This is a genomic window from Mycobacterium sp. NGS34, from assembly GCF_059812845.1.
The window spans coordinates 1-105,667 of sequence record NZ_JCALDM010000018.1 but is presented as its reverse complement, the minus strand read 5'-3'; the positions used below and the strand labels follow the sequence as shown (position 1 = coordinate 105,667).

General features: G+C 68.0%; 93 protein-coding genes and 1 pseudogene. 44 read left to right on the top strand and 50 right to left on the bottom strand.

Going from position 1 to position 105,667, the window contains the following annotated elements; genetic code table 11:
• Nucleotides 1–33: 33 nt before the first annotated feature.
• From AC5Y7V_RS28270 to AC5Y7V_RS28255, 4 genes are read right to left on the bottom strand one after another with little or no spacing between them, the layout of a single operon-like run.
• Nucleotides 34–837, bottom strand: coding sequence for an SDR family NAD(P)-dependent oxidoreductase (locus tag AC5Y7V_RS28270; protein WP_499883341.1), 804 nt, complete (start codon nt 835–837; stop codon nt 34–36).
• 34 nt (nt 838–871) lie between these two features.
• On the bottom strand, nt 872–1,534 hold the full coding sequence (locus AC5Y7V_RS28265) for a TetR/AcrR family transcriptional regulator (protein WP_499883340.1): 663 nt from the start codon (nt 1,532–1,534) through the stop codon (nt 872–874).
• Complete coding sequence (locus AC5Y7V_RS28260; RefSeq protein WP_499883339.1) at nt 1,521–2,666, bottom strand: sulfotransferase family protein; 1,146 nt, start codon at nt 2,664–2,666, stop codon at nt 1,521–1,523. Before AC5Y7V_RS28260 ends, AC5Y7V_RS28265 begins: the two co-directional genes overlap by 14 nt.
• The gene (locus tag AC5Y7V_RS28255) at nt 2,663–3,895 is read right to left on the bottom strand and encodes a DUF1214 domain-containing protein (protein ID WP_499883338.1); all 1,233 of its coding nucleotides are present in this window, start codon (nt 3,893–3,895) and stop codon (nt 2,663–2,665) included. The genes AC5Y7V_RS28260 and AC5Y7V_RS28255 overlap by 4 nt, the downstream gene beginning before the upstream one ends.
• A 123-nt stretch (nt 3,896–4,018) precedes the next feature.
• On the opposite strand from AC5Y7V_RS28255, the gene AC5Y7V_RS28250 reads away from it, so the two are divergent.
• Nucleotides 4,019–4,405 (top strand): PPOX class F420-dependent oxidoreductase, encoded by a 387-nt coding sequence (locus AC5Y7V_RS28250; protein WP_499883337.1) that lies wholly within the window; start codon nt 4,019–4,021, stop codon nt 4,403–4,405.
• A 5-nt stretch (nt 4,406–4,410) separates the two neighbouring features.
• Nucleotides 4,411–5,265: a type 1 glutamine amidotransferase domain-containing protein gene (locus AC5Y7V_RS28245; protein ID WP_499883336.1), complete on the top strand. Its 855-nt coding sequence runs from the start codon at nt 4,411–4,413 to the stop codon at nt 5,263–5,265.
• A gap of 11 nt (nt 5,266–5,276) precedes the next feature.
• Here AC5Y7V_RS28245 and AC5Y7V_RS28240 read toward each other — a convergent pair whose 3' ends face one another.
• Entirely contained in the window at nt 5,277–5,975 is a 699-nt protein-coding gene (locus AC5Y7V_RS28240; protein WP_499883335.1) for a dienelactone hydrolase family protein, read from the bottom strand.
• Nucleotides 5,976–6,048: 73 nt separating this feature from the next.
• On the opposite strand from AC5Y7V_RS28240, the gene AC5Y7V_RS28235 reads away from it, so the two are divergent.
• From AC5Y7V_RS28235 to lnt, 3 genes and pseudogenes are all read left to right on the top strand, one after another.
• Nucleotides 6,049–6,552, top strand: coding sequence for an FxsA family protein (locus AC5Y7V_RS28235; RefSeq protein ID WP_499883334.1), 504 nt, complete (start codon nt 6,049–6,051; stop codon nt 6,550–6,552).
• 113 nt (nt 6,553–6,665) lie between these two features.
• Nucleotides 6,666–8,198, top strand: a complete 1,533-nt coding sequence (locus AC5Y7V_RS28230) for an amidohydrolase (RefSeq protein ID WP_499883345.1) — start codon at nt 6,666–6,668, stop codon at nt 8,196–8,198.
• Nucleotides 8,191–11,012, top strand: a pseudogene (gene lnt, locus AC5Y7V_RS28225) (apolipoprotein N-acyltransferase). Before AC5Y7V_RS28230 ends, lnt begins: the two are co-directional and overlap by 8 nt.
• Here lnt and rbpA read toward each other — a convergent pair.
• Nucleotides 11,009–11,344, bottom strand: a complete 336-nt coding sequence (rbpA, locus tag AC5Y7V_RS28220; RefSeq protein ID WP_067015244.1) for an RNA polymerase-binding protein RbpA — start codon at nt 11,342–11,344, stop codon at nt 11,009–11,011. The pseudogene lnt and the gene rbpA overlap by 4 nt on opposite strands.
• 155 nt (nt 11,345–11,499) lie before the next feature.
• Here rbpA and AC5Y7V_RS28215 point away from each other — a divergent pair, with 155 nt between their 5' ends.
• The 3 genes from AC5Y7V_RS28215 (at nt 11,500) to AC5Y7V_RS28205 (ending at nt 27,252) form a co-directional block, all read left to right on the top strand.
• On the top strand, nt 11,500–11,862 hold the full coding sequence (locus AC5Y7V_RS28215) for a hypothetical protein (protein ID WP_499883333.1): 363 nt from the start codon (nt 11,500–11,502) through the stop codon (nt 11,860–11,862).
• 324 nt (nt 11,863–12,186) lie between these two features.
• A complete protein-coding gene (locus tag AC5Y7V_RS28210) occupies nt 12,187–24,681 on the top strand; it encodes a type I polyketide synthase (RefSeq protein WP_499883332.1) in 12,495 nt (4,164 codons plus the stop codon).
• A gap of 3 nt (nt 24,682–24,684) precedes the next feature.
• Nucleotides 24,685–27,252 (top strand): sugar epimerase family protein, encoded by a 2,568-nt coding sequence (locus tag AC5Y7V_RS28205; protein ID WP_499883331.1) that lies wholly within the window; start codon nt 24,685–24,687, stop codon nt 27,250–27,252.
• 25 nt (nt 27,253–27,277) lie between these two features.
• On the opposite strand, the gene AC5Y7V_RS28200 is transcribed toward AC5Y7V_RS28205, so the two are convergent.
• From AC5Y7V_RS28200 to AC5Y7V_RS28170, 7 genes are all read right to left on the bottom strand, one after another.
• Complete coding sequence (locus AC5Y7V_RS28200; protein ID WP_499883330.1) at nt 27,278–27,700, bottom strand: hypothetical protein; 423 nt, start codon at nt 27,698–27,700, stop codon at nt 27,278–27,280.
• A gap of 56 nt (nt 27,701–27,756) precedes the next feature.
• The gene (locus AC5Y7V_RS28195) at nt 27,757–28,176 is read right to left on the bottom strand and encodes a hypothetical protein (protein WP_499883329.1); all 420 of its coding nucleotides are present in this window, start codon (nt 28,174–28,176) and stop codon (nt 27,757–27,759) included.
• A gap of 20 nt (nt 28,177–28,196) precedes the next feature.
• Nucleotides 28,197–28,907, bottom strand: a complete 711-nt coding sequence (locus AC5Y7V_RS28190) for a hypothetical protein (protein WP_499883328.1) — start codon at nt 28,905–28,907, stop codon at nt 28,197–28,199.
• The gene (locus AC5Y7V_RS28185) at nt 28,904–29,032 is read right to left on the bottom strand and encodes a hypothetical protein (RefSeq protein WP_499883327.1); all 129 of its coding nucleotides are present in this window, start codon (nt 29,030–29,032) and stop codon (nt 28,904–28,906) included. Before AC5Y7V_RS28185 ends, AC5Y7V_RS28190 begins: the two co-directional genes overlap by 4 nt.
• Before the next feature lie 15 nt (nt 29,033–29,047).
• Nucleotides 29,048–29,839 carry a CbbQ/NirQ/NorQ/GpvN family protein gene (locus AC5Y7V_RS28180; RefSeq protein ID WP_499883326.1) on the bottom strand — a complete coding sequence of 264 codons (792 nt, stop codon included), beginning with the start codon at nt 29,837–29,839 and terminating at the stop codon, nt 29,048–29,050.
• On the bottom strand, nt 29,836–31,365 hold the full coding sequence (locus tag AC5Y7V_RS28175) for a nitric oxide reductase activation protein NorD (protein ID WP_499883325.1): 1,530 nt from the start codon (nt 31,363–31,365) through the stop codon (nt 29,836–29,838). The genes AC5Y7V_RS28180 and AC5Y7V_RS28175 overlap by 4 nt, the downstream gene beginning before the upstream one ends.
• A gap of 137 nt (nt 31,366–31,502) precedes the next feature.
• A complete protein-coding gene (locus AC5Y7V_RS28170; RefSeq protein ID WP_499883324.1) occupies nt 31,503–32,213 on the bottom strand; it encodes a hypothetical protein in 711 nt (236 codons plus the stop codon).
• Between the two features lie 273 nt (nt 32,214–32,486).
• Here AC5Y7V_RS28170 and AC5Y7V_RS28165 point away from each other — a divergent pair, with 273 nt between their 5' ends.
• On the top strand, nt 32,487–33,590 hold the full coding sequence (locus AC5Y7V_RS28165) for an NAD(P)H-dependent amine dehydrogenase family protein (RefSeq protein ID WP_499883323.1): 1,104 nt from the start codon (nt 32,487–32,489) through the stop codon (nt 33,588–33,590).
• 16 nt (nt 33,591–33,606) lie between these two features.
• Here AC5Y7V_RS28165 and AC5Y7V_RS28160 read toward each other — a convergent pair whose 3' ends face one another.
• Complete coding sequence (locus AC5Y7V_RS28160) at nt 33,607–34,206, bottom strand: TetR/AcrR family transcriptional regulator (protein WP_499883322.1); 600 nt, start codon at nt 34,204–34,206, stop codon at nt 33,607–33,609.
• A 212-nt stretch (nt 34,207–34,418) separates the two neighbouring features.
• Between AC5Y7V_RS28160 and AC5Y7V_RS28155 the strand changes: the two genes are divergently transcribed.
• Genes AC5Y7V_RS28155 through AC5Y7V_RS28145 form a run of 3 tightly spaced genes read left to right on the top strand, consistent with a single transcriptional unit; the run spans nt 34,419 to nt 37,143 of the window.
• Entirely contained in the window at nt 34,419–35,207 is a 789-nt protein-coding gene (locus AC5Y7V_RS28155; RefSeq protein WP_499883321.1) for an SDR family NAD(P)-dependent oxidoreductase, read from the top strand.
• 52 nt (nt 35,208–35,259) lie between these two features.
• Nucleotides 35,260–36,342 carry an NAD(P)H-dependent amine dehydrogenase family protein gene (locus AC5Y7V_RS28150; RefSeq protein ID WP_499883320.1) on the top strand — a complete coding sequence of 361 codons (1,083 nt, stop codon included), beginning with the start codon at nt 35,260–35,262 and terminating at the stop codon, nt 36,340–36,342.
• Nucleotides 36,343–37,143 (top strand): mycofactocin-coupled SDR family oxidoreductase, encoded by an 801-nt coding sequence (locus AC5Y7V_RS28145; RefSeq protein ID WP_499883319.1) that lies wholly within the window; start codon nt 36,343–36,345, stop codon nt 37,141–37,143.
• A 5-nt stretch (nt 37,144–37,148) separates the two neighbouring features.
• Here the strand turns inward: AC5Y7V_RS28145 and AC5Y7V_RS28140 are convergent, their stop codons facing one another.
• On the bottom strand, nt 37,149–37,778 hold the full coding sequence (locus tag AC5Y7V_RS28140) for a TetR/AcrR family transcriptional regulator (protein ID WP_499883318.1): 630 nt from the start codon (nt 37,776–37,778) through the stop codon (nt 37,149–37,151).
• Nucleotides 37,779–37,871: 93 nt separating this feature from the next.
• On the opposite strand from AC5Y7V_RS28140, the gene AC5Y7V_RS28135 reads away from it, so the two are divergent.
• Both AC5Y7V_RS28135 and AC5Y7V_RS28130 read left to right on the top strand, forming a co-directional pair.
• Nucleotides 37,872–39,086 carry a cytochrome P450 gene (locus tag AC5Y7V_RS28135; protein ID WP_499883317.1) on the top strand — a complete coding sequence of 405 codons (1,215 nt, stop codon included), beginning with the start codon at nt 37,872–37,874 and terminating at the stop codon, nt 39,084–39,086.
• Nucleotides 39,083–40,051 carry an SDR family NAD(P)-dependent oxidoreductase gene (locus tag AC5Y7V_RS28130; RefSeq protein ID WP_499883316.1) on the top strand — a complete coding sequence of 323 codons (969 nt, stop codon included), beginning with the start codon at nt 39,083–39,085 and terminating at the stop codon, nt 40,049–40,051. Before AC5Y7V_RS28135 ends, AC5Y7V_RS28130 begins: the two co-directional genes overlap by 4 nt.
• A 108-nt stretch (nt 40,052–40,159) precedes the next feature.
• Here AC5Y7V_RS28130 and AC5Y7V_RS28125 read toward each other — a convergent pair whose 3' ends face one another.
• Both AC5Y7V_RS28125 and AC5Y7V_RS28120 read right to left on the bottom strand, forming a co-directional pair.
• Nucleotides 40,160–41,014: a hypothetical protein gene (locus tag AC5Y7V_RS28125; RefSeq protein WP_499883315.1), complete on the bottom strand. Its 855-nt coding sequence runs from the start codon at nt 41,012–41,014 to the stop codon at nt 40,160–40,162.
• Nucleotides 41,015–41,066: 52 nt separating this feature from the next.
• Nucleotides 41,067–41,756 carry a hypothetical protein gene (locus AC5Y7V_RS28120; protein WP_499883314.1) on the bottom strand — a complete coding sequence of 230 codons (690 nt, stop codon included), beginning with the start codon at nt 41,754–41,756 and terminating at the stop codon, nt 41,067–41,069.
• A gap of 80 nt (nt 41,757–41,836) precedes the next feature.
• Between AC5Y7V_RS28120 and AC5Y7V_RS28115 the strand changes: the two genes are divergently transcribed.
• The 5 genes from AC5Y7V_RS28115 to AC5Y7V_RS28095 are packed head-to-tail and all read left to right on the top strand — an operon-like array spanning nt 41,837 to nt 46,882.
• The gene (locus AC5Y7V_RS28115; protein WP_499883313.1) at nt 41,837–43,342 is read left to right on the top strand and encodes a carboxylesterase/lipase family protein; all 1,506 of its coding nucleotides are present in this window, start codon (nt 41,837–41,839) and stop codon (nt 43,340–43,342) included.
• 19 nt (nt 43,343–43,361) lie between these two features.
• On the top strand, nt 43,362–45,371 hold the full coding sequence (locus AC5Y7V_RS28110) for a DUF7064 domain-containing protein (protein WP_499883312.1): 2,010 nt from the start codon (nt 43,362–43,364) through the stop codon (nt 45,369–45,371).
• On the top strand, nt 45,347–45,853 hold the full coding sequence (locus tag AC5Y7V_RS28105; RefSeq protein WP_499883311.1) for a gluconokinase: 507 nt from the start codon (nt 45,347–45,349) through the stop codon (nt 45,851–45,853). Before AC5Y7V_RS28110 ends, AC5Y7V_RS28105 begins: the two co-directional genes overlap by 25 nt.
• 48 nt (nt 45,854–45,901) lie before the next feature.
• Nucleotides 45,902–46,291: a TA system antitoxin ParD family protein gene (locus AC5Y7V_RS28100; RefSeq protein ID WP_499883310.1), complete on the top strand. Its 390-nt coding sequence runs from the start codon at nt 45,902–45,904 to the stop codon at nt 46,289–46,291.
• Nucleotides 46,292–46,303: 12 nt separating this feature from the next.
• A complete protein-coding gene (locus AC5Y7V_RS28095) occupies nt 46,304–46,882 on the top strand; it encodes an ATPase (RefSeq protein WP_499883309.1) in 579 nt (192 codons plus the stop codon).
• Between the two features lie 8 nt (nt 46,883–46,890).
• Here AC5Y7V_RS28095 and AC5Y7V_RS28090 read toward each other — a convergent pair whose 3' ends face one another.
• On the bottom strand, nt 46,891–47,877 hold the full coding sequence (locus AC5Y7V_RS28090) for a DoxX family membrane protein (protein WP_499883308.1): 987 nt from the start codon (nt 47,875–47,877) through the stop codon (nt 46,891–46,893).
• A 96-nt stretch (nt 47,878–47,973) separates the two neighbouring features.
• Here AC5Y7V_RS28090 and pncA point away from each other — a divergent pair, with 96 nt between their 5' ends.
• The 3 genes from pncA (at nt 47,974) to AC5Y7V_RS28075 (ending at nt 50,085) form a co-directional block, all read left to right on the top strand.
• Nucleotides 47,974–48,534, top strand: coding sequence for a pyrazinamidase PncA (gene pncA, locus AC5Y7V_RS28085; protein ID WP_499883307.1), 561 nt, complete (start codon nt 47,974–47,976; stop codon nt 48,532–48,534).
• The gene (locus AC5Y7V_RS28080) at nt 48,534–49,334 is read left to right on the top strand and encodes a ketosteroid isomerase family protein (RefSeq protein ID WP_499883306.1); all 801 of its coding nucleotides are present in this window, start codon (nt 48,534–48,536) and stop codon (nt 49,332–49,334) included. The genes pncA and AC5Y7V_RS28080 overlap by 1 nt, the downstream gene beginning before the upstream one ends.
• 112 nt (nt 49,335–49,446) lie before the next feature.
• Complete coding sequence (locus AC5Y7V_RS28075; protein ID WP_499883305.1) at nt 49,447–50,085, top strand: hypothetical protein; 639 nt, start codon at nt 49,447–49,449, stop codon at nt 50,083–50,085.
• Nucleotides 50,086–50,091: 6 nt separating this feature from the next.
• Here AC5Y7V_RS28075 and AC5Y7V_RS28070 read toward each other — a convergent pair whose 3' ends face one another.
• Entirely contained in the window at nt 50,092–50,442 is a 351-nt protein-coding gene (locus AC5Y7V_RS28070; protein WP_499883304.1) for a DoxX family protein, read from the bottom strand.
• 168 nt (nt 50,443–50,610) lie between these two features.
• Between AC5Y7V_RS28070 and AC5Y7V_RS28065 the strand changes: the two genes are divergently transcribed.
• Genes AC5Y7V_RS28065 through AC5Y7V_RS28045 form a run of 5 tightly spaced genes read left to right on the top strand, consistent with a single transcriptional unit; the run spans nt 50,611 to nt 55,689 of the window.
• Nucleotides 50,611–51,543 carry a sigma-70 family RNA polymerase sigma factor gene (locus AC5Y7V_RS28065; RefSeq protein WP_499883303.1) on the top strand — a complete coding sequence of 311 codons (933 nt, stop codon included), beginning with the start codon at nt 50,611–50,613 and terminating at the stop codon, nt 51,541–51,543.
• Nucleotides 51,533–52,855, top strand: coding sequence for an ABC transporter substrate-binding protein (locus tag AC5Y7V_RS28060; protein WP_499883302.1), 1,323 nt, complete (start codon nt 51,533–51,535; stop codon nt 52,853–52,855). Before AC5Y7V_RS28065 ends, AC5Y7V_RS28060 begins: the two co-directional genes overlap by 11 nt.
• Nucleotides 52,852–53,778: a carbohydrate ABC transporter permease gene (locus AC5Y7V_RS28055; RefSeq protein WP_499883301.1), complete on the top strand. Its 927-nt coding sequence runs from the start codon at nt 52,852–52,854 to the stop codon at nt 53,776–53,778. The genes AC5Y7V_RS28060 and AC5Y7V_RS28055 overlap by 4 nt, the downstream gene beginning before the upstream one ends.
• A complete protein-coding gene (locus AC5Y7V_RS28050; protein ID WP_499883344.1) occupies nt 53,771–54,607 on the top strand; it encodes a carbohydrate ABC transporter permease in 837 nt (278 codons plus the stop codon). Before AC5Y7V_RS28055 ends, AC5Y7V_RS28050 begins: the two co-directional genes overlap by 8 nt.
• A gap of 2 nt (nt 54,608–54,609) precedes the next feature.
• Complete coding sequence (locus tag AC5Y7V_RS28045) at nt 54,610–55,689, top strand: ABC transporter ATP-binding protein (RefSeq protein ID WP_499883300.1); 1,080 nt, start codon at nt 54,610–54,612, stop codon at nt 55,687–55,689.
• A 4-nt stretch (nt 55,690–55,693) separates the two neighbouring features.
• On the opposite strand, the gene AC5Y7V_RS28040 is transcribed toward AC5Y7V_RS28045, so the two are convergent.
• Entirely contained in the window at nt 55,694–55,999 is a 306-nt protein-coding gene (locus AC5Y7V_RS28040; RefSeq protein ID WP_499883299.1) for a DUF3349 domain-containing protein, read from the bottom strand.
• A 193-nt stretch (nt 56,000–56,192) separates the two neighbouring features.
• Between AC5Y7V_RS28040 and AC5Y7V_RS28035 the strand changes: the two genes are divergently transcribed.
• Together AC5Y7V_RS28035 and AC5Y7V_RS28030 are read left to right on the top strand one after the other, a co-directional pair.
• Complete coding sequence (locus AC5Y7V_RS28035) at nt 56,193–57,029, top strand: DUF3097 domain-containing protein (RefSeq protein ID WP_499883298.1); 837 nt, start codon at nt 56,193–56,195, stop codon at nt 57,027–57,029.
• 139 nt (nt 57,030–57,168) lie between these two features.
• Nucleotides 57,169–58,044 (top strand): universal stress protein, encoded by an 876-nt coding sequence (locus AC5Y7V_RS28030; RefSeq protein ID WP_499883297.1) that lies wholly within the window; start codon nt 57,169–57,171, stop codon nt 58,042–58,044.
• Between the two features lie 86 nt (nt 58,045–58,130).
• On the opposite strand, the gene mhpA is transcribed toward AC5Y7V_RS28030, so the two are convergent.
• The 3 genes from mhpA to AC5Y7V_RS28015 are packed head-to-tail and all read right to left on the bottom strand — an operon-like array spanning nt 58,131 to nt 61,716.
• Nucleotides 58,131–59,657, bottom strand: a complete 1,527-nt coding sequence (gene mhpA / locus AC5Y7V_RS28025; RefSeq protein WP_499883296.1) for a bifunctional 3-(3-hydroxy-phenyl)propionate/3-hydroxycinnamic acid hydroxylase MhpA — start codon at nt 59,655–59,657, stop codon at nt 58,131–58,133.
• Nucleotides 59,654–60,589, bottom strand: coding sequence for a fumarylacetoacetate hydrolase family protein (locus AC5Y7V_RS28020; RefSeq protein ID WP_499883295.1), 936 nt, complete (start codon nt 60,587–60,589; stop codon nt 59,654–59,656). The genes mhpA and AC5Y7V_RS28020 overlap by 4 nt, the downstream gene beginning before the upstream one ends.
• Nucleotides 60,586–61,716 carry a VOC family protein gene (locus tag AC5Y7V_RS28015; RefSeq protein ID WP_499883294.1) on the bottom strand — a complete coding sequence of 377 codons (1,131 nt, stop codon included), beginning with the start codon at nt 61,714–61,716 and terminating at the stop codon, nt 60,586–60,588. Before AC5Y7V_RS28015 ends, AC5Y7V_RS28020 begins: the two co-directional genes overlap by 4 nt.
• Before the next feature lie 107 nt (nt 61,717–61,823).
• Here AC5Y7V_RS28015 and AC5Y7V_RS28010 point away from each other — a divergent pair, with 107 nt between their 5' ends.
• A complete protein-coding gene (locus AC5Y7V_RS28010) occupies nt 61,824–62,468 on the top strand; it encodes a TetR/AcrR family transcriptional regulator (protein ID WP_499883293.1) in 645 nt (214 codons plus the stop codon).
• A 335-nt stretch (nt 62,469–62,803) separates the two neighbouring features.
• Here AC5Y7V_RS28010 and AC5Y7V_RS28005 read toward each other — a convergent pair whose 3' ends face one another.
• The 12 genes from AC5Y7V_RS28005 to AC5Y7V_RS27950 form a co-directional block, all read right to left on the bottom strand.
• Entirely contained in the window at nt 62,804–63,295 is a 492-nt protein-coding gene (locus AC5Y7V_RS28005) for a type II toxin-antitoxin system Phd/YefM family antitoxin (protein WP_499883292.1), read from the bottom strand.
• Between the two features lie 252 nt (nt 63,296–63,547).
• Nucleotides 63,548–65,098, bottom strand: coding sequence for an MCE family protein (locus AC5Y7V_RS28000; protein WP_499883291.1), 1,551 nt, complete (start codon nt 65,096–65,098; stop codon nt 63,548–63,550).
• The gene (locus AC5Y7V_RS27995) at nt 65,092–66,270 is read right to left on the bottom strand and encodes a virulence factor Mce family protein (RefSeq protein WP_499883290.1); all 1,179 of its coding nucleotides are present in this window, start codon (nt 66,268–66,270) and stop codon (nt 65,092–65,094) included. Before AC5Y7V_RS27995 ends, AC5Y7V_RS28000 begins: the two co-directional genes overlap by 7 nt.
• A complete protein-coding gene (locus AC5Y7V_RS27990) occupies nt 66,267–67,835 on the bottom strand; it encodes a virulence factor Mce family protein (RefSeq protein ID WP_499883289.1) in 1,569 nt (522 codons plus the stop codon). Before AC5Y7V_RS27990 ends, AC5Y7V_RS27995 begins: the two co-directional genes overlap by 4 nt.
• Nucleotides 67,832–69,391 carry a virulence factor Mce family protein gene (locus tag AC5Y7V_RS27985; RefSeq protein WP_499883288.1) on the bottom strand — a complete coding sequence of 520 codons (1,560 nt, stop codon included), beginning with the start codon at nt 69,389–69,391 and terminating at the stop codon, nt 67,832–67,834. Before AC5Y7V_RS27985 ends, AC5Y7V_RS27990 begins: the two co-directional genes overlap by 4 nt.
• A complete protein-coding gene (locus tag AC5Y7V_RS27980) occupies nt 69,388–70,428 on the bottom strand; it encodes a virulence factor Mce family protein (protein WP_499883287.1) in 1,041 nt (346 codons plus the stop codon). Before AC5Y7V_RS27980 ends, AC5Y7V_RS27985 begins: the two co-directional genes overlap by 4 nt.
• Nucleotides 70,425–71,750 (bottom strand): MCE family protein, encoded by a 1,326-nt coding sequence (locus AC5Y7V_RS27975; protein WP_499883286.1) that lies wholly within the window; start codon nt 71,748–71,750, stop codon nt 70,425–70,427. Before AC5Y7V_RS27975 ends, AC5Y7V_RS27980 begins: the two co-directional genes overlap by 4 nt.
• Before the next feature lie 6 nt (nt 71,751–71,756).
• Complete coding sequence (locus AC5Y7V_RS27970) at nt 71,757–72,638, bottom strand: MlaE family ABC transporter permease (RefSeq protein ID WP_499883285.1); 882 nt, start codon at nt 72,636–72,638, stop codon at nt 71,757–71,759.
• The gene (locus tag AC5Y7V_RS27965; RefSeq protein WP_369807206.1) at nt 72,638–73,351 is read right to left on the bottom strand and encodes an MlaE family ABC transporter permease; all 714 of its coding nucleotides are present in this window, start codon (nt 73,349–73,351) and stop codon (nt 72,638–72,640) included. The genes AC5Y7V_RS27970 and AC5Y7V_RS27965 overlap by 1 nt, the downstream gene beginning before the upstream one ends.
• A 587-nt stretch (nt 73,352–73,938) precedes the next feature.
• A complete protein-coding gene (locus tag AC5Y7V_RS27960; protein ID WP_499883284.1) occupies nt 73,939–74,610 on the bottom strand; it encodes a TetR/AcrR family transcriptional regulator in 672 nt (223 codons plus the stop codon).
• A gap of 77 nt (nt 74,611–74,687) precedes the next feature.
• The gene (locus AC5Y7V_RS27955; RefSeq protein ID WP_499883283.1) at nt 74,688–75,008 is read right to left on the bottom strand and encodes a hypothetical protein; all 321 of its coding nucleotides are present in this window, start codon (nt 75,006–75,008) and stop codon (nt 74,688–74,690) included.
• A gap of 154 nt (nt 75,009–75,162) precedes the next feature.
• Nucleotides 75,163–76,512 (bottom strand): acyltransferase family protein, encoded by a 1,350-nt coding sequence (locus tag AC5Y7V_RS27950; RefSeq protein ID WP_499883282.1) that lies wholly within the window; start codon nt 76,510–76,512, stop codon nt 75,163–75,165.
• A gap of 45 nt (nt 76,513–76,557) precedes the next feature.
• Between AC5Y7V_RS27950 and AC5Y7V_RS27945 the strand changes: the two genes are divergently transcribed.
• Entirely contained in the window at nt 76,558–77,529 is a 972-nt protein-coding gene (locus AC5Y7V_RS27945) for an aldo/keto reductase (RefSeq protein ID WP_499883281.1), read from the top strand.
• Nucleotides 77,530–77,564: 35 nt separating this feature from the next.
• Here AC5Y7V_RS27945 and AC5Y7V_RS27940 read toward each other — a convergent pair whose 3' ends face one another.
• From AC5Y7V_RS27940 to AC5Y7V_RS27930, 3 genes are read right to left on the bottom strand one after another with little or no spacing between them, the layout of a single operon-like run.
• A complete protein-coding gene (locus AC5Y7V_RS27940) occupies nt 77,565–78,659 on the bottom strand; it encodes an NAD-dependent epimerase/dehydratase family protein (RefSeq protein WP_499883280.1) in 1,095 nt (364 codons plus the stop codon).
• Nucleotides 78,660–78,666: 7 nt separating this feature from the next.
• Nucleotides 78,667–79,185: a nuclear transport factor 2 family protein gene (locus AC5Y7V_RS27935; RefSeq protein ID WP_499883279.1), complete on the bottom strand. Its 519-nt coding sequence runs from the start codon at nt 79,183–79,185 to the stop codon at nt 78,667–78,669.
• 40 nt (nt 79,186–79,225) lie between these two features.
• The gene (locus tag AC5Y7V_RS27930) at nt 79,226–80,032 is read right to left on the bottom strand and encodes an acyl-CoA thioesterase (protein ID WP_499883278.1); all 807 of its coding nucleotides are present in this window, start codon (nt 80,030–80,032) and stop codon (nt 79,226–79,228) included.
• A 154-nt stretch (nt 80,033–80,186) separates the two neighbouring features.
• Here AC5Y7V_RS27930 and AC5Y7V_RS27925 point away from each other — a divergent pair, with 154 nt between their 5' ends.
• From AC5Y7V_RS27925 to AC5Y7V_RS27900, 6 genes are all read left to right on the top strand, one after another.
• On the top strand, nt 80,187–81,206 hold the full coding sequence (locus AC5Y7V_RS27925; protein ID WP_499883277.1) for a zinc-dependent alcohol dehydrogenase family protein: 1,020 nt from the start codon (nt 80,187–80,189) through the stop codon (nt 81,204–81,206).
• Between the two features lie 26 nt (nt 81,207–81,232).
• Nucleotides 81,233–81,598 (top strand): DUF1801 domain-containing protein, encoded by a 366-nt coding sequence (locus AC5Y7V_RS27920; protein WP_499883276.1) that lies wholly within the window; start codon nt 81,233–81,235, stop codon nt 81,596–81,598.
• Nucleotides 81,599–81,685: 87 nt separating this feature from the next.
• Entirely contained in the window at nt 81,686–82,933 is a 1,248-nt protein-coding gene (locus AC5Y7V_RS27915) for an acyl-CoA dehydrogenase family protein (RefSeq protein WP_499883275.1), read from the top strand.
• Nucleotides 82,930–83,811 carry a hypothetical protein gene (locus tag AC5Y7V_RS27910; protein WP_499883274.1) on the top strand — a complete coding sequence of 294 codons (882 nt, stop codon included), beginning with the start codon at nt 82,930–82,932 and terminating at the stop codon, nt 83,809–83,811. The genes AC5Y7V_RS27915 and AC5Y7V_RS27910 overlap by 4 nt, the downstream gene beginning before the upstream one ends.
• A gap of 215 nt (nt 83,812–84,026) precedes the next feature.
• Complete coding sequence (locus AC5Y7V_RS27905; protein WP_499883273.1) at nt 84,027–84,353, top strand: DUF732 domain-containing protein; 327 nt, start codon at nt 84,027–84,029, stop codon at nt 84,351–84,353.
• An 81-nt stretch (nt 84,354–84,434) separates the two neighbouring features.
• Nucleotides 84,435–85,217: an SDR family oxidoreductase gene (locus AC5Y7V_RS27900; RefSeq protein WP_499883272.1), complete on the top strand. Its 783-nt coding sequence runs from the start codon at nt 84,435–84,437 to the stop codon at nt 85,215–85,217.
• Between the two features lie 22 nt (nt 85,218–85,239).
• Here the strand turns inward: AC5Y7V_RS27900 and AC5Y7V_RS27895 are convergent, their stop codons facing one another.
• The 4 genes from AC5Y7V_RS27895 to AC5Y7V_RS27880 form a co-directional block, all read right to left on the bottom strand.
• Nucleotides 85,240–88,134, bottom strand: a complete 2,895-nt coding sequence (locus tag AC5Y7V_RS27895; RefSeq protein ID WP_499883271.1) for an MMPL/RND family transporter — start codon at nt 88,132–88,134, stop codon at nt 85,240–85,242.
• Entirely contained in the window at nt 88,131–88,562 is a 432-nt protein-coding gene (locus AC5Y7V_RS27890) for an MmpS family transport accessory protein (RefSeq protein WP_499883270.1), read from the bottom strand. The genes AC5Y7V_RS27895 and AC5Y7V_RS27890 overlap by 4 nt, the downstream gene beginning before the upstream one ends.
• A 241-nt stretch (nt 88,563–88,803) precedes the next feature.
• Nucleotides 88,804–89,418 (bottom strand): TetR/AcrR family transcriptional regulator, encoded by a 615-nt coding sequence (locus AC5Y7V_RS27885; protein WP_499883343.1) that lies wholly within the window; start codon nt 89,416–89,418, stop codon nt 88,804–88,806.
• 35 nt (nt 89,419–89,453) lie between these two features.
• On the bottom strand, nt 89,454–90,383 hold the full coding sequence (locus tag AC5Y7V_RS27880; RefSeq protein WP_499883269.1) for an alpha/beta hydrolase: 930 nt from the start codon (nt 90,381–90,383) through the stop codon (nt 89,454–89,456).
• Between the two features lie 110 nt (nt 90,384–90,493).
• On the opposite strand from AC5Y7V_RS27880, the gene AC5Y7V_RS27875 reads away from it, so the two are divergent.
• On the top strand, nt 90,494–91,822 hold the full coding sequence (locus AC5Y7V_RS27875) for an aldehyde dehydrogenase family protein (protein ID WP_499883268.1): 1,329 nt from the start codon (nt 90,494–90,496) through the stop codon (nt 91,820–91,822).
• Here the strand turns inward: AC5Y7V_RS27875 and AC5Y7V_RS27870 are convergent.
• Nucleotides 91,819–92,442: a methylated-DNA--[protein]-cysteine S-methyltransferase gene (locus tag AC5Y7V_RS27870; protein ID WP_499883267.1), complete on the bottom strand. Its 624-nt coding sequence runs from the start codon at nt 92,440–92,442 to the stop codon at nt 91,819–91,821. The genes AC5Y7V_RS27875 and AC5Y7V_RS27870 overlap by 4 nt on opposite strands.
• A complete protein-coding gene (locus tag AC5Y7V_RS27865; protein ID WP_499883266.1) occupies nt 92,439–92,945 on the bottom strand; it encodes an RNA polymerase sigma factor in 507 nt (168 codons plus the stop codon). Before AC5Y7V_RS27865 ends, AC5Y7V_RS27870 begins: the two co-directional genes overlap by 4 nt.
• Between AC5Y7V_RS27865 and AC5Y7V_RS27860 the strand changes: the two genes are divergently transcribed.
• Genes AC5Y7V_RS27860 through AC5Y7V_RS27850 form a run of 3 tightly spaced genes read left to right on the top strand, consistent with a single transcriptional unit; the run spans nt 92,892 to nt 94,989 of the window.
• Nucleotides 92,892–93,587: a methylated-DNA--[protein]-cysteine S-methyltransferase gene (locus tag AC5Y7V_RS27860; protein WP_499883265.1), complete on the top strand. Its 696-nt coding sequence runs from the start codon at nt 92,892–92,894 to the stop codon at nt 93,585–93,587. The genes AC5Y7V_RS27865 and AC5Y7V_RS27860 overlap by 54 nt on opposite strands.
• Nucleotides 93,587–94,300 carry a 2OG-Fe(II) oxygenase gene (locus tag AC5Y7V_RS27855; protein WP_499883264.1) on the top strand — a complete coding sequence of 238 codons (714 nt, stop codon included), beginning with the start codon at nt 93,587–93,589 and terminating at the stop codon, nt 94,298–94,300. Before AC5Y7V_RS27860 ends, AC5Y7V_RS27855 begins: the two co-directional genes overlap by 1 nt.
• A 23-nt stretch (nt 94,301–94,323) precedes the next feature.
• A complete protein-coding gene (locus AC5Y7V_RS27850) occupies nt 94,324–94,989 on the top strand; it encodes a nitroreductase family protein (RefSeq protein ID WP_499883263.1) in 666 nt (221 codons plus the stop codon).
• Nucleotides 94,990–95,001: 12 nt separating this feature from the next.
• On the opposite strand, the gene AC5Y7V_RS27845 is transcribed toward AC5Y7V_RS27850, so the two are convergent.
• On the bottom strand, nt 95,002–95,289 hold the full coding sequence (locus AC5Y7V_RS27845; protein ID WP_499883262.1) for a hypothetical protein: 288 nt from the start codon (nt 95,287–95,289) through the stop codon (nt 95,002–95,004).
• A 102-nt stretch (nt 95,290–95,391) separates the two neighbouring features.
• On the opposite strand from AC5Y7V_RS27845, the gene AC5Y7V_RS27840 reads away from it, so the two are divergent.
• Nucleotides 95,392–96,018: a TetR/AcrR family transcriptional regulator gene (locus AC5Y7V_RS27840; protein ID WP_499883261.1), complete on the top strand. Its 627-nt coding sequence runs from the start codon at nt 95,392–95,394 to the stop codon at nt 96,016–96,018.
• Here the strand turns inward: AC5Y7V_RS27840 and AC5Y7V_RS27835 are convergent.
• The 4 genes from AC5Y7V_RS27835 to AC5Y7V_RS27820 all read right to left on the bottom strand — a co-directional run bounded on the left by AC5Y7V_RS27835 (nt 95,996) and on the right by AC5Y7V_RS27820 (nt 100,815).
• Nucleotides 95,996–96,373 (bottom strand): hypothetical protein, encoded by a 378-nt coding sequence (locus AC5Y7V_RS27835; protein ID WP_499883260.1) that lies wholly within the window; start codon nt 96,371–96,373, stop codon nt 95,996–95,998. The two genes, AC5Y7V_RS27840 and AC5Y7V_RS27835, sit on opposite strands and share 23 nt — an antisense overlap.
• A 142-nt stretch (nt 96,374–96,515) precedes the next feature.
• Nucleotides 96,516–96,956: a DUF3592 domain-containing protein gene (locus AC5Y7V_RS27830; protein WP_499883259.1), complete on the bottom strand. Its 441-nt coding sequence runs from the start codon at nt 96,954–96,956 to the stop codon at nt 96,516–96,518.
• 21 nt (nt 96,957–96,977) lie between these two features.
• On the bottom strand, nt 96,978–100,190 hold the full coding sequence (locus AC5Y7V_RS27825; RefSeq protein WP_499883342.1) for an ATP-binding protein: 3,213 nt from the start codon (nt 100,188–100,190) through the stop codon (nt 96,978–96,980).
• A gap of 85 nt (nt 100,191–100,275) precedes the next feature.
• A complete protein-coding gene (locus AC5Y7V_RS27820; RefSeq protein WP_499883258.1) occupies nt 100,276–100,815 on the bottom strand; it encodes an RDD family protein in 540 nt (179 codons plus the stop codon).
• Nucleotides 100,816–100,952: 137 nt separating this feature from the next.
• On the opposite strand from AC5Y7V_RS27820, the gene AC5Y7V_RS27815 reads away from it, so the two are divergent.
• Nucleotides 100,953–101,531 (top strand): carboxymuconolactone decarboxylase family protein, encoded by a 579-nt coding sequence (locus AC5Y7V_RS27815; protein WP_499883257.1) that lies wholly within the window; start codon nt 100,953–100,955, stop codon nt 101,529–101,531.
• Nucleotides 101,532–101,573: 42 nt separating this feature from the next.
• Here the strand turns inward: AC5Y7V_RS27815 and AC5Y7V_RS27810 are convergent, their stop codons facing one another.
• On the bottom strand, nt 101,574–103,805 hold the full coding sequence (locus AC5Y7V_RS27810; RefSeq protein ID WP_499883256.1) for a molybdopterin-dependent oxidoreductase: 2,232 nt from the start codon (nt 103,803–103,805) through the stop codon (nt 101,574–101,576).
• Between the two features lie 1,029 nt (nt 103,806–104,834).
• Between AC5Y7V_RS27810 and AC5Y7V_RS27805 the strand changes: the two genes are divergently transcribed.
• Nucleotides 104,835–105,667: cyclopropane mycolic acid synthase family methyltransferase (locus AC5Y7V_RS27805; RefSeq protein ID WP_499883255.1), on the top strand; the 833-nt coding region annotated here is incomplete at its 3' end.

Below are 105,667 nucleotides of genomic sequence, written 5' to 3'. Positions count from 1 at the left end.
CTGGCCGCACACTCGGCACGAGCCGGCGGTGGGTCAGATGAAGTCCGACCCGCCGTCCACGTTGACGGTGGCGCCGGTGACATAGCCATTTCGGCGAGACGCCAGATAGGCGGTGACGGATGCGACCTCTTCGGGAAGTCCGGCACGGCCAAGGTCGCAGGGCTGGTGGAAATTGTTGTCGATCCAGGTCATGACATCGACCGGGTTGGTGGCGTCGAGCCCGTCGGCGGCGAGGATGTCTTTGAGTACTTCGGTGAAGCTGGCTGTCACGATAGTTCCGGGGCACACGCAGTTGACCAGAATGCCGTCCTTGGCAAGGCTTTTCGATAGGTTCTTCGTGACGCTGGCCAATGCCGCCTTCGATGCCGTGTAGGCCACGATGCGCGGGTTCTGTCGCTGAATCGAATGCGCCGACAGCGTGACGATCCGGGCCCAATCCGCGGCGCGCAGCAACGGCAACGAGGCACGGATCGATCGCACGGCCGACATCGTGCCAAGTGTGAACGCGTCGCCCCATTGCGTGTCGTCCATCTGCTCGAAATAGCCGTCACCCGGTCCAATCGTGTGGACGAGGCTGTTGAGGCGCCCCCAACGCTCCGAGACCGCGGCGAAGCCATCGGCGATGGATTGGGCATCAGCCATATCCACGCTGATCCCCACGGCATCTGGAGCGCCCGCCTCGCGCAGCGATTCCACGGCGGCGTCCAGCGCTCCCGGGCTCCTGGCCATCACCGCCACGCTGGCCCCTTCGGCCGCAAGGGTTTCGGCGATGGCCAGCCCCATACCCTTGCTGCCGCCTGTGACCACTGCCGTCGAATCGGTGAAACCCAGGTCCATCGACGTCTCCTTCCGGTTGCTGCGTTGTCGTCGTTCAGAGCGAAACCCGCGCGATCGCTTCCGCCGGCACGCCGAGGCCGCCCAAGCAGAACCGAAGCGCGCGTTGACGGACGCTGTCGCGGTCATAGTCGCCGGTCATCCATTGCCGCTCGATGCCCGCCCACACCACGGCGTGAATGGCCTCCGCATCGGTCACCGGATCGATGTGGTGGAACACCCCGTGCTGCAGACCACGTTGAAGAGCCTCGGTGAGCGGCTTGAGCAATTGCGCGTATGCGGGCATGACCAGAGTGGGGGAGCCGAACATCTGCGATTGAGCCTCGAGCGATAGGCGGCGCAAGTCGGATTTGATGTTGGCGTCGAAGGCCAAGTCGAGTCGCCCGTCGATCCACGCGGCGACCGCGTCGATCTCCGTGTTGGCAGACGCCATTCGGCGTCGAAGTCGCCGTTCTTCGACACGCGCCGATTCAAGGAACAGCGCTGCCACCAGTTCGTCCTTGGAGTCGAAATGACGATAGAACGCCCGGGTGCCCAATGCGCTTCGTTCAAGAACAGCCGCGATGCTGAGCCCTTGAATTCCGCTTTCCCGCAGCGTCTTTGACGCAGCGGCGAGGATCTTGCGTCGCACCGTTGCGTCTGGACCCAACTTGTCGCTTCGCGGCGCGCGAGGAGCGCCCACGGAGTCAGGCGGTGGCATCGTAGGCGGCCAGGTAGCCCGCGAACCGCTCGCGAACACCCTCGGGCGTTAGGCCGTAGTCGGCCAGGTCGTATTCGTGGGTGCCGCGGGAGCCCGGGCGATGTCCCTGCGCCCACTGCGTGACCGCGTGCAGAGTCGCATCGGTAAAGGGCAAACCCAAGGAATCGTAGCTGGTTTGCAGGGTGCGCACCGGATCACTTTGCAGATCGGCGAACGAGACGTCGGCGAATCGCTCGTCGCCCTGCCTCGCGCGAAAGTCCATTGCCCGCCGCACACCTTCAACCCAGCTGTCCACCTGTTCCGCGCCGAGTTCCTTGGCGTCGTTGCGATCGCTGCTCCAGCTGCGCACGTATTGGATCAGACTGCACACGGAGGCCATCACCTTAGCCGGATCGCGGTGACTCCATAGGAATTTGGCGTTCGGATAGGCCTCGACGAGCGCGTCGAGCGCGAACATGTGCACGGGCGTCTTGAGGTGCCACAGAACCGGTGGGCAGTGCCATTGCAACAGCTTGAGCACTCGCCGGTGGAAGGTGTACGTCTCGCGCATATCGCAATTCATCAGCCACGCCAGATATCCGGGTGCGCGGACGGCGCCGTCGAAGTGGAAAGTGCGAAAACTCATGCCCATCAGGTCCTGGCATTCGGTCGGGGCTGTGGGCTCGGAGTTGTACATCGTTTTCATCAACGGGAACATGTCGTCGAGCATCTTCAGGCCGGCCTCGGCCTGCGCGATCCGCGGGTCACTGTGCTGGGTGGCGGCCTCCGGCGGCGGCGTGGGTGCCTGGGATTCCCACATCCGTAGGGACCGGAACTGAGGGTCGGCGGCCACGAGTTGGCTCAGCGCGGTGGTTCCGGTGCGCGGTAGTCCGATCACGAAAACTGGTCCGCCGACTACCTGGTCATCGATTTCGGGGTGCGCAGCGTAGGTGTTCTCGATCCGGAGGCGTTGGATCAGGGCGTTGCTGACGGTGGCGTGCTGGATGACCCGGCCCATGTCGTTGAGGTCCGCCTCGGTGTTCAGTGCCTCAACGATGCGTTCGAGCCCCTCGCGGTAATAGGGCGAACCTAAATCGTCGAGACCGGTTGCGGCCCGGGCGCCCTCTTCTAACTCGTCGGCATCGAACGTCATCGTCCGAACCTTTCGTGTACGGCCTGCCGGCGTGCCGCGAGGATCGATTTCCGCTCGTCGGGAGTGACTTCTGCGGTGTCCGAGGGCAATTCGGCGTGGATGCGGTCGAACGGCACGATCCGGGTGCTGGGCGTCGGCGCCGTCTCGGTGCGCACGCAGCGCAGGATGACGGGCCCGTTGCTGTAGCCGGCGGTGTCGAGCCAATTCGCGACTCCAGGATCCTCCGCGCACAGCACTACACGCACCAGCCCGTCGGAATCCACGGCGGCCTGGTGGGCGTTCAGACTGGATTGATGGCGCCCGTAATGGATGGTCTCCCACCACGGGTTGCCGATGGAAAAGCTCCAGTAGACGCCTTCCGGCGGTACCACTTCGACGATTAGGGCCTCGCCCGGGCGCAGCTCCCACCGACCGATAACCGGCCTGTTCTCGGCCGCCGCTCCGATATCGCTGCGGTCGATCGGTGGCAGGAACCCATTTGTCGGGGGCGCCGCACCGAACTGCAGAAAGAACGCCAGGTTGTCCTGAACGAAGTCGCCGAGGGCGACCAGTTGCTTCGTCAGCGCGTGGTGTGTATCCACCGGGCGGCCGATGGCCTCCACCGTGGCGTCGAGCCGCTCGATGCGTAGCGACGATGCCACCTCGGCATCCCAGTCGTAGAAGAAGTGCCGCACCGTCAACGTGGGATGCTCGCCGTCGATACGCATCCAATTACCCGTTCGCCCCGTCTCCTCAGAGGCAGACAGCAGCACCTCGAAGTTTCCCGCGGAGTCCACCTCGAGTTCGTCAACCAGTGCGTTTGCCGTCGACGCGATGCCATTCATCGTCTGCAGCCCGACGTACCGGGCGGTGCCGCGATTGCCGAACAGTCGGTAGCTCTGCCCGCCGTGCAGGACCGCGCGGGTGTAAATGCAGTCCGGACACTCCATTCCCCAGGTCACGATGTCGTCGGTACTGGTGCGTTGGACGGACAGGATGGGATCGGGATCGAACCGCAGCACCTCGTCGATGCCGGCGGCGAGGAGCACGAGGAGATGTCGCAAGCCGGCGGCAAGATCGACCCGATTTCGGTTCGCGGGGTCGGACTCGACGACCTGCGCGGCTTCGCGGAGCCGGTCCATCAGGTACGACCAAGCTTGTCCCAGATCGGCGTCACCGGACGCACCGGACAGCGCCGCCTCGGCGATCGAGAACGGCAACCACGACAGTGGCTTATTAGGGTCGCTCATGTCTCCCCGCTCGGTCCTGTGCTCGCGCCCTTAAGTGAAAATCAGATTTTCGGCTAATGTCGACGACTATGCAGGGAACGGATGCGAATGTCAACGTCGCGTCCGCAGCGGTAGGTTGACACCGTGACACCCACCTTTGCCGACCTCGCCAAGGCGCAATACCTGCTGCTGACCACCTTCACCAAGGACGGGCGGCCCAAGCCGGTGCCGATCTGGGCCGCGGCCGACGGCGACCGGCTGCTGGTCATCACCCAGGAAAAGTCGTGGAAGGTCAAGCGGATCCGCAACACCCCGCGGGTCACGCTGGCCACCTGCACCATGCAGGGCCGGCCGACCAGCGAGGCGGTCGAGGGCACCGCGGCGATCCTCGACAAGTCGCAGACCGGCGCTGTCTACGACGCCATCGGCAGCCGGTACGGCATTGTCGGCAAGGTGTTCAACTTCTTCAGCAAGCTGCGCGGCGGCATGGACAACAACGTCGGCCTCGAGCTGAAAGTGGCGCCAGGCTAAGGCAAATGGGGACCGTCCTCATCCCGATCCCGGACCGCGACTTCGACCCGACCGAGGTCGCCGTCAGCTGGCGGGTCCTGACGCGCGACGGGCACCGGGTGGTCTTCGCCACCGAGAGCGGCGCGCCCGGCGTCGCCGACGACATCATGGTGACCGGCCGCGGGTTGGACATCTGGTCCGCGCTGCCGCTGCTGGGCCGCGTCCCGGTCGTCGGGTTGATGCTGCGGGCCAACAAGGACGGCCGCCAGGCGTACCGGGACATGCTGCGATCGGCGGAATTTCAGCATCCGGTCAGCTGGTCGCAAGCGAGCCTCGACGGCATCGACGCGCTGCTGCTGCCCGGCGGCCATCGCGCCCGGGGGATGCGCGGTTACGTCGACAGCGACATCCTGCAGCGCCTCGTCGTGGACGCCTTCGGCCGGGGGCTGCTCGTGGGCGCGATTTGTCACGGCGTGCTGCTCGCCGCGCGCAGCGTCGATCCCGCCACCGGTCGCTCGGTGCTCTACGGTCGCAAGACCACGGCGCTGACGTGGGCGATGGAGGGCCTGGCCTGGCGGCTCACCCGGATGACCCGATTGTGGGATCGCGATTACTACCGAACCTATACCGAGGAGCCCGGTCAGCCGGTCGGCTACATGTCCGTGCAGTCGGAAGTCACTCGCGCCCTGAAGGATCCGACGGATTTCCAAGACGTCGGCAGCGACACGCCGCACCGGTTGCTGAAGTCGTCGGGGATGGTGCGTGACACCGCGAGCGATTCGCGGCCCGCGTTCGTCGTCGACGACGGCAGTTATGTGTCGGCGCGCTGGCCCGGCGACACGCATAGCTTCGCGAACGTCGTGTCGCGAAAGCTGAGGTGATCCAACGGGTTTCAGCCCGTCTTCAAGTGCTCCCGGAAGAAGGAGAAGACGCGGTTCCACGCGTCGTCGGTGGCGGCCTCGTCGTAGCCGAAACCGGCGATGCGAAGCAGCGGCTGGGCGGGCAGCGTGTTCGCGAAGCTGTGCCCCACGCCGGGGTAGACCTTGGTGTCCGTGGTGATCTGCTTGGCCTCGGTTACGTCCCGGAATTTCTCGGGCGCACCCTTGCCCAGGGGGTCACGGCCGCCGAAGCTCGCGACGATCGGGCACGCCCCGTCCAGGGTCTTGTCGAGGTTGCGCGGCAGCGGAGTCCCGTAGAACGGCGCCGAGGCCCCAAAACCCTTGGGCGACATGACGAGCGCGAAATGCCCGCCCATGCAGAACCCCGCGATGCCGACCTGCCCGGAACACTCCGGCATGGCCTTGAGGTGATCGCGCGCCGCCAGAATGTCGTCGAGGGCGCGCCCCCGCTGCGCCTGCATCTCCCGCATGACCCGGGTGATGCAGCGGACGCGGCCGCCGCGGGCATACATGTTCGGGGTGAGCGCCACGTACCCGCCCCGCGCGATGCGCTCGTTGGTCGCCTGCTTGTCCCGGCCGTAGCCGAATGCGTCGTGGATCACCACCACGCCCGGCCACGGGCCCTGTCCCTGGGGAACGTTCAACAGCGCGTCAATCGATCCGTCCGGGGTGTCGATCTGAATCGTTGCCATAGCGTCATCTAACTGCAGCCGTGTCGGGCGACACCAGGGGAACTCCATGGTGGCCCGCGGACGTTGGCCTCACATGATGTCGCGGCTGTTCCTCATCTACGCCGTCGTCGAGCTCGCGGCGGTCATCGCGCTGGTCTCGTCCGTCGGATGGGGCTGGACGCTGCTGGCGCTGCTGGGCACGTTCGTGATCGGGTGGGTCGTGCTGGCGCCGATGGCCGGTTCGCAGCTGATCCGGCAGATCGGGCAATTGCGCTCCGGGCTGACCGAGGCGCGCACGGCGGCGGGCGACGGGGCGCTGGTCACCCTGGCCATCGCGCTGGTCCTCGTCCCGGGGCTGGTCACCACGGCTTTGGGCCTGTTGCTGCTGGTCCCCCCGATTCGAAGGGTCGCCGGCGCGGGACTGATGCGTGCCTTGCGGCGGCGGGTGCCGCTGATCGCCGAGGCGACGCTTTTCGGGGCCGAGACCGACGGCCGCGACTACATCGACGGCGAGGTCGTCGACGTGCGGGACTTCCGGGCGCCCGCCCTGCCCAGCGAGATGCGCGGCGGATATCCCGGAAACCCCGCCTGGGATTGATCCGGGATTGATCTGAACGCCGTCACACGTAGTTTTGGCCTGTGACCGACACGCCCACCACGCTGCTGGTCAACGGGCGGGTGCACAGCCCGAGCCATCCCGACGCCACCGCCATGGCGGTCCGCGGCGACGTCATCGCCTGGCTGGGCAGCGACGACGTCGGGCGCAGCCAGTTCCCGGACGCCCGGGTCGAGGACCTGGACGGCGGCTTCGTGGCGCCGGGGTTCGTGGACAGCCACATCCACCTCACCGCGACCGGCCTGACGCTCAGCGGCCTGAACCTGCAACCCGCCGCGTCCCGCGCCCAGTGCCTGCGGATGATTGCCGAGCACGCGGCCGCCCACCCGGGCCGGCCGGTGTGGGGCCATGGCTGGGACGAATCGTCGTGGCCCGAGAACGCGCCGCCGAGCACCGCCGAGCTGGACGCCGTCCTCGGTGACCGGCCCGCCTACCTGACCCGCGTCGACGTCCACTCCGCGCTGGCCTCCACGGCGCTGCGCCGGCGGGTCGCGGACCTGCCCGCGGCGGCCGGTTTCGACCCGGAGCGGCCGCTGGTCGGCGACGCCCATCACCTGGTCCGCGCCGTCGCCCGCGGCCTGCTGACGCCCCAGCAGCTGGCCGAGGCCCGGACGGCCGCGCTGCGGGCCACCGCCGCGGCCGGCATCGTCGCGGTGCATGAATGCGCGGGTCCCGAGATCGGCGGGCTCGACGACTGGCTGCGGCTCCGTGAGATCGATGAAGGCGTCGAGATCGTCGGCTACTGGGGCCAGGCCGTCACCACGGCGGCCGAGGCGCGGGCGCTGCGGGACGAGACGGGCGCCCGCGGGCTGGCCGGCGACCTGTTCGTCGACGGGGCGCTGGGGTCGCGCACCGCCTGGCTGCACGAGCCGTACGCCGACGCCCCAGACCGCGCCGGCACCTGCTACCTGGATCCCGGCGCCATCGAAGCCCATCTGCGGGCATGCACCGAGGCGGAGGTGACGGCCGGTTTCCACGTCATCGGCGACGCCGCGGTCTCCGCGGCGGTCGCGGCGTTGGAACGGGTCGTCGCGGACCTCGGGGTGGCCGCCGTCGCCCGCTGCGGGCACCGCCTGGAGCACGTGGAGATGGTCACCGCCGACCAGGCCGCCAAACTGGGCGCGTGGGGCGTCATCGCCAGCGTGCAGCCCAATTTCGATGCGTTGTGGGGTGGCGCCGACGGCATGTACGCCCGGCGGCTCGGCGCCGAACGAGGCAGCCGACTGAACCCCCTTGCGCTGTTAGCATCCCAAGGCGTGCCCCTCGCGCTCGGTTCCGACGCCCCCGTTACGGGCATCGACCCGTGGGCGAGCGTGCGCGCGGCGGTCAATCACCACACCCCGGGCAGCGCGGTGTCGGCGCGGGCCGCGTTCGCGGCCGCCACCCGCGGCGGCTGGCGGGCGGGCGGCGCACGCGACGGCCAGGCGGGCACGCTGGTGCCCGGCGGGCCCGCTTCCTACGCCGTGTGGGACGCCGGGGCCCTCGACGTCCAGGCGCCGCGCGACGCCGTCCAGCGCTGGTCCACCGACCCCCGCTCCCGGGTGCCCGCGCTGCCGCCGCTGGGCCCCCACGACCCGTTGCCGACGTGCCGTCGAACCGTGCATCGAGGCGCTGTCATCCATGGCTAGGGAGTGGTTCGGCGGCCTCCAGCCCCCCGACCAGGACCCGATAAGCGACCCGATCAGCGAAGAGGCCGAATCGGAGCGGGACGACGACGCCGCCGAGATCCGCGCCGACGAGCCCGCAAGGGCCGACGAGGCCCCAAGCGCCGACGAGCCGGAAGAGGCGGCCCGCCCGCCCGCCCGGCCCGGGGCCGCGACGCGCCGCGTGCTCGCCGGGGTGGGCGCGGCGGCGATCGCGCGGCTCCCGGGCGTTTGGGCCGCGCTGCGGCCCCGCCTGCCGCGACTCGCGCTCGCCATCGCGGGCGGCTTGCTGCTGTTCGCCAGCTTCCCCGCCGTGAACTGGTGGTGGGCCGCCGTCGTCGCCGCCGCGTTGCTGGCCTGGGTGCTACAGCATCCGGCGACGACACCGGCGGGCGGGTTCGGCTACGGCTTCCTGTTCGGGCTGGCCTTCTACGTGCCGCTGTTGCCGTGGATCAGCACGCTGGTGGGCGCCGTGCCCTGGCTGGTGCTGGCGGCCACCTGTGCGCTCTTTCCCGCGCTATTCGGCCTGTGCGCCGTCGTCGTGCGACGGCTGCCCGGCTGGCCGATCTGGTTCGCGCTGCTGTGGGCGGCCCAGGAATGGCTGAAGTCGATCTTTCCGTTCGGCGGCTTTCCCTGGGGCGCGGTCGCCTTCGGTCAAGCGCAGGGTCCGTTGTTGCCGTTGGTCCAGCTCGGCGGGGTCGCGCTGCTGTCCATGGCCGTCGTGCTGGTGGGATTCAGCGCGACCGCGATCGCGCTGGAGATCGCGAAGTGGTGGAAAACCGGGCACCCGACCGGCTCAGCAGCCGCGAAAGAGCCCGCGCCGCCGCCGGCCGTGGTGCTGCCGGGCGTCTGCATCTGCCTGGTGTTGTTCGCCGCCGTCATCATCTGGCCGCAGGTGCGGCACGCGGGCGCGGGAGCGGGCGGCGAACCCTCGGTCACCGTCGCCGTCGTCCAGGGCAACGTGCCGCGGCTGGGCCTGGACTTCAACTCCCAACGCCGGGCGGTGCTGGACAACCACGTCCGCGAGACCCAGCAGCTGGCCGAGGACGTGCGCGCGGGGCTGGCCCCGCAACCGCAGTTCGTGATCTGGCCGGAGGACTCCTCGGACATCGACCCCCTCGCCAACCCCGACGCCGCCGAGCAGGTCGCGCGGGCCGTCGCCGCGATCGGTGCGCCGATACTGGTCGGCACGGTGCTCGACGTGCCCGGCCGCACCCCGGACAACCCGCAGTACACCAACACGGTCATCGTGTGGAATCCGGTCAGCGGGCCGGCCGATCGCCACGACAAGGAAATCGTGCAGCCGTTCGGGGAGTACCTGCCGATGCCGTGGCTGTTCAAGCACCTCTCCGGCTATGCCGACCGGGCCGGGCACATGGTGCCCGGCCGAAGCAGCGGCGTGGTGAACATCGCCGGAGTACCGGTCGGGGTGTCCACGTGCTGGGAAGTCATCTTCGACCGGTCCCCGCGAAAGGCGGTGCTGGGCGGTGCCCAGCTGCTGGCCGTGCCCGCCAACAACGCGACCTTCAACAAGACCATGAGCGAACAACAGCTGGCGTTCGCCAAGGTCCGGGCGGTGGAGCACGACCGCTACGTGGTGGTCGCCGGAACCACCGGGATCAGCGCGGTGATCGCCCCCGACGGCGCCGACCTGGTCCGCACCGATTTCTTCGAGCCCGCCTACCTCGACATGCAGGTGCGTCTCAAGACCAAGCTGACGCCCGCGACCCGGTGGGGCCCGATCCTGCAGTGGGTTTTGGTCGCAGCGGCCGGAGCGGTCATTCTGGTCGGGATACGGCACAATGGATGGTTCGCGCGTCCGATTCTTCGGAGGTCCAGGCCTCGCGGTGAATCGGAAGACGCCGGAACGCCCCCGGGCGAACCCCCGCCCGACGAGGGCGACGCGGGGAGAGCGCAAGGCACTGCGCCGGCCGAGGACGGCGATGACGACACCCCGCCCGAGCAGGGCGGCCTACCTGATTTCGGGCGAGACAAAGGAGCTACATGACCACCGGCCAGCCGGCGCCCCGGGTCCCGGGCGAGCGTCCCAGCGAGCGCGTCCTGGTGATCATCCCGACGTTCAACGAGCGGGAGAACCTACCGGTGATCCACCGGCGGTTGACCACGGCGTGCCCGAAAGTGCACCTACTCATCGTCGACGACAACAGCCCCGACGGCACCGGGCAGCTCGCCGACGAGCTCGCGGCGGCCGACCCCGACCGCATCCACGTGATGCACCGCACCGCCAAGGACGGCCTGGGCGCGGCCTACCTGGCCGGTTTCGCCTGGGGTCTGAGCCGGGACTATTCGGTGCTCGTCGAAATGGACGCCGACGGCAGCCACGCGCCCGAACAGCTGCACCTGCTGCTGGACGCGGTCGACGCCGGCGCCGATCTGGCGATCGGTTCCCGTTACGTCGAGGGGGGAGCGGTGCGCAACTGGCCGTGGCGGCGCTGGGCGCTGTCGTGGACGGCCAACACCTACGCGCGGGTCGCCCTCGGCGTCGGCGTGCACGACATCACCGCCGGCTACCGGGCCTACCGCCGCGAAGTGCTCGAGACGATCGGCCTGGACGCCGTGGACTCCAAGGGCTATTGCTTCCAGATCGACTTGACCTGGCGCACCGTCTGCAATGGGTTCGTCATCGCCGAGGTGCCGATCACCTTCACCGAGCGCGAACTCGGCGTCTCCAAGATGAGCGGATCCAACATCCGCGAGGCGCTGGTCAAAGTCACCCGGTGGGGCATCGAGGGGCGCTCCTCGCGCCCCCGCGCGATCCGGGCCGACAACCGCGGTTAGCCGCGGCGGCGCGACCGGATCAGCTCGAGTCGCTCCTTGAGCAGCTCTTCGAGCTCTTCGACCGAGCGGCGCTCCAGCAACATGTCCCAGTGCGTGCGCGGCGGCTTGACCTTCTTCGGCTCGGGCAGGTCGCCCTCGATGAGGGTGCCCTCCATGCCGTTGCGGCACAGCCAGGTGCCGGGGATGTCGGCGTCGTCGGCGAAGGGGACCTCGAACTCCTCGCCGTTCTCGGTGCGGTACCGCGCGATCTGACGCGGCGCGAGGTCGTGGTTGCGGTCGGTCTCGTAGCTCACGGCTCCAAGGCGACTGCCTCTCAGGACGCGATCGGCCATGGGTGCTACTCCTTTAGATCCTGTGGGCTGTGGTGCAATTTCCGTTTAGCAAACGTAACGACGGCCCGCGTAGTTCCCAGGCCGACACGCGGCATACGCGACGCGACCTTCAATGATACGGGATTGCCGATCACGGCCGACTATCCTCGGCAGGCGTGACCCGCCGCGCCCGCCCCCACCCGTGCCGGTGGTGCGGTCGGGACGTGACCGACGCCGGGATGGGCCGCCGTCGCCAGTACTGCCGGCAGTCCTGCCGGCAACGCGCCTACGAGCAGCGCGCCTCACTGAACCGGGGCTTGAATCAGGAAGGGGTGGCGGCATTGCCCGCCGACGCGGTGGTGCTGTCGGCCGAGGACGCCGCCGACCTCTCGGATCGCGTTTACCAGGTGCGATGCGCCGCGGAGGACGTTGCCACGGCGCTCGACGAGGGGGCCGCCACGGCCGAGCTGCGGGAACTGTGCGACGTGCTGATCCAGGCCGCCCGCGCCGCCGACGGTTGGCGCCGGGCGGGCGTCTAACCCGGCTTTGACCACCACCGATGGGTTCCCGAGTACAGTCGCGCCATGGGCGGCGGACCCGGCGTACTCGGGTGTACAGGTCGACGCCGGTCCTTCGTTAGCAGCCGGGAGTATCGGACGTTTTGAAATCCTGCCGGAGTTGGCCATACTCACGAGCGACATTCTTGGGTCGGAGAGCAGCACGAAGTTTGGTGGAGCTGGTCGAAAATCCACGAGACCGATTCGTGCGGCAACTTCTGTGACTCGGCAACGGCGCTCGGCAAATGCCGCATCCGGCGGCCATCAGACGGCCCACATGCCAGGTCGGGGTAGGCGAGGTTAGTAATGGATCAACTCCAGCATGCGACCGAAGCGCTGCGCAAAGCGCTGGTCCAGGTGGAACGCCTGAAGCGCACCAACCGTGCGTTGCTGGAGCGGTCGAGCGAGCCGATCGCCATCGTCGGCATGTCGTGCCGCTTCCCGGGCGGGGTCGAGACCCCCGAGGACCTGTGGCAGATGGTGGCCGACGGCCGCGACGTGATCACGGACTTTCCCACCGATCGCGGCTGGGACGTGGCGGGGTTGTTCGATCCCGATCCCGACGCGCGGCACAAGACCTACGCCCGCACCGGCGGCTTCGTGGACGGCGTCGCGGACTTCGACGCCGCGTTCTTCGGCATCGCGCCGAGTGAGGCGCTGGCGATGGACCCCCAGCATCGGATGCTGTTGGAGCTGTCGTGGGAGGCGCTGGAGCGGGCGGGGATCGATCCCGGCGGCCTGCGCGGCAGCGCCACCGGCGTCTTCGCCGGGCTCATCGTTCAGGGCTACGGCATGTTGGCCGAGGAGATCGAGGGTTACCGGCTCACCGGCATGACCTCCAGCGTCGCCTCGGGCCGGGTGTCGTACGTGCTCGGGCTGGAGGGCCCGGCGGTGTCGGTGGACACAGCGTGCTCGTCGTCGTTGGTGGCCCTGCACATGGCGGTGCAGTCGCTGCGCTCGGGCGAGTGCGACCTGGCCCTGGCCGGCGGCGCAACCGTCAACGCCACGCCCACGGTCTTCGTCGAGTTCAGCCGGCATCGCGGGCTGGCGCCGGACGGCCGCTGCAAGGCCTACGCGGGCGCCGCCGACGGCGTCGGCTGGTCCGAGGGCGGCGCCATGCTGGTCGTGGAGCGGTTGTCGGACGCGCGACGGCTCGGGCATCCGGTGCTGGCGGTGGTGCGAGGCTCGGCCGTCAATCAGGACGGCGCGTCGAACGGGCTGACCGCGCCCAACGGCCCGTCGCAGCAGCGGGTGGTGCGCGCCGCGCTGGCCAATGCCGGGCTCGCGGCCGCCGACGTGGACGTCGTCGAGGGCCACGGCACCGGGACCACGCTCGGCGATCCCATTGAGGCGCAGGCGTTGTTGGCCACCTACGGCCAAGACCGCGACGAGCCGTTGTGGCTGGGATCGATCAAGTCGAACATGGGTCACACGCAGGCGGGCGCCGGCGTCGCCGGGGTGATCAAGATGGTGCAGGCGATGCGCCACGAGACGCTGCCCGCGACGCTGCACGTCGATGTGCCCAGCCCGCACGTGGATTGGTCGGCGGGCGCGGTGTCACTGCTCAGCGAGGCCCGGCCCTGGCCGGCGGGTCGCCCACGGCGCGCGGGCGTGTCGTCGTTCGGGATCAGCGGCACCAACGCGCACGTGATCGTGGAGGCGGTGCCCGCCGCCGAGCCCCGGGAGGCCGCCCCGACACCGGCCGTGGTGCCGTGGGTGATCTCGGCGAAGTCCGCAAAGGCGTTGCAACTGCAGGCCGCCCGGTTGGCGGGGCATCTCGGCGCGCACCCGGAGTTCGACGTCGCCGACGTGGGGTGGTCGCTGGCCGGCCGTTCGACGTTCGAGCATCGCGCGGTCATCGTGGGCGGCGATCGGGACCGGTTGCTGGCCGGACTGGACGAGCTGGCCCGCTGCGACGTCGACGAGCCCCTGTCGGTGGTCCGCGGCACCGCGTCCGCCGCGGGCAAGACCGTCTTCGTCTTCCCCGGCCAGGGCTCCCAATGGCTGGGCATGGGCGTCGAATTGCTGTACACCACACCGGTATTCGCGCAACACATCCGGGCGTGCGAAGAGGCCTTCGCCGAGTTCGTCGACTGGTCGCTGACCGACGTCCTGCGCGGCGCGTCGGACGCCCCGGGCTTGGACCGCGTGGACGTGGTGCAGCCGGTGCTGTTTGCGGTGATGGTGTCGCTGGCCGAGCTGTGGAAGTCGGTCGGGGTCAGCCCCGACGCGGTGATCGGGCACTCGCAGGGCGAGATCGCGGCGGCCTATGTCGCCGGTGCGCTGTCGTTGCGGGACGCCGCGCGGGTGGTCACGTTGCGCAGCAAGCTGCTGCGCTCACTGGCCGGCCCCGGCGGCATGCTGTCCATCGCGTGCAGCACCGAACGGGCCAGGGAACTGCTGGCGCCCTACGGGAATCGCGTCAGCATCGCCGCCGTCAACGGCCGGTCGGCCGTCGTGGTGTCCGGCGACGGGGCCGCGCTGGACGAACTCGTCGGGTTCTGCGCCGACCTGGAGCTGCGCACCCGGCGGATCGACGTCGACTACGCCTCGCATTCGGTCGAGGTCGAGGCGATCCGGGGTGAGCTCGCCGAGGTCTTGACCGGGCTCGAGCCGCGGTCCTCGCGCACCGCGTTCTTCTCGACGGTGACCGGAAATCGCTTGGACACCGCGGGATTGGACGCCGACTACTGGTACCGCAACATCCGGCAGACCGTTCAGTTCGACCAGGCGGTGCGCAGCGCGTGCGAGCACGGGTTCCGAACGTTCATCGAATCCAGCCCGCACCCCGCGTTGATCGCCGGGATCGAAGACACCGCCAACAGCTCCTTAGCGGGCGACAGCCCGCAAATCAGTGAGGCGATCGTCGTGCCCACGCTGGGCCGCGACGACGGCGGGCTCGAGAGGTTCCTGACCTCGGCCGCCACCGCGTTCGTCGCGGGAGTGGCCGTGGACTGGCGCGGCGCGCTGGACGGCGCGGGCTTTGTCGAGCTGCCGACGTACGCCTTTGACCGGCGCCGGTTTTGGCTGTCCGGGGAAGGCGTCGCGGCCGACGCCACCGGCTTGGGGCTGGGCACCAGCGAGCACCCGCTGCTGAGCGCGGTCGTGGAGCTGCCTGCCACCGGCGGGGTGCTGCTGACGGGCCGGTTGTCCGCCGGCGTGCAGGGTTGGCTGGCCGATCACGCCGTCTCCGGTGTGGCGGTGTTCCCCGGCGCGGGGTTCGTCGAGTTGGCGATCCGCGCCGGTGACGAGGTCGGCTGCTCGACGGTCGACGAACTGACTCTGCAGGCCCCGTTGATGTTGCCCGCCAAGGATTCCGGCTCGGGTTCGGTCGCCGTGCAGGTGGTGGTGGGGGCCGAAGACGAGAGCGGCCGGCGCGGCGTGTCGATCTTCTCGCGCCACGACGCGGGCTCCGGTTGGGTGTGCCACGCCGAGGGCACCCTCGGCAAGGGTTCGGTTGAGCCGGCCGCCGACTTTTCGGTGTGGCCGCCGGCGGGGGCGGTCGCGGCCGACCCGGCCGAGGGCTACGAACGGTTGGCGGACCGTGGCTACGGCTATGGGCCCGCGTTCCGGGGCCTGACCGCGGCGTGGGTCCGCGGCGACGAGGTGTTCGCCGAAGTGCGGCTGCCCGACGCCGCCGGGGGCGTCAACGGATTCGGTGTGCACCCCGCGTTACTCGATGCGGCGATGCACGCCCTGGTGATGGGCCACCAAATCGCCGGCCGCACAGACGAAGTCGTGTTGCCGTTCTCCTGGGAGGGTGTGTCGCTGCACGCCGCGGGCGCATCGGCGGTGCGCGCGCGCATCGCGCCCGCCGGGCCGTCAGCGGTGTCCATCGAACTGGCCGACGGCCTGGGGTTGCCGGTGCTGTCGGTGCGCGCGATGGCGGCCCGTCCGGTCAGCGAGCAGCAGCTGCGCGCGGCGGTGTCCGGCGCGGGGCCGGACCGGCTCTTCGAGGTGAACTGGTCACCGGCGACGGTAACCGCGCCGGCCAATGCCGAGGCTCCGGCGTATCAGCTGTTCGAATCCCTTGCCGCCGGGCAAGACCCGCTGGCCCAGACCTATGAGCGCACGCACCAGGCGCTGGCCGCGGTCCAGTCGTGGCTGACCGACCACGACTCCGGCGTGCTGGTGGTGGCCACCCGCGGCGCGATGGCGTTGCCGGGGGAGGACGTCACCGATCTGGCCGGCGCGGCGGTGTGGGGGCTGGCACGGTCGGCGCAGACCGAGCACCCCGGCCGCATCGTGCTCGTGGATTCCGATGCGCCCCTTAACGACGCTGCGATAGCCGCCGCCCTCGCGGCCGGCGAACCGCAGCTGTTGGTGCGCGGCGGCAAGGTTTACCACCCGCGGGTGCAGGGCAGCCGCGCGGTCGACGGCCTTCTGGTGCCCCCGGCGGACGGGCCGTGGCGGCTGGGCATCAGCAGCGCGGGCACGTTCGAGAACCTTCGCCTGGAGCCGGTGCCCAACGCCGACGCGCCGCTGGAGCCGGGCCAGGTGCGGGTGGCCCTGCGCGCGATCGCCGCGAACTTCCGCGACGTCATGATCACCCTGGGCATGTTCACCCACGACGCGCTGCTCGGCGGCGAGGGCGCCGGCGTGGTGGTCGAGATCGGGCCGGGGGTCACCGAATTCGCGGTCGGCGATTCGGTGTACGGGTTCTTCCCCGACGGCAGCGGCACGCTGGTCGCCGGCGACGTCCGCCTGCTGGTGCACAAGCCCGAAGACTGGTCCTATGCCGAGGCCGCCGCCATCTCCGCCGTCTTCACCACCGCCTACATGGCGTTCATTCACCTGGCCGATGTCAAACCGGGACAGCGGGTGTTGGTGCACGCCGCCGCCGGCGGCGTCGGAATGGCCGCCGTTCAGCTGGCCCGGCATCTGGGCCTGGAGGTGTTCGGCACCGCCAGCCGCGGCAAGTGGGACACCCTGCGGGCCATGGGCTTTGACGACGACCACATCGCGGACTCGCGCAGCCTGGACTTCGAGGAGAAGTTCCGGGCGGTGACCGGTAGGACCGGCAGGGCCGGGATGGACATCGTGTTGGACTCGCTGGCCGGCGAATTCGTCGATGCCTCACTGCGTCTGGTCGCCCCCGGCGGCGTGTTCCTGGAGATGGGCAAGACCGACATCCGCGACCCAGGCGCGGTCGCCCGCGACTATCCGGGCGTGCGCTATCGCGCGTTCGACCTCTTCGAGCCGGGCCGCCCCCGGATGCATGAGTGGATGCTGGAGCTGGCCGGGCTGTTCGACGCCGGGGTGCTGAAACCGTTGCCGGTGACGACGTTTGACGTGCGGCGCGCGCGCACCGCGTTGCGGTACCTGAGCCAGGCCCGCCACGTGGGCAAGGTCGTCATGAGGCTGCCGGCCGGCCTGGCGTCCGGCACCGTCCTGATCACCGGCGGCACGGGCATGGCGGGTGCGACGCTGTCCCGTCACCTGGTGGCGCAGCACGGCGTCCGGGACCTGGCGCTGCTGAGCCGGCGCGGCCCGGGCGCGCCGGGGTCGGCCGAATTGGTCGCCGAGTTGGAGGCAGCGGGGGCCCGGGTGCGGGTGGTCGCGTGCGACGCGGCCGACCGTGCGGCCCTCGCGGCGGTGCTCGCCGATCTGCCGGAGCTGTCGGGTGTCGTTCACGCCGCGGGCGTGCTCGACGACGCGATGGTCACCTCGCTGACGCCCGAGCGCGTGGATGCGGTGTTGCGGGCCAAGGTCGATGCGGCGTGGAACCTGCACGAACTGTCCCGCGGCCGGGAGCTGTCGGCGTTCGTGATGTTCTCCTCGATGGCCGGGCTGGTGGGCTCGTCGGGTCAGGGCAACTACGCGGCGGCCAACTCGTTCCTGGACGGCCTGGCCGCGCATCGGCGGGCGCACGGGCTGCCGGCGACCTCGCTGGCGTGGGGGCTGTGGGATCAGGCCAGCGTCATGACCGGTGGGCTGGACGCTGCCGACCTCGCCCGGCTGGGCCGCGACGGGATCCTGGCGTTGTCCTCGGCCGAGGCGATGGAGCTGTTCGACGCCGCGCTGATCGTCGACGAACCGTTCCTGGCGCCCGCCCGCATCGATCTCGGCGCGCTGCGCGCCCACGCCATGGCGGTGCCGCCGATGTTCAGCGACCTGGTCAACACGCCGGCCCGCCGCCGCGTCGACGACTCGCTGAGTGCCGCGAAATCGAAATCGGCTCTGGCGCATCGCCTGCACGGGCTGCCCGAAGCCGAGCAGCACGCCGTGCTGCTGGACCTGGTGCGCTCGCACATCGCCACCGTGCTGGGCAACACCACCGCCGAGGCGATCGACCCGGACAAGGCGTTCCAGGAGCTGGGCTTCGACTCGCTGACCGCGGTCGAAATGCGCAACCGCCTCAAAACCGCCACCGGCCTGGCGCTTTCGCCCACGTTGATCTTCGACTACCCGACACCCAACGGCCTTGCGAGCTACATGCGCACCGAACTCGCCGGGGTGCCGCAGGAGATCACGCACGCCCCGGTCGTCCGCGCCACCGACGACGATCCGATCGTGATCGTCGGCATGTCGTGCCGCTATCCCGGCGGGGTGGATTCCCCCGAGGACCTGTGGGAGATGCTGACCGCCGGCCGCGACGTGCTTTCGGAATTCCCGAGCGACCGCGGCTGGAACCTGCTCGCGCTGTACCACCCCGACCCCGACGTTCCGGGCACGTGCTACACCCGCACCGGCGGCTTCGTCGACGGTGTCGCCGACTTCGACCCCGCCTTCTTCGGGATCACGCCGAGCGAGGCGCTGGCCATGGACCCGCAGCAGCGCCTGTTCCTGGAGCTGTCCTGGGAAGCGTTGGAGCGCGCCGGGATTGAACCCGGTGGGCTGCGGGGCAGCGCGACCGGCGTGTTCGCCGGGGTGTACACGCAGGGCTACGGCATCGGCGCCCCGCCGGCCGCCGAGGGCTTCCGGCTGACCGGGCAGTCGTCGAGCGTGGCGTCGGGCCGCATTTCGTACGCGCTGGGGCTGGAGGGCCCCGCGGTGTCGGTGGACACCGCATGCTCGTCGTCGCTGGTGGCCCTGCACATGGCGGTGCAGTCGCTGCGCTCGGGTGAATCCGATCTGGCGCTGGCCGGCGGCGTCACGGTCAACGCCACACCGGACATCTTCGTCGAGTTCAGCCGCATGCGCGGGTTGTCCGCGGACGGACGGTGCAAGGCCTACGCCGGCGCGGCCGACGGCACCGGATTCTCCGAAGGCGGCGGCATGCTCGTGGTGGAGCGTCTGTCGGACGCCCAGCGGCTCGGGCACCGGGTGCTGGCGGTGGTGCGGGGTTCGGCGATCAATCAGGACGGCGCCTCGAACGGCCTGACCGCGCCCAACGGTCCGTCACAGCAGCGGGTGGTGCGGGCGGCGCTGGCCAACGCCGGGCTGTCCGCCGCCGAGGTGGACGCGGTCGAGGGCCACGGCACCGGAACGATGTTGGGCGATCCGATTGAGGCCCAAGCGTTGTTGGCGACCTACGGGCAAGACCGCGCCGAGCCGCTGTGGCTTGGGTCGATCAAGTCGAACATGGGTCACACGCAGGCCGCGGCCGGCGTCGCCGGTGTGATCAAGATGGTCTTGGCGATGCGCCACGAGACGTTGCCGGCCACATTGCACGTCGACGAGCCGAGCCCGCATGTGGATTGGTCGCTGGGAGCTGTGTCTTTGCTGACCGAGTCCCACCCCTGGCCGGCGACCCGGGTGCGCCGCGCCGGCGTCTCCTCGTTCGGCATCAGCGGCACCAACGCGCACGTGATCATCGAGGCCGCACCCGCCGGGTCGGAGCCCGCCGCGGAGCGCTCCACGGTGCCGGTGGTGCCGTGGGCGGTGTCCTCGAAATCGGCGGCGGCGCTGGCGGCGCAGGCTTCCCGGCTCGCGACCCACGTTCGCGCCCACGACGAGCTCGACGTCGCCGATGTGGGGTGGACGCTGGCGGGCCGCTCGAACTTCGAGCACCGAGCCGTCGTCGTCGGTGCGGACCGCGAACAACTGTTGGCCGGCCTCGACGAGCTGGCCGCCGGTGAGGGCGCCTCGGTCGTGCGGGGCACGGCGACGCCGGGCAAGACCGTCTTCGTCTTCCCCGGCCAGGGCTCCCAAACGCTCGGCATGGGAACGGGTTTGCACGCGGCATACCCGGTGTTCGCCGAGGCGTTCGACGCGGTGCTGGGCGAATTGGACCAGCACCTGCTGCGGCCCCTGCGCGACGTCATGTGGGGCCAGGACGAAAACCTGCTGAACACAACCGAATTCGCGCAGCCGGCCCTGTTCGCTGTGGAAGTCGCCCTGTTCCGGCTGCTCGAGTCCTGGGGGGTGCGGCCCGATTTCGTGATGGGTCACTCGGTCGGCGAGATTTCCGCCGCACACGTCGCCGGGGTCCTGTCGCTACAGAACGCGGCGGTACTTGTGGCCGCCCGTGGCCGGTTCATGCAGGCGCTGCCCGCGGGCGGGGCGATGATCGCCGTGCAGGCCACCGAGGACGAGGTGCGACCGCTACTGACGCCCGAGGTCGGCATCGCGGCGATCAACGGGCCCGCCTCCGTGGTGATTTCCGGCCCCGACGCCGGGGTGACCGCGATCGCCGATCGGCTGCGCGCCGACGGCCGCCGCGTCCACCGGCTCGCCGTGTCCCACGCGTTCCACTCCCCGCTGATGGATCCGATGATCGACGAATTCGGCACCGTCGCGGGAGGTCTCGTCGTCGGTAAGCCCACCATCCCGATCGTCTCGAACCTGACCGGGCAACCGGCGGGCGACGACTTCGGATCGACGGCGTACTGGAAGCGGCACGTCCGCGAAGCCGTGCGATTCGCCGACAGCGTGCGCTTCGCGCACTCCGCCGGTGCCAGCCGCTTCCTCGAAATCGGGCCGAGCGGCGGCCTGACGGCCTCGATCGAGGAGTCGCTACCCGATGTCGCGGTGACCACCATGCCGGCGCTGCGCAAGGACCGCCCCGAGCCCGTGTCGCTGCTCAATGCCGTCGCGCACGGGTTCGTCACCGGGATGGACGTGGACTGGCGCGGCGCGCTGGGGACCGCCGGCTTCGTCGAGCTGCCCACGTATGCCTTTGAACGCCGGCGCTTTTGGCTCTCCGGCGACGGCGGCCCGGCGGATGCGGCCGGGCTGGGGCTGACCGCCGGCGAACACGCCCTGCTGGGCGCGGTGGTGGACCTGCCGGCCTCCGGCGGCGTCGTCCTGACCGGCCGGCTGTCGCCCAGCGCGCAAGGCTGGCTGGCCGACCACTCCGTGGGTGGGGTCGTGCTGTTCCCGGGTGCGGGATTTGTCGAGTTGGCGATCCGGGCCGGCGACCAGGTGGGCTGCGGCATCGTCGACGAGCTGAATCTGGCGGCGCCCCTGGTGTTGCCGGCCGGCGGGTCGGTCGCGGTTCAGGGCGTGGTTGGGGGCGCCGACGATTCGGGCGCCCGCACGGTGTCGGTCTTCTCCCGCGCCGAGTCGGGATCCGGCTGGTCGTTGCACGCCGAGGGCGTGCTGCGCGCCGGGTCCGTGCAACCGGGCGGGGACCTGTCGGCGTGGCCGCCGGTGGGCGCGGTCCCGGTGGATATCGGCGACGGATACGAACGGCTGGCCGAGCGTGGCTACGGCTACGGGCCCGCCTTCCGCGGCCTGACGGCCATGTGGCGCCGCGGCGACGAAGTGTTTGCCGAAGTCGCGCTGCCCGAGGACGCCGGGGTGTCGGCGGCCGGGTTCGGTGTCCACCCCGCGATTCTCGACGCGGCGCTGCACGCGGTGATCCTGGCGTCGGAAGGCGGTGAGCTCGCCGAGGGTTCGATGCTGGTGCCCTTCTCGTGGCAGCGGGTGTCCCTGCACGCCGCGGGTGCCGCGGCGGTGCGCGCGCGGATCGTGCCGGTGGGCGAATCGGCGGTGTCGATCGAATTGGCCGACGGCCTGGGGCTGCCGGTGCTGTCGGTGGCGTCGATGGTGGCCCGGCCGGTGACCGACCGGCAGCTGCTGGCGGCGGTGTCGAGTTCGGGACCGGACCGGCTCTTCGAGGTCGTGTGGTCCGCCCAGCCATTGGCCGCGGTGCAGCCGGTGTCGGTGTCCACCTGGGGCGCAACGGAATCCGAGGCCGCAGCGGTGCTGTTCGAATCGGCGCCGGTGCCCGGGGACGTCGTCACGGAGGTACACGCCGCCACGCGCGCGGTGCTGCCGGTGCTGCAGTCGTGGTTGGCCCGCGAGGGGGCGGGAACGCTGGTGGTGGCCACCCGGGGCGCCATGGCGTTGCCCGGCGAGGACGTCACCGACCTGGCGGGCGCGGCGGTGTGGGGCCTGGTGCGGTCGGCGCAGACGGAGCATCCCGGCCGAATCGTGCTCGTGGACACGGACGCGCCGCTCGACGACGACGCGATAGCGGCGGTTTTGGCGCCGGCCGAGCCGCAGGTGTTGCTGCGCGATGGGACCGTCTACACGGCGCGGGTGCACGGCAGCCGCGCCGTCGGCGGTCTTTTGACGCCGCCCGACGACGGTCCGTGGCGGCTGGGCATGAGCAGCTACGGCACGATCGAGAACCTGCGCCTGGAGCGGATCCCCGACGCCTCTAAGCACGTTGCGCCGCTGGACCCCGGTCAGGTGCGGGTCGCCGTGTCGGCCCTCGCCGCCAACTTCCGCGACGTGATGATCGCGCTGGGCCTCTACCCCGACCCGGACGCCGTCATGGGCATCGAGGCCTCCGGCGTCGTTGTCGAAATTGCTTCGGACGTTGGCCGTTTCGCGGTCGGCGACCGCGTCATGGGCCTGTTCCCGGACGGCACCGGAACGATCGCCATCACCGACCAGCGGCTGCTGGCCCGGGTGCCGGCCGGCTGGTCACACACCGCGGCCGCGACGACGTCGGTGGTGTTCGCCACCGCGCGCTACGCGCTGGTCGACCTCGCGGGCGCCCGGCCCGGTCAGCGGGTGCTCGTGCACGCCGCCGCCGGCGGGGTGGGCATGGCCGCCGTGCAGCTGGCCCGCCACCTTGGGCTCGAAGTGTTCGCGACGGCCAGCCGTGGCAAGTGGGACACGCTGCGGGCCATGGGCTTTGACGAAGACCACATCGGCGACTCGCGCAGCCTGGAGTTCGAGGAGAAGTTCCGGACGGTCACCGCCAGGACCGGCGTGGCTGGGATGGACGTGGTGCTCGACTCGCTCTCCGGCGATTTCGTCGACGCCTCATTGCGCCTGGTAGCCCCCGGCGGGATATTCCTGGAGATGGGCAAGACCGACATCCGCGACCCCGAGATCGTCGCACGCGACCACCCGGGCGTGCGCTACCGCGCCTTCGACCTCTTCGAGGCCGGACCCGAGCGCATCGCGCAGCTGCTCGACGAGTTGGCCGCCCTGTTCGGCGACGACGTGCTACAACCGTTGCCGGCCACCCGGTTTGACGTGCGGCGCGCCCCGGCCGCGTTGCGCTACCTGAGCCAGGCCCGCCACGTCGGCAAGGTCGTGATGACCATGCCCGACGCCTGGATGACGGGCACGGTGCTGATCACCGGCGCGACCGGCATGGCCGGTTCGGCGTTGGCGCGCCACGTCGTGACCCGGCACGGCGCGCGGCACCTGGTGCTGATGAGCCGGCGCGGCCTGGACGCGCCCGGCGCGGCCGAGCTGATGACCGAGCTGTCCGCGGCCGGCGCGCAGGTGCAGGTGGTCGCCTGCGACGCCGCGGACCGTGAGGCCGTCGCGAAGGTGCTCGCCGACATCCCGGTGCAGCGACCGCTGTCCGGCGTGATCCACGCGGCCGGCGTGCTCGACGACGCGGTGATCTCGTCCCTGACGCCGGAACGCATCGACTCGGTGTTGCGCGCCAAGGTCGACGCGGCGTGGAACCTGCACGAGCTCACCCGTGAGCTCGACGTTTCCGCGTTTGTGATGTTCTCGTCGATGGCCGGGCTGGCCGGGGCGTCGGGTCAGGCCAACTACGCGGCGGCCAACTCGTTCCTGGACGGATTGGCCGTGCACCGGCGCAACCTCGGGTTGCCGGCGATATCGCTGGCCTGGGGCCTGTGGGATCAGGCCAGCGCCATGACCGGCGCGCTGGGCGCGGCCGACCGCGCCCGCTTCGGCCGGGACGGGATCGTCGCGATGTCCTCCGACGAGGCGCTGGAACTGATGGACACCGCCCTGATCGTCGACGAGCCGTTCATGCTGCCGGCCCACATCGACCTGGCCGCGCTGCGCGTCAAATTCGACAACGGCACCTTGCCGCCCATGTTCGTCGATTTGATCAACGCGCCGAGCCGGCGCCAGGTCGACGACTCGCTGGCCGCGGCCAAATCGAAATCGGCTCTGCTGCAACGCCTGGAGGGACTGCCCGAGGACGAACAGCAAGCGGTTGTGCTCGACCTGGTGCGCTCCAACATCGCCACGGTCCTGGGCAACTCCAGCCCCGAGTCCATCGATCCGGATCGGGCCTTCCAAGAGTTGGGCTTTGACTCGCTGACCGCCGTCGAGATGCGCAACCGGCTCAAATCCGCCACCGGGCTGGCCCTTTCGCCGACCCTGATCTTCGACTACCCGAACTCCGCCGCGCTGGCCGGCTACATCTACCGCGAGCTCGTCGGCACCTCAGAGCAAAGCGCCCCGGCCGCCGCGCCCGGCGAGGCCGAGATCCAGCGGGTCGTCGGGTCCATCCCGGTCAAGCGCCTGCGGCAGGCGGGAGTGCTGGAATTGCTGCTCGCGCTGGCCGACGAAGCCGAGAGCGGCGGTCAGGCGGCTCCCGCGGCGACGACCGAAAAGGACATCGCCGACATGGACCTCGACGCGCTGGTCAACGCGGCATTGCGGGACGATGACGACGACGAGTAGCCAGTGAGAATCGCGATCACGGGGGCCAGCGGCGTGGTCGGCCGCGGCCTGGCCGCCCGGTTGCTCGGCCAGGGCCACGAGGTCGCTGGCATCGCGCGACACCGGCCCGAAAGCTGGCCGACCGCAGCCGAATTCGTCGCGGCGGACATCCGGGATGCGGGCGCGGTGGGCCGTGCCCTCGCCGGAGCCGATGTCGTCGCGCACTGCGCGTGGACACGCGGCAGCGAAGAGGTCAACGTCGGGGGAACGCTCAACGTCCTCGGGGCGATGGCCGAGACCGGTACCCGGCGCATCGTTTTCCCGTCGTCGGCACAGGTCTACGGCGGGGGAGAAGCCCCGAAGACCGAGCACGACGCGAGAACTCCCGTCAGTGCCGACGGCCGGCACCAGGCCCGCGTCGAGCAGATGCTCGAGGATTCGGGCCTGGAGTGGATCGCCGTCCGCTCCGCGCTGATTCTCGGCCGCGGTGTCGACAACTGGGTGCGCCGGCTGTTGGCATTGCCGGTGTTTCCCGGCCGGGCGGCCGATCGTCGCATCCAGGTGGTCCACCTCGACGACGCGCTGCGGCTGTTCGACCGGGCGATCGTGGACACCGAAATCGGTAGCGGTCCCGTCAATCTCGCCGCCCCGGGCGAGCTGACCTTGCGGCGCGTCGCCGCGGCGCTGGGACGCCCGATCGTGCCGTGGGGCATACGACCGGCCGAGCTGCGGATGGTGCAGGACGCCCCGTTCATGGATACCGCGCGGTTGCGCGACCAATGGGAGTTCCGGCCGGCGTGGAACTCCGGCGAATGTGTCGAGGATTTCGCCGTCGCGGTACGCGGCCGGGTCACGGTGGGCAAGCGGGTCCTATCGCTGCCCTGGCGGATGACCAGCATCGGAGACCTGCCCGCCGTCGACGCGCCCAGCGAGGACGGCGTGAAACCCGATTGGGCCGGCCCGGCCGGGGATAACGGTGAGTTCGACACCCCGATCGACCCGCGCTTTCCGACTTTTCTGGCCACTAATTTGTCCGAGGCACTGCCCGGCCCGTTCTCGCCGGCGTCGGCCTCGGTCACGGTGCGCGGGCTGCGCGCCGGCGGTGTGGCCATCGCCGAGCGGCTGCGGCCCGGGGGCATCATCCAGCGCGAAATCGCGATGCGCACGGTCGCGGTGTTCGCCAACCGGCTCTACGGCGCCATCACCTCGGCGCATTTCATGGCCGAAACGGTGCCCTTCGCCAAACCCTCGACGATCGTCAGCAACAGCGGATTCTTCGGCCCCAGCATGGCGTCGCTGCCGATCTTCGGTGCGGAGCGGCCACGCTCCGAAACCGGCCGTCTCCGAAGGCAACTGCGGACCGTTCGCAACATCGGGGTATTCGGCGTGAACCTGATCGGCCTGTCCGCCGGGTCGGCCGCCGACACCGACGAGTTCGTCGCCGACGTCGATCGCCTGGAACGCCTGGCCGACGGCGACCTCACCCGGCTCGACGATCGCCGGCTGCTGAGCCTGATCGCGGTGGCGCGCGACGACGTGGTGCACGGCTGGGTGCTGGCGTCGGCGTCGTTCATGCTGTGCGCCGCGTTCAACGTGTTGTTGCGCGGTTTGTGCGGGCGGGACACCGCCGCGCCGGCGGGACCGGAATTGGTCAGTGCCCGATCGGTCGAGGCAATGCAACGGTTGGTGGTCGCCGCACAGCGTGACCCGAAAGTGACGGCGCTGCTGGCCGAACCGGGGGAGCGGCTGGGCAAGCTGGCCGTCGACGCGCCGGAGTTTCACGCTGCGGTGCTGGCCGAGCTGGCGCTGATCGGGCATCGCGGTCCGGCCGAGCTGGAGATGCTGTCGACCAGCTACGCCGACGATCCCGAGTTGCTCGTCCGCATGGTGGCCAGGGCGATGAGCGCGCCCCCCACGCCGCAGCCGGAACCGGCCCGGATTCCGCTGCGGGCCAAGCCGATCGCGCGCCTGGCGGGACACCAACTTCGCGATCGCGAAGTCCGTCGCGACAAAGTGGTGCGGGCCAACTGGGTGCTGCGCAACCTGATGCGCGAGTACGGGCGCCGGTTGGTCGGCGCCGAAATCCTGCAGAGCGCCGACGACGTGTTCTATCTGCTGGTGGACGAGCTTGACGCGCTCCCGCCGGACGTCGGGGACCTGGTGGCCCGGCGCCGGGCCGAGCAGCGCAGGCTGGCCGCCGTCGTTCCGCCGACGGTGTTCAGCGGCAGCTGGCAGCCAACCACGGCGACGCCGGCGACGCTGGCCGGCGGGGACACCCTGCGCGGCGTCGGCGTCTGCGGGGGACGGGTCCGCGGGCGGGTGCGGATCGTGCGGCCCGAGACGATCGACGACCTGCAGCCCGGCGAGATCCTCGTCGCCGAGGTCACCGACGTCGGCTACACCGCCGCCTTCTGCTACGCCGCGGCCGTGGTGACCGAGCTCGGCGGCCCCATGTCGCACGCCGCCGTGGTGGCCCGCGAGTTCGGGTTCCCGTGTGTGGTGGACGTTGCGGGCGCCACCAAAGCGTTGCCGCCGGGGGCGCTCGTCGAGGTCGACGGGACGTCCGGCGAAATTCACGTGCTAGAACTCTGATCGAGCCGCGGCATGGCCGCCGGTATCACGGGATATTTGTCGCCAGGAATGTCAGCGGCAGTCCCAAGACGGACAAGTCGACCTCTTCGAGATGAGTGCCGTCGCCTTCGAAGCTTTGCCGGAATCGTGTTGTCGCGCCGTAACGCTGGGCGACGGCTTCGGCTGCCGAGGCACCCGGGACGCGGAGCACCACCGTATAAATCCCGCCGCCGTGCGCGTCGAGGAATTCCGTCACCGACCGGGCGACCGCGGCGTCCGATGCGGGTATCGGGCTGATGAGCTCGATGCCGCGATTCCAGTCCAGGGCAACTTCCACGCCGAGCTCGGGCAGTGGCACGTTCTCGAAGGCGAAACCGAGGTCGTTGAACATCTGCGTCATGGCGGCGCGCCGCTCCTGCGCGACCGCGAACACGACATGATGGAGCGACGATTGATCTTCCGCGAGCATCGCACTTCCTTCAGCTGGTCGTTAGCACTTCGGCGTGCAGTATGCACTACGCGGGATCATGGGTGCGCCGCTGAATGCTGACGGGCGAGTCGTTCGTCGTGAATCCTGACGAGTTCACGGAACCCGAGCCTGTGGTACTTAGGGATCGGCTGGATACCCCACACGTCCTGCGCGGTGGCCTTGCCCTCGGCGCCCTCCGGCGGGCCGAACGGCGGGTACGGGTACTTGCACTCCAAGGTGTCGTTTGAGTATCGGATCTTCAGCAGCTCACTGCAGATTTCGGTCAGGCTCAGCGTGGGGTAGCCGTAATAGACCGCCATGAACGGCAACGTGAACGCGCCCTCGATCACGAGTGCGACCAGGCACACCAGGACGGCCCGTTTGATCCATTTGTGCATTCGCGCGTAGTACGGTGTCGTCCCCGGCTCGAGATCGGTAGGCGGGTCTTTTTCTTCGGTGGGTGACGGCTCGGTCATGGCAATGCTCCTGAACGTGTTCAGTCGGTGAAGATTTCGCGGTTGACGGTGTGTAGGTAAGGGATGGCGAGGAAGGGCGTGATGTAGAAGATGTCGTAGAGCCACCAACCCACGACCGGGAAAACCACACCGGCGTACCGCACGTCGGCGAACATGGTCATGTTGAAGACGTAGGCCGACCAGATCACCACGCCCATCCAGCAGGTGATGACCATCCACTGATGACCCCACCGCTTCATCTGCAAAAATCCGATCGCGGCGGCCACCCGCATCGAGAACACCGTGAGGATCAGCCCCGCCACATAGGCCTTCTCGCCCGGCCCCGCCGCGCCGCCGACCCACAGCTCGTTGTAGTGCCAGAAGTAGCCGCCGTCGAACATGTTGCCCCACCCGACCATCAGCACCCGGTTGATCAACGTGTGGTTCGCCACCAGGTCCAGGGCCCAGCCCAGGCTGTTGAGCATTCCGTCGATCAGGACCAGATAACCGATCAGCGTCACGATCATCGGCCGAACCGAGAGTCCCGCGCGCAGGGCTTGGCGTTGCAGCCAGACCCCGCGCATGAAGACCGGAAACCCGATCAGACCGGGGGCCCACATGCCCATCAGCGCGGCGCCGACGATCATCCACTTATCCGCGCGGCGCTGCGCCTGGCGCGACTCGTCGTGGTGATCCTCGAGGCTGACCGAGGGTCGGTTGGCCGAAAGCCGGTTGAGCAGAGGGAGATTCACAGATCCCACCACCCGCGGGCAAACGACATGTAGAGCTGGATTCCGAACATCACCGCCAAGTAGCCGTAGATGAATATTTGGAAGACGATGAGTGCGCGCTTGCGTTTCCGCTCTTTCTGATCCATGCCAGTTACTCCTTACTAGGTCGAGACGGCGAGGCTCGCCGCCGCGACTTCACGTAGACCGTCGGTGACCGCGCCGTCGGTGCTCAGCGGCGCGAGTATGCACGCGTCGGCCGCATCCAATTCGGTTGCGCCCGCGGCGATCAAGTGGGCCGCCGTAACCAACACCCTGGTCGAGGGAGGCTCGAAGTGAAAGGCTTCGTCGGCGGTGCGGATCGCGACCGCGCATTCGACCAATCGCCGCGCCGTCGCCGTGGGGACGCCGGCTTCGGCGACGATCACTGCGGCCTCGCGGTCGGGTGGCAGATAGTTCATCATGAGCGTGACGAACCGCTGCCGGAACGACGGCTTGAGATCCTTGAGCGAGCTGCGATACGCCGGGTTGTACGAACACACCAGCATGAATGTGTCGGGTGCCTGCACGACCTCGCCCGCGCGGTCCAGGTAGAGCGACCGCCGGTGATCGGTGAGCGAGTGCAGGATCGCCAACGAGTCGTGCCGGGCTTCGACGACTTCGTCGAGGTAGCAGATCGCGCCGGCCTTGACCGCCCGGGTCAACGGGCCATCGGTCCACACCACATCGCCCCCGGTCACCATGAACCGTCCGACGAGATCGGAGCTGGTGAGGTCGTCATGGCAGCTGATGGTCACGACGGGTCGCCGCAACAGCACGCCCATGTGCTCGACGAAGCGGGTCTTGCCGCACCCGGTCGGGCCGGTGAGCATCACCGGCAGGCGCCGGTTGAAGGCCTGCTCGAACAGCTCGACTTCGTTGCCGTTCGCGAGATAGGGATCGGTGGCGGCGTTCATGCGGCGACCAGCTCGCGATGGACATGTGCCAACACCCGCGGAAGCTCCTCGACGCGTCGGATCCGTTGGGACCGAAGGGGACCGAACACCTCGGGGAGGGGATCGACGCGCGTCGGTCCCACGCCCAGGTAGTACATCGACACACCGGCTTCGTTGGCCTCCTCGACGGCGTGCGCGGCGTCAGCCCAGGCATAACGGCCTTCGTAGCCCTCGTCGGAGATCAGACCGTCGCCGATGACGATCAGCAGGCGCCGCTCGGAGGGCTGCGCGAGCAGCCGGCTCGTCAAATGGCGAAGTGGCGCACCGAGTCTGGTGTATCCCCGGGTGGATAGGCCCAGCCCGCTCGGCGCCACGAACCGGCGGTCTGCGAAGTCCTTGAGGCACTGCACCTCGACTCGATGACGCGTATTGCCGCTGAATACGAAGACGCCGTGACGTTCGCGCGCCAGCGTCATGGCGCGCGAGAGCGCATCGGCACAGGCCAATTCGAGCTGGAAAATTCGTCCCCCGTGCACCCCCAGCGACGAACTTCCGTCGAGCAGCAAAGCCGTGGTGACGTCGCGGCCGCTGGGCAGCAGATCACGGAATATCCTCGGCTCGTTGGCCTCGCCGGTCGTCAGATCGATGTAGTGGCTGACGTATTGGTCGACATCGAGGTCGGAGCCGTCCTCGAGGCGGTTCGTCATCGCGCGATGGGTGTGTTCTTCGAACCACTTGCGCACGTCGACGGTCACGGGCGCCGGACCGCGGCTGCGCCGAGCCTCCGAACTTTCGATGACGGCGACGTGGTCGCGCATGAACCGCTGCGTCCACGCATTCCACTCCGGGTATGGAATTCCGGGCCGATGTTCCGGGGTGACGTCGAAATCGTTGTCCTGCGGCCGGCTGGGCGGCGGCAGGTTGGGGTTGCGGACGCCCCCGTCGCCGCCGACGGGAACGGAGTAAGGCCGCGGGATCCGTTGCTGCGTTGTCGTCCAAGGCATCCTGCCGAAGCTGCGGCGCAACTTGTCGGCCCATCCGCGCGGCATCGTGTGGGACAGCGGCAGATTGCCCAGCAGCGGATGGACCGTCAACCCCTGGCCGGTGGCCGCCAGCGCGATCGCCCGCTCGAGCATCTCGTCGGCGCTCATGTCGGCGGCTTCGGCGCCGAGGTCCGGTAGCAGGCGGCGCGCCTCGGGTAGCAGGCCCGGCCAGCGCGACGCGATCCAGCCGAGGGCGACGCCGGCTTCGACGAGCGTGAGCGCCCGCAGTTCCCGGGCGGACAGCTCGTTCAGCCGGTATGCGGTGACGCGTTCTTTTGACGGCGAACATTGCAGGGCCACACCGCACGTCAGGGTTCTGCGTGTCCAGCCGAAGGGTGTGGGGTAGGGGACATGAACGAAGCTGAGCTTGCCGTTCAACCCGAAGCCGCGGCGGTCACCCGTGACGAGCCGGGCGCCCTCGCGACGCCGCTCGCTCAACGCCACCGCGGTCACGGCGCAACTTCGTTCGAGCGCCATCGCCGGGAAGCCGGAACCCTCAGCCATTGTCGGCTCGCTCAAAACGTGCCGATGTTGGAGAACAGCCAGTACCAGAACCAGATGATCAGTCCGGTGCCGCCCCAAGCGGCGACATAGCGAAGGATCTCCCAGAGATAACCCACCAGCTGTCCTCCCTATCGCTTTCAGTCGGTGAAGATTTCGCGGTTGACCGTGTGCAGGTACGGGATTGCGAGAAAAGGGGTGATGTAGAAGATGTCGTAGAGCCACCATCCGACGACCGGCAGCACCACACCGGCGAAGCGGACGTCGGCGAACATCGTCATGTTGAACACATAGCCGATCCAGATCACCACGCCCATCCAGCAGGTGACGACCATCCACTGGTGGCCCCAGCGCTTCATCTGCAGGAAGCCGATCGCGGCAGCGATCCGCATCGTGAAGACGGTCAGGATGAGCCCGACCTCCCAGGCCTTTTCGCCGGGGCCCGCCGCGCCGCCGACCCACAGCTCGTTGTAGTGCCAGAAGTAGCCGGCATCGAACATGTTGCCCCAGCCGTTCAGCAGGACGCGGGCCAGCAGGGTGTGGTTCGCCACCAGGTCGAGCGCCCACCCCACGGTGTTGATCGCGGCGTCGATGATGACGAGATAACCGAGCAACGTGACGAGCATCGGCCGGACGGAGAGCCCGTCCCGTTGCGCCCGGCGCAACAACCGCACACCCCAAAGAAACAGCGGCAGCCCGAAGACGCCCAAGGCCGCGGTGCCGATCAGCAGGCTGCCGGAGATGAGCCACTTGTCGGCCTGACGCTGCGCGAGCTGCGATTGCTCCGTGTGCTCGTCGAACGTCAGCCCGCGTGGGGCCGGGCCGCGCTGTTGCAGCTTCGGCAGGTTCACGAACCCTCCCCGTCTCGACGCCGATGAGCAGGTGGATGCACTATAACAGGCTGACTTAAGTCAGCAATAGGGGGGGTTTGATGGGTCGTGCGCACTCCGGTTCTCGTGGCCAGCAGCATTACAAATACGTTGATATCCAGCAGATCCGCTGGGAACCTCACACAGACTCGAAGCTCAACTACTGACAGAAGTCAGGCTGATGCCGTTGACACGTTGTCGGCGAAACGCCTACGCTCAGCGAGCGCTCAGCCGTTGAAGGCCAAAGGGGTTGCAATGACGCACAAGTCGCCGGCAGAGAAGAAATATCGCGTAATCCAATGGGGCATGGGCAATGTTGGAACGGTCGCGCTGCGTCATTTTGCCCACAATCCCGCCTTCGAGGTGGTCGGGGTGCTCTGCAACCGCCCGGAGAAGGTGGGAAAGGACGCCGGCGAGCTCGTCGGCGTCGCGCCGATCGGAGTGCTCGCCACCACCGACAAGGCGGCGATCGAAGCGCTTGATGCCGATTGTGTTTTCTACGCGCCGCTGTGGTCGGATCCCGACGAGGTCTGTCGCCTGCTGCGCGCGGGCAAGAACGTCGTCGCCTCGGGCGGCGCGTGGTGGTACCGAACCGAGCACAGCCAGGCCGACATCGACAAGATCGATGCGGCCTGCCACGAGGGCGGGACGTCATTCCACGCGGGCGGCGTCAACCCGGGCTTCGCCGGAGACCTGCTGGTCCTGACGCTGGCCCGCATCGTGAGCCGAATCGACGCCATCCACATCTACGAGGTGGTGAATTTCGGCAAGGACACCTTGAAGTACCTGCACGAGATGGGGATGGGGAACACTCCCGAAGAGTTCCGGGCCGGGCCGAATCTGCTGGGCAACGCCTGGCCACTGTTCGCCCAGTCGATGGCCATGGTGGTCGACGGCCTCGGGAAGACCGTCGACAGGTACACGACGGAGGTCGAGCTGGGCACGGCAATTCGCGACATTCCGTACGAAGGCGGACCGACGAGCGACATGCCGGGCTTCAAGGGCTCGATCAAGAAGGGCACCGTCGCCTCCCAGCATCACAAGTGGACGACATGGGTCGACGGCAAGCCGCTCATCACCTTCCACGAGATGTACACCATGGACGAATACGATGCCATTGAGCCGCAGCCGGATTGGGGCGGACACTATCACTATCGCATAGTGATCGAGGGCGACGAGCCGACCGAGCTGATCCTGCAGGCGCCGGCCGACCCGCAGGGCAATTACCCCAAGCCGGGCTACACCTGGACGGCGATGGGCCCGGCGAATACGGTTCCGGCCGTGTGCGAGGCGGCGCCGGGATTCCTCACCCACAAGGAGCTCGGGCTGGTGCCGTTGCGCGGCCTGGTGCGCTCGTAGCCGTGGGGGAAGCGGATCAAGGCCGCAGGCTGCGCAACGTCCTCGCCACGTAGTCTTCCAGCAGATCGTGGCCGGTTGGCCAGTGGTTCGTGGTGATCAACAAAGAGTAGAGACCGAGCAGGAAGAACACCGCGCTGTTCATGGGATTGACTTGCGGATCCGCCTCTCCGCGTTCCTGAGCAAGCGCGATTTCCTGGGCAACCAACATCACCAAGGGGTGATCCCTGCCGTCCTCGGTGGGCGGGCGGGTTTGGGAGAAGTGCAGCGCGAGAAAGTCATTGAAGAGCAGATAGCCCAGCCGACGTTCCAGCCCGACCACGACCCGGACCGCCTCGTTCAGCGCGGCGCCAAGGTCGTGCTTGGACTTCAGGAATTGCGCGAACTGCTTGGCGATGCGGTCCTCTTCCCGGCGCTCCAGTTCCAGCAGCACGTGCTCTTTGGTGGGGAAGTGAAAAAAGAAGGTGCCGTGGGCGACTCCCGCGGCGGCCACGATGGCGCTGACGTCGGCCTCCGCCATTCCCGCGCGGGCGAACTCCGCGATCGCGGCGCCCATCAAGCGTTCCCGCGTCTGCAGGCGCTTGGCTTCTCGCGCAGACACCCGGTCCGTCACAGCCATTTCTTTCCTCACGGTTGACTTGACTCATACCAGAGCCGCGGGGCTAACAGCTCATTATGCCGTGTTCCCGCCAAAAAGGCTTGCACAACTTGGTCACTATCGTAAGTCCTGCGCGGTCATGGGTTGCGATCCTTCGAATTCGTTGACTTTAGTCAGCAACGTTCATAGATTTAGTCCTCGCGTACCACGCACGATCCCCGAAGGAGTCCGGCATGGCACTGGAGCAATTCCGGCTGGATGGACAGGTTGCGATCGTCACGGGCGCCGGTAAGGGTGTCGGGGCAGGGATCGCCCGGGTGTTGGCGGAGGCCGGCGCCGCGGTGGTCGGGACCGCACGCACCGAAGCGGATATCGTTGGCACGATTGAGGGTATCGAGGCCGCCGGCGGCAAGGGGCTGGCGATCGTCGCGGACGCGATGAGTCGTCCCGACGGGGAACGTGTCGTGGACACGGCCATGGAGCGATTCGGCCGCATCGATATTCTCGTCAACAACGTCGGGGGCTCGACCTACGCGCGATTTCTGGACATCACCGACGAAGACTTTCGCCACACGTTCGACTGGTGCGTGACCTCAGCGTTCATCATGAGTCAGCTCGTGGCACCCCACATGCTCAGCGCCGGACACGGTTCCATCGTCAACATCTCGTCGGGCTCGGCGCGGTTCGGCATTCGGGCGTTGACCGCCTATTGCGTCGCGAAGGGCGGCCTCGAAGCGCTCACGCGCGCCATGGCACAGGAACTCGCGCCGAAAATCCGCGTCAATGCCATCGCCCTGGGTTCATTCGCCACCGACGGTCTGCGGGGGAGTCTGGACCTGATGCCCGGATCACTGGAGAAGATGCAAGAGGCCACGCCCCTGCATCGACTGGGCGACGTCGAGGACCTCGGACGGCTCACGGTGTACCTGTGCACCCGGGATTGTTACGCGACGAACGCGACCTTCCACGTCGACGGCGGCATCGACTCGAACAACTCGCCATTGCCGATACCGGACTACTGACCCCGCCTGACATGATCGGTCATCATCCGTCGTTGGAAGGATCGGGCTAACCGTGCGCAGAGTCATCCAATTCTCGACCGGCAACGTCGGGCGGCATTCGTTGCGGGCCATCATCGGCCGACCGGACCTCGAACTGGTCGGCGTGCACGCCGCCAGCGCCGACAAGGTCGGCCGGGACGCGGCCGAACTCTGCGGGCTGGAGCGCCCGACGGGCATCGTCGCGACCGACGACGTCGACGCACTCGTGGCCCTCGGCGCCGATTGCGTCGTCTACACGGCGCAAGGCGAGACGCGGCCGATGGAAGCGATCGAACAGATGGCCAAGTTCCTGGCGGCGGGCACCAACGTCGTCGGCACGTCGCTGGTCTGGCTGGTCACACCGCACCACGCCGACGACTGGCTACGGGTGCCGCTAGAACGCGCCTGTGCGGCCGGCAACACGTCGCTGTACGTCAACGGAATCGACCCCGGCTTCTCCGGCGACACGTTGGTGCATTCGGCGGTCAGCCTGACCACCCGTGTCTCGTCGATCACCGTGCAGGAGATCTTCGACTACGGGAACTATGACGATGCCGAGTTCACCGGCGCCGCAATGGGTTTCGGAACGACCGCGGACGACGATCCGGCGATGATGTTCCTGCCCGGTGTGATCGTGGCGATGTGGGGCGGCCAGGTGCGCAGCCTGGCCGACCATCTCGACATCAAACTCGATGACGTGCGCCAGCGTGTCGAACCCTGGTACACACCCGAGCGCATCGACTGCACGATGATGACGGTGGAGCCGGGTCAGATGGCCGCGGTTCGGTTCGCCACGGAGGGTGTGCTGGACGGCGAGCCGGTCATCACCCTCGAGCACGTGACCAGACTGACCACCGCGGCGGCGCCCGACTGGGAGTTCCCTCCCGAGGGACACACCGGCGTGCACCGTGTCGTCGTGGAGGGTGAACCGCGGGTGGAGATCAACACCCACGTTTCCCATCCTCTTTTCGATGCCACCGATGCCGGCTGCATCTCGACCGCCGGCCGTGCCGTCAATGCGATCGATTGGGTGTGCCGCGCGCCCCAAGGGCTGATCGCCGTGGAGGACATCCCGCTGTCCGAGACGATGCGCGGTCTGATGTGGAACGAGTGTTAGGTGCGCGTTGCCGATAAACGCATTCTGATCACCGGAGCCGCCCGCGGCATGGGGCGCAGCCACGCACTGCGGCTCGCCGAGGAGGGGGCCGACCTCATTCTGGTCGACATTTGCCAATCGCTGCCGCAGATCGAATACCCTTTGGCCACAAAGGAAGACCTCGACGAAACGGTGCGATTGGTCGGCGCGTTCGGCCGGCGCTGTGTGAGCTACGACGTCGACGTCCGCGACGGCGAACAGCTGCGCTCCGCGGTCGATGACGGCGCCCGGCAACTGAGGGGTCTGGACGGGGCGGTGGCCAACGCGGGCGTGTTGACGGTGGCGGCCTGGGACAACACCACCGCGGACCAGTGGCGCACGGTTGTCGACGTGAACCTGATCGGGGTGTGGAATACCTGCGCCGCCGCGATACCCCACCTGCTCGAGCGGGGCGGCGGCAGTCTGGTCAACATCAGTTCGGCCGGCGCCCTCAAGGGATTTCCGCTGCAGACGCCCTACACCGCGGCGAAGTACGGCGTCGTAGGCCTGACCCTGGCCTTGGCCAACGAACTGGCGGCGCAGAACGTCCGCGTGAATACCGTGCTTCCCACCGGTGTCCCGACCGGGATGATTCCGCCGTCGTTCGGGCCGCTCCTGGGCGAGCAACGCTCCGACCTGATCCCGATCTTCGTCAATGCGCTGCCGACGCCGGCCGTCGAGCCGGCCGACGTCAGCAACGCGGTGTTGTATCTGCTATCCGATGAGTCCAGGTACGTGACGGGGTTGCAGTTCAAGGTCGACGCCGGGGTGACCATCAACTGAATCGCTTACAGCGGCCAGCTGTTCGGCCCGACGTCGTAGCGCAGCGCGGCGGCGGGAGGCAAGGGCTGACGTTCGCCCACCGATATCGCGTCGACGACGAGGGCGACATAGCGTCGCCAGCCTTCGCTGCCCGCATCCATCGTCGACAGGACGCCGAACAGCATCGCGACGAGGCGGGGCAGGTCGTCGGCGACCAGGTCGGCGCGGACGGTTCCGACGCGCTGTCCTTCTCTCGCAAGCTCGCCGAGCGCCTCGTTGAGCGAGACCGAGATGTCGGACGTGAGCGACCCGGCCCGTCGCGCGGCGGTCAGTAGGTTGTGCTCGCGGGCCCCGAGCGATATCGCCGCTTCGATCAGTTCGGTGAGACCGAGTAGCGGGTCGCCGGCACGCCGGGCGCGCTCGATCACCGGCGTGAGGTCCTCGGCGATGCTCTGATCGAGGGCGGCCCGGACCAGATCGGCCTTGGCCGGAAACCTGCGGTAGAGGGTTCGTTCACCCACCCCGGCGCGACGGGCGACGGCTTCGACGGGCGCATCAGGCCCGAGTTCGCCGTATACGGCCCGCGCGGCGCGCAGTATGCGCTCGGCGTTGCGGGCGGCGTCGGCCCGCAACGGCCGGTCCTCGATGGTGGTCACCACGACAGCTTAACTGACGGTTGACTGCCAGTTAGGTGTGGCTCTAGGCTCACAAATTGACAGCTATCTGCCACTTACCAGGAAACGCCGTTGATGCCAACAACTTCCGAATCCCGCCCCGATGTCGACCTTCCGGTGCTACCGGCACCCCGGGCCGCGCGCTGCCCGCTCGCGCCCCCGCCCGAATTCGCGAGCTGGCGCGAAGAGCCGGGCCTGCGCCGGGCGATGTTTCAGGGCAACGCGGTGTGGGTGGTGAGCCGTTATCGGGACATCAGAGAGGCGCTGGTCGATCCCCGTCTGTCCGCGAAGACCATTCCCGATGCCATCATGCCGAAGGACGCCGACAACAAGGTCCCGGTGATGTTCGCGCGGACCGACGATCCCGAGCATCAGCGATTGCGGCGCATGATGACCAGCAACTTCACCTTCAGGCGTTGCGAATCGATGCGGCCGCAAATCCAGGAAACGGTTGACTACTATCTCGGCCGAATGGTCGAGGGGGGAGCGCCGGCCGACCTGGTGCGTGAATTTGCCTTGCCGGTGCCATCTTTGGTGATCGCGTTGCTGTTGGGGGTGCCGCCCGAAGACCTCGAGATTTTCCAGCGACACACCACGACTGGGCTTGACCAGAGGTCGACCGACGAACAAAAGGGGAAAGCCTTCGGGGCGATGTACGCCTACATCGAGGAGTTGGTGGCGCGCAAGGAGCGCGAACCCGGCGACGACTTGATCAGCCGTCTGGTCACCGAATACGTGGCCACGGGCCAGCTCGACCACGCCACCACGGCCATGAACAGTGTGATCATGATGCAGGCCGGCCACGAAACCACGGCCAACATGATCTCGCTGGGAACGGTTGCGCTGCTGCAACATCCCGACGTATTCGAGCGGCTGGGACACACCGGCGATGCCGCCGCCGTCGCCAACATCGTCGAAGAGCTGATGCGCTACCTCACCATCGTGCACAGCCAGGTCGATCGTGTCGCGACCGAAGATCTGATCATCGGTGGTCAGCCGATTCGCGCGGGGGAGTTCGTCCTGATGAATCTGCCCGCGGGAAACTGGGATGCCGAGTTCGTCGACAATCCGGAATCGTTCGAACCCGACCGAAACCCCCGCGGACACTTGGGCTTCGGGTACGGCGTGCACCAGTGCATCGGAGCGAACCTCGCCCGAGTCGAAATGCAGGTCGCGTTCGCCACGCTGGCACGGCGCCTACCCGGGCTCCAACTGGCGGTATCACCGGAGGAACTGAGGTTCAAAGACGCCAACATCTACGGGATGAAAGAGTTGCCGGTCACTTGGTGAGCAACGAGCTGAGGTTCGACGAGCGGGTCGCCGTCATCACCGGCGCCGGCGGCGGCCTGGGCAGGCAATACGCCCTGCTGCTGGCATCGCGCGGCGCGCGCGTCGTCGTCAACGACATCGGCGGCTCGGTGACCGGCGATGGCGCCGACGGCGCGGCGGCACACGCCGTCGTCGACGAGATCCGCGAGCGGGGTGGCGACGCCGTCGCCGACACCCACAGCGTGACGACTCCCGAAGGCGGACAGGCGATCATCGACACCGCCCTGAGCGCCTGGGGGCGGGTGGACATCGTGATCAACAACGCCGGGATCGTCGGCGATGCGCCGTTCGAGGACATGAGCGCCGACCGGCTCGAACCGCTCATCGACGTGCACCTGAAGGGCGCGTTCCACGTGACGCGACCCGCGTGGAACCTCATGCGCGAACGACGCTACGGCCGGATCCTGAACACCTGCTCGGCGGCGGGAATCCTTGGCGCCGAACGCATGAGCAACTACGGCGCGGCCAAAACCGGGTTGATCGGCTTCACCCGAGTGCTGGCGGCCGAAGGGGCGGCCCACGACATCAAGGTCAACGCAATCGCACCGATCGCGTACACCCGGATGCTGGCGCGCGAAGTCGAGCACGTGACCGGCCGGCAAGATGACGAGGCAGCGCAGGCGGTGTTGGATGACCTTGTCGGCCAATACCTTCAGAAACTTGACCCGGCGCTGGTGGCTCCGGTGGCGGCCTTCCTGACGCACTGCGAGTGCCCGGTTTCCGGCGAGATCTACACGGTTGGCGGCGGACACGTCGCCCGCTTCTTCATCGGCAGGACAAGGGGTTTCCACCGCCCCGGGCTTTCCGTCGAGGACGTGCGCGATCACCTCGCCGAAATTCGGGACGAGGCGGGCTACACCGTTCCGGGCGGACCCGCCGACGAGATGACGGAGCTGTTCGCAACCATCGCCGACCGGCCCGGCTGACGGTCGGCCCTAGGTCCCCTGGCCGCCGAACGTGCAATGCGCGACGCTTCATCGGCGTGTCGCGTCGCGAAATGCACACTCGCGCTGAGGTCAGCGGGCATCAAGCCGTCACCGGGACTTGACGATGGCGCGCCAGATCAGGTAGCCGACACCCAGGGCGGCGCCCAGCACCACCGCGGCCAAGATGGTCTGGAAGGCATCGATCGCGAGCCAGCTGGGCTCATACGAGCCGGCGGCGCCCACGCATTCGAAACTCACGCTGGTCCCCGACTGTCCGGGTTTGTAGCTGTAGTCGGTGGTGTCGTACGCCAACTGGTACCCGCTGTCACAGACGAAGGGGCTTGTCCACAGCGCGCTCGACGGCATCATTGCGGTCAGGGACGCCGCGGCACCGACGCAGAGTCCGAGGGTCCCGAGGATCGCGCCGATGCGATCGGGCCACCCGCGCAGGCCCAACGGCCGCCGACGGCCCTGCGCCGCCTGGCGCTTCGAGCCGACCTGTTGAGAAAAGGCGGGCTGCGATCCCACGAAGGCCGGCGGGGTGTATTCCGGTGCGGCGCCCTGCCCGGAATACACCACCGTATGCCCGACCTTGAACGTCGCTTTGCCGTGTTTGAAGATGTTGTCGATCTGTTCCTGCGACAGGCCCGCTTGGGCCGCGGCTTGCATGAACGCCGCCCGATGCTGGGCCATCTCGGGCCCGGAAGGCCCGCCGGGGCCCGCCGGCCCGCCGGAGCGCAAACCCTCCCACAACGACTCCGCGTACTGGCGCGCGCGGTCGTCGGCGCCCTCGGCCGCGCCCGTCTGCACGGTGAAAAACGACGGCGGCTGCCCCTCGACGCGGTTCGGGTCAGCGGCCGCCTTGGCCTCGGCCAGTTGACGTTCCAGCTCGGCGATGCGCTTTTGCTCCGCGAGCTGACGCTCCAGCTCGGCGATGCGCTGTTCGGGATCGTCGGAGTCCATCGGCAAATGGTCCCACGCCGAAACGGCAGCTGCAGCAAATTTCGGACGCCATTCAGCAGCCGAACGCCGTGCCTACCCCGTCCGGCGGTGGCACCGACTTCAGGCAACCAAACGGCTGGATGCCGGCGGCGGCGAACCGCACCGCCGACTGGTGGGCGTAGTTCACGCAGAACAGGCCCGAATCGTCGGCGCGGCAGCGGTAGTCGCCGAACGACAGCGAATCCCCGTTCGCCAGTTCGGGCCCGTTGCCGTTGAGGAACGGACCCGGATCGGCGCGCGCCGACCCGACCTGGAGGGTCGTTCCGTCGAAGTCCACCCAGCCGCCCTTCCAGTCGCCGTAGGCCGTGTCCGGCCGGGGCGGGGGACTGGTCAGGGCGACCAGGCACGCCAGCGCGGCGCCGGTGTGCTTGGAATCGGTCATGCACGACACTTTGCCCGCCTGCACGGTCAGGGCGATGTCGTTGCCGAGCGGCGTGGTGGCACCCTCGCGGACGGCGCTGTGATAGCGGCCGGGATCGGCCGGATGAGCTGCCTCGATCCAGGCGATGACGTCGGAGATCGCGGCCCCGGCACCCGGCGCTCCGGGCGCCACCGGGGGTTTGCTGCCCGACGGTCCGACCGACGTGGTCGCGGAAGTCCCCGCCGAGGTCTGCGTGCTGGTCTGGGGCTGCCCCGAGCCGCCGCCCGAATGCGAGCATCCGGCGACCAGCAATGGCACGGCGACCAGCGCGGCGATCCGCATCCCGCCAGGCTAGCCGCCACACGCCGGGATTCGATCGCTAGCCGCGCACTACCGCCGTTGTGTCGGCTACCGTCACTGGTATGCATGAGCGCACCATCCGCGCCCGCACGACCGCCGGCATCGTCGAAGGCTTCACCCGCGATGGCGTAAACCGGTGGCGGTCCATCCCTTACGCCCGCCCGCCGGTGGGCGGGCTGCGATTCCGGGCGCCGCAGCCGCCGCTGCCGTGGTCGGGCGTGCGGCACTGCCACGGCTTCGGCAACTGCGCGCCGCAGCAGCGCCGCTACACCATGCTCGGCGTCGGCCGCTATCAGCCGATGAGCGAGGACTGCCTCACCCTCAACGTCGTCACGCCCGAGGTCACGGCGGACGAGCCGCTGCCGGTGATGGTGTTCATCCACGGCGGCGGCTACATCATGGGCAGCTCGGCCACACCGCTGTACGACGGCGCCGCGCTGGCGCGCCGCGGCTGCGTGTACGTGTCGGTCAACTACCGCTTGGGCGCGCTGGGATGTCTGGACCTGTCGTCGCTGTCGACGCGCGACACGAAAATCGACAGCAACCTGTACCTGCGCGACCTGGTGATGGCGCTGCAGTGGATCCGGGACAACATCGCCGAATTCGGCGGGGACCCCGGCAATGTCACGATCTTCGGCGAGAGCGCGGGCGCCTGCATCACCTCCACGTTGCTCGCGGTGCCCGCCGCCGAAGGCCTTTTCGCGCAGGCGATCTCGGAGAGCCCGGCGTCGGGGTTGGTGCGGTCGGGGGAGATCGCCGTCGAGTTCGCGAAGCGGTTCGCCGGGCTGCTCGGAGTCCGCCCGCAAGACGGCGCGCACGCGTTGCTGCGGGTGTCCGCCGCGCAACTGGTGGAAACCCAGCACCGGCTGATCGAGCAGGGCATGGAGAACCGGTTGGGCGCCTTCCCGATCGGCCCCGTCGTCGGCGACGACGTCCTGCCCGTCGACCCCGTCGAGGCGATGCGCTCCGGCCGGGCGCACAAGGTGCCGCTCATCGTCGGCACCAACGCCGAGGAGGGTCGCCTGTTCACCCGCTTCCTCAAGATGTTGCCGACCAACGAGTCGATGATCGAGGAGCTGCTCGCCGACGCGGAACCGGCTGCCCGCGAGCGCATTACCGCCGCCTACCCCGACTACCCGGCACCCTCGGCCTGCATTCAGCTCGGCGGCGACTTCGCGTTCAGCTCGGCGGCCTGGCAGATCGCCGAGGCGCACGGCAACCACGCGCCCACCTACCTCTACCGCTACGACTACGCCCCGCGGACGCTGCGCTGGTCCGGCCTGGGCGCCACGCATGCCACCGAGCTACTGGCCGTGTTCGACGTCTATCGCACCCGGTTCGGTGCGCTGCTGACCGCCGCCGCCGACCGGCGCGCGGCGCTGCGGGTCAGCAACCACGTGCAGCGGCGGTGGCGGTCCTTCAGCCGCACGGGTTCGCCGGGCGACGACTGGCCCGTCTACACGCGCGACGACCGCGCCGTGATGGTGTTCGACCGCAAGAGCCGGATCGAGTTCGATCCGCACCCGCACCGCCGGATCGCCTGGGACGGCTTCTCACTTGCGCGTTGACCTGGCACGCTAGACCCTCATGCACGCCGACACCGAGCAAGTCATCGAGCGACCCGATAACCTCACCGCCTCCTGGCTGGCCGCCGCGATCGGCACCGGACCCATCGCCGACTTCGCCGTGGAGCGCATCGGCACCGGACAGATGAGCGAGTGCTACCGCGTCCGGCTCACCTATGCCGACTCGGAAGTCGACGCCGATGCCGGGCGGCCGGAGTCGGTGGTGCTGAAGGTCGCCGCCTCCGATCCGGTAAGCCGGCAGACGGGCTCGGCCCTGGGCCTCTACGAGCGCGAAGTCCGCTTTTACGGCGACATCGCGCCGCGCCTGGGTGGCCCGATCGCGCCGTGCTACCACGCGGCCGTCGACACCGCGACGGGCGTGTTCGACCTGCTGCTCGGCGACGCCGGGCCCGCTGTCGTGGGCGACGAAATCGCCGGTGCCACACCGGAACAGGCCCGCATCGGCGTCGTCGAACTGGGCCGGCTGCACGGCCCGCTGCTCGGGGACCCGGCGCTGGCCGACGCGCCGTGGCTCAATCGCGAAACGCCGCTCAACCAGGCGATGATCACCTCGCTGTACGCCGGCTTCGTCGACCGGTACGGCGACCAGATCGCGCCCGAGCACCGCGCCGTGTGCGAGCGGCTGGTCGCCGCGTTCGACGGTTACATCGCGGCCGAGTCGGAGCCGGTCCGGATCCGGGGCCTGGTGCACGGTGACTACCGGCTGGACAACATGCTGTTCGGCACCGCCGGGGCCGACCGCGCGCTGACCGTGGTCGACTGGCAGACGGTTTCCTGGGGTCCGGCGTTCACGGACCTGGCGTACTTCCTCGGCTGCGCGCTGCGCGGGCAGGACCGGCGGGACCATTACGACGAATTGCTGCGCGCCTACCACGACGCGCTGGGGCCGCAGGCGCCCGTCAGCCTGGCCGATGTCGCCGAAGGTGTCCGGCGGCAAAGCTTTTTCGGTGTGATGATGGCGATCATCTCGTCGATGCTGGTGGAGCGCACCGACCGCGGCGACCGGATGTTCATGACGATGCTGCAACGCAATTGCGAACACGTGCTCGACACCGACGCGCTGGCCACGCTGCCCGCCGCGACAAAGCCGGAGCCGCTGCGGCCCTCGGACGACGACGAGCTCGCCCACGCCCCGACCGACGAGCCGCTCTGGAGCGAGAGCTGGTACGCCGACTTCGCCGATCCCGCACAGGGATTGGGCGGCTGGTTTCGCCTCGGCCTGATCGCCAACCAGCAGACCGCCTTGGTGCACGTCCTGCTCTGCGGTCCCGACATGCCGACCGTCGCCGTCGATGCCGAGATCCCGCTGCCGGCGGACCCGTGGGCGTTGCGCGCCGACGCCTTCGAGGTGGACCACTCCGCCAGCGCCCCTCTGCAGGCCTATCGGGTCGACGTGCGCGCGCAGGCCCGTGCCTACCCCGATCCTTCGGCCCTGTTGCGCGGCGAGCCGGGCGCTCCCGTCGAGATGGCGATGAACTTGGTGTGGGCCACCGACGGCGCCCCGTACAAGTACCGGGTGACGACGCGCTACGAAATCCCTTGCACCGTCTCGGGAACCGTCACGATCGGCGACACCACCTACCGCGTCGACTCGGTTCCCGGCCAGCGCGACCACTCGTGGGGAGTGCGCGACTGGTGGAGCATGGACTGGATCTGGAGCGCGCTGCACCTCGACGACGGCACCCACCTGCACGGCGTGAACATCCGCATCCCGGGCGCGCCGACGTTCAGCATCGGCTATATCCAGGACGCCGCCCGCGATGTCACCGAACTGGACACCGTCGCCTCGCGGGAATCCTTCGGCGACAACGGGTTACCGCTGAACGCCACCGTGGAGCTGGACCCCGGTGCCATCACGGCCGACATCGCGGTGCGCGGCCACGCCCCCGTCCGCATGGTCGCCAAGGATGGGCGCATGAGCCAGTTCCCGCGCGCCTGGGTCGAGGTCACAACCGCGGACGGCCGCAGCGGCGTCGGTTGGGTGGAATGGAACCGCAACCTCGCCGAATAGCGGCCGGGCCGCCCGTCGTGGTGATGGGTGTCTCGGGATCGGGCAAGTCGACGGTGGGCATGGCGCTGGCGCGACGATTGGCGGTGCCCTTCGTCGACGCCGACACCCTGCACCCGTCGGCGAACATCGCCAAGATGACCGCCGGTGAACCGCTCGGCGACGACGATCGCTATCCCTGGCTCGAACGGGTCGGGCAGTGGTTGGCCGGCCATCGCGACGGGGCCGTGGCGAGTTGCTCGGCGCTCAAACGCAAATACCGCGACCAGCTCCGGGCCCACTGCCCCGAGGCCGAGTTCTTGCATCTCGCCGGTGCACCGGAACTGATCGGCGGCCGGCTGGCCGCGAGGTCGGGCCATTTCATGCCGGCCGCGTTGCTGCGATCCCAGTTCGACGCGTTGGAGCCCCTCGGCGCCGACGAGGCGGGCGTGACCGTGGACGCCGGCCAACGAGTCGACGCGATCGTCGACGCGTACGTAATGTAGCATTGTGCTACAGTCTGTAGCGGAATGCTGCAGGAGCGGAGGAAGGTCATGGCAGAGGCTCTCGATCGCGTCACGCGGGTTGCCGCCGACCTGATGGACAGTGCGGCGTCCGAGGGCGCCCGCCAGAGCCGTTCGGCCAAGCAGCAACTCGACCACTGGGCGCGGGTCGGCCGCGCGGTATCCAGTCAGCACACCAGCTCTCGGCGGCGGGTGGAAGCGGCGTTGGCGGGTCACTTGGCGCTCGGCGAACTCACCGTCGAAGAGGGTGTCGTGTTCAACGCCGAGATCTCGGCCGCCATCGAGGAAAGCCTGGCGCGCACCAATTACGGGGCGGCGCTGGCCGGGCAGGGGATCACCACGGTGGCCCTCAACGACGCCGGCGACATCGTCGAGTACCGGCCCGATGGCACCGAGGTAGTGCTTTCGGGCAAGCGCTGACCGCGCGGGTCGATGAACCGCCTGGACCTGGTGGTCGGGCCGAACGGCGCCGGCAAGTCGACGTTCATCGCGTTGACCCTTTCGCCGCTGTTGCCCCGTAGCTTGGTCGTCAACGCCGACGAGATAGCTCGTCAACGCTGGCCCGAGGACCCGGCGTCGCACTCGTATGAGGCCGCGGAAATCGCCGCCGACACGCGCGCCAAGTTGATCGAGCTGGGCCGGTCTTTCATTGCGGAGACGGTCTTTTCGCATCCCTCGAAGCTGGACCTGATCCGCCGCGCGCGCGGCGAGGGTTTCACCGTCGTCCTGCACGCGCTGTTCGTCCCGGAAGACCTTGCGGTCGAGCGGGTTCGGCATCGCGTGCTGGCCGGCGGCCACCGCGTGCCCGAGGACAAAATCCGTCAGCGGCACCGCCGCTTAGGGGGCCTTGTCGCGGACGCCGTGGCCGTATCCGACATCGCGACGGTCTACGACAACAGTCGACTGCGTGGGCCGCGCATCGTCGCCCAACTGAGCGGCGGTGAGCTCGTCGGATCGTCCGACTGGCCGGAATGGGCGCCAAAGGAACTGTCGGCGCGCTGGCCGAGCTGAATACGCGCTTACCAGGGGCGCCGGCGCCGCCGGGTCGGAACGTCGCCCACCCGGTCGCGGGCGGTGTCAGCCAGTTCGCTGCCCCGCGCGGCGGCCGTGTTGGCCAGCTCGATGCCGCGCAGCCGCGCGATCTCGGCGAACTCCATGCCGCGGTCCCGCGCCGTGTCGGCAAGCTCCTCGCCGCGTTTGCGGGCCTTCTTCGCCAACGGCGCGCCCTTTTCGGCGGCCGTGCTGGCGAGTTCTTCGCCGCGTTTGCGCGCCTTCTTGGCCAGGGGGGCGCCCTTCTCCGCGGCGGTGCTCGCCAGTTCGCGCCCACGCTCCAGAGCGGCCTCGGCGTAGGGGGCGCCCCGTTCGGCGGCGGTGCTGGCGAGTTCGCGGCCGCGTTCCAGGGCGGCCTCGGCGTAGGGGGCGCCCCGTTCGGCGGCGGTGCTGGCCAGTTCGCGCCCGCGTTCGGCGCCGACCTGCAGGCCGTGCACGAGCTTCTCCCCGAGCTCGGTCAGCTCGCCGTCGTCGGATCCGGGCAGCGCCGACGACACCCGCTCGGAGAGCCGCTCCGCGGCTCGGCGTCCCCGCCAGCCCAACGACGGCTTGCCGGCCGTGTCCGCGGACGCGATTATCAGTCCGCCCACCAGGCTGAGGTCGGTCAGAAAGTCCTTGCGCTTCTGGGCTTTCAGCTGCGGGTCGCTCTCACTCCAGAACATGTGCGCGCCGAGGTTGGCCGGCAGCACCGTGAAGGCGAGCGCCGCCGAGGCGACGCGCGGCGCCTTGCCGATGGCGAGTAGCAGGCCACCGCCGATCTGGACGGCCGCATTGATCTGAGCGAACGTCTGGGGGTCGCTGGGAATGCTGCTCCCCACCGGATCCGGCAGGGCGCGAAGACCGTCGACCGCCGGCGCCGCGGCTTCGGCCGCCGGCTTGGGATTGAGCAGCGAGTCGATTCCCTGGCCGATGAACACCGCCGACAACAGGGGCCTCGCGATTCTGCGGATCAACATGGCAGCTGGGTTACCCGGCCGCCCGCCACGCAAACCGCCGGGGCCATCGCCCCTGCTCGCCGCGCCGGCGACGGGCCCGGCGATATGGTGGAGCGCGTGCGGGCGTTGATCGTCGTCGACGTGCAAAACGACTTCTGCGAGGGTGGCTCGCTGGCGGTGAACGGCGGCGCCGCGTTGGCTTCCGCCATAACCCGATATCTCGCCGACGGGCCCGGTTACGACCACGTCGTCGCGACCGCCGACTTCCACATCGACCCGGGCGACCACTTCTCCGACCGCCCCGACTACCGGTCGACCTGGCCCCCGCATTGCGTCGCGGACAGCCGCGGCGCGGATTTTCACCCCGGCCTCGACACCGGCCACCTCGAGGCGGTGTTCCGTAAGGGCGACTACGCCGCGGCGTACAGCGGCTTCGAGGGCGTCGACTCCGACGGAACCCCGCTGCTCGAGTGGCTGCGCCGGCGCGGCGTCGACGAGGTCGACGTGGTCGGCATCGCCACCGATCATTGCGTCCGGCGCACCGCCGAGGACGCGGCCAAGTCCGGCCTGACTACCCGGGTGCTGGTGGACCTGACCGCGGCCGTGGCGGCGGATACGGCCGCGGAAGCGTTGGCGGAGATGCAAACCCTCGGCATCGAGCTGGTCGGCGGCCCGTGATGGTGGTTCCCCTCGATCGCGAGCGCCTGCTCGCCGCAGTGGAGCGCTCGCCGCAGGCTGCCGCGGCGCACGACCGCGCCGGATGGGTGGGGCTGTTCACCGGCGACGGACGGATCGAAGACCCGGTGGGATCGCGCCCGCACGTGGGGCATTCGCAGATCGGCCGCTTCTACGACACCTTCATCGGGCCCCGCGACATCAAATTCCATCGCGACGTCGACATCGTCGTCGGCACCACGGTGCTGCGCGATCTCGAGCTCGAGGTGTCGATGGGCTCGAGCGTGACCATGTACATACCCGCCGTCCTGCGTTATGACCTCCGAGAAGACAACGGCCACTGGAAGATTGCGCATCTGCGGGCCTATTGGGAGCTGCCCGCGATGATGTTGCAGTTCCTGCGGGCCGGGACGCGGGCGGCGTCGCCGGCCGTGCAACTCTCGCGTGACCTGCTGGCCAACCAGGGATTCCGGGGGACCACGGGCTTTCTTGCCGGATTTCGGCGCGTCGGTGCGCGGCGCAAGCGACTCGCGGAGGCCTTCCTCGGCGCCGTCGCCCGGAAGGAGGCATCGGCCGCCCTGCGCTCACTATCGCCAACGGCCGCAATAACTTTGGGTGACAACGACCGGCTCGATGTCGCCGAACTCGTCGAACAGCTCGACGGCGCCGGCTGGGCCAAGGTGATCGGGGCGGGCACCACGGTCGCGGTTTCGGTCAGCTCGGTTCACGGGCGCGGCATCGTGCTCGCCGACGTGGCCTGGCCGGGGAACGCGATCGACCGGATCCGGTACTTTCCCGGCTGAGTGCACCGGTTGTTCCCGGGCCGGGAGAAGTTAGCCAGTGCCGGATGCCGCTATGTCTTGTCAGGCCAGGGATACTGCCGTAGAAATAGCTGTCACTGAATGGAGGCGGGCGATGGGTGTGCTGCGGATCTGCGGAGTGGGAGTGGCGTTCACCGCCGTCCTGACGGTAGGAACGGCCTGCACGGTGACCACCACGTCGAATTCCTCGTCGAGCTCGTCCAAGCCGGCGTCGTCCACCACGACGCCGTCGAGTTCGGCGACATCGACCACCACGTCCAGCGCGCCGCCGTCCGGGGTTGCACCGCTGGGCGACTACACCTACCTGCTGTTGCAGGCGAGCGACATCGGGCCCGACACCGCGACCACGGCGCCGCCCGTGCAGAACCCCGGCGGTATCGCCGGAGCCGGCGTCACGTACGCCAACCCTGATCGGACGCGGAGCATCGACGACCTCGTGGTGGTCTTCACCGACCCGGCGACCGCCGCACAGCAGGCCAAGGAGCGCGCGTCGTCGTACGGCAAGTACGTCACCGGGACCCCCCAGCCGTTCGAGGTCGGGACCAACGGCCTGATCGCGGTGGGGACGTCGCCCGACAACTCCAAATCGGTGACGTATGTGACGTTCGCCGAGTCAAGGGTGGGCGTCGACCTGGAGTTCGACAGCGCGCCCAACGATCCCGCCCCGCGCGACGTCGTGCTGGACATGGCCCGCAGGCAAGACCAGCTCATCAAGGACCGGTTGCCCGCCTAGCGGGGTTCAGCGCGCGACCATCAACGCCAGTGTGGCCGCCGACAGGCACAGGTAGGCGCCGGGAAACGCGATGTTGTAGAAGACGCGTGCCCGCAGGTGCGTAGCCACGGCGCCGACGAAGAACAGCACCAGTCCGGTGGCGGCCGCAATTCCCAACGCGCGCAAGCCCACCAGCCCGACAACCAGCCCGGCGGCTCCGGCCAGCTTCACCGCCGCCAGTGGCGGCAACCACGAGCGCGGCACCCCCACCTCGGCCGAGTTCGCCAGGACGAATCCGGCGGGGATCAGGTCGGCCACGGCTACCGCGGCGGTGACGACGGCGGTTGGCAGCGTGATGGCGATGTAGGCGGTATGCATCTGCGTCAACCCCTTGTCCTGCAGGTGTTTCCGCAGCGGCGAGCCGGATGGCCGCGGCGCGCGTTGCGGCGCACAATCGGTAGGGTCATGGTGCTGGTCTCCTTTGCGACAGAGAGTTCGATGGATGCGTTCACCTTCTTGACGACTCCCACGCGAAAAAGGTGACCCATGAGCGCACCGAAGGATCTGGCGGATATCGCGCAACGGTTCGACGCGGACCGACGACACCTGAGGTCGGTCGCGTTTCAGCTGCTCGGGTCGGCGGCCGACGCCGACGACGCGGTCCAGTCGGCGTGGCTGAAGGCCAGCCGCGGCGGATTCGAAGCCTTTGCAGACGTCGACAACCTCACCGGCTGGTTCACCACCATCACCGCCCACGCCGCCATCGACCAGCTCCGGGCGCGGGGGCGCCGCGCCGAACAACCGCTCGGCGATCCCACCGAGCTGGACCGGCTCGTGGACACCGCGGCGGCCCCGGCGGACGAGGGCGCGCTGCTCGCGGACTCGGTCGGCAGCGCGCTGCTTGTCGTGCTCGATCGGCTCTCACCCGCGGAGCGGGTGGCGTTCGTGCTGCACGACGTGTTCGCCATGCCGTTCGAGAACGTCGCCGCCCTGCTGGACCGGTCGCCGGCCGCGGCCAAAAAACTCGCGAGCCGGGCCCGCGGTCGCCTGCACGCCCGTCCGGCGGTCGAGCCGGCCCGCGCGGCCAGGCACCTCGAGGTCGTCGAGGCGTTTCTGGCGGCCTCCCGCGGCGGCGATATCGCCACCCTGCTCGAGCTGCTGGCGCCCGACGTGGTGCGCCGGGTCGACCGGGCGCTGGTCCCGGCCGACGTGGCGACCGAGGTGCGGGGGGCGCGGGAAGTGGCCGAGGAGACCCGCCGCTTCGCCCGGCGCGCGCGGGCCGGTGTGGTCCTGCTCATCGACGGCGTCCCGGGCGTCGTGCTCGCGCCCCGCGGGCGCGCGCAGGCCATGCTGCGGATCGCCATCGGCCGCGACGACCGCATCCACACCATCGACATCACCGGCGATCCCGACCGCCTGCGCCGGGCCGTTCTCACGCTGCCGGTTACCGGGCAAGATCGGCAGCACCATGCTCGATAGGCCGTTCGGGCGACGAAGCCTGCTGCGCGGCGCCGGTGCGCTCACCGCGGCGTCGCTGGCGCCCTGGGCCGCCGGCTGCGCCCCCGACGACGACGCGCTGACCTTCTTCTTCGCCGCCAATCCGGACGAGCGGGATCGCAGGATGCGCATCGTCGAGGAGTTCCAGCGCCGCCATCCCGACATCACGGTTCGGGCGGTGTTGTCCGCGCCGGGCGTGATGCAGCAGCTGTCGACGTTCTGCGCCGGCGGCAAGTGCCCGGATGTGCTCATGGCGTGGGAATTGACCTACGCCGAGCTGGCCGACCGCGGGGTCTTGCTGGACCTCAACACCATGCTGGGTCGCGATCCGGCCTTCGCGGCGGAACTGAAGTCGGACGGCATCGAGTCGCTGTACGACACCTTCGCGTTCAACGGTGGCCAGTACGCACTCCCGGAGCAATGGTCCGGAAACTTCCTGTTTTACAACAGACGGCTTTTCGCCGAGGCCGGCGTCGCGCCGCCGCCCGGAACGTGGGAGCGGCCGTGGACTTTCGCGGAATTCCTCGACAACGCCCGCGCCCTGACCAAGAGAAACGGATCGGGGCGCACCACCCAATGGGGCTTCGTCAACATGTTTGTTTCGTACTACTCGGCCGGGCTGTTCGCCATGAACAACGGGGTACCGTGGTCCACCCCGCTGAAGAACCCCGCCCACTTCAATTTCGGCGACGACGCCTTCGTCGAAGCGGTGCAGTTCTACGCCGACCTGTCCAACAAACACAGGGTGGCGCCCAACGCATCCGAGGTGCAGTCGATGTCCACGCCCGATCTGTTCGCGGCGGGCAAGGCGGCGATGGCGCTCGGTGGCCACTGGCGATACCAGACGTTCATTCGAGCCGATGGCCTGGATTTCGATGTCGCGCCGTTGCCGGTGGGACCCCGCCGAACGGGACAGGCCGCCCGCTCTAATATCGGTTCCACCGGGCTGGCCATCTCCGCGAGCAGTCAACGCAAGGAGCAGGCGTGGGAATTTGTGAAGTTCGCGACCGGCCCCGTCGGCCAGGCGTTGACCGGTGAATCCACCCTCTTCGTGCCGGTGCTGCGCTCCGCGCTCAACTCGGTCGGATTTGCCGAATCGCACCACAGGATCGGCAACCTCGACGTGCTCACCCAGGGACCGGCGTCGTCGGACGGGATGCCGGTCACCCCGGCGTGGGAAAAGATCGTCGCCCTGATGGACCGTAGCTTCGGACCCGTGCTGCGCGGATCGCGCCCGGCGACGTCGCTGGCCGCGCTGTCGCCCGCGCTCGACGAGGTGCTGCACACGCCATGACATCCCTCGACACGCCCACGGTGTCCGGTCCGTCCCGGCGACGCGCCCGCGCCGGTCGCCTGTTCGTCGCGCCCAACCTGGCCGCCGTCGCGGTGTTCATGCTGTTTCCGCTCGGATTCTCGCTATACATGAGCTTCCAGCAATGGGACGTGTTCAGGCCGCCGAAGTTCGTGGGGTGGGCGAACTTTGAAGAGCTGTTCAACTCCGACCCGCTGTTTCTGATCGCCATCCGCAACACCGTGATCTTCACCCTCGGCACCGTCGTGCCGACGATCCTGATCAGCCTCGTCGTGGCCGGTGTGCTGAATCGGAAAGTCAAGGGCATCGGCGTTTTTCGCACGATCGTCTTCCTGCCACTGGCCATCTCGTCGGTGGTGATGGCGGTCGTGTGGCAGTTCGTCTTCAACACCGACAACGGGCTGCTCAACATCATGCTCGGCTGGGTCGGGATCGGGCCGGTCCCGTGGCTGGTCGACCCCAAGTGGGCCATGGTTTCGTTGTGCATCGTCAGCGTCTGGCGCAGCGTGCCGTTCGCCACCGTTATCCTGCTCGCGGCGATGCAGGGGGTTCCCGAAAGCCTCTACGAGGCGGCCAGGATCGACGGAGCGGGCGAGATACGGCAATTCGCGTTCATCACGGTGCCGCTGATCCGGGGGGCGATGTCTTTCGTGGTGGTGATCTCGATCATCCACGCGTTCCAGGCCTTCGACATGGTCTACGTCCTCAACGGCGCGAACGGCGGGCCCGAAAGCGCGACCTACGTGTTGGGCATCATGCTGTTCCAGCATGCGTTCTCGTTCCTGGAATTCGGCTATGCGTCGGCGCTGGCGTGGGTGATGTTCGCGATCTTGCTGGTGCTGACCGTGGTGCAGTTGCGCCTGACGCGGCAGCGTTCTTTGGAGGCTTCCGGTGGTCTTGGCTGAGCGGGTGTTCAAGCGCAACGTCTTTCGCGCCGTGCTGGCGTACACCGCGCTGACCGCGATCGCGTGGTGCTGGCTGTTCCCGATCGCCTGGGCCGTGTCCGGCTCACTGAAACGGGAAGGCGAGGTGACCGAGCCACGGCTGTTGCCGGCGCATCCGCGGTGGTCCAACTACACCGAGGTGTTCTCGCTGATGCCGTTCTGGCGCATGTTTTTCAACACCGTGCTGTACGCCGGGTGCGTCACGGCCGGGCAGGTCTTCTTCTGCTCGCTGGCCGGATATGCGTTCGCGCGGCTGCAGTTTCGGGGCCGGGACACGTTGTTCGTGTTGTACCTGGGCACGCTGATGGTGCCGCTGACCGTGACGGTGATTCCGCAGTTCATCCTGATGCGGACCCTGGGCTGGGTGGACACCCCGTGGGCGATGATCGTGCCGGGTCTGTTCGGCAGCGCCTTCGGCACCTATCTCATGCGGCAGTTCTTCCGCACGCTGCCGACCGACCTCGAGGAGGCGGCGATCCTGGACGGGTGTTCCCCGTGGCAGATCTACTGGCGCATCCTGTTGCCGCACGCCCGGCCGGCGGTGCTGGTGCTCGCGGTGCTCACCTGGGTCAACGTCTGGAACGACTTCTTGTGGCCGCTGTTGATGATTCAGCGCAACAGCCTGGCGACGCTGACGCTCGGCCTGGTCAGGCTGCGCGGCGAATACGTCGCACGCTGGCCGGTGATCATGGCCACCTCCATGTTGATCATGGTGCCGTTGGTCGTCATCTACGCCTTCGCCCAGCGCTCCTTCGTCCGTGGCATCGCCGTCACCGGAATGAACGGATAGCCATGGCATCGGTCAGTTTCGAGCGGGCGACGCGGCGCTACCCGGGTGCGGACCGGCCCGCCCTGGACAGCCTCGACCTCGACGTCGGGGACGGCGAATTCGTCGTCCTGGTCGGACCGTCCGGCTGCGGCAAGACGACTTCCCTGCGGATGGTGGCCGGACTGGAAACGCTGGACGCCGGGCGCATCCGGATCGGGGACCGCGACGTCACCGACGTCGACCCCAAGGATCGCGATGTGGCGATGGTCTTTCAGAATTACGCGCTCTACCCGCACATGACCGTGGCGCAGAACATGGGCTTCGCGCTGAAGATCGCCAAGACCCCGAAAGCCGAGATTCGCGAACAGGTGCTGGCCGCGGCCAAACTGCTTGACCTGCAGCCCTATCTGGATCGCAAGCCCAACGACCTGTCCGGCGGGCAACGCCAGCGGGTGGCCATGGGGCGAGCGATCGTGCGGCGCCCGCAGGTGTTCCTGATGGACGAGCCGTTGAGCAACCTCGACGCCAAACTGCGGGTGCAGACCCGCAACCAGATCGCCGCACTGCAGCGACGGCTCGGCACCACCACTGTGTACGTCACCCATGACCAGGTCGAGGCCATGACGATGGGGGACCGGGTCGCCGTGCTGTGCGACGGGGTGCTGCAACAGTTTGCGACGCCGCGCGAGCTCTACCGCAACCCGCAAAACGTATTCGTCGCGGGATTCATCGGGTCCCCGGCGATGAACCTGTTCACCCTGCCAATCGTGGACTCATCGGTCTCGCTGGGGGACTGGCCGATCCCGGTGCCGCGTGAGATCGACGGCACCGCAAGCGAGGTCGGCGAGATCGTTGTGGGGGTCCGCCCCGAACACTTCGAACTGGGCGGCCTCGGCGTCGAGATGGAAGTCGACGTGGTCGAGGAGCTGGGGGCCGATGCCTATCTGTACGGCCGAATCACGGGGTCGGGCAAGGTGATCAGCCAGCCCGTCGTCGCGCGGGCGGACGGGCGTCAACCGCCGGAGAAGGGCAGCCGGGTGCGCCTGCATCCCGAGCCCGGGCACTTGCATTTCTTCGGCACCGATGGCCGAAGGATCTGTTGAGCGGCTATGCGCTGGCGCAGCCGATCGCGTGCAGCCGACGTTGCACGCGCGCGATGTCGTCGTCGGAGGGCATCGCGTTGGTGACGTGGGTGATTGCCACCCCGACATCGGCGCTGCTGATCGGCGCACATCTGCGCATAATGAGTTCTCTTGTGATGGTGGTGATCTCGTCGTTCGATACGCGCCGGTGCGACAAAGCCGCCAGCGGCGTGTAACCGGTCGTCGGCATGCCGGTGGGGTACCCGGCGCGCAAAAAAGCGACGATGCTCGATACCCAATGGGACAGGTCCATTACGTCCACCTCGCTCACCGCCACACGCTGTGCATTAGCGGCACTTAGCAACCTAGCAGCAGCAACGCCATCAGCCCGGTAAGACCACGCAGTTACTTACGACTAATTTATGGATTTTTCAGATTTGCGGCCAAACCCTTACTGCTTTACCAATTTCGACACGGTGGCGCGCCGCAACCATTTTGGCCGCAACGCTTCCTAGGATTGCCGGGTGGTTGATCGCTATGGAAGTGATGTCCTCGCCGCGGGCCGGCGCAAGCCCCGCTCGACCGAGCACCCGGCCGACCTCGGCCTGGTCGTCGAGGATGCCGAAACCGGCTACGTCGGGGCAGTGGTGCGAGTCGAATACGGTCGCGTCGACCTCGAGGACCGGCACGGTCACACCCGCGGCTTTCCGCTCGGCCCAGGGTATTTGCTCGAGGGGCGCCCGGTCATCCTCACCGCGCCGCGCCGCTCGGGCCCCGCCGCCCCGGGCCGGACGGCGTCGGGCTCCGTCGCGGTGCCCGGGGCGCGTGCGCGAGTCGCCCGGGCGGCCCGGATCTACGTCGAGGGCCGCCATGACGCCGAACTGATCGCACAGGTGTGGGGCGACGACCTGCGCATCGAGGGCGTCGTCGTCGAGCACCTCGGCGGCATAGACGATCTGGTGGGCATTGTGGCGGAATTCGGGCCCGGCCCGGGGCGCCGGCTGGGCGTGCTCGTCGACCACCTCGTCGCGGGTTCGAAGGAGACGCGGATCGCCGAGGCGGTGCGCCGCGGACCGGGGGGCCGAGACACCCTGGTCGTCGGCCACCCCTACGTCGACATCTGGCAGGCCGTGAAACCGCAACGCGTCGGCCTGGCGGCCTGGCCGGAGGTGCCACGGCACCGGGAATGGAAGCACGGCGCCTGCGAGGCACTGGGCCTGCCGCACGCCAATCAGGCCGACATCGCCCGGGCTTGGCGGCGCATCCGCACGAGCGTGCGCGACTGGAACGACCTGGAACCGGCGCTCATTGGCCGCGTCGAGGAACTCATCGACTTCGTGACTCAACTGTCCAGCGAGTGACCGGGCGGTTACATCCCGGGGAATCAACGGCCCCAACGTGATTCAGCGACTGCCCTCCGTCCCCGCCAGTTGAGGACTAAAGCCTCACGACCGACGCCCCACCGCCCGATAGCGTCGCTGGTGACGAAGGGAGAACCAAGTGTCTGAATCCGTGAAACGCCTAGGCGTCGTCGTCGCGGTCGACGGCTCGCCCGCATCGAATTCCGCCGCGTGCTGGGCGGCGCGCGAGGCGGCAATGAGGAACGTTCCGCTGACCGTCGTCCACGCGGTGGCGACCCCCACCGCGACCTGGCCTCCGGTTCCGTACCCGGAGTCCCTGGCGGTACGGCTGGAGGATGACGGCAAGAAGGCCATCATGCACGCCATGAAGATCGCCGAAGACGCGATGCCGGAGGACGGAAAGGTCGCGATCGGCCGGGAATTGGTCTACTCGACCCCGGCGCCGACCCTGATCGAGATGTCCAACGAGGCGGAAATGGTCGTGGTGGGCACCTCCGGGCGGGGCTTGTTGGCCCGCGGCGTGCTCGGGTCCGTCAGTTCGACCGTGGTGCGGCACGCGATGTGTCCGGTGGCGGTCATCCGCGACGAGGAGCTACCGGACCAGAACGCTCCGGTCCTGGTCGGAATCGACGGCTCTCGGACGTCCGAACACGCGACCGAGCTGGCGTTCGACGAGGCCTCCCGTCGGGGCGTCGACCTGGTAGCCATGCATGCGTGGAGCGACGTCACGACCGAAGTTCCCTTTCTGGATTGGGCGACCGTGGAGGAGGAGGGGCAGCGCAGTCTCGGCGAAGCCCTGGCGGGCTGGGGCGAACGCTATCCGGACGTGACGGTGCGCCGAGTGATCGTGCGTGACCGGCCGGCGCACCACCTCATCGAGACCGCGGAATCGGCCCAACTCGTCGTCGTGGGCAGCCACGGCCGGGGCGGTCTCACGGGCATGCTGCTGGGCTCCGTCAGCAACACGCTGCTGCATTCGGTCCGGATTCCGGTGATCGTCGCCAAGCCGGCGTAGCTGTTCTGGCGCCTTCCCCACCGCGAGCAGACGCAGAATCGCACGCTGACGCCGTTCGGCGTGCGATTCTGCGTCTGCTCGGCAGTTCAGCGCGCGTGCAGGACGGTGGCCGCGCACCCGCATAGCGCGGCGAGGTCGCGACCGGCGCGCATGACCGTCCCGTCGGGGCGGACCAACGCCGCGGTGGCGCGGCCGCCGCGCAGCCACGTTTCGAGCGGGCCCCCGGGTTCGGCGGCCACGACGACGACGTCGCGTCGCCGAAGGAGGGCCTCGTCGCCGGCGCTCGGCTGACTTGCGGTGATCAGCGCGAAACCGGTTCCGATGACGTCGTCGAGCCGCCGACCGTTGGGCAGCAAGGGGTTCGGGCACAGCGTGCCGGCGAGCTGGCGCGGCCGGCGCGATTTGAACACCAGCGCGGAGGCCCGCAACGCCGGTGTCGTCGAGTCGATCACCTTGTCGCGCAGGCCGGGGATGAGCCGCAGCCGGGGGAGCACGAGGCGGCGCGCCGCGCTGCCCAGCCGCCCGCCGCCGGTCATCGCCCACCCGACGCCCAGCGCGAGCCGAATCATGTGCCGGGCATGCGGCTTGCGTTCCTGCTCATAGGAATCGAGAACGCTTGCGTCGAGCGTGCCGTTGCGAACCCCGGCGAGCTTCCAGGCGAGGTTGGCCGCGTCCCGGATTCCGGCGCACAAGCCCTGCCCGATGAACGGGGGTGTGAGGTGCGCGGCGTCACCGAGGATGAAGACGTTGCCGCGGCGCCACCGATCGGCGATCTGCGCGCGGAACGTGTACTCGGTGACGCGCAGTACCGTCATCTCGGAGTCGGCAACCTCGGCGACCCAGGACGCGATCAACGGTCGCAACGCCGCCAAGGTGCCGAAGTGGTCGGCGCTTTCGCCGTCCAGCAACCGGAACTCCCACCGGTAGCGGCCCGGACCGATGCGCATGTAGGTTCCGGCGCGCACCGGGTCGCACACCTGGTGCACCCCGTCCCACTGCCGCAGGTCGGAGTCGCTGGCGATGTCGACGACCAGCCACCGCTGCTCGAACTTCAAATTCCGCATGGCCGAGCCGATTTGGGTGCGGACGACGCTGTTGGCGCCGTCACAGCCCAACGCATAGTCGGCGTCGATATGGTGCACCCGGCCGTCGGTTCGGTCGCTGAAGGTGACCCGGACGCCTCGTCCGGTGTCGCTTACGGCGGTGACTTCGGCGTTCCCGCGCAACCGGGCGTTCGGATACCGCTTGAGGTTCGCGCGCAGCAGCACCTCGAACTCGGGTTGGTCGAACATGTTGGCCTGGGCAAACCCGTTCCGGCTTTGGGAGGGCTCGCGGTGGAACTCGCCGAGCACCCGGAACCGGTTGTCCACCAACCGCAAACCGAGGGTGGGCCGCGAGATCGCCGCGAACTCGTCGGCCATGCCGAGTCGGGCGATGACGCGATAGATCTCGTCGTCCAGGTGCACGGCGCGCGGCTGCGGGTACACGTCGGGCCAGCGGTCGAGGATGAGACTGTCCACCCCGTGCTGTGCCAGCAGGGTGGCCGCCGTGACACCGGTCGGTCCGGCGCCGACGATCACCACCGGAACATGCGGAGCGGCGTTGTCGCTCACTTGAACCGAACTTCGTTGCGCTGCGTGCCGAGACTGATGGCCCCGTCGTCGGTGGCCACCGACGCCTCCACGACATCGCCGTCGTTGAGATAGTTGCGGTTGCCGGCCTGACCCTTGAAGAACATCTTCCATTTCACCGAGGGCGGCAACAAGTTCGAGATCATCTGCACCGGCTTGGGCGGGGCGCTGAGCGCGGTGCCGACCGGGGTTCCGGTGAGCACCAGGTCGCCGGGGGCCAGTTCCTGAAACTGGGTGAGCGATTGCAGCGCTTCCAGCGGCCGATAGAGCATGTCGCCCTCGACGAGTGCGTTTTGCCGCTCCTGCCCGTTGACGCTCAGCCGCAGCCGCAGATCACCGAAACGGTCGAGCTCGTCGGCCGTCAGCAGCACCAGCTCCGGACCGACCGGCGTGAACGTCGGATAGGACTTGGCCTCGTAGAACTGGGTTTGGGGGAGCTGGATGTCGCGCGCGGAAACGTCGTTCGTCACGACCAGTCCGGCGATGAATTCGGCGAGGTTGGCTTTGGAAATCGTTGTGCCGATGGGGACTTCGCGGCCGATGACCAGCCCGATCTCCACTTCGTAGTCGAGGAACCTGACGTGCGCGGGTTTGACGATCTCGTCGAACGGGCCCGCGATCGACGCCGACGCCTTGCGGAAGAACGTCAGGGGAATGGATGACGGGTCCATCCCGGCGTCTTTGACGTGTGAGACGAAGTTGGTCATCTGTGCGATCACCCGGCACGGCCGGGTGACGGGGGAGACCAATGCCAGGCTGTCCACGGCGACGGGCTCGCCGCCGGCGGCGGCTGCGATGGCGGCGCGGTCGGCCAGGAGGGCCGCGGTGGTGGTGGCGTCGGTGTCGATCTTGACCGCGCCGCCGGGGGTCTTGAGAAACCAAGCGTCGAGGGTGTGCAGCACGGAAATTGTCATGAGGTGGGCACTTTCAGTAGGCCGGCAAGGCGGTTGACATCGAATTCGTTGCGTGCGCGTAGCGCGGTGACCATCGAAATGAGTTCGTGGCGAGCGGATTTCAGGTCCGTCCCGAGGAAGTCCCTGGTCGCCGGGGGCCCCCACTGGGCCAGTCCGGACGCGCTGAAGGGCGCCCATCCCGGTTCGAGGGTGTTGTCGAACAGGTCACCGTCGGCGAAGTGCTCGACCAGGAAACCGTCCGGATCGCGCCAGTAGTCGAAGATTTGGCTCCCCTGGATGTGCCTGCCGATTCCCCAGGAGCGGAAATAGCCTCGGTCCTTGAGGTATTCGCCGCCGGCGGCCAGCGCGTCCAGGTCGCTGACCTGGTATGCCGAGTGCACGTAACGGTTGGCCGGCCCCAGCGCCAGTGCCAGCGTGTGGTGGTCGGCGGGCGTCGAGCCTCGATCGCATCGGATGAAGCTCATGGTCGGTCCGCGGCGGCGCTGGCCCGGGAAGTACAGAAAGTCGCTGACGATCATGCCCAGGTTGTCGAGGTACCAGTTCAGCGTCTCGAGATACTTCGTCGACTGCAGCACCAGGTGCCCCAGCCGCTCAATGCGTGCGGGCACGCGCGGGGGCCGCTGGCCGGCATTGGTGCGCCGCACGTCGCATCCGAAATTGAAAGCGTGGACCGGTTGGCCGGGCAGCTCGGGCAGCTCGTGCATGCCGGCGACGACGCGGACTGGCATGCCGCTGGGGTCGACCAGGTCGGCCGACAGGCCGCCGATGGTCTCCGGCAGCGCCCGCACGGGAGCACCGGATGTGTCGGCGAGGCGCAGCACGTCCGCCTCGTCGCAGGCGCGGAAGGCGACACCCGTGAAGCGCGTGCGCGCGCCCCGCCGCAGGATCACGCACGGTCCGCCCGCGCGGGTGCCGCGCAGGTGTACTTCGTCGGCTTCGCTCCGCGCCGTCTGGAAACCAAACGCCCGGGCGAACGCCTCGGCGCGCGTCAGGTCGGGTTTGTCGAACTCCAGCCAGGCGATGTCGGCGACCTTGATCACGGGGTTGCGGGAACGCCCGGGGTGATCGCCGCGCGCCGCGCCGCGCTCGCTGTGCAGATTCCGGTGGGGATTTTTCGTTAGGTGCATTGCCATCTCCCAAGTAACTGACGAAATCGTCACATACTTGCGATCCGCCGTCAAGACCTATCTGACGAAACCCTCAAAAGTGATGCATACTGCTAAAGGTGAGCGCGATGCCCGAAGACCCCGACCCGCCCAGCCGCCTGCAACGACGCAAACAGCGCACCAGGGCGGCGCTGATCGGTGCGGCCCAGCGGCTGATCGCCGAGGGCAAGACCAACGTGCCCGTCCTGGAGATCACCCAGGCGGCCGACGTGGGGATGGGCTCCTTCTACAACCACTTCGACAGCAAGGAGCAGCTGTTCGAGGCCGCGGTCGCCGACGTGCTCGACGCGCACGGAGCGATGCTGGACCGGCTGACCGAGTCGATCGACGATCCCGCGGAAACCTTTGCCACCAACTTCCGGCTGATCGGCCGGCTATTTCGCCGGCGCCCGCAGGAAAGCGACATCCTGCTGGCCAACGGGCTGGCGTTGCTATCGTCCGATCGTGGCCTGGCCCCCCGCGCGCTGCGCGACATCAAGGCCGGCGTCGACTCGGGGAGATTCTCGGTCGACGACCCCGAACTCGCCCTCTTCATGGCGGGCGGCGCGCTGCTAGGGCTGGGAAGGCTGTTGCGTGACAACCCGGATCGCGACGACGCACGGGCCGCCGACAGCGTGACGGAAAGCGTTCTGCGTCTGTTCGGGCTCAGCGCCGAGGACGCGCGCGCGGTGTGTCAACGCCCGCTGCCCGACGACAGGCCCGCCGGGGCCTAGCGGTTTCGGGTGTCGGTTGACCAGAGGTTCGCGCACCCCGGGCATTGCAGGTGGACCAGCGTCGCGCGATTGCTCAGCAAGTACTGCCAGTGCGCGCCGCAGTTGCGGGGGCTGCGACACTCCGCGCACTTGTCGCGGCCCCAGCCGCAATTCGGGCACGGCAGCCAGGCGCGGCGTGACGAGTCGGCGTGGGGGTGAAACGGGAACCTGGCCGGCACAGTAAGTAAGCCTTCCTATCTATTTTAGTTAGGGTAGCCTACCCACATTGCTGCCGGCAAAACGGGGCGGGATGGGCGATCGGCCCGAGGGCGTCGCGGTCTATGGCAGGGGAGCCGTCAGGCCCCTTTGCGGGCGTCGTCCCCGGTGGCCGACACGATGTGCGCCACCAGCTTGCCGCCGCGAATGACCTCGATGGTCTGGCCCGCCGCGACCTTGTCGAAGTAGCGCCCCGCGCGCTTGCGCAGCTCGTCGAGCTCGATCCGGCGACCGGCGTCGCCGGGGAGCGGCGCCGCGTCGCCGGCGGACACGATCCGCGCCAGTATCCGGCCGCCACGGACGACGTAGACCGTCTCGCCGGCCGCAACCCGGTCGAAGCACCGCCCGGCGCGGGTCCGCAGTTCCTCGAGCCCGACCCAGCCGCCCGCGTCGGATGGCGGGGCTTTGGCGGATCGCGCCGGAATCGGAGCGACCCGCCAGTCGCCCACCGGCAGGATCCGCGCCACCAGCTTGCCGCGACGGACGACGTCGAGCGGCTCTCCGGTGGCAACCCGTTCGAGATAGGCGCACGCGTCGCTCCGGAGTTGGCCCAGGCCAATCACTTCCGGCATGTCGCTCCGATCTCCGTAGTTCACCGACTGGGAGCGTTTGCGATCCGGCACCCGACGATCCCCAAGTATATGACTGTACGTGCGGTCAGTGTCAATGCCCTGGTCAGGCGTGTCGGCGCGGTCGCCGCGCCCTGCGACGCGCGTTCGCCCGAACCCGCGCGGGGCATGCGGGGGAGGGCGGGGGTCCGCCCGTCCGGGAGCCGAAACCAAATCCAAAGGCGTTCTAGGCCAGCCAAATTCACCGGATTCGCATTAACCGGGCGGCGCCAGCATGTCCTTCCACCCGTCGTCCCCGGTTTTGGTGGAGTTTTCCACGGCGTACTTGACGCCGTCGGGCCCGACCAGTTCCCCGCTCTGCGGGCTGTAGACGGCCGCGGGAGGGCCGCCCGGGGTGTACACGCAGGGGTTCGGCTGCTGCCCATTGCACTGGACGGTCCCCGACCCCGGGCGCTGCAACGGGTCGCTGACCGGCGGCGGAGTCCCGGGCACCCGGTCGGAGGGCGCGGGGTTCATGCCGTTGTTGACCGACGGCGCGGGTATCACCTGGCCCGGCTTGACCGGTTGATCGCAGCGCGCCGCGGGCGCCGGACAGGTCAGGATCTGGTTCGGGTCGCCGTACCACGGGTTGGTGCCCGCCGGGACGTACGGTTTGGAGTCGCGGCACTCCCGCGGCGTCGCGGCGCGTTTGCCGGGAACATCGACACAGGGGAGGTTGCGCGCCCCGCGGACGGCGTTGGCCGGGGCGTCCTGCGGGATCTTGCAATAGGTTCCGGACGGCATCGGCGCCAGGCTGGTGTCCGCCGGCGACCGCCACTGTGGCGCGGGGAGGAACCCGGTCAGGCACGGCGGCGGCTGGTTGATCGTCAGCGACGTGCCGAGCGACGCGTAGCCCGGGAAAGGCGTCGTCACCGTCTGGCCCTCCGAGGCGCCCTGCGGGTAGGAGACCAGCAATTGCTCGACGCCCTTGTGGTAGCGCTTGAGCATGTCCAGCACGATCTCGAGATTCGCCAGCGTCTGCGGCAGCGATTCGCGGACGTCGCCGAACACCGCGTTGACCTGATCGGCCGTCGGCGCGCCCTGCGTCAGGATGCTCTGCACATGCTGGTCGTTTTCCGCGCTCTGCGCGGCCAGGATGTCCAGGTTGTGCGACCACCGCTGGATCGAGTCACCCGAATTGACCTGGCTGTCGATGATCGGCCCGGAGTTCTGGATGATGTCGTTGACGTCACCGATATTGGTCTTGAAATCCCCGGCGATCGCCTGCGTCGCGTCGACCAGCCGTTGCAGCGCGGGCCCCAATCCGCCTACGGCCTGGGCGGTTTCGTCGAGCAACGAGGAGATCTTCTCCTTGGGCAGCGCGGCCAGCCCGCGGTTCGCGGCGTCCAGCGCCGGACCGATGTCGGTGGGTATGGTGCCCTTGGTGATGGTCTGACCCGGCTGGAAGTACTTGCCCGGGTTGCCGAGCGAGACCAGGTCGATGTACTGCTCACCGACCGCCGACACCGAGTGCACGTTGGCCGTCGCGTCAATCGGGATCTTGAAGCGGTCGGCGATGCTCATGGTCACCCGCGCGCCCGACTGGGTCGGCTGGACGTCGGTGACCCTGCCGATCGTTTCGCCGCGGTAAGCCACGTTGGCCGTCTTGTACAGACCGCCCGACGCCGGCAGATCCGCCGCAAGCGTGTACTGGCCGATCCCCGCCGCCGTGGGAATCTGCAGGTAATACCCGCCCAGCACGACCGCGGTGACGAGGCTCAGGATGGCGAACAGGATCAGCTGACGCTTGATGAAGGGGGTCAGCATTGGCCTCTGTCCGCCCTTTCCACCAGCGGCCCGCCCGGGGCGTCGTTCGGGTTCGGCGTGTAGCGGACGTCGGGGATCATCGTTTCGGGGTCGCGGCCCCACGATTGCTCGAGCGCGCGCAGCGCTCCGGAGAATCCCGTGCCGGTGAGGATCGCGTTGTCGACGGAGCTCATGGTCAGGTCGAGGGTCAGCGACAGGTTGAAGTAGTCGCCGCGGAACGCCTTCGGCACGGCGTCGATGTCGAACGGCCGAACGAGGATCAGCTTGAGCGCGCGGATCAGATACGGCGCGGCCCGGCCCAGCTCCCGCAACGGGCACTGCAGCGCCAGCAGGTCCTGGTGCAGATCGCCCCGGGAGGCGGACAGGTACTGGTCGGCGACCTGGCTGAGCCGTCCAGTCGCGTCGACCGCGTTTATCAAAAGGTTCTGTTTGTCGGCGAAATGCTTGAGCAGGGGCGGGAATTCGGTGAGGACCCGATCAATGACGTCCGAGCGGGGACCCACGTAGGCAAGCAGCCGGTTGGTGGAGTCGATGGCTCGGGTGATGTCGTCGGTCTGCTCGTTGAGCCGGGCGGTGAACGTGTCCAGCTTGCCCAGGAAGTCGCGGATCTGGTCGGCCCGCCCGTGCACGATGTTGTAGACCTCGTTCTGCAGCGTTTCCAGGTTCGGGATGCCGCCCCCGCGCAGGATCATGGCGAGACTGGCCAGCGTCTGCTCGGTGGTGGGGTACGCGGACGCGTTTTGCAGCGGGATGGTGTCGCCCGGCTTAAGCGGCTCCGGCGACGGGTTGGGCGGCGCGGCGAGCTCGATGTGCTGAGAGCCCAGCAGGCTGGTCTGCCCGATCTTGGCGGTGGCGTTCCGCGGCAACTTGACGCTCTTGTCCACCCGCAGCGTCAGCGTGGCCACCCAGTTCTTCAGAGCGATCGCGCGCACCGTGCCGACGAAGACGTCGGCCACACGCACCCGGCTGTTGTCGTTCAGCGCGAGCGTGTCGGGCATCTGCACGTAGATGACGTAGGAGCCGGGCCCGCTGCCCGGGCCGCCGGGCATCGGCACGTTCGCGATGCCGTGCCACTTCGCGCACGACGTCAGCGCGGCGGTGGCGACCAGGAGTGCAACCGCCTGCCGCGCCCGGTGCCGGGCGCGAATGCCGAAGGCGCGCAGCGCGTTCACGATCCCAGTCCCGCCGATGCGGCCGCCTCGGCGGGCGGGGGTGTCGGTGCGACCGGTCCGGGAATCACGCCGGGTCCGGGCGCCGGCGGCGGGATCGGCACCTGCGGGGCGCGCACGCCGATGGGCGGCAGCACGGGGTTTTCGTCATAGGCGTTCGGCGGTCCCGGTGGCGTCTGCAGGCCCGACTGCGGGGGTGCGATGTCCGGGCCGCCCATGAGTTCGGCGAGCGAGTCGGGGGTCAACAGGCCGGCGGTGATCGGTCCCACCTGCTGGCCCTGCATCCCCGGGGCGACGACCCAGCCGGGCTGGGTGTTGCGGTGCGACAACGGGGTATCGGGCACCCAGATCCCGGGCACGGTCGTGTCCTTGAACCCGTTCGGCGGGTGCAGCCGGGGCTCCGAGTAGGCGACTTCCTTCGGCAGCGTCTCGGCGGTGCTGAACAGGTTCAGCCCGAAGGGCAGGTAGTTGAACTTGATCGCGTCGAGGACCGGCGCCAGGTATTGCGCGCACAGTTCGGCGGAATCCTGATAGCCCAGCCGGCTGCCGGCCTGAATCATGCTGCAGACGAACTGCATCGGGTTCGCGAAGTTGGGGATCGCCGGGATGGACATGACCGCGCCGTGCGACGGGTGGTAGATCTGGCTGAGGTTCGTCTCCAGCGTCGGCAGGACGTGCAGGGCCGTCTCCAGGCCGTTCAGCGGATCGGGCTGGACCAGCGTGTTGGTCAGGGTGGCGAGGTTGTTGATATCGGTGGTAAGCACGCCGCGGTTCTTGTCCAGGAAGGGGCGCAGCGTGCCGAGCAGGGAATCGAATTGCTGTATCGCAGTGGCCAGCTCACGATCGGACCCGGTCAGCTTGTCGGTGAACTGCGCCAGGTTCTGGTTCAGCGCGACGAACTGCTGGTCGTCTTTGTGTAGGGCGTTGACGAACTGCGCCAGGCTGCGCACGACCGCGAAGAAGTCGCCGCGGCCCTCGTTCAACGCGGTCAACGCCCGCGACAGGCTGTTCAGCGTGGCGTTGATCTGCTTGCCCTTGCCGGCCAGCCCGTCGGCGAACGACTCGATGGCGTCGCCGAACGGGCCCTTTGGCTGCTCGGGTGTCGGGCCCAACTTGTTGATGACGTTGGCGACGCTCTGGCTCAGTTGGTCCCACTCCGTCGGGACCTGCGTGCGTTCGATGGGGATGACCGCGTTGTCGCCCATCACCGGGCCGCCCTTGTAGGGCGGTTCCAACTGAATGTTGCGCGACGCCACCAGGGTTGGGTTCACGATCACGGCGGACGCGTTGGCGGGCACCTTGTATTTGTTGTTGTAGTGGAACGTCACCCTCATCTTGTCGCCGGCCGGCTCGATCTTGTCGACCGCGCCGACGCGGACGCCCATGATCTGGACCTTGTCCCCGGCGTAGAGCGCGTTCGCCTGCGGGAAGTACGCGACGACGGTGTTGGTGGTCAGCTTGTTGTAGAGCTGCAAACCGAGGTATCCGGCGAGCAGAGCCAGCGCCACCACCAGCACCCCGATGACCCGCCGGGCGCGCAGGTTACGAAATGTGTTGACGGCACTCAATTCTGGTTACCTCCCGTGATGCCGCTGCCACCCGTGCCGCCGGGGTTGATGAACGGGGCCGGCAGCTGATTTCCGGGTCCGGGGGGCGCGGGCGGCCCCGGTGGCAGGCCGGGCGCGAAGGTCGACGGCGGCGGCGGGGGGCCGGCGGGTTGCAGGTTCTCGGTGCGCGCCCCCGGCGGCGCCTGGGTGGGCAGCGGCACCGGCGTGCCCGGCACGTCCGGGGGCGGTTCACCCGGACGCCCGGCTATCGCGATCCCCGGCGTCGGGGGCAGGCCGTTCGGGTTGGGCGGCGAGCCCTGCACGTCGATCGGCGCCGGGAAGCTGCCGCCGAACGGGCCGACGTTTACGCCCGTGCACGGCAACGGGTTCCACGGCCGCGGCAGCGCGTCGGCCGGTGGGGTGTACGAGCACGCCGTACCCGGCGGGACGGCCGGTCCCGGATGGTCCGGCGTGCCCTCCAGCACCGGAGGCGCCGGCGGTGGCGCCCCGTTGGGGAACCGGGTCCCGTTCGGGTCGGGCCAGCGGAATTCGGGCAGCCCGGCGCTGCGCCAGAAGTCCTCGGGGTCGATACCGCGCTTCTTAAAGGCGGCGTCGACGAACGGCTGCAGGATCCAGTACGGCAGCAGGTTGGACAGGACGATCTTGAAGTACGGTCCCGAAGCGACGGATTCCCCCAGCGATGCGGCGAATTGGCTGACGTACGTGAGGGTTTGGGCCAGGTCGTCCTTGCGTGCCACCAGCACGTCGGTGATGGCGTGCAACTGCTCCAGCACGGGGTTGAGGCTCGGGTTGTCGTTGATGAACCCCTGCACCTGGGTCGAGAAGGCGGAAACGTTTTGCAGCAGGGCGTCGATGGCCCGGCCGCGCTGGTTGAACGCGGCCAGCAGCGTCTTCGCGTTGACCAGCAGCCGGTTGATCTGCTCGCTGCGGTCACCGAGCACGCCGGCCACCTGGTGGGCCTGGGCGAGCAGGTGCTTGATCTGTTCGTCGCGCTTGCCGATGGTGTCGGAGAATTTGGTCAAACCGTCGAGCGTGGCGCTCAGGTGTGGGTAGGTCTGGTCGATGGTCTCCGTCAAGACGTTCAGCGACCGCTTGACGGTGTCGATGTCCCACCCGGCGGCGGCCCTGGTGATGTCGAAGTTCGCGTCGTAGAGCTGATAGGGCGTGGTGCTTTGGCTCAGCGGCAAGACGCTTCCCGGCCGCAATGTCTGGTTACCGCGCGGCTCGATCTCGAGAACTTTCTTGCCCAGGATGGTGTCGGTCTTGATCGCGAGCCGGCTCTCGGTGCCGATGGTGTTGGCGCCGATGTTGAACTTGATCAGCACGTGGTCGCCGTCGATGTCGAAGGACTCCACCTTGCCGACATTCACGCCGGTGATCCGCACCTTGTCGCCCTTGTTCAGTTGACCGGTGTCGGTGAATTGACCGTAGAAGCTCGGACTGGCGAAGATCATCGGCACGCTGGTGAAGCTCTGGCCGACGATGACGCCGAGAATCAGCACCGTGATGCCCATGAGACCCACACGGCTGCGGTTGAATTCGGTGAGCGTTCTCATTGCGGCGAGCACCTGCCGGTGGGTTGCTGCCAGATCCTGACCGTCCGGACCGGACCGCCGGCCTGCAGCCCGTTCCACTTGATCGTCAGGTCACAGAGATAGAAGTTCACCCAGTCGCCGTACAGGCCGATGCTGCGTCCGATCAGGTTGAGTGCGGTCGGCGTCTTGTGGATCAGGTCGCCCAGCTGATCCTTCTGGTCGACGAGCGGCTGCTGGAGGGCCTGCAGGTAGTCGATCTCCTTGTGCAGCAGGGCGCGGTTGTCGGCCAGCAGGTTGGCCACCGTGCCGGCGGCGTTGCTGATGTTCGCGGTGCCGGCGGCCAGCGGGTCGGCGTGGTTTTCCAGCCCGGTGATCAACCGCTCGAAGTTGTCGACGGTCTGGTCGAACTCCTTGCGATGCCGAACCGTGGTGTCCAGCACCACATTCAGGTTCTTGACCACCTCGCCGATCGCCTCGTCGCGTTCAGCGAGGTGTGAGGTCAGCTGCGCGGTCTGGTCGAGGATGTCGTTGATGGTGCCGCCCTGACCCTGGAACACGGTGATGATCGCCGACGCGATGGTGTTGACCTTTTCCGGATCCAGTGCGCGGAACAGGGGTTTGAAGCCCCCGATCAGGGCGTCGAGATCCAATGCCGGTGACGTTCGGGCCAGCGGGATGAATCCGCCCGGCGGCAGCACGCGGTCGGCGCCCGCCCCGTCGCCGCGTTTGAGTTCCAGGAAGCGGTTGGCGAACAGGTCGAGGTAGCGGATCTGGGCCGTCGTCGACTGGTAGAGCGGAATCGAGCGGTCGACGGCGAAGTCCACCTGTGCCTTGCGGCCGCCGTCGACCAGCCGCACCTTCTTGACCTTGCCGACCTCCACTCCCGAGGCGCGGACGAACTGGCCGTCCTTGAGGCCGCTGGCATTGGTGAACTCCGCGGTATAGGTGTTGGTGCGGTTGAAGCGCAGCTGAGCGAACACGACCACGATCGAGACGGTGATCAGTGACAGCACCAACGAGACGATGGCGAGCTTGATGGCGGAGCCGGTGAGTTTCATGGGTTGATCGTGTTGTCCCCGACTTGGCGGCCCCAGACGTACTCGATGGCGTACGGGGAGCCGGTATCCAGGTGGTTGTACGGCGCGAGGCTTGCCCCGGTGTCCAGCACCAGCTCGGGCGCGGGCCACAGGTCATGCGTGATGGCCTGCCAGCAACCCGGCGCGCCCCCGGGGCCGCCGCGAGCGTTCACCCGCGGCAGATTGTCCGGGAACACATAGGGATTCGGCGCCCCGCCCACCAGCCCGGCCAGCCCGAGCAGCCCCATGGTGGCCACGGTGCCGGCCAGCCCCGGGAGCGTCAGGATGCCGCCCAGGCCCGACGTCAGCTCGGTCATGGTTCTCAGCGCGTAGCCGTTGCCGCCGCCGGTGGTCGCGAAGGCCGCGGGTTCCTCGTCGTAGTAGTTGCGGATGGTGCAGAAGAATTCGGGGCTGTAGGTGTCGAGCAGCTGGGCGGTGGGCAGCAAATCCGCGACGCCGCGCTGGAAGTAGGGCCCACCGCGGGCGAAGATGTCTTCACCGGTGTTGCCCAGCCCGGCCGCGGCCAGCAACGCGGCGTCCAGGTCGGCCTCCTGGCGGTGCAGCGTGCGCGCCGTCACCACCGCGTGGTTGAGCGAGTCCAGCAGATCGGGCGCGGCGTTCGCGTAGGTGTCGCCCAGGGCCGCCAGCCGCGCAATGTCGTGGCGGATCTGCGGCATCTGCGGATTGATGTCGTCGAGGATGGCGTTGCCGTTGACGATCGATTGCCCGAACTTGTCACCAAGCCCGGTCAATGCCTGTGCGGCCGCGGCCAGCGTGAGGTTCACCTTGACCGGGTCCACCTTGTCCGCGATCGAGGTGATCGTCCCGAACAACGTGTTGAACTCCGTCGTCACCGACCGCGCCTCGATCACCTGTTGCGTCGTAACACGTTGCGGTGTCGGGTTTTTCGGGGAGGTCAACGACACATATTTGTTGCCGAACACCGTGGTCGCCTTGATGTTGGCCTCCACGTTGGCCGGAATCAGGTCGATGTACTTGGGTTCGACGTCCAACACGAACTTGGCCGCCGGCACGCCGTCGCGCTGGATCTGCGAAATGCTGGCCACCCGGCCGATTTCCACGCCGTTGTAGGTGACCTTCGAATTCGGATCCATCACCAAACCCGACCGGGGGGCCACCATCGTCAGCGGCGTCTTCGGCGTGAGCCGGCCCCGGAACTGCAGCCACACGAACGACAACACCACCGCGGCGACCACCAAGAACACCGCGGCCGCCGTCTTGTACGGCGGGATCCGTGGTGGATGGTCCTTGATCTGCGGGGCCGGGGCTGTCGGGGTCGTCATGGGCGGCTACACGGTGAGGTTGAAGTTCGGGCTTTTGCCGTAGACCGCCATCGCGGTCAGCACGACGACGACGACGATCGTGATCAATGACAGCCGCATCGACCTGCCGACGGCTTCACCGACGCCGACCGGACCGCCGCTGGCGGTGTAGCCGTAGTAGCAGTGCGTGGTCATCACGACCACCGCGACCAGGATCACCTCCGCGAACGACCAGCCGACGTCGTTGAGACGCAGGAACGTGTGGAAGTAGTGGTTGTACGTGCCGGCGGACTGCCCGTAGAAGAAAACGGTCGTGACCTGCTGGGACACGAAGGCCAGGGTGATCGCCAACCCGTAGAGCGGGATGATGACGACGAGGCCCGCCACCACCCGCGTGGACGCCAGGAAGGCGACCGACCGGATGCTCATCACCTCCAGCGCGTCGATCTCCTCGCTGATGCGCATCGCGCCCAGTTCCGCGGTGGCGCCGGCACCGACCGTCGCGGCCAGCGCCTGACCGGCGGCCACCGGCGCCACGAACCGCACGTTGACCAGGGCGGCCAAGAACCCGGTGAACGCCTCGACACCGATGTTGCCCAGCGTCGCGTAGCCCTGGATGGCGACCAGCGACCCCGCGGACAGGGTGATGAAGCCGACGATGGCGGCGGTGCCACCGACGACGGCCATGGCGCCGGTGCCCATCCCCATCTGGGCGACCATCCGCAACATCTCTTTGTGGTAGCGGCGCATCGCGAAGGGGATCTGCCCGACGGCGGTCAGCGCGAACCAGACCATCTGCCCGATCTCCACCAGCGCACGGACCGGGGCCTCCCCGTATCGACTGAGGCTGTCCCGCGTGAAGCGGACCCGCAGTGTGGACGGTGCTGCTGAAGTTGAAGTGGCGGTCATCAGCGGCCCGTTCCGAACCGGACACCGATGGTGGTCAGGGCCGCGTTGACGGCGAACAGGGCGATGAAGCAGAGCACCACCGTCTCGTTGACGGCGGTCCCCAGACCCTTGGATCCGCCACGGACGATCAGGCCGCGGTAGCAGCCGACGAGGCCGGCGATCAGCCCGAACGTCGCGGCCTTGATGAACGCGATCACCACCTCGGGCAGGCCGGTCAGCGCCGTCAACGTCGAGAGGTAGGCACCGCTCGAAACGTTCTGCAGGTAAACGCTGAACAGGTAGCCACCGCCCAGGCCGACGGCGACGACGAGGCCATTGAGCAGCACCGCGACCATCGTCGAGGCGACGACGCGCGGCACCACCAGCCGGTGGATCGGGTCAATGCCGAGCACCTCGAGGGCGTCGATCTCCTCGCGGATGGTGCGGGCGCCCAGGTCGGCGCAGATGGCGGTGCCCCCGGCGCCGGCGACCACCAGCACGGTCACGATCGGGCCGAGCTGGGTGACCGCGCCGATCGCGGCGCCGGCACCGGAGACGTCGGCGGCGCCGATCTCGGCCAGCAGCAGGTTGAGCGTGAAGATGAGCAGCACGGTCTCCGGGATGGACACCGCGATGGTGGGCAGCAGCGATACCCGCATCAGGAACCAGCCCGTCCAGATGAACTCGCGCCACTCGAACGGCTGCTTCAGGGCCTTACCGGTCAGCACGCACATCCGGAAGAACCCGCCGGCCACCTCCGTCCCCGGCCGGATCCGTTGGCCCACTTTGCCGGCAAACGAGTGCGTGGTCGTCATGGGCGCGGCCCCTCTGGCGAATGCGCAGCGAATAGCGACTCCGCGGCCGGCCCTTCGAGTGAGCCTCGCGGCGGCGCGGGGGAGAGGAGCGGGCGTCGGGCGTGGTTCCGATTCACCAACTCGCTCGTGGCGTGACAAAGCAACGGAAACTGTTGCAGCAGACGGTATTTCGAGGGCGAATTGAGTCGCGATGCTGGCCGGTCGCAGCGGAGGCGCACGCCGAGACCGTGGTCGTCCCACGCGGCGGTCCCGGTCCCCGCCCGTCGGCCCCACGCCGCCATCGTTTGCGCCACGCTGCAACTATCGCATTAGACCGTACGTGCGGTCAATAAATCGCAAATGTCGCCCGTTTTAGCCAGCATCGGTCGCCGATCCGCAGATCGTCGGGTTTTACCAGGGCTTTTGCTCTTTTCCCCGTTGGCCGCAGCGCCGTCGGCTCGGCGGCACGTATCGCGTCGCCTACCGGCGAATTAGGCTCCCGCGCAAAGCGTTCCGCCGAGCGGCCGTCAGCGCCCGCCGGCCGTGACCGCGGCGAGGCACTCGCGCACCACCGAGACGACGCCGGTTGACGGATTCGTCCACTTGCTGAGCCCGAGGCGGTCGAGTAGGAGCCCGCCGAGGAACACGTCGACGAAAGCCGCGCCGACTTGCTCGGGTGTCCGGGAATCGGCGGGATCGAACCATACCCACATCCATTCGAGCGATCCCCACAGCTGCAGCGCCGCCAATTCGACGTCCACGCTTCGGAACACGCCGACGTCTATCCCGTTGCGGATTTCGTCAACCGCGTGTGTTTGCAATTGATCCCGCAGCTTGCGCACGTGCTGCATCGCCGGGTCGTCGGAGAGCTGAACCACCTCGCGCTGGCTCGCCACCGTCGCGTGCCGGGCGCTCACCTGCAGCAGTGCGGACGCGTAAATGATCGCGGCGATGCGCTCGTGCGGCGCGGCCAGGCGATCCCACACCATCCGCAACACATCGAGCTGGAGGGCCAGATGGGTCTCTTCGAGCTCGCGCAACATCTGGGCCTTGGTGCCGAAGTGATGAACGATCGTGCCCTTCGACATGCCGAGTTCGTCGGCGATGTCACCGATATTCGTTCTGTCATAGCCACGTTCGGCGACATAGCGGACGAACGCGTCCAGAATCTCGCTGCGCCTGCCAGGCGACCTGGGCATCTTGAACCCTTCGGCATAACTAACCGTACGAACGGTCTATCATAGCGTTCGGCGACGCGAATACAGGTAACGGTTTGTCAGCGGGGCCCGCGGCGTCCGGCGGCTGATCCGTCCGGCGCCGTCACGACGTACATGTTCTCGCCGGGGGCCGAGTTGATCTCGCCCGCGGTGTACACGGTCAGCAGTTCCCTGCCATCGCGGTCGGCGACGCACACGTAGGCGTCCGTCTCCTCGTCGTATTCGAAGCCGTCCCAAGCCAATACGAACGCCAGGCAGTTGCCGTCGCGGTCGAGAACGACGAGCTTGTGCACACCGGACTCCTGCAGTAGTTCGGCATCGGATTCCTGGGTGCGCCGTTCGGGTCCGTGGTTGTTGGTGACCGCGAGGCTGTCTAACATCTGCGTACTCCCTTAGCGAGGGTGTCTCCGTGCGGTCCGGGTGCTCGAACGCTGCGGACCTGCCACAGACGCTTCTCCCCGATACCGCCTCCGACCAGGGCATAACGGCCCCTCTGATGAGGTCGTAAGTCGCTTGCGAAAAGGGCCGAGGCCGTCAACGCCCTCGCGCTCGAGTCCCTCCGGCCGGCGGTGCCGGATCGACCGCATAATCGGCCTTCGACGGGCGAAGCGCCACCAGCACCACCCCGGCGGCAAAGAGCACCGCGGTCACCCATGGTAGGCGGCCGTCCGGCGCGAACCCCGCGTAGGCGAAGAAATGCAGGCCAGCGGCCGCCAGCGCGGCGCCCACCAGCATGAACACCTCACCCCAGCGTTCCGTGAAGGGCGTACCGAGCATGGGCAGCGGGGCCGCGAAAAGGCGGCGCAGCGACCACAACAACACGAGCTCGATCGCCGTCACCACCCCGAGGACGACCACCCATTCCAGTCGGGCCAGCCACCATGCCCCGCTACCCTCCGGCGGTTGGGGCAGCAGGCCCGCCGGATACGCGACGATCGCGACGATCACGACCGGGATCATGTGCCAGAGGTAGAGCGCCATCACGTTGTTGTTTCCGATGGCCAGCGCCCGCTTGATCCGGTCGGCACGGAGCGCTCGGTTCAGCGCGGGCGCCAGCGTTATCGCCAATCCGCCCTGGGCGCATCCGAAGGCCAGCAGTGCCGCGGTGGGCGGCGTCGTGTTATCGATCGTCTGCCCGGGAACGCCGATCATGCTCACCGGATAGATCCCCAGCCCGATCAGCAGCGCTAGCGCGATCGCCGACGAGGCGGCCAGCAGCACCGGCCGGCGACCGCCCAGTAGCCCTCCGCGCCAAGCGATCCCGAGCTGGTAGAAGGTGCCCCAGCACAGCAGGTAGTTGACCCAGCCAAGATTGTGCACGTGGGCACCGATCGAAAGGGCGTCCACCGCCACCACGCCCAGCGCCAGCGCCGCTGGCGCCAGGAGCCCCCAACGCCGATGTGCCGCAACCGCAATCGGGGTCAGCGACACCACGATCAGGTACACGGCCAGGAACCACAGATGCATGGCGACCGCCCAGCCCGCGTACTCCAGCGTCGTGCCGGCCACGTGGCCGGCGTCGAGCGCGGCCACCACCACCGAGATCAGCGCGACGTAAGCCGCCGTCGGGCCCAGCACCCGGGCCAGGCGGTGCCGAAGCCAGGCCTGGCGCGACACGCCGTCGGTCTCGTGCCGATGCGTCCAGGACAACGCGCCCGCGTAGCCGGCGACCAGAAAAAAAGTCGGGACGGCCTGGAAGGGCCAGGTCAGCCACTGGGTCCAAGGTATGTCGACCAGCGGGTTCTGCCGGCCGAAAGATCCGTCGTGATAGGTCACCGAGCCGGCCAACCAATGCCCCAGCACGATGAGCACCACACCGGACACGCGATAGAAGTCGGCCGCGAGATTGCGGTCCGGCCGCGCGGTGTCTTGCACGAGCGCCACGGTACCTTTCCCACGGCCGGGAGTCGCCCGGCGCACAATGGGGCGATGAAACGGGCTCATCTCGCCGAACTCGAAGTCGGACGCCTCGGCCTGGGCGCGATGGGCATGTCCGTCGCGTATGCCGGTGCCGGCACCGACGACGCCGAATCCATCCGCACCATCCATCGTGCCATCGACCTCGGCGTCACGCTGATCGACACCGCCGAGGTCTACGGCCCGTACGTCAACGAGGAACTCGTCGCCCGCGCCCTTGCGGGCCGGCGCGATCAGGTGGTGCTCGCAACGAAGTTCGGCCTGATCTCCCACACGGGCCGCAACGGCCTCGACAGCAGCCCCGCCAACATCCGCATCGCCGTCGACGGTTCCCTGAAGCGGCTGGCGACCGACCGCATCGACCTCTACTACCAACACCGCCTCGATCGCGACACCCCGATCGAGGACACGATCGGTGCCCTCGCCGAGCTGGTGGCGGCCGGAAAGATCCGGCACATCGGTCTTTCCGAAGTGGGCGTCAACACCATCCGCCGTGCCCAGGCCGTGCACCCCATCACCGCCGTGCAGTCCGAATACTCCGTGTGGACCCGCGATCCCGAGGACGGAGTGCTCGACGTGCTACGCGAACTGGGCATCGGGTTCGTCGCCTACTCGCCGCTCGGCCGTGGGTTTCTCACCGGCGCCATCCGCTCGAATGGGGAGCTTCCCGACAGCGACTACCGCAAGACCAACCCGCGCTTCTTCGACGAGAACTTCCAGCACAACTTGCGCAGCGCGGACGAGCTGCGCGGCATCGCCGCCGACGTGGGCGCCACCCCGGCCCAGGTGGCGCTGGCGTGGCTGCTCGCGAAAGGCCCTGACATCGTGCCGATTCCGGGGACCAAGCGCGTCACCCGCCTCGAGGAGAACGCCGCCGCCGACGCCGTCGAGCTCGCGCCCGACCAACTGGCGCGAATCGACCGGCTCACCCCGCCGGTCGGTGGCCACCACGCCGAGGCGCAGATGGGCTGGATCGACCGGTAGCTGCGCGATCCGCGTCGCGCAGTTAGCCGTTCGCGCTACTCCGAGGAGGCCAGCGCCGCCGGGCCGTACTTCTTCTCGATCAGCGCCCACGGGTCGGCGTACGGGCCCCGGCCCTCGGCCCGGCGCTGCAGCTGAAGGAGGGCGCGCAACACCGGTCGCAGGATCGGGCCGAGCGCGCACAGGACGAGGCGCATGCGGCCCTGGGATTCAGCGATCCACGCTGTGGTCTGATGCCAGTCGTGCTCTTGGAAGTCAAGCAGCGCTTGGGCTTCCGTGGTGTCAAACCATCCGGTGAAACTCCACCCGCGGTCGTCGCCGGGGTCGCCGGGCAGGCTCGCCGAGGGGCCGAGCCGGCCCAGGCCGGCGGCGGTCATCAGGTCGTCCTCGAGGTCACGCTGCAGCATCACATACGATTCGTTGCCGCCGATCAGCAGCACCTTGCCGTCGATCGCGGCCTTGCGGTCGACGGCGTTGGCGAACGCCAGCGCCACGTCGCGCGCGTCCACCGTGTGGATGCGGTTGTCGCCGGGCATCGACCGCATCAGGGTCAGGTGGTCGCCGCTGATGCCCGCCTGGGTGTCCGGCGAAATCACCCCGCCCAACCGGAACATCGCATACGGCAGGACGCTGGCCCGGATCGCCGCCTCGGCCAGCACCTTGTCCTCGCCGTACTGGTCGATCGGCGACACCGGCGTGTCCGGGGTGATCCGGTCGGGATGGCGGTACGGGTTGCGGGACCCGTAGACCGCGGCGCTCGACGCCATCAGGAACAGCGGGGGATCGGGCAGTCGGGCGGCGGCCGCCAGCAGGTTCTCGGTGCCCCCCACGTTGACCCGTCGGGCCAGTGCGGGATTCCGATACGACGGCGGCGAAATGACGGCGGCGAGGTGAATGATCGCTTCGGGCCGATGGGTCGCGACCAGGTCGCCGACCGCCTCGGCGTCCAGCAGGTCGATGTAGGCCTCGATCAGTTGCCCGTCGCCCTGGGACAACTCGGCCGCGGCGGCCAGCGTCTTGTCGGTCCGCAGGTCGGTGGCGACGACGGTGCGCCCCCGGTCGAGCAGGATCTGCGCGCATCGCCTGCCGACCTGGCCGAACGCTCCGGTGATCAGAATCGTGCCAACACTCATCGGCGTATCACTGCTCCATCAATCGGCCGGCGAGCTTGGTGGCTGCCCGCCGGATGCGATCAGAGATATAGATCGAGAACAGCGGGGTGACGATGTCTTCCCGCAGCCGAGTCAGCTTGGAGCTCTTGATAATCCAGCGCCCGTCGATGCTCTCGTAGGTCTCGTGGTAATGACCGTACCCGACCAGGCTCACCCCCGGCCCGAAGCGGACCACATCCTGCAGCGCCCACACCCCGCGCGCGGTCGTTGCCGAGGTCAGCTCGATCTCGGGCGCGTGCACCTGGTGCGCCGTCGCCTGCGCGGGACGTCCGATGCCCTTTCGGGTGAACGCCACGAAGTCGTCCGCACCGACGACCAGCTTGCCGCCCGCCTCGGACGTGTCGCTGACGAAGTCGTCGGCGAACAGCGCCCGCCACGCCGCCCAGTCCTTGGTGTCGAGGTACCGGCAGTAGCGGGCCTTGAGCTGTTTGATGGCCTCGATCGCCAGCAGCGCGGTGGCGTTGTCTTCGGCGGTCCGCTCCGTCATCGCGGCCCAGCGTGACACTTCACCCCGAAACTGTAACCCGTCAACCCTTGAAGTAGACGATCTGGTGCGTGGTGGCCAGCAGTACACCGTCCCGGCTCCACACCTTTGCGCTCTGGTCGAAGTAGCCGCCGGAGAAGCGGTTGGCGTGGGCGGTGGCCAACACGAAGTCGCCTCCCACGGCGTCAAGCTGGCGCCGGTCGGCGAGGAAATAGGTGGTCAACGAGATCGTGCCCGCCGGCGCAATACCGCGGCGCAAGTAGACCCGGGGGTAGAAGACGTCGCAGAGCGCCGTGAGCGCCGGATAGTCGACGGGGCGCTGCGCTTTGTCGCGCACCCACAAGGTGGTCGTCGACGACGGGCTGGGTTGCGCGCCGGCGCCCGGCATCGGGCCCTCGACGAACCGCATGTCGTAGAGCTGTGCCCACCGAATGACGTGAGCCATGCCCCCGGGTGCGACCTCTTCCGGCGGCGGCGCGCCCGGCGGGCGGGCTTCGGTGTCGGCCCAGGTCTCGCGGGCCGTTGCGAAAACCGCCGTCGCAGTGGCCTTGGCCTCGCCGTCCTGGCGGAGCTCGACGGTCCAGTGCTGATTGGTGCGGTTGGTTCGCACGACCCGAAGCGTCAGGTCGAAGTCGCCGTCGGCGACCGGTGCGGCGTAGTTGAGGGTCAACGCCAGCGGTTCCCCGATGCGGTCGGGGTGGGTGTCGATGGCGCGCACCATCGCGGCCGCGGTGATTCCGCCGAACGGGCCCACCATGTTGGCCCACTCGGGGTGGGTCGCGCCCCGCCTGACGTCGGCATCGATCACGTCGAGGGCGAGCGCGCTGTCAAAAGGGTGTGTGCCGGTCACGCCGATCCTTGATCGCCATAGCATCGGGCAGTGGTCGTACACCGATGCGAGTCGTCGGCAGACTACTTCCCGACGGGCCCGACCGCCGGATTGGGGTCATGGCTGGGGCCACCGGTCGCGTCGTTATGACGCCAAACGTGAGGAGGCGCGCATCGTGAGCGTTCCGGACCGTCAGCGCGCGGTGGTGATGCCCGCGCCCGGCGCGCCCCTCGAGGCCGTGGACAGGCCCGTCGGCGAACCCGGTCCGGGGCAGGCACTGGTCAGGGTCCGCGCGTCGAGCCTGAACTTTCACGACAACGTCAACCTCATGGGGCTCCTCCCGGGCCCGTGGCCGCGCGTGCCGATGAGCGACGGCGCCGGAGAGGTCGTGGCGGTCGGACCCGGGGTGGACGGACTTTCGCTGGGGGACCGAGTCATGGGGGCGTTTCACCCCGGTTGGCTGGACGGGCCGCCCACACCGGAAGCCAAACGGGAGCTGCCCGGCGACAGCGAGGACGGGTGGTTGCAGCAGTACCGCGTCGCCGACGTCGCAGGCCTGGTTCGCTCGCCCGAGCACCTCAGCGATATCGAAGCGGCCACCCTGCCGTGCGCCGGTGTGACGGCCTGGAGCGCCCTGATGGAGGCCGACATCGGTGACGGCGACGTCGTGGTGACCCAGGGGACCGGCGGGGTATCGCTGTTCACGGTGCAGCTGGCCCGGGCCCTGGGCGCCACGGTGATCTTGACGTCGTCGTCCGACGACAAGCTGAGAATCGGATCCGATTTGGGCGCAACGCATCTCATCAACTACCGCGCGACCCCGGCCTGGGAGACCGAGGTGAAGCGGCTGACGGGCGGCAAGGGCGCCGACCTGGTCGTCGACCTGGGCGGGCCCGCCACGCTCGCGCAATCGGTGCACTCGGCCCGACCCGGCGGCACCATCGCCGTGGTCGGCGTGCTAAGCGGCTTCGACACGGCACCCATCTCAGTGGCGGAGGTGATGCTCAACAACCTGCGGATCGTCGGGATCACGGTGGGCAGCGTGCGCGCGCACCGGGACCTGTGCGATTTGATATCGGCGACCGGGATCAAGCCCCACATCAGCCACGTCTTCGACTGGGGGAAGCTGGACGAGGCGGTGGCGGTGCTGCGCGCCGGCGGGCACGTCGGCAAGATCGCGATAACCATCGGCTGACGACTATCGGAAAGGCAACGACGACCATGACGGACTCTCCCTCGCAGCTGATCGACGCCAGGATCAGGGAGCTGGGCGATTGGCGCGGCGAAATGCTCTCTCGCATCAGGGAATTGATCAAGCAGGCCGACCCGGACGTGGTCGAGGAGTGGAAGTGGAGGGGCGTCCCGGTCTGGTACCACGACGGGATGATCTGCACCGGCGAGACTTACAAGAGCGCGGTCAAGGTGACGTTCGCCAAGGGCGCCAAGCTGGAGGACCCGTCGGGCTTGTTCAACTCCAGCCTCAACGGCAACACGCGGCGGGCCATCGATTTCCACCAGGGCGACGAGATCGACGAGGACGCGTTCGAGGCGCTGGTGCGCGCCGCGGTGCAGCTGAACGCGTCCTAGGCGACCTGTACAGTCGTCAGGCGGTGCTGTACAGTCGCCCAGCACAAGCTCGAGGAGGCCATCGGCGATGACGCACAGGCGAATTCGGTGAGCCCCGAGTCGGTCGAAGTGTTCCGGGGCCGGGCCAGGAGCTGGCTGGCCGAGAATCTGCCGCGGCTGGATTCCGCCGACGCCATGGTCCTCGACCGCGACGAGCTTGCGTCCTGGCGGCGCGCCCGCGAGCTGCAACGGAAGTTGTACGACGGGGGATTCGCGGGGATCTGCTTTCCCCGCGAGTACGGCGGGCTCGGGCTGAGCTACGAGTACAAGAAGGCTTTCGACGCCGAGGCGCTGGCCTACGAGACGCCCCTGCTGCTCAACGTCCCGTCGTTCGCCATTTGCTGCGCGACGATCCTGGACATGGGCACCGACGAACAGAAGCGCGCCCACATCGGTGCGGCGCTGCGCGGCGACGAAGTGCTGGTCCAGCTCCTGTCCGAACCCAGCGGGGGTTCGGACCTCGCGGGCGTCATCACCCGCGCCGACCGCCGCGACGGGCGGTGGATCATCAACGGCGCCAAGACATGGAGCACCTGGGCGTTCGCCGCCGACTACGGCCTGTGCCTGGCCCGAACCGACTGGGACGCACCCAAACACAACGGCCTCACCATGTTCCTGCTGCCGCTTGGACACCCCGGGGTGACGATCAACCGCATCCGTCAGGTCAACGGATCGGTCGAGTTCTGCGAGGAGTTTTTCGACGACGTCGACGTGGGCGACGACGCCGTCGTCGGAGAACCGGGCAAGGGGTGGGACGTCGCGTCACGACAGCTCTACCACGAACGCCGCACCATGGGCGACGGCTCGGAGTACACCAGCGGGCCCGGAATCGCTGAGGCCGAGGACATTTCGATCGACCTGATGGCGTTGGTCGACGCCACCGAGCAAGGGGAGAGCGAACGCGTCCGCGAGATGGTCGGCCGCGTCCTGGTCCACCGGGCGGTACAGGGCCAACTCAGCGAGCACGTCTACCACGCCGTCGTCGACGGAACCCTGCCACCCGCCGCGGGATCGATCATCAGGCTCGACATGGCCGCGGTGCACGACGTCGAGAACGACACCGCCCTCGCGATCGCCGGTTCGGCGGGCGTGGTCGAGGACGGCGCGGGCCTGCTCGGCATCGGCACGCGATACCTGGGCCGTCAGATCGCCAGCATCGGCGGCGGCACGACGGAGATGGCACGCAACGTGATCGGCGAGCGGGTCCTGAACTTTCCGCGCGAGTACGCCGCCGACCGCGGCGTCCCGTTCAACCAGGTGCGCCGGGGCAAAGCCGCAAAGGGGAATCACCAGTGAGCGACCGACTTCGCGACATCCGAGAGCTGGCCGACGACACCGGCGCCTACCGCGACGAGTTGTTCCGGCGCTGGACCGGACTGCTCAGCTACCGCTACATCGGGCGCAACCACTCGGCGATGAACACCGGCGAGACCGACGACACCGTCACCATCCGCCGGGACATGCGCAACGAGGCCGGGGGACTGATGGTGGCGCCGCTGGCGATCTCCTCCCCGGAGGGATGCCAGACCGACATGGTCGCGGTGCCCAACCCGGTGATCGCGTCGGTGCAGATCATCGACCCCGGCTACGACGTCAAACGGATCGAGATCGTCGGCTCCGGCATCGTGCACCAGGGCCGGACCATGGGTTACGGCCGGTGCAAGATCGTCGACGCCGACAATCCCGACCGGGTGATCGCCTTCAACGAGGGGCAGGGAGCCGTCATCGGCGTCCCCCCGGAAGGCCTTGGCAAGATGGATGTTTCGGGTACCGAGCTGGTGATCGAGGACTCGCCCGATCTGCCGCCGCTGTGGCAGGCGTTCGGTGCCAGCAAGCGCGACACCGGCCACTGGGTGCTGCCCGCGCTGAGCGCCGAGCTCGCTTCGCCGGATGCCGCGCTGCACATCGGCCCGCAACACGTGGTGCTCGAGACCGCGGCGACCGACCTGGCCGCCCAGCTCGCCGGCACCAGGAAGGTCCAGGTCGTCAGCTGGCACGTGATGTTCATGTCACGCGGCAAGGTGGGCCCGTTCCGCGTGGAGGGCACGGCGCACATTGCCGGTTCAGGAGGCGGGCCCAGGCGCGTCGGCGTGCGCATGCTCCTGCACGACGAGGGAAACGCGGACAAGGCCATCACGTCCGCCGCGGCGATCTTCGAATTCGACCGGAACTGACCGGGAACGCCCGGTAAACCTTTCGGCCGCGGCGGCCCCGCCGCCGCCCGGGCCCTTGACGGCCGTGACCTGGCAGGCAATGATCTTTGCCGTGGGCAATCATCGACGCTAGACACCATAAATGATAGAAACATTCCGATGTGTAATTCCGGGTCATTGGGTCAATCCGACTTATCTAGTTCGCGAGTCATGGGGGAACGATGAAACAGCGAGGAATGGCTGGGAAGGTTTCTGCGTGCGCGCTCGGCGCGCTGGCCGCCGTGATGTTGGTGCCGACCGCCGTCGCGCGCGCCGACCAGACGGACGAGGACTTCACGAATTACCTGCAGGCGCACGGCGTCGACCTCGGTAGCCCTGCAATGGACGTGAAGGCGGCCCAGGTCATGTGCAAGGACCTCAGTGCCGGGTACAGCCAGAAGGATGAGATCGACCAGCTGACGGGCGCGCACCGGTTGAGCCAGTCGCAAGCGGAGATGTTCGTCGGCGCGGCCACCGCGGACTACTGCCCCGGAAAGCACCCGGCTAGCAAGCCAAGCAAGTAGGGCCCTCGGCGAAGCCCTGGTCATACGATTGCGCGCATATGTATGGTGCAAGCGACGCATCGACATGACAGGAGACGCGCAGTGGCAGAACGGTTGGCGGGAAAGGTCGCGCTCGTCAGTGGCGGCGCGCGGGGGATGGGCGCGTCGCACGTGCGAACCCTGGTATCCGAGGGCGCCAAGGTGGTGTTCGGCGATATCCTCGACGACGAGGGCAAGGCCGTCGCCGCCGAGCTCGGTGACGCCGTTCGCTACGTGCATCTGGACGTCACCAAACCCGAACAGTGGGAAGCCGCGGTGGCCACCGCCGTCACCGAGTTCGGCGGGGTCGACGTGCTGGTGAACAACGCCGGCATCCTCAACATCGGCACCATCGAGGACTACGAACTCTCCGAGTGGCACAAGATCCTCGACGTCAACCTGACCGGGGTCTTCCTCGGCATCCGCGCCGTGGCCAAACCGATGAAGGAAGCGGGGCGGGGATCGATCATCAACATCTCCTCCATCGAGGGGATGGCCGGGACCATCGCTTGCCACGGGTACACCGCAACCAAATTCGCGGTGCGGGGCCTGACGAAGTCGACCGCGCTGGAGTTGGGCCCGAGCGGCATCCGGGTGAACTCGATCCATCCCGGGCTGATCAAGACGCCGATGACCGAGTGGGTCCCCGAAGACATCTTCCACACCGCGCTGGGCAGGATCGCCCAGCCGAAAGAGGTCTCCAACCTCGTCGTCTATCTGGCCAGCGACGAGTCCAGTTATTCGACCGGTTCCGAGTTCGTCGTGGACGGCGGCACCACCGCCGGCCTTGCGCACAAGGACTTCTCGGCGGTCGACGCCAGCCAGCAGCCCGAGTGGGTGACGTAGCCGCGGACTCGGCGCAGAGGTCCTAAACCGCCGCTAGCGATTCCGCTTTCTTGTCCGGCGTAGGCCAGGGCGAAGGCAGCGGCCGCTGCCGCACGCGCTGCGGCCACCAGAACCACTTGCCCAACAGCGCGGCGATCGACGGTGTCATCAGCGACCGCACGATCAACGTGTCGAACAACAGCCCCAGGCCGATGGTGGTGCCGACCTGCCCGATGACGGTGAGCTCACTGACCGCCATCGTCATCATCGTGAAGGCGAACACCAGCCCCGCCGAGGTGACCACGGACCCGGTTCCGCCCATCGCGCGGATGATGCCGGTGTTCAGGCCCGCGTGGATCTCCTCCTTGAAGCGGGACACCAGTAGCAGGTTGTAGTCGGCGCCGACGGCCAGCAGGATGATGACCGACATCGCCAGCACCATCCAGTGCAGTTCGATGCCGATCAGGTGTTGCCAGATGAGCACGGACAGACCGAAGGACGCCCCCAGGGAGATCAACACGGTGCCCACGATCACCGCCGAGCCGACGACGCTGCGCGTGATGATCAGCATGATGATGAAAATCAGGCACAGCGAGGCGATTCCGGCGATCAACAGGTCATAGTTGCTGCCGTCCTGCATGTCCTTGTAGGTCGCCGCGGTGCCGCCGAGGTAGATCTTGGAGCCCTCGAGCGGCGTGCCCTTGAGCGCTTCGTACGCGGCCTTCTTGATCGCGTCGATGTGCGAAATGCCCTCTGGCGTCATGGGATCGCCGTCGTGGCTGATGATGAACCGCACCGCGTGGCCGTCGGGCGAGAGGAAGTTCTTCATGCCCTTCTTGAACTCGGCGTTGTTGAACGTCTCCGGGGGCAGATAGAACGAGTCGTCGTTCTTGGACGCGTCGAACGCCTTGCCCATCGCGTTCGAGTTCTGCTGCGCCTCGTTCTGCTGATCCTGCAGACCCTTTTGGGTCGAATACATGGTCAGCATGGTCGTTTTCATCGCCCGCATGTTCTCGATCATCGAAGGCATCAGCGCGACCATCTGGGGCATCAGGGTGTCGAGATGATCCATGATGGGCAGCAGGCTCTCGATGTCGTCGGTCATCGTGTCGATGCCGTCGAGGGCGTCGAACACCGACCGCAGCGACCAGCACACCGGGATGTCGTAGCAGTGCTTTTCCCAGTAGAAGTAGCTGCGGATCGGCCGGAAGAAGTCCTCGAAATCGGCCATGTGCTGGCGCAATTCGTCGATGTCGATCGTCATATCGTGCATCTTCTTGACCATCAGATGCATGTCGTTGGCCATCTGCGCGGTGATGCTCTGCATCTTTTCCATGCTGTCGATGGTGGTCTGCATCGTGTCGGCCTGGTGCAGCATGTCGGCCATCTGGTCGGCTTGGTACTTCTGGTTCATCTGCTGGGTGACGCCCTGCATGCTGATCTGGAACGGGATCGAGGTGTGCTCGATCGGCGTGCCCTGCGGACGCGTAATCGCCTGCACGCGAGAGATTCCGGGCACCCGGAAGATCGCCTTGGCGACCTTGTCGATGACCAGGAAGTCGGCGGAATTGCGCAGATCGTGGTCGCTTTCGATCATCAGGAGCTCGGGGTTCATCCGCGCGTTCGAGAAGTGCCGGTCGGCGGCGGCGTAGCCGGCGTTCGCCGGCAGGTCGGCGGGCAGGTACTTGCGGTCGTTGTAGTTGGTTCGGTATCCGGGCAGCGTCAGCAGGCCGACGAGCGCGATCGCGATCGTCACGATCAGGACGGGGCCGGGCCACCGCACGACGACGGCGCCGACCTTGCGCCAGCCGCGGGTCCGCTGCGCCCGCTTGGGCTCGAGCGTCTGGCGGAATCGCGACGCCACCGAGATCACCGCGGGGCCAAGGGTCAAGGCCGCCGCGACCACCACCACCATGCCGATGGCCAACGGGATGCCCAGCGTCTGGAAGTACGGCAGGTTGGTGAAGTGCAGGCAGAACGTCGCGCCCGCGATGGTCAGGCCCGACCCGAGCACCACGTGTGCGGTGCCGCCAAACATGGTGTAGTAGGCGTCTTCTCGCGATTCGCCGACCGACCGGGCTTCCTGATATCGCCCGATCAGGAAGATCGCATAGTCGGTCGCGGCCGCGATCGCCAGCGTCACCAACAGGTTGGTGGCGAACGTGGACAGCCCGATGATGTTGTAGTAGCCGAGGAAGGCCACCATGCCGCGCGCGGCGGACAGTTCGAGCACCACCATCACCAACGTCAGCAGCACCGTGATGATGGACCGGTAGACCAACAGCAGCATCGCGATGATCACGATGAACGTGACGGTGGTGATCACCTGCAGGCTGCGGTCACCGGCGATGTGCTGATCGGCCTGCACGGCGGAGGGCCCGGTGACGTAAACCTTGACCCCGTTGGGCGGGGGCAGGCTTTTGACGGCGTCTTGGGCGGCCTCGACGGACTCGTTGGCCAGGGCCTCACCCTGGTTGCCGGCGAGGTAGACCTGGACGTAGGCGGCCTTGCCGTCGTTGCTCTGGACACCGGCGCCGCTCAGTGGATCGCTCCACATGTCCTGGACGTGCTCGACGTGTTTGGTGTCGGCGTCGAGCTTCTTGACCACCTGGTCGTAGTAGGCGTGGGCGTCGGCGCCCAACGGATTTTGGCCCTCCAGCACGATCATGACCGAGCTGTCGGACTTGTATTCGCGGAACACCTCACCCATGTGTTTGGTCGCGATGACCGACTGCGCGTCGTCCGGGCTCATCGAGACCGAGCGCAGCTTCCCGACCTCGTCCAGCTGCGGGACGATCGTGTTCAGCACCGCGATGATCGCGATCCAGCCCAGGACGATGGGAACGGCGAACTTTCGGATGATTCGCGGGATCGCCGGGCGCACCGCGTGTCTGGTGATCGGGAGGGTGTCGGTCGGGTGTTCAGCGCTTGCGCTCATGCGGATTTCACCAGGCAAAAGGTCAGGGCGTGCACGCCGTCGGTTATCTTCTCGTCCTTCACTTCGTCGTCGATGGTGATGCGGCAACCCAGGCGGTCACCGTCGCTTTGTGCCGAGAGGTTCGGGAACACCGACGGGGCGGTCGTGCTCAGGACCAGGGTCCAGGGCAGCGGCGCGTCGTCGATCCGCTTCGGGTCGGCGGACAGATCCAGGTAGTTCACGTTGGCGTGACTGGCCGAACCGAAGATCTCGTACTTGACGACCTTGGGCTTGAACGGCTTGGAATCCTCCTGCCGCGGGCTCACCATGGTGGCGTTCTCGGCGGCGAAGAATGACTTGACCCGCACCACGGCGAAGCCGCCTATCACCATCACCGCCACGATCAACAGCGGCAACCACGCGTTGCGCACGACCCTGGATAGCTGCACCTGCGTGGATTCCTCTCCTGGTCAACCGATGGTGCCGCGTCGCCCGCTAGGTGATCGCCGCATTGCTTTGCGCCACAACGCAATCCATGGGCAGCCGTGATCCGCACGGTTTGGGCCGTCGGCCCATGGGAAATCTGCCCTGCATCGCCGAACCCCCGCCTGACGCCACCAAAGCATAATACATCGCCTGCATAATTTGCAGACCGTGCAAACGAAGGTGATCTAGGTAACTATTCGGCGGTCACGTCGCGAAGATGCTGTTGACCAGCTCGGCAGCGCTTTCGACGTAGGGCATCGGCGTGTCGTCCGAATCCTTGGGCTCGCCGCTGGCCCAGCGTTCGATGCCCGAACGCACGGCCGTTAGCGCCAGCGCGGCGATCAACGCGGGTATCTCGTCTTCGGGCCGCATCGCCTGCCGGCGGGCGACGATGTCGGTCAGCTGGTTCTGGAACCGCTCCAGCTCGGCCAAAAACGCGGCCATGACGGCGGGGCTGGTCTTGGCGAGCTCGAGCATCCCGACCGCCTGTTCGCGGCGCGGGGGCACGTCGCGAAGATGGTGCGCCGCCAGCGTGATCAGTTCCGCCAGGACCACCCGATACGGGGCGGGTCCGGCCGCGACGAAATCTTCGGCCAGCTCGGCGGGTAGGTCGGAGGGGCCGTAGGCGATCGCGGATTCCTTGGTGGGGAAGTAGTTGAAGAACGTCCGCGTGGAGATGCCCGCCTCGACGCAGATCTCCTCGATGGTCACCTTGTCGAAACCGCGGTTGGTGGTCAGGCGCACGGCGGCGTCGCGGATGTCCGCGCTCGTCTGGCGGCGACGCCGCTCGCGCAGGCCCATCGGGTTGCAGTTGCCCATGACACTCATAGTTGCACGATACGCAAACTTTGCAGTCAATTCGTGCGCGGAGCGAGGGCCGCGCGCAGGTGGGCGCACTGACTGGCGAAGAACCTCACCGAAATCGGCGCCCTGTCCGCGATCTGGTCGAACGCGTGAAACGCGCCAGGGACGATCTCTTCGTGCACGGGCACGCCGGCCTCCCGCAAGCGCCGCGCGTAATCCAGGCACTCCTGATAGAAGAGGTCCAGCGTCCCGACGCCGATCCAGGCCGGCGGCAGGCCCGACAGATCTTCCCGGCGCGCCGGCGCCGCCTCGCGCGGATCCGCGCCGTTGAGGTACCACCGCCACGCCAGCTGATTGTCGGTTTCGGTCCACATGAGCCGCTTCTGGCCGTCGCGAGAGGCGCCGGTCCGGTCGTCGAGCATCGGGTAGACCAGCATCTGGAACGCGACTTTGACGTCGTCGCGATCGTGCGCCCGCTGTGCCACCGCGGCCGCGAAATGTCCACCGGCACTGGCCCCGCCGACCGCGACGCGGTCCGGATCGACCCACGGTTGGTGGGCCAGCCAGCGCAGCGCCGCGTAGCAGTCCTCGACCGGGATCGGATAGGGATGCTCCGGCGCCAGCCGGTGTTCCACCGCGGCCACCGCGACACCGGTGAGATGCGACAGCTTGCGCAGAAACTTGTCGTCCTGGGCGGCGTGTCCCATGATCGTGCCGCCGCCGTGGATCCACAGCATCGCCGCCGCCGGGTGGCTACGGCTGACGGGCAGGTGCAGGCGAACCGTGACGTGCTCGTTGACCGCGGCCACCGGGACGCTGCGCAACCGCCCCGCGTTGCCCATCAGGTTCATCACCGCGCGCTGGACCCGGTAGCCGCGGTGCAGTGCGTATCCGCGCGGCAGAAAGTGGGCCGCCTTGCGCAGGCCGGGATTCAACGCGTGCCGCGACGTGAAGGCGTTGCCGGCGTGTGTGTTTGCCATCGCGTGCCCTCCGGTCCGGTGCGCCGACCATACCCGACGCGGATATCGTCCATCGTCATCAACTGATTGGCCCGCGCGCCGAGAGGGTAAACGGGGTCGTGGCTTCGACCATGACGAAGGTCATCAACGTCCTGGACCCGCGCACCGGCGACCAAGTGACGCAAATTCCCATCACCGAGCCGTCGGACTGCGACGATGCCGTCCGGCGCGCCGCGGATGCCGCCCACGCCTGGGCGCGCACCGCGCCCGCCGAACGCGCCGAGGCGATCGCGGCGGCCGCCGCCGACGTCCGCGGCGCCACCGACGAACTCGCCGAGCTGAACGAGCGCGAAACGGGAAAACTGCGCGACGACGCCGGGGGCGGCGTGCAGGCCGGGGTGGGCACGCTATTGCGCTACGCCCAACTCGGCCCGTTGCATCGCGGGCGCAGTCTGCAGGGCGACTGGTCGGCGACCGATCTGATGGTTCCGCAGCCGCGCGGTGTTGTCGCGGTCGTGACGCCTTGGAGGGACCCCGTCGCGGTGGCCGCCGGGTTCCTCGGCGCCGCGCTCGTCACCGGAAACACCGTGATCCACAAGCCCAGCGAGCGTTGCCCGCGAACCGGCCGGCGCTTGGCTGAGCTGTTGGCCGCCCGGTTGCCAAGCGGCGTGCTGGAAATCGTCGACGGCGACGAAACCGTCGGTGCGCGATTGGCCGAATCGGAACGCGTCGACGTGGTCGCGCACGTCGGCCGCAGCGCGACCGGCCGGGAGATCGCCCGCGCCTGCGCGGAACGCGGCGCCAAGGCGCTGCTACAGAACGGCGGAAACGACGCCCTCATCGTCGACGCGGACGTCGACCCCCGCTGGGCGGCCGGGCAGGCGGCGCTCGGTGCCTTCGCCAACGCCGGTCAGAGCTGCGTGTCGGTGGAACGGGTGTACGTCGTCCAGCCGATCGCCGATGCGTTCGTCGACGGGTTGGTCGACGAGGCCTTGTCGTGGGCGGATCGGATCGGGCCGTTGGTCGACGAGCGCCACCGCGAGCATGTGCACGCCCACGTCGAGGACGCGACGCGGCGCGGCGCCCACGTCATGGCGGGCGGCGAACCGCGGCCTGGACCGGGTTCGTTCTATCCGCCGACGGTGCTGACGGACTGCGCGCCCGACATGCTGGTGCTGCGCGAGGAAACGTTCGGTCCGATCGCGCCGGTGCGCATGGTGCCGGATTTCGCCGCCGCGCTGGCCGAGGCCGCCGACGACCGCGTTGGCCTCGCCGCCACGGTGCTGACCGGCGACATGGCGCACGCGCAGGAGGCGTGGCGCAGCCTCCCGGTCGGCACCGTCAAGATCAACAACGTCTTCGGGGGCGCGCCCGGGGCCGGCGGCACCGGGTTCGGCTTCGGTCCCGAGCTCCTCGACGAGATGACCACCGTGAAGGTGGTGCACTGGTCGCCGCTCTAGTCGCACGTTCGCGGTCCGGGTTGGTTCCGTTCGAGGTCGAGCAGGACGCGCTTGGCGGCCGGGCCGCCGCGGTAGGCGCCCACGGTTCCGTCGGAACGGATCACCCGGTGACACGGCACGAAGATGGGGATTGGGTTCGTCGCGCACGCGGTGCCGACGGCCCGTACGGCCTTGGGGGAGCCGGACAGTCGGGCCAGGGCCGCGTAACTCGCGGTGTCGCCATAGCCGACGTCGGAGTTGAGGTGTTCCAGCACGGTGCGCCGAAACCCCTGCGACAGCGACCAATCCAGCGCGACGTCAAAGCTGTGACGGCGGCCGGTGAAGTATTCGTCGAGTTGTTGGGCCATCGGATCCAGCCGCGGGCGCGATTCGAGCACGCGCGGGCTGATGCGCTCCGAAAGGTACTGCAGCACGCTGTCGCGGTCTTCGTTGGCGAACGCCACCCGCAGCAGTCCCACCGGGGTGGCCGCTAACAGCAGTGGCCCGACGGCGGAATCCACTGTGCGGTAGGCGATGTCGAGCAGCTCGCCGGCCTGGGCGTCCCTTTCCAGGCGAGCGTGCAGGCGCCGGAGCCGATCGTCATCGACCGGGTAGCGCTCGGTCAGATCCGGTGTGGTCATTGGTGATTCCTTGTCTTGTCGATGAGGGGATAGGTGCGGCGGAGGGTGGCGATGCCGTCGGCGGCGGCCCGGCGCGCGGCGTCGACGCTGCCGTCGAGAATCACCGCGATCTCGGCGTAGGGCAGGCCGGCCAGATAGTGGTAGGCGACGGCCTGGCGCTGCTTGGGAGGTAGCGCGCCCACCGCGGCGTCCAGGTCGAGATCGCGCGCGTCGGCCCGCTCGCGAGCGGGGGAGTCGGGGGGATCGGCGACGGGGGCGGCGCGCCGCGCGGCCCCGCGCGCGATGTCGATGGCTTTCCGGTGCGCGATGGTCACCAGCCACGCTTCGACGTTGGCGTCGGCCGGCAGCTGCGGGTAGGCCTTCAAAGCCGCCAGGAACGTGTCCGACCAGGCGTCGTCGGCGTCGATGTGGCCGATCACCGCGCGAACGACCCGCCACACCGTGGCGCCGTGTCGAGCCACGACCGCCTCGAAAGGCTGCTTGACGTGCCGATCGACATTCATCCTGGCGCTGTTTCCTCCGTGACAATCCGAGACTCTCATTCTGAAGACGTCGGCGCGGCGCCGAACGTGAGCCGGTTCGATCTCACGCTTTCGAGGCGCTGGTCGTCTACCGGGAAAGGAGGTAAAGCGATGCACACACGACACGCGGTGATCGATGGCCCGCTTGGTGAGCTGACATTGGTCGCCGACGGCGACGCGCTGACGGGCGTGTATTTCCCGCATCATTGGCACCCGCCCACCGCCGACTCTCTGGGTCGCTGCGTGGAGCCGGTTTCCGATGACCTTTTCCGGGACGCCGCGAAGCAGCTGAACGAGTACTTCAACGCCGAGCGCACGCAGTTCGAGGTCGCCATCGCCCTGGGCGGCGAGCCGCGCCAGCGGCGGGTCTGGGATCTGTTGCCCGGCATCGGCTACGGCGAGACCACCAGCTACGGCGAGCTGGCCGCGACGCTGGCCGGCGGCTATACCGCCTATGAGGTTGGTCAGGCGGTGGGCCGCAATCCGCTGAGCATCATCGTCCCGTGCCATCGCGTCGTCGGAAAGGATGGAGCGCTAACGGGTTACGCTGGCGGTTTGACGCGCAAACGATTCCTGCTTGACCTGGAGGCGCCGGCGCCCGCGGCGGCCGGCAGATTGTTCTGATGCCGTCGAAATGGGATCGGAGGGTGCACGCCGCGGACTGGGACGCGGTCACCGCCGATGTGAACGATGTTGGCGGCGCGCTGCTTCCGCGCCTGCTCACTCCGAGCGAGTGCGCGGCGATGCTCGATCTCTACCCCGACGACAGCCTCTTTCGCGCCACCGTCGACATGGGTCGCCACCGGTATGGGGAAGGCGAGTACCGCTATTTCAAACGGCCCTACCCGAGCCCCATCGACGAACTGAAGCAGGCGCTGTACCCCCGGTTGTTGCCGATCGCCCGCGACTGGTGGACGAAGCTGCGCCGCGACCCGCCCTGGCCCGACACACTCGACGAATGGCTGGACATGTGCCACCGCGCCGGCCAGACCAAACCCACCGCGCTGTTGCTCAAATACGGGCCGGGCGACTGGAATGCGCTGCACCGGGACCTGTACGGGGACCTCGTGTTTCCGCTGCAGGTCGTCATCAACCTCAACGAGCCGGGTGTGGCGCACACCGGCGGCGAATTCCTGCTCGTCGAGCAACGGCCCCGAGCCCAGTCACGCGGAACCGCCACCACACTGCCGCACGGGCACGGCTACATCTTCACCACCAGGGAGCGGCCGGTGCGCTCGACGCGCGGATGGTCGGCCGCGCCGGTGCGACACGGTGTGTCGGTGGTCCGCACCGGTCACCGTTGCACGCTCGGGTTGATCTTTCACGATGCCGCCTGACCGCGTGCGGCACGATGGCGGGCATGGAGCTTTACGACGTCATGCGCTCGACGCCCGCGGTGCGCGAATACACCGACGACCCGCTACCCGACGACGTGCTGGCACGGATCCTCGACAATGCCCGCTTCGCGCCCTCCGGCGGCAATCGGCAGGGCGTGCGCGTCATCGTGGTGCGAGACAAGGACACCCGGGCGGCGCTGGCCGACCTCGGGCTACCCGCCGCCCGGCGGTACACCGCCCAGCTCGCCAACGGTGAGACGCCGTGGAATCCGGTGCAGCCGGCCGGCGTCGACGCGTCGACGATCGAGGCGACGGAGCCGCCCGCGCAGATGTCGGCCCCGCTTCGCGAGGCTCCGGTGGTGCTCGTGATCTGTCTGGACCTCACCGTCGTTGCCGCCACCGACCAGAACCTCGATCGCATCGGCGTGGTGCCCGGCGCCTCCGTCTACCCGTTCGTGTGGAACGTGCTGCTGGCCGCGCGCAACGAGGGCTACGGCGGGGTGCTGACCACGATGGCCGTCGCCGAGGAGCGGCGCGTCAAAGAGCTTCTCGGCGTGCCCGACTCGTACGCCATCGCAGCGGTGGTCCCGCTCGGTAAACCGGTGCGCCGGGTGACGAAGCTGCGACGGCGGCCGGTGCCCGAGTTCGCCACCCGCGAGCGCTTCGACGGGGAACCTTTCACCAGTTAGGTACACCGCGAGTCACCGGATCTGTTGCGCCCCATACCAGACGCCGTCGGGAGCGCCGATCGCGCCGGCCCGTTCGCGGGCGGCGGCCAGTTCCGGCGACGTTGCGAATTGCCGCGCCCTGTCGACGTCGTGCATGTCCATGACAACGATGACGGTGTCGGCGTCGTCGGCGTCGACGTATGTTCCGGTGACCACCAGGCCGTGCTCGCGGCGCACGGTGTCAAGCTGGCGATCGCGGAACACGGTGTGCCATTGCTCGACGCTGGTGACTCGCTGTTTGACGAGCATGATTCCGGCCACGATGAATCCTCCTGACGCTCGTGTCTACAGCCGTAGACATAATCCAGCCTAGGCTCGAAGGGCGCCTATGTCTACAGTTGTAGATAGACGGACGGAGGCAGGATGAAGTCCAAGGCGGGAGACGAAAGCGCCGATGCGAGCGCGCCGCGGCGCAACGCCGCGGCCACCCAGGCGCGACTGCTCGCGGCGGCGCGCGAACAGTTCTTGCGCCACGGGTGTCGGGCCACGTCGCTGCGGGCGATTGCGGCCCAGGCCGGGGTCGACGTGATGCTGATCAAGCGGTACTTCGGTTCGAAGGAACAGCTTTTCGCGGAGGCCACCGATGTCTCGGACAACGTCGACGCGGTGCGGCGCGCCCCCGATGACCTGGTGGGCGCCGCGATGATCGAACGGGTGCTGCGCGCTCGTCGAGACGTCGACGCCCCGCTGTTCGCGCTGCTTCGGTCCAGCGGGGACCCCGCCGTCGTCGCGCGGCTGAACGATCAGCTCGAAGCGGGGCTGACCCGCAATCTGTCTCGCAGAATCAAGGCCGGCGAACCACGACTTCGCGCCGACATGGTCGCCGCCCTGCTCCTCGGAATCGGCGTGCTGCGTGCACTGCTGAACAAGGATCCGATCGCCACCGCCGACGACAGTGACATCGCCGCCATCTTCACCGAAGCGTTCGAAGCGTTGACGAAACTGCCCCAAGGGAACTCGGTTGGTTCTAGAGCGGGCAAACCTGTTTGATCCAGCCTTCGATGGCGTTGTTGTACTTGTCGTACTGGGGGTCGTCGAACTGCGCGCCGCGCGTGCCGACAAAATGCTCTACCGCCTCTTTGACCGGCCCGGGCAGGTCGTATTTCTCGAAAGCGTCGCCGGCCTTGCGGGCAGCGTCGGCGTTGGTCGCCGTGGCCAGATCCACGTTCGCCTGCGTGATTTCGACGCATGAACTCCCGTCCAGCCGTTCGCCGGCGGCTGCGGGTTGCGATGACCCGGCCTGCGGCGCTGGAGACGCGGCCGACGCGCTCGGCTTGGATGTTGCCGGTTGCACGACGGTCGACTTGGTAGTCGAGCACCCCGCCACAGCGACGGCGGCCGACATGATCGCCACCCCTATCCATCGATACATACGGACCTCCCACGTAGTTGCTCGCGTCGTGACGAGCGCGCCCGATCGGCGCTGAGCCAAGCTAACAACGGGGGGTTGGAATCCGATTGGAATGTCGACCCGACGGATTGGCAAGTCAGCCCAACAATGAGGCCAGCGCAAGCAGTGCACCGACCGCGCCGCCGGCGGCAAGCACATAGCCGATGCGCGAGGTATGCGTGTGCAGGTAGGCCACCTGCGGGGATGCGGGATCGTAATGGACGTCGACGTCGTCGGGCACCGCCGCGAGTGCCTGTTCGGCCACGCTGCGCTTAAGTCCCTGGGCGGCATAGCCCCACCGGTCCGAGGTGTACGCGACGCCGTCGACCACGTAGGTGTAAGTCACTTTTGGCTGGTATCCGCCGCCCTTACCCCAGCGTCCCTGGCCGGAAACGACGGGCGCCGCGGCCACCCCGCGGCTTATCACCGTGCCGCGTGTCGTCGCGAAGGAAGACATCCGCCGCGCCATGCGCACGCATGCCCACCCCGCCGCGAGGGCCGCGCACGAAATGATCAATGCAAGGATCTTGACGGCCACGCGGAAAGCTTAAGCCCGGCCCTATTCGGCAATCGACAGTTCGGCGATGCGGCGGCCCAGCCGCTGGTCCCACACGCGCTCGCCGGTCGAGCTGGCGACAGCTTGCGCGCGAACGAGGAGTTCGTGTGCGCGATCGCTTCTGCCGTGGCGGTCTTCAATGTCGGCGAGAAGGGCGAGAAAGAACGGCGTCATGACGGTGCTGCCATCGCTGGTGTACAGGTCGAAGGCCTCAAATGCGCTGTCCGGATGGGGATTTTCGCCGCCAAGCGTTCTCGCCCAGACGGAAATCATGGCGGCGCATGCCGCCCACTGGTGAGCGCCGGCGGCGTTCATCTCCTCGCACACTCGGTCCGCGTTGGCTGCGGTGCCCTCGATAATGCCTAGTACTGCGTCGATCTCGACCAGCACCAGTTTGGCGGAGAGCACGTTGAAGTGGTCGCGACGGCTCTGCGCCAATTCGAGGCCGGCCTGGCAATACTCAACGGCCGTATCCCTTTTCCCGCGTATCGCCTGGGCGAGGGCCAGCCAGCAGTAAACGCGGGGATGGAAGAAGTGAAGCGGATCGACAACCTCATCCGGCGGCGGGAACAACTTCAGCATCTTGTGGGCCGAGGCGGCTTGGGCATCCAGATCGCCGCGAAGGCCTTGGACCATGACTTCGATGAAATGGCTTGCCACGCCGATGTCGGGATCGTGGCTCGCGGCATATTGGTCGTTCAGGCCGTTAGCCAGTGTTCGTGCCTCGTCGATTCTTCCTTGCCCACAAAGTATTAGGCACTGCATCGCGACGGTGCCGTAGAAGTTGCGGCCCTTCGCCCGTTCACCGATCTCGAAGGCGCGTTGCAGTGCGTCGCCGGCGGTGTTGCTGCTTTGGCCGTCCAGGATCGACCGCATACATGCCAGGTGTAGCCATAATGTCGCTTGGTGCTCAAGGGATTCGGGTTTGGGCGGCATCCGGCGGGAGATGTCCAGCGCGTGCGTGGCGAGGACCGCGACGTCGTTGTATGCCGACCGGTTGAGCGCCCGTCGGATGACCGAGTCGTGGATGTCAAGCGCCAGATCGGCATCGAGTTCCGGGCCGGCCCGCCAGGCATGGTCGGCGGCCGCGATGACATCCTCATACGCACCGGTGTCAACCATGGCCGCCTGGCTCGTCGCGGCGGCGGCATGCAGATGCGCACGTTCGGCCGGTGGCACCTGCGTCAGGACGGCATCCCGGAGAAGACCGTGGCTGAACCGGTACGCTCCGGGCCAGCTGGGAACCTCGTCGATCAGTCCGGCGTCGTAAGCCGGCTGCAGCTGGCTATGGACCGTGACGGTGGACAGATGGGCGATGTCAGCCAGCATCGTGACGTCGAATTGGGGACCGATCACCGCCGCCGCGTCCATGATGCGGCGACATGGGCGGTCAAGTGCGGCCAGCCGCCGACCAACCACTCCGGCGACAACCTCGGATACGTTTTCCTCCACTGACTCCGGGATGCTCTGCAGGTCGTTGGCGGTGGCGATCATCCGGACAAGCTCTTTGATGTAGAAGGGGTTACCCGCGGCATGTGTTCGCACGAACTCCAGCACCTGGGGTGCGGAAGGTCCACCTGCCAATGCCTCGACCAAATCGTCTGTTGCATCACCCGGGAGTCCTTCCAAATGCAGGCTTTTGACGCCACTGGACCTGATCAGGCGCTCGAAGGACGGCCGATTCGCCGGCCGGTCCTGGCCGAGGAACGTCCAGTTGCCGACCACTTCGATCGCAAACCGGGGAAGGTGCTCGGTGAGCAGGACAAGCACGTCACACGACGCGGAATCGGAGACATGCAAGTCGTCGAGGACGATCAATAGCGGTCGTAGGGAAGAGAGTTCGCACACCGCCGAGACGACACCCTCGATCAACGCAAAGCCGGTCGCGGGGGCGGGTACCGACGTGGCGTCGTGACCGTCGTTCCACTCCGGTACCAGGGCGTCGATGACCCCCGGGACCGTTCGGCGCAGCATTTCTCGCCCGGGTTCGCCAAGGCCGGCGCCGAGCTGTCGCAAGATTTGGATCCACGTCCACATGAGCGGCAGTTGGATATCGCTGGGATGCGCGGCCCATGCGACAGCCACGTCCGCTGCGCCCGCGTCGGAGCAAATAGCCCGTGCGAGTGACGATTTGCCGATACCGCTGTCCCCGGTTACCAGGACCAGCTCGCCACATCCGGCGCGCGCCTGCGACAGCGATTGCGCCAACGCAGTGAGTTCTACGTCGCGCCCGACTAGCTGCTCTCGCTCAGGTACCGGTCCGTCCGAAAGACGGATCGGCCGCGGGTCCTGCGCGTCGAGCAGGAGTTCAGGGGAGCCGTCGCTGATCTTTTGGTAGAGAACTCGCAGGCGTTCGCCGGGTTGCGTGCCGATCTCACGGTCCAGCACGGCGCGGGCGCGGTCGTAGGCGCGAACCGCTTCTGCCGGACGGTCGGTGCGGTACAGCGCCAGCATCAGATGTGCCCATAGCCGCTCCTGCAGGGGGTCTCGTGCGACGGCGGCCTCCATTTCTGGAATAAGGTCGCGACCGTCGCCGAGCCGCAGCGCAGCGTCGAAACGTGCTGTGATCGCCGTGTTGCGCAACTCGACATAACGCAAGGTGTCGATGTGTGCGAAGTCGCGGTGGGTGAACTCCCCGAATGGATCGCCCCGCCACAAAGTCAATGCGTGGGTGAGCACATCGAAGGCCTTGCCGGCCTCACCTTGGCCCAGCGCGCCGTAACCCGTCTTCACCAAAGTCTCGAACTCGTGCAGGTCGACGGAGTCGCCATCGACGAGATTCAGTTGATAGCCGGAATTCCGGGACTCCAGCCGAGATCCCGCGCTCGCGCCAACGGCGGAAGCGGGAGCCAGGCTCCTGCGGAGGTTTGCAAGATAAGAACGAATGGAGGTCAACGCCTTCGCCGGCGGTTCGTCTTCCCACACCGAGTCGATGAGCCGGTCCACGCTGACAACCGTGCCGTGATGCGCCAGGAGCACAGCGAGAACGCAACGCTGCTTCGGCCCCCCGAGCAACGCGACCGCACCGTCGACGCGGGCTTCGACCGCACCGGAAAGCAAATACGCGACCATCACACCTAACCAGCGAGACATCTGATTGTGGTGAGACCATACCTGGTCGCCAGCAAACGTATCGCACGACTCTTTCGGTGGTGCTTGCAGTGGCGACGGCCTCCACGAGGGCGCGGTCTTGCCGGAAAGCGAGCGGGTCGTCATCGACACCGCGCCAGCCATTCGTCACTGTGACAAAATGGCTGGGGCGGTGGACTTTTCGTGCCGGGGGATGTGGACCGGCGAGTCGTCAGTTGATCGGCAGGCAGACCGTCCCGATGATCTTGTCGGCGATCGTCTGCCGCTTGGCGTCCCACAGGGGGAACAGGTAGCCGATGTAGCAGATGGCGGCGTCGACGGCGTGCGCGAGCTGGCGCACGATCGACATGCCGAAACCGATCGGCTGGCGGGACTGCTCGCTGACCACCTTGAACTTCATCATCGACTTGCCGAGGCTCGATCCCGTAGTGCCCTGCTTGTAACCGTAATTCCAGACGATGTAGGCCAGCCCAACGATTATCGACAGCGAGAACGCGGCCACCCCGATCGGCGAGTTCCCGGTGGCGCAGAACTGGCCCAAGTTGTAACCCGAGGTATCGGCGACGCAAGCGGTCTCCTGGGTCCCGGCCTCGATGCCGTACCCGATACCGACAATGACCGCGTAGGGGATGAAGTCAATGATGAACGCCAAAACACGCGTCACCCACTCCGTATACGCCTCCTGGGGCACCGCACCGCTGTGCGGCGGCGCGGGGTACGTGCCCGGTGGCACTGGCGGTTGTTCGGTCATGTGAACACCTTTCTTGCACGGGTCATTGCTGCGGCGGTCTGCGCTCCGCCTTTTCGGTCCACGTCGCCGCAACGTAGCAGTGGGCGTTTGGAATACGATTGGAACCCGCGGCGACAGTCCGAACGGGAGACGGAGAAGTGACACGAATCGAGCCCTCGAGCGCGTTCGCGGCGGTGCAGACAGAAGATCTCGGTCAAGGGGATCGGATCAACCTCGGGGTCGCCGCCATCATGGGGCGCCTTCCGTCGGTCGCACAGGCGCTGGGTTCGTTGACCGCGGCGCTGCGCGCTGACGGAACGCTGCCACCCCGACTGCTCGAACTCGTGCGACTGCGCATCGCTTTTTTCAACCAATGCCGAAGCTGCATCGCCGTGCGGTACCAAAGCGCGATCGACGACGGCCTGGACCAGGACGCCGTCTGCTCGCTGGAACGCCCCGCCGACGCCGAAAACCTTTCCGCCGCTGAACGGTCCGCCCTGCGCTTCGCCGAACTGTTCGCCACCAACCATCTCGCCATCGACGATGCGGTGTACGACGGGTTGCGCGAGCACTTCAGCGAAGACCAGCTCGTCGAACTCGGCGTGCATTGCGCGATCGCGCTGGGCGTCGGGCGGCTTTCGGCGACCTGGGACGTCAGCGACGATCTTCCCGAGACGACGGAGCCGTCCGAACACCTGGCTCCATGGAACTCCGCGTCGGTGGTCGCGTCAGGCTAGCCCAGTCCAGGTCGACCGCCGACAGTATCGAGGTCGGTACCTTCAGCCGGCCGGTGCGATGTCGACCGGGATGCCGTTGAGCACAGCGGTACCCGACAGCGCGTCCAGATGATTGCCGTCGTTGAGTTGATTGACGTTGACACCCGGCTGGCTGGCCGCGAGCTCTTGACCGGTGCCGCCGCGATCGTGGCCCCATCCGTGAGGCAGCGAGACCACACCGCGCCGCATACCGTCGGTCACCTCGACCGGGGCCAGGAGCTCGCCGCCGGGCCCCTTGATGACGGCGATGTCGGTGAGCCCGAGATCGGCGGCGTCGGCGGGATGGATCTGCAGGGTGCAGCGGTTGGTGCCGCCGGATAGCGCGGGCACGTTGTGCATCCAGCTGTTATTGGAGCGCAGGTGGCGCCTACCGATCAGCATGAACCGGTCGTTTGCGCGGCCGACGGAATCGCGCAGGCGCCCCACGTCGGCGACCAGCGGCTCGGGCGCGAGTTCAACTCGCCCCGTTGGTGTCCGGAGCACCCCGGGCAGCCGAGGCCGCAGCGGCCCCAGGTCGATGCCGTGCGGCGCGGCCTTGAGCCGCTCCAGGGTGAGCCCGTCGGGGTTGGCGCCGAACGCGTCGCCGTAGGGCCCAAGCCGAAGCATCATGTCCAGGCGCCGTTCGTAACCGGCGCCCCGGACAAGCAGATCGGTCAATTCGTCAACCGAGCGGCCGGCGACTGGTGAGTCCGGGTCGGCGGTCTCCTTGGCTAACGTCGTCGCAATCACCTGATCGTCAACCAGGGCGACATCGCCGTCCCACCCCAGCCCGTACAAGATCAGCGCGATGCGCGCCAGGATCTCCGGCTCGCCGGGCCGTGCGTCCAGCGGCAGAGCGGGCGGCGAGTAGCGCACGTTGTTGCGCACCGCGAGGTTGTTGAGCGCGAAGTCGAAATGGGCGCTCTGCGCCGGCGGGGGTGGCGGCAGGATGACGTCGGCGTGGCGGGTGGTCTCGTTGAGGTAGGGGTCGACGCTGAGCATGAAGCCGAGCCCGTCGAGGGCGCGATCGAGCCGGTCGCCGTCCGGGGCCGACAGCACCGGGTTTCCGGCGATGGTGATCATCGCCTTGATCTGACCGTCGCCCGCCGTGTCGATCTCCTCGGCGAGCGCGGCGGCGGGAAATTCGGACAGCGCCTCGGGGTAGCCCGAGACGCGGCTGTGCCAACGCCCGGTCTTGAACCCTCGGCCCGGCTTCGGGGGGCGAGGCGCGGGAACCGTCGCGCCGAGGGGGAACATCACCGCGCCCGGCCGGTCGAGGTTTCCGGTCAGGACGTTGATCACGTCGACCAACCAGCTGGCGACCGTGCCGAATTCCACCGTGGAGGTACCGATTCGGCCATACACGGCGGCCGTCGGCGCCGCGGCGATCTCGCGGGCCAAGGTTCGGATCTCCTCGGCCGATACGCCGCAGTGAAGAGCGACGGCCTCCGGTGAGAATTCGTCGGCCAGCGTGCGGACCTCGTCGACACCGTTGACGTGCTCGGCGATTCCTCCAAGATCCGGTTCGACGAGGCCCTCTTCGAACAGCACGTGCACGATGGCGAGCAACAATGCGGCGTCGGTGCCGGGTCGCGGCGCGAGGTGGTGGTCAGCGAGGTCTGCCGTGCGCGTGCGGGCGGGGTCGATGACGACGAGCTTGCCGCCGCGTTTGCGCAATGCCCTTAGCTTGCCGGGGAAGTCGGCGGCGGTGGTCACACTGCCGTTGGACACCAAGGGATTCGCGCCGATGATGACCAGATAGTCGGTGCGGTCGAGATCGGGCACCGTGAATGCGACAGGGCTGCCGAACATCAGGCCGAGCGCGACGTGCTTGGGCATCTGGTCCAGTGTGCTCGCGCTGTAGACCTGCCGGGTGCCCAGCGCGCGGATGACCAGCGGCGCGTACAGGCTGCCCGCGACGGTGTGCGCATTGGGATTGCCGAAGTACACGCCGACGGACGAGCCGCCATGCTCGCGGATCACCTCACCCAGGCGCTCCGCGACGACGGCATACGCCTCGTCCCAGGTGGCCTCGGTCAGCACGCCGTCACGCCGGACGAGCGGCCGGGTCAACCGGTCTGGATCGTTGTCGAGTTCGCCGAAGCTCGCGCCCTTCGGGCAGATGAAACCCGCGCTGAAGACGTCGTCGCGGTCGCCGCGGGCGGCGGTCACCCGGCCCTCGGAGATCGTCAGCGTAAGGCCGCAGGTGGCCTCGCAGAAGGGACAGATCCGCAGGGCGGTCCGGGTATCAGCCATTCCCGCATTTTCCACCGGCTGTACCAGCACGTAAACCTTGGGGTTGCTAAGACCCGCCCGATGCGATCGGCCGGGCCGTCAGATCGCAGTCAACAGCCCGCGTGGATTCCGCGGTTGGGCCGCTGAGCATGACGTCGTCGAAGGCGCGGGACCAGGTCAAGCAACCCAGCGCAACCTACCAATAACCCTGCGCCGCAGTAACTTTCGTCACAGTGACGTATTGTGCGGGGCGGGCAGGGGAGAGAGGGGCGGGGTTGCTGCCGGGTCATCCAGCCGCTGCGTCACCGGTAGGTTCCAGGCTTGCGCTAACGCGTGCCGAGTCACGGCAGACCCGCGCCGACGTGTGAACGCGGTGGTTGCCCGTCGGTTTTCATCCGCTAGCGGGTTGACGTAATCGCGCGGCTTCGTCGCGCCGGCGCCCGTTGGCGGCTCTCGAACCGCACAGACGCGGTAAGTCAATAACACTGCCCCACAGTCGATTTCGTCACAGTGACGTATTGTCTTCGCACGGGCGGAAGAGGAAGGAGCGGACCCGGCGACGGCCGACGACCAGCTGGGCGGCCCGAACGCGGCGTCAGAGTCAGCAGGTTCGATTCTTTGAACGATCGACTCTTTGTGTCGACCTCTGCAAAGCCGCTCGCAAGGCAAGTGTCGCGACGAGAGCGATCATGGCCGCCACGGGATGGGCGGGCCGGTCATACGGCTGTGAGCGCGTCGCCACTAAGTACTGGGCTCTCCGCTTTACCGATAAGCGACACTATGTCAAGTAAAGCCTGTGGGTGCCCGCCTCCAGACTTGCGTGCACAAAACTAATCCCCTGGGCCGTCAGACTCACAGCGTGCCGCTGCCAACAGCGTCGAGCCGGCGGCCGCCCGCCGACGTTGTGGGGTGTGTTTGTAGTCACGCCAGCGGCGTCAGTCCGCCCGAAGCAATACCGCGCCCGGCGCACCTCCGTAGACTTCACCTCACGAGACGGCAACGCGCGCCTCCCGCGCGGGCGGCGCATTGGGTTTTCGGGGGAATACGAGTATGGCTGAGGTTCAGCGCGGCCCGACGAAGACGCGGACGAGCTCCGAAGACATCCGAGCGCACTACGACGTCTCCGACGACTTCTTCGCGCTGTTCCAGGATCCCAGCCGTACATATAGCTGCGCGTACTTTGAGCCGCCGGATCTCACTTTCGAGGAAGCTCAGCTCGCCAAGATCGACCTGAACTTGGACATGTTGGACCTGAAGCCGGGGATGACACTGCTGGACATCGGCTGCGGTTGGGGCGCCACGATGAAACGCGCCGTCGAAAGATTCGATGTAAACGTCATCGGCTTAACGCTTTCTGACAATCAGCATGCCCGCTGCGAGCAGGTCATCGGCGCCATCGATAGCAGCCGGTCGCGCGAGGTTCGCTTGCAGAACTGGGAAGACTTTTTCGAGCCCGTCGACCGGATCGTGTCGATTGAGGCCTTCGAGCATTTCGGGCACGAGAACTACGACGACTTCTTCAAGCGGTGCTTCGACATCATGCCCGACGACGGCCGGATGACCGTCCAGAGCAACGTCAGTTACCACCCTTACGAGATGGCCGCCCGCGGCAAGAAGCTGACATTCGAGACGATGCGGTTCATCAAGTTCATGATCACCGAGATCTTCCCTGGTGCGCGGCTGCCGTCGAGGTCGATGATGGTCGAACGGGCAGAACGGGCGGGCTTCTTCGTACCAGAACCGGTTTCGTTGCGTCAGCACTACGTCAAGACGCTTCGGCTCTGGGGTGACGCGCTTGAGTCCAACAGGGACAAGGCTGTCGAGGCCACCTCCGAGGAGGTCTACAGCCGGTACATGAAGTACCTGCGCGGTTGCGAACAGTA

What these genes read in the sequence shown, in the direction of transcription:
- AC5Y7V_RS28015 (WP_499883294.1), bottom strand. Translation starts at nt 61,716, where the DNA reads ATGCACCTAACGAAAAATCCCCACCGGAATCTGCACAGCGAGCGCGGC.
- AC5Y7V_RS28110 (WP_499883312.1), top strand. Translation starts at nt 43,362, where the DNA reads ATGCACGCCGACACCGAGCAAGTCATCGAGCGACCCGATAACCTCACC.
- AC5Y7V_RS27840 (WP_499883261.1), top strand. Translation starts at nt 95,392, where the DNA reads ATGAAGTCCAAGGCGGGAGACGAAAGCGCCGATGCGAGCGCGCCGCGG.
- AC5Y7V_RS28180 (WP_499883326.1), bottom strand. Translation starts at nt 29,839, where the DNA reads ATGAACGCCGCCACCGATCCCTATCTCGCGAACGGCAACGAAGTCGAG.
- AC5Y7V_RS27905 (WP_499883273.1), top strand. Translation starts at nt 84,027, where the DNA reads ATGGCTGGGAAGGTTTCTGCGTGCGCGCTCGGCGCGCTGGCCGCCGTG.
- AC5Y7V_RS27985 (WP_499883288.1), bottom strand. Translation starts at nt 69,391, where the DNA reads ATGAGAACGCTCACCGAATTCAACCGCAGCCGTGTGGGTCTCATGGGC.
- AC5Y7V_RS27960 (WP_499883284.1), bottom strand. Translation starts at nt 74,610, where the DNA reads ATGCCCAGGTCGCCTGGCAGGCGCAGCGAGATTCTGGACGCGTTCGTC.
- AC5Y7V_RS27945 (WP_499883281.1), top strand. Translation starts at nt 76,558, where the DNA reads ATGAAACGGGCTCATCTCGCCGAACTCGAAGTCGGACGCCTCGGCCTG.
- AC5Y7V_RS27855 (WP_499883264.1), top strand. Translation starts at nt 93,587, where the DNA reads ATGCCGTCGAAATGGGATCGGAGGGTGCACGCCGCGGACTGGGACGCG.
- AC5Y7V_RS28020 (WP_499883295.1), bottom strand. Translation starts at nt 60,589, where the DNA reads ATGACAATTTCCGTGCTGCACACCCTCGACGCTTGGTTTCTCAAGACC.
- AC5Y7V_RS27880 (WP_499883269.1), bottom strand. Translation starts at nt 90,383, where the DNA reads ATGGCAAACACACACGCCGGCAACGCCTTCACGTCGCGGCACGCGTTG.
- AC5Y7V_RS28195 (WP_499883329.1), bottom strand. Translation starts at nt 28,176, where the DNA reads ATGACCGAGCCGTCACCCACCGAAGAAAAAGACCCGCCTACCGATCTC.
- AC5Y7V_RS28185 (WP_499883327.1), bottom strand. Translation starts at nt 29,032, where the DNA reads ATGGATCAGAAAGAGCGGAAACGCAAGCGCGCACTCATCGTCTTCCAA.
- AC5Y7V_RS27955 (WP_499883283.1), bottom strand. Translation starts at nt 75,008, where the DNA reads ATGTTAGACAGCCTCGCGGTCACCAACAACCACGGACCCGAACGGCGC.
- AC5Y7V_RS28240 (WP_499883335.1), bottom strand. Translation starts at nt 5,975, where the DNA reads ATGGCAACGATTCAGATCGACACCCCGGACGGATCGATTGACGCGCTG.
- AC5Y7V_RS28090 (WP_499883308.1), bottom strand. Translation starts at nt 47,877, where the DNA reads ATGTTGATCCGCAGAATCGCGAGGCCCCTGTTGTCGGCGGTGTTCATC.
- AC5Y7V_RS28245 (WP_499883336.1), top strand. Translation starts at nt 4,411, where the DNA reads ATGGGGACCGTCCTCATCCCGATCCCGGACCGCGACTTCGACCCGACC.
- AC5Y7V_RS28255 (WP_499883338.1), bottom strand. Translation starts at nt 3,895, where the DNA reads ATGAGCGACCCTAATAAGCCACTGTCGTGGTTGCCGTTCTCGATCGCC.
- AC5Y7V_RS28155 (WP_499883321.1), top strand. Translation starts at nt 34,419, where the DNA reads ATGGCACTGGAGCAATTCCGGCTGGATGGACAGGTTGCGATCGTCACG.
- AC5Y7V_RS27975 (WP_499883286.1), bottom strand. Translation starts at nt 71,750, where the DNA reads ATGACGACCCCGACAGCCCCGGCCCCGCAGATCAAGGACCATCCACCA.
- AC5Y7V_RS28120 (WP_499883314.1), bottom strand. Translation starts at nt 41,756, where the DNA reads ATGCGGATCGCCGCGCTGGTCGCCGTGCCATTGCTGGTCGCCGGATGC.
- AC5Y7V_RS28230 (WP_499883345.1), top strand. Translation starts at nt 6,666, where the DNA reads ATGGCGGTCCGCGGCGACGTCATCGCCTGGCTGGGCAGCGACGACGTC.
- AC5Y7V_RS27885 (WP_499883343.1), bottom strand. Translation starts at nt 89,418, where the DNA reads ATGGGCAACTGCAACCCGATGGGCCTGCGCGAGCGGCGTCGCCGCCAG.
- AC5Y7V_RS28060 (WP_499883302.1), top strand. Translation starts at nt 51,533, where the DNA reads ATGCTCGATAGGCCGTTCGGGCGACGAAGCCTGCTGCGCGGCGCCGGT.
- AC5Y7V_RS28115 (WP_499883313.1), top strand. Translation starts at nt 41,837, where the DNA reads ATGCATGAGCGCACCATCCGCGCCCGCACGACCGCCGGCATCGTCGAA.
- AC5Y7V_RS28265 (WP_499883340.1), bottom strand. Translation starts at nt 1,534, where the DNA reads ATGCCACCGCCTGACTCCGTGGGCGCTCCTCGCGCGCCGCGAAGCGAC.
- AC5Y7V_RS28080 (WP_499883306.1), top strand. Translation starts at nt 48,534, where the DNA reads ATGGTGGTTCCCCTCGATCGCGAGCGCCTGCTCGCCGCAGTGGAGCGC.
- AC5Y7V_RS27940 (WP_499883280.1), bottom strand. Translation starts at nt 78,659, where the DNA reads ATGAGTGTTGGCACGATTCTGATCACCGGAGCGTTCGGCCAGGTCGGC.
- AC5Y7V_RS27970 (WP_499883285.1), bottom strand. Translation starts at nt 72,638, where the DNA reads ATGACCGCCACTTCAACTTCAGCAGCACCGTCCACACTGCGGGTCCGC.
- AC5Y7V_RS28210 (WP_499883332.1), top strand. Translation starts at nt 12,187, where the DNA reads ATGGATCAACTCCAGCATGCGACCGAAGCGCTGCGCAAAGCGCTGGTC.
- AC5Y7V_RS28165 (WP_499883323.1), top strand. Translation starts at nt 32,487, where the DNA reads ATGACGCACAAGTCGCCGGCAGAGAAGAAATATCGCGTAATCCAATGG.
- AC5Y7V_RS27850 (WP_499883263.1), top strand. Translation starts at nt 94,324, where the DNA reads ATGGAGCTTTACGACGTCATGCGCTCGACGCCCGCGGTGCGCGAATAC.
- AC5Y7V_RS28175 (WP_499883325.1), bottom strand. Translation starts at nt 31,365, where the DNA reads ATGGCTGAGGGTTCCGGCTTCCCGGCGATGGCGCTCGAACGAAGTTGC.
- AC5Y7V_RS28135 (WP_499883317.1), top strand. Translation starts at nt 37,872, where the DNA reads ATGCCAACAACTTCCGAATCCCGCCCCGATGTCGACCTTCCGGTGCTA.
- AC5Y7V_RS28005 (WP_499883292.1), bottom strand. Translation starts at nt 63,295, where the DNA reads ATGCCGGAAGTGATTGGCCTGGGCCAACTCCGGAGCGACGCGTGCGCC.
- AC5Y7V_RS28235 (WP_499883334.1), top strand. Translation starts at nt 6,049, where the DNA reads ATGATGTCGCGGCTGTTCCTCATCTACGCCGTCGTCGAGCTCGCGGCG.
- AC5Y7V_RS28065 (WP_499883303.1), top strand. Translation starts at nt 50,611, where the DNA reads ATGAGCGCACCGAAGGATCTGGCGGATATCGCGCAACGGTTCGACGCG.
- AC5Y7V_RS28000 (WP_499883291.1), bottom strand. Translation starts at nt 65,098, where the DNA reads ATGCTGACCCCCTTCATCAAGCGTCAGCTGATCCTGTTCGCCATCCTG.
- AC5Y7V_RS28125 (WP_499883315.1), bottom strand. Translation starts at nt 41,014, where the DNA reads ATGGACTCCGACGATCCCGAACAGCGCATCGCCGAGCTGGAGCGTCAG.
- AC5Y7V_RS27980 (WP_499883287.1), bottom strand. Translation starts at nt 70,428, where the DNA reads ATGAAACTCACCGGCTCCGCCATCAAGCTCGCCATCGTCTCGTTGGTG.
- AC5Y7V_RS27825 (WP_499883342.1), bottom strand. Translation starts at nt 100,190, where the DNA reads ATGACGACCCGCTCGCTTTCCGGCAAGACCGCGCCCTCGTGGAGGCCG.
- AC5Y7V_RS27935 (WP_499883279.1), bottom strand. Translation starts at nt 79,185, where the DNA reads ATGACGGAGCGGACCGCCGAAGACAACGCCACCGCGCTGCTGGCGATC.
- AC5Y7V_RS27865 (WP_499883266.1), bottom strand. Translation starts at nt 92,945, where the DNA reads ATGAATGTCGATCGGCACGTCAAGCAGCCTTTCGAGGCGGTCGTGGCT.
- AC5Y7V_RS28095 (WP_499883309.1), top strand. Translation starts at nt 46,304, where the DNA reads ATGAACCGCCTGGACCTGGTGGTCGGGCCGAACGGCGCCGGCAAGTCG.
- AC5Y7V_RS28260 (WP_499883339.1), bottom strand. Translation starts at nt 2,666, where the DNA reads ATGACGTTCGATGCCGACGAGTTAGAAGAGGGCGCCCGGGCCGCAACC.
- AC5Y7V_RS28160 (WP_499883322.1), bottom strand. Translation starts at nt 34,206, where the DNA reads ATGGCTGTGACGGACCGGGTGTCTGCGCGAGAAGCCAAGCGCCTGCAG.
- AC5Y7V_RS28100 (WP_499883310.1), top strand. Translation starts at nt 45,902, where the DNA reads ATGGCAGAGGCTCTCGATCGCGTCACGCGGGTTGCCGCCGACCTGATG.
- AC5Y7V_RS28070 (WP_499883304.1), bottom strand. Translation starts at nt 50,442, where the DNA reads ATGCATACCGCCTACATCGCCATCACGCTGCCAACCGCCGTCGTCACC.
- AC5Y7V_RS27870 (WP_499883267.1), bottom strand. Translation starts at nt 92,442, where the DNA reads ATGACCACACCGGATCTGACCGAGCGCTACCCGGTCGATGACGATCGG.
- AC5Y7V_RS27895 (WP_499883271.1), bottom strand. Translation starts at nt 88,134, where the DNA reads ATGAGCGCAAGCGCTGAACACCCGACCGACACCCTCCCGATCACCAGA.
- AC5Y7V_RS27965 (WP_369807206.1), bottom strand. Translation starts at nt 73,351, where the DNA reads ATGTGCGTGCTGACCGGTAAGGCCCTGAAGCAGCCGTTCGAGTGGCGC.
- rbpA (WP_067015244.1), bottom strand. Translation starts at nt 11,344, where the DNA reads ATGGCCGATCGCGTCCTGAGAGGCAGTCGCCTTGGAGCCGTGAGCTAC.
- AC5Y7V_RS27820 (WP_499883258.1), bottom strand. Translation starts at nt 100,815, where the DNA reads ATGACCGAACAACCGCCAGTGCCACCGGGCACGTACCCCGCGCCGCCG.
- AC5Y7V_RS28270 (WP_499883341.1), bottom strand. Translation starts at nt 837, where the DNA reads ATGGACCTGGGTTTCACCGATTCGACGGCAGTGGTCACAGGCGGCAGC.
- AC5Y7V_RS28200 (WP_499883330.1), bottom strand. Translation starts at nt 27,700, where the DNA reads ATGCTCGCGGAAGATCAATCGTCGCTCCATCATGTCGTGTTCGCGGTC.
- AC5Y7V_RS27835 (WP_499883260.1), bottom strand. Translation starts at nt 96,373, where the DNA reads ATGTCGGCCGCCGTCGCTGTGGCGGGGTGCTCGACTACCAAGTCGACC.
- AC5Y7V_RS27875 (WP_499883268.1), top strand. Translation starts at nt 90,494, where the DNA reads ATGACGAAGGTCATCAACGTCCTGGACCCGCGCACCGGCGACCAAGTG.
- AC5Y7V_RS27920 (WP_499883276.1), top strand. Translation starts at nt 81,233, where the DNA reads ATGACGGACTCTCCCTCGCAGCTGATCGACGCCAGGATCAGGGAGCTG.
- AC5Y7V_RS28105 (WP_499883311.1), top strand. Translation starts at nt 45,347, where the DNA reads ATGGAACCGCAACCTCGCCGAATAGCGGCCGGGCCGCCCGTCGTGGTG.
- AC5Y7V_RS28045 (WP_499883300.1), top strand. Translation starts at nt 54,610, where the DNA reads ATGGCATCGGTCAGTTTCGAGCGGGCGACGCGGCGCTACCCGGGTGCG.
- AC5Y7V_RS27810 (WP_499883256.1), bottom strand. Translation starts at nt 103,805, where the DNA reads ATGGCTGATACCCGGACCGCCCTGCGGATCTGTCCCTTCTGCGAGGCC.
- AC5Y7V_RS28055 (WP_499883301.1), top strand. Translation starts at nt 52,852, where the DNA reads ATGACATCCCTCGACACGCCCACGGTGTCCGGTCCGTCCCGGCGACGC.
- AC5Y7V_RS28075 (WP_499883305.1), top strand. Translation starts at nt 49,447, where the DNA reads ATGGGTGTGCTGCGGATCTGCGGAGTGGGAGTGGCGTTCACCGCCGTC.
- AC5Y7V_RS28010 (WP_499883293.1), top strand. Translation starts at nt 61,824, where the DNA reads ATGCCCGAAGACCCCGACCCGCCCAGCCGCCTGCAACGACGCAAACAG.